Source organism: Massilia sp. IC2-477 (assembly GCF_020707265.1).
Taxonomy (GTDB): domain Bacteria; phylum Pseudomonadota; class Gammaproteobacteria; order Burkholderiales; family Burkholderiaceae_D; genus Telluria.
Map to the genome: position 1 here is coordinate 53910 of NZ_JAJFEQ010000012.1, position 91505 is coordinate 145414.

Genomic DNA, 91505 nt, shown 5'->3' on the forward strand with positions numbered 1-91505 from the left:
GAGCCTGGGCGGCTTCCTCAAGGCCTACCTGGCCGCGGGCGGGCGCCACTACCGCAAGACCAACTTCGCCAGGCCCGCCCCGGGAAGCGCCTATCACTACTCGAACATCGGCGCGGCGCTCGCGGCCTACCTGGTCGAAGTCAAAAGCGGCCAGAGCTTCGAGGCCTTCACCCGGCGCCACATCTTCGAGCCGCTGCAGATGCGTGCCACTTCCTGGCGCGCCGATTCCGCGCTGGCGAAGCGCCAGGCGCAGGTCTACAACCGCCGCCAGCAGGCCTATCCGCGCTATGCCTTGATCACCTACCCGGACGGCGGCCTGACCACCTCCGCAGCCGACCTGGCGCGCTTCCTGACGGCGATGGTGCAGGGTTACAAGGGGGGCGAGAACGTGCTGAGCAAGGCGGGCTTCACGCTGCTGTTCGATCCCCAGTTCGCGCCCGACGCCCTGCCCGAGGGCAGCCCGGCGGGTGAGCCGAACAGCGGCGTGTTCTGGCGCATCCGGCGCAACGGACAGGTCGGCCACACGGGGAGCGACCCCGGCGTCACCGCCTTCATGTTCATCGACCCGGCCAGCGGCACCGGGCGCATCCTGATGACCAATACGGAATTCAGCAGCGACGGCGAAGAGGATGATCCGAAGGTCGTCCAGCAGTTCAGGGACGTATGGAAGGAGCTGGCAGCAGTGCGCTAGCCTTGCCGGCGTAGGCACGCAGCGCGATCTGGAACCCTTCGATCATCTCGGCCGTCGTGGTATCCAGCGTATCGCTGCGCCGCCGCATGATCCAGGACTTCTTGTCGGCCGTACAGTGCAGCGTCGCGTCCGGCTCCTGGTAGTGGCAGATCAGCATCGGCCCCCTGTCCTGGCGATAGCCCGGATTGAAGGGAGCGATCGTCAAGGTCGCGCCTTCCAGCCGCGAGCGGAACGGCATGCCGAGCGTCGCGCGCGGCCCGGGCTTGCCCTTGTCCGGCCCCGACGTGATGGTGGCCGGCGCCGACGAACCGATGAGCAATCCGAAGCCGTCCTCCCGCAAGTAGAGCTCGGCCTGTTCGGTCGTTCCAGCAAACAGGGAATCGGCTGTGGCCCAGACCCCGCCCAGGTAGTGTGGAACGACACTGTCCGCCAGCGCCGGGGAGGCCCATGCCGCCACCATCGCCAGCAGCAGGGACTTCATCCCTGCGTCCAGTAATCGACGACCAGCGAGCGCTCCAGCGCGCCGCCCAGCGTGCCCACGAAGCGTTCGTGCGCCGGATGCACGAGATAGGCGTCGCGGTCGGCGTCGCTGCCGAAGGTGAGCGTGAAGCAGTGGGTGAAGCCGTTGTTCAGGCCTTCGGGGCTCACGTTAGTGCCCCATTCGTAGGCCTGGATGCCCGGGATCGCGGCGGGCAGCTTGGCGAAGTCCGAGACGACGGCATCGATCGCGTCCTGGCCGGCGTCGGCCTTGAACGCGAACAGCACGACATGGCGAAGGGATGGGTTGGCTGGCATAAGCTTCCTTGTTGTTGGGTGGTCTTACCTCGCTCCCTGGAGCGAAGGAACGTAATCGGGACTGTTCGAGATCGTATTGTGCCCCACACCCTCGATCACGTGCAGGCGCGCCACGCCTTTCGGAAAATGGGACAGCAGCGCCTTGGGACTGTGCGCGGGGATGATCTCGTCCTGTCCGGCGACCAGCAGCAGTGTCGGCGCGCTCACGCGCGGCGCGTACTGCATGGAGTCGTAGCGGTCGCGCAGCAGCCAGCGCACCGGAAAATACGGGAACTGCTGCTGCGCCAGGCCCGCGATGCTGTCGAATGGGGTGACCAGCACCAGGCGGCTGACGGGCCGCTGGCTGGCCAGCTGCACCGCCACGCCGGTGCCGAGGCTGCGGCCGATCACGGCTACGTCAGGGTGCTCGCGCGCCACGCGGTCGTACAGCGCCAGCGCATCAAGCACCAGCGCTTCCTCAGACGGTTTGCCGGTGCTGCCGGTGTAGCCGCGATAGTGCAGCAGGTAGATGGCGCGGTCGGGAAAGGCCTGCGCCAAGAGCGGCAGGCTGGCCGTCACGTCTTCCGCATTGCCGCCCAGGTAGACCAGGGCGCGCGGGCCCGCCAGCGGCCGCTCCGACACTTTCACGGTGGCGCCGGGCTGCTCGAGGACCCAGGTCTTCGGCGCCGGATAGGCGGCTGCCGCCGGCGGATAATAGATCAGCGAGCGCTGCAGGAGGAACAGCAACAGGCAGGCAGCGGCGTACGCGCCCATGGCCAGCACCAGGATGACGGCGAGCGTCCTTTGCATGCGTTCGCCGGCCCCGCGACTAGTTCAGCTTCGTCATCTGGAGCGTGAATTCCTGCTCCTTGCCGTCGGCCGTCCAGCGCTGGCGCGCTTCCAGGGTCGCATCGTCGACGCGGCGCCAGGTGAACTGGCTGGGCGCGTTCACGGGCTCGAAGGCGGCGCTGTCGCCGGCGATGCTGGATGCCTTCCAGGTGAAGTCTCCCCACTGCGAGATCACCTCGCCATCCTGCAGGCTGATGGTGGCGCCGTCCGTATGACCGGTAAAGGCGTTGTCGGGGAAGCGGTGCGACTGGAATACGGCAGGCTCCGGCCGTGTGTACTCTTCGAAGAATTCCTTGCCGTCTAGGGCGACGCCCTTCCAGCGGCCTTGCAGGAACTGCAGCTGCGCAAAATCATCCAGGCTGAACATACCGGTCTCCTTGGCTAGGTGCGGGGAAGGCCGATTCTACCCGCAGAATCGGGCGCGCCCCCGCCTGTTACGTGACAAATCCGGGACTGGTCACGCCTCGGCAGCTTCCTGCGCTTTGGCGGCCGCGGCCTTTACCCGCGCCTTGCCTGCGCGTGGCAGTGCAGGCCGGATCGCGGGCGGCTTCGGCGCCTGCAATGCCTGTGCCGGTGCGGCCGACTGCGCCAGCTGGAAGGTACCGACCAGCTGCGCCAGTGCGCCCGCCTGCTCGCGCATCGCCTCGGCAGCAGCAGCAGCCTGCTCGACCAGGGCCGCGTTCTGCTGCGTCACCTGGTCCATCTGCACGATCGCCCCGTTGACCTGCTCGATGCCTTCGCGCTGCTCGTCGCTGGCGGCGGCGATCTCGCCGATGATGTCGGACACCCGCTTCACGCTCGCCACCACTTCGCCCATGGTGCGGCCAGCCTGGTCCACCAGGCGCGATCCCGCCTCCACCCGCGACACCGAGTCGCCGATCAAGCCCTTGATCTCCCTGGCCGCCGCGGCCGAGCGCTGCGCCAGGTTGCGCACCTCACCCGCCACCACTGCAAAGCCGCGGCCCTGCTCGCCCGCGCGCGCTGCTTCCACCGCCGCATTCAGCGCCAGGATATTGGTCTGGAAGGCGATGCCGTCGATGACGGTGATGATGTCGGCGATCTTGCGCGATGCTTCGTTGATCGAGCCCATCGTGGTGACCACCTCGGCCACCACCTCGCCGCCGCGCGCCGCGGTGTCGGCAGCGCTGGCGGCCAGCTGGTTCGCCTGGCGCGCATTGTCGGCGTTCTGCTTGACGGTCGAGGTCAGCTCTTCCATCGAGGAGGCGGTTTCTTCCAGCGAGCTGGCCTGCTCTTCGGTGCGGCTCGACAGATCCTGATTGCCGGCCGAGATCTCGCGCGCAGCGGTCTCGATGGTCGCGGTTCCCGCGCGCACCTGCGACACGATCGTCACCAGCGAGGTGTTCATGTCCTTCAGCGCCGCCATCAGTTCGCCCGCCTCGTCCTTGGTGCGGACCTTGACCTCGGCGCTCAGGTCGCCTTCCGCCACCTGCCTGGCCAGCTTCACTGCGCGACGCAGCGGGATGCCGATGCTGCGGCCCAGCTGGTAAGCCATGAAGACCGCCAGGATGGCGGCGATCATTCCTCCGCCGACCAAGGTGCGGCGCATGGCCGAGCGGGCGCTGGCGATATTCTCTGCGCGCTGCGCCAGCAGGGCTTCCTCGTCGGCCCGCACCTGGGCCACCACGGCGCGCATGGCATCCATGCCGGCCTTGTCCTTGCCTTCCTGGACGCTTGCGACGACCGGCGCCAGGTCGCCGTCGACGGCGCTGCGGCGCAGCGCGATGACCGGATCGACGGCCTTTGCCAGCCAGTCGCGCTGGTGCTGCGCCAGCTGCTGCAGGCGGCCCTGCTGCGCGGCGTTATCAAGGGTGAGCGCGAGCGCCCGCTCGAGGTGCTTCTGGAATGCTTCCTTGCCCGCCGTGTAGGGCTGCAGCGAGGCGTCCTGCCCGGTCAGGGCAAAGCCGCGCTGGCCGGTTTCGATGTTCACCAGCGCCTCCATCGCGCCGTCGACCTCGCCCAGCACCTGGTAGCTGTGCACGTTGGCGTCATTGGCGGAATCGAGGGTGGAGACGTTGGCATAGGCGATGGCGGTGACGATGCCGGTGATGCCGATCAGGATGCCGTAGCCGAGATACAGGCGGGTCACGATCTTCAGGTCGGAGAGCTTCATGGTTTCAGACGGGTCTCGATATCGTTGTAGTGTTATGCCTGCGTGGCAGGCGACCGAATGATGAAACTGAAAGTAACGCCGGTCGATTATTACCGGGCTGGTGCTTAATGAAAAGCAAATTGTTGTGCCGATGAGAAGGGACACAACAGCTTATGCGAAGGGGATGGGCGAAAAAAAACGCGAACCCGAAGGTTCGCGTTTTGCGGTGGACAGTGCAGCTTATTTCTTGACCGCTGCCGATGCGATCTTCTTGGCGGCCGGCTTGCGCACCGCCGACTTGGCCGGCGCTTTCGCCGCAGCCTTGGCGGGAGCCTTGCGCGCTGCTTTCACCGGTGCTGCTGCGCCGTCGGCGCCATCCGCTGCGCCATCGCTGGCAGCCGCCTTGCCCTTCGCGCCCGGCTTGGCCTTGCGCTCCTCGAACTCGAAGCTGATCTTGCCATCCTTGCCGCGCACCAGGAAGGCCTTGAAGGCACGGCGGGTGCGCTGCGAGATGAAGCCCGGCAGCAGGTCGGTCTTGCCGTCGTTGAGCAGCTTGGCCATCTGTTCCGGCAGGATTTCCTGCTGCAGGATGATGCGGCCGCTGCGGAAGTCGCAGCCCTTCGGCTTGGCGACCGTCTTCTCGCACACATAGGCCAGGCCCATCTCGTAGACATTGCCGTTGCACTTCGGGCAGGGCCCGAGCGCGGTCTGGCCGGTGAAGTCGACGCCCTCGCCCTCTTCTCCGTCGTCCTGGTCCTGGCCGAAGTCGAATTCGAGCTTGAAGTTGTTGATGTCCTCGTCGCGCACGATGCGCAGGATCGCCGCGAACGGACGGCCCATCTTCGAGCGGAAGCCCTGCAGCGGACCAATGGTGCGGTTCTTCAGCAGTTCCTCGACCTCGGCGATCTCGAACTGGCGGCTGCCCGGCGTCTTCGACATCGAGAAGTCGCACTTGGTACAGGCAAAGCGGCGGTAGTTTTCCTTGACCACGCCGGCGCAGTTCGGGCACGGCGTCGAGAGGGTCGCGTACTCGCCCGGAATGGTCTCGTTGTCGTATTCCTTGGCGCGCTTGACGATAATCTGGGTCATCTGCGCGATCTCGCGCATGAACTCTTCGCGCGAGATTTTCCCTTTTTCCATCTGCGAGAGCTTAAACTCCCACTCGCCGGTCAGCTCGGGTGCGGTCAGTTCGTTCACGCCCAGGCCGCGCAGCAGCGTCATCAGCTGCGAGGCCTTGGCGGTCGGGATCAGCTCGCGCCCTTCGCGCAGCAGGTATTTCTCGGTCAGCAGGCCTTCGATGATGGCCGCGCGCGTGGCCGGCGTGCCCAGGCCCTTGCCAGCCATGGCGTCGCGCAGCTCGTCCGAGTCGACCAGCTTGCCCGCGCCTTCCATCGCCGACAGCAGCGTCGCTTCAGTGTAGCGTGCCGGCGGCTTGGTCACCAGGCCGTTGGGCGTGACCTTGTCCGCCAGGACCTTCTCGCCTTTTTGCACTGGCACCAGGTTGGCGCCGTCCTTGTCGTCCTGCGACTCCTTGCCGTAGATCTGCAGCCAGCCGGGGTTGGTCATCACCTTGCCCTCGGTCTTGAACTGGTGGCCCGACACTTCCGTGAAGCGGGTGGTGACCAGGAACTCGGCCGGCGGGAAGAACACGGCCAGGAAACGGCGCGTCACTAAGTCATAAAGCTTCTGTTCCGGCTCGCTCAAATTCTTGGGGATGACGCCGGTCGGGATGATCGCGAAGTGGTCCGAGATCTTGCTGTTGTCGAAGATGCGCTTGTTCGGCTTGACCCAGCCGTTCTTCAGCACCTGCTTCGAGAACTGCTGGTAGTTGTTGGTCTCGTTCAGCGACTCCATCGTGCCCTTGACGGTGGCGATGTAGTCTTCCGGCAGGTGGCGCGAATCGGTACGCGGATAGGTCAGCACCTTGTGCTTCTCGTACAGCGCCTGGGCCAGGCCCAGCGTGTTCTTGGCCGAGAAGCCGAAACGGCCGTTGGCCTCGCGCTGCAGGCTGGTCAGGTCGAACAGGGCCGGCGCCATCGAGGTGGTCGGCTTGGATTCTTCCGTGACCACGCCCTGCTTGCCGCGGCAGGCGGCGACGATCGAATCGGCGGCGGCGCGGCTCCACAGGCGCTCGGCGCGCTTTTCCGGATCGTTCTCGTCCTTCTTGAAGTTGGTGTCCAGCCAGCGGCCTTCGTAGACGCCGGCGGCGCACACGAACTCGGCGCGCACTTCCCAGTAGTCGCGCGGGACGAACTTCTTGATCTTCTCTTCACGCTCGACCACGATCGACAGGGTCGGGGTCTGCACGCGGCCCACGGTGGTGAGGTAGAAGCCGCCCTCTTTCGAGTTGAAGGCGGTCATGGCGCGGGTGCCGTTGATACCGATCAGCCAGTCCGCTTCCGAACGGCAGCGCGCGGCGTCGGCCAGCGGCAGCATCTCGTCGTCGCTGCGCAGGTGCTTGAAGCCGTCGCGGATCGCGGCCGGGGTCATGGACTGCAGCCACAGGCGCTTGACCGGCTGCTTGGCCTTGGCAGCCTGGGCGATCAGGCGGAAGATGAGTTCTCCTTCGCGTCCCGCGTCACATGCGTTGATCAGGGTGGTGACGTCCTTGCGCTTGATCAGCTTGTTCAGCACCTTGAGGCGCGACTCGGTCTTGGCGATCGGGTTCAGCGCGAAGTACGGCGGGATCACCGGCAGGTGGGTGAAGGTCCACTTGCCGCGCTTGACGTCGTACTCCTCGGGCACCGTGATCTCGAGCAGGTGGCCGACTGCGGACGACAGGATGTATTCGTCGGACTCGAAGTACTCATCGTGCTTGGTGAAGCCGCCCAGCGTCTTCGCGATGTCGTTCGCGACCGACGGCTTCTCGGCGATGATGAGGGATTTGGTCATAGTGATTCTCGGGTGCTCTATATATAAGTGGCTTTTGCCCGCGCATCATACATGCTCGCGGGCTCGACGGTCTTGAAAGCCGTAGTGTCTGAAGAGTAACAGTTTGGATTGAGCGGCCAATGATAAGCGCGATGACAGCCGCACTGCAAGTGTGCGTGTCAGGGCGATTGTTGCCATGATGCACTATTGGACACGCGCGCCGTGGGATTTCTGGCGCGTGCCGAGAACATAAACGCGGGACGACCCGGGCAGGTTCCCGGGCGCGGGATGCCAGCGGTTTCCCTGGTCAGCCTGGCGTCAGCAGGATGGCGGGAGGCGCCAGCCGGACGATATCCTGCTCGTTCCGGTTGTCGGTCACCACCAGCTGGAGCCGTTCGCCGCCGGGCGCCACGCGCACCAGCACATGCCCGTCATGGCTCAGCATGCGCCGGGTCAGGCGGCCGTTCGCCAGCAGGTTCTCGCGCATGACGGTCGTGGCGAGCACCTCGCGCGGTCCCGGATAGAGCCGCTCGCTGAACATGCGCTCCAACTGCAGCATGTCCGGATGGGCAATATGCCAGGATGGGATGACCCAGACGCGGGGCCGCAGGCTGCGCACGACGTCCCCGTTCAAGCCGTCGAACATGCCGTGGTGGTCGGCCGTCGCCACCGTTACGGGTCCAGCCGCCCGCGCCGCCGGACCGAGCACGTCCTGCCATGGCAAGACGCCATCGTTCGTATAGCTGGTCAGGTCCCCGGCCGTGAAATAGCTGAAGTTCCCGTAGCCGATCCGGATCGCGACCGAACACTGGTTTTCGCTGGGCCAGTCGGCGCGCGGCAGGGTGGCCAGGTCGGGAAAGAGCTTGCGGCTGCCCTCCCCTTCGCCAGTCCAGACTTCGCCATTCGCTGCCACGTTGCGCACCTCGAAGCGATGCGGAGACGGGCGGTGGCCACGCGCGGCGATCTGGGCTGCGCTGCCGACCCGGAAGCGCTCGACCGCCAGCCCGGCCTTGCGGCGCGCCCCGGCGAATGCCAGGTAGTTACGCCAGAACGGCGCATCGATCCGCTGGGGATACGCGTAGTCGGGATAGCCGCGGTCGATCAGGGTTCTCACCCTCAGCTGCTCGGCGACATCGGTCACGCCGCCGAGCCGGTACGCGCCGCCGGCCGCGATCGGCGACGATTCGTTCACGTCGCCGGTATGGTCCGGATGTAGGTGCGTCGCCAGCAGGTAGTCGAGTCCGTCCAGCCCGGCGCGTCGCAGGTGGCGCGCCGCGTAGCGGCCGATCCACTCGCCAGGACGGCGGCTGGCGTCCGGACGTGGCGCCACCGACACATCGAGCGCGTTCAGCGAGGCGCCGGCGTCGACCAGTAGGCTGGTCCCATCCGGCAGCATGACGAAGGTCGCGTTGCCTCGGCCGGTGGCAATGTGGTGGATGTCCAGCCATCCCGGCAGCCAGGGCGCGAGAGGCTCGCCCACGCGCTCGGACGATGCGGCGGCCGCTCGCACCGGGCGCGCCGCCGGCAGCGCCAGCAGGGCGGCCAGCAGCAGGCGGCGATGCTGGTCGAGTTGCGCCATCAGAAACGCCCCGTCAGGCTGAGGCCGAAGGTGCGCGGCTCGCCCGCATAGCGGGCGCGCACCACCTGGGTCGAGCGCGTCAGCAGGTAGGCGGTGTCGCCGGCATTCTTCACCCACGCCAGCAAGCGCCAGCTGCGGTCCAGGGACTCGATGCCGGCGGAGAGGTTGGCCAGGCCGTAGGAAGGCAGCTGGAGGTTCGGATCGTTGGCCGCGCCCGTGTTGTAGCTCTCCTTCCAGGCATGGCTGGCGGCGCCTACCAGATAGCCGAAGGACACCGGGTAGCTCAGGTTGGCGGCGACGCTGGCCTGGCGCCGAGGGGAATTCGACAGGCGGTTGCCGGTATTGTTGACGGTGCCGACGGCGAAACGGTCGTAGCGGCTGTCCAGGTAGGCCGCGCTGGCCGACAGGTCGAGCCAGCTGGCCGCCTTCCAGGCCAGTTCCATCTCGCTGCCGTTGACGCTGGCGCGGCCGGCATTCACGATCGTCAGGATACCGGTCAAGGTATTGTTGACCAGCTCCTGCTTGTCGCGGTATTTCATGCGGAACAGCGAGGCGTTCAGACGCACGCGGTTCTGCAGCCACTGCGACTTCAGCCCGAGCTCGAAGTTGTTGACGGTCTCCGGCGCGAATGCAGTACGGAAGGCAGCCGCGCTGGACGCGTCGGCGTTGTAGCCACCGCTGGTGAAGCCGCGGGTCGCGCTCAGGTAGCCCAGCAGGCCGGGACGCGGCGTCCAGCCGAGCACCATGCGCGGCGTGAATTCGCTCCATGCCTGCGACAGCCCCTGTACGCTGAACGATGCCGTCGGACGCAGCAGGTCGGTCCGCACCAGCGAGGCCTGCTTGCGATCGCGCGTATAGCGGGCGCCCAAGCTAAGGTCGAACTGCGGGCTCAGGTGCACGACGCCGTCGGCGAACACCGCGATGCTGCGGCTGTCGACCGCCTGTTCGGCCAGCGTCGCGCTGGCCAGTGCACCGGTGCGCGCCGCCAGGCCGCGCGTGCCCAGCTGGCGCTCCCCCTCTTCGTCCGAATAGTACAGGCCGGCCACGACATCGCCGCGCGCCCAGCGCGGGCTGGCGTAGCGCAGCTCCTGCGAGAAGGTGGCGATCTGGTCGGCGTCGCGGGTGACGCTCTGGCTGCCGCTGGCAAGGAAGGCGTAGTTCGCGCCAACGCCGGAGTAGTCTTCGCCCGACTGCGACTTGCGGTAGGCGGTGATCGAGGTGAGCTCGCCGGCGGGCAGGCGCCACACCAGCCGGGCCGATGCGCCCGAGATGATGCGTGCAAAGCGTTGCGTGACGCCGAGTTCGGACGTGCGCACGTCTCCATCGTCTCCCAGGGTATCGGACGACAGCGTGCGTCCGCCGTTGCGGTCGTCGCTATAGTCCGCGCTCACGGTGAGATCGACAGCAGGGACCAGGCGCACGAACGCCTGGGCGCGGAAGTTCTGGCTGTCGATGTCGTCCTGCTCCGCCCCGGTGAGGCGGTCGCGCCCGAGTCCGTCGCGCCGGCGGAGCGAGGTCGACAGCTTCAGGGCGGCCTGCTCGCCCAGCGGCAGATTGGCCAGGCCGCGCGCCTGGCGCTCGCCGCGGTTGCCCGCGATGAGTTCGGCCTCGGCGGCATACTGGCCAGGGTCCGGCTGGCGCGTGTTGATCACGATGGCGCCGCCCGTCACATTACGGCCGAACAGGGTTCCCTGCGGCCCTTTCAGGACCGCGATCGATTCCAGGTCGAACAGCTCGAAGCTGGCGGCGCTGTTACGGGGAATGAACACGTCGTCGACGAAGATCCCGACCGGCTTGTTGACGCCCACCTGGGAAAAGGTATTGCTGATGCCGCGAATGGCGATGGTCGGATTGGCCTGGCTGAAGGCCGAGACCAACAGCCCGGGAGTGAGCCGCGCCAGGTCCTGCAATCCCTGCACCCGATGCGCGTCGATCGACTTGGCCGACAGCGCGGTCATCGCGATCGGCACCGCCTGCGCCGACTGGCTGCGCTTCTGCGCGGTAACCGTGACCGTGTTCAGTTCACTGTCGGCCGTGGGGACCGGCGCGCCGTCCTGCGCTTCGCGAAAGACCAGGACCGCGCCGGCTCCATCCCGGCGCACCGCCAGCCCGGTTCCGGCGAGCAGCGTGTCGAGTGCGCGCTGTGCATCCATGGTCCCCTGCGCGCCGGCGCTGGTGCGCCCGCGCACGTCGTCGGCGCGGTACAGCAGCTGCACGCCGGTTTGCGTAGCGTACTGGTCGAGCGCGGTCTTCAGGTCGCCCGCGGGAATGTCCAGTGTCGCTGTCTGGGCGTGGAGGGTGCCGCAGAACAGCAGCAGGCACAAGGTGCCGCTCAGTCTTGGAATAGCCATTGTCATGTTCCTTGCATGGTAGAGGGATTTGCTGCTTCCTTCTTAGACGCGCGGGCCGCAAAAATCCGGTATGCGGCCGGAACATGTTCAGCGCGAGAGCACGATCTCGTCGCCGCGCCGTTGCGCCTTTAGCCCGAAGCCCTGTTCCAGCAGGCGCACGAAGCCGTCCACGTTGGACGGTGAGAAGCTGCCGCCGACTGCGATCTGCGCGGCCGCTCCGTTCACCACGATCCGCCTTTCGTTGTAGCGGTTGAATTCCGCGGCGGCGTCGGCGAGGCTGGTCTGGTCGAACACGATGCGGCCTTCGCGCCAAGCCATGCGTTTTTCCGTCGCGGCAGCGTCGTGGCGCGCACGCATGATGCGGCCGCCCTGCGCGACCGCTTCCTCGTTGCGCCCGAGTTCGACCGGCGCGCCGGATCCACTCACGCGGACGCGCCCCTGCTCCACCAGCACGCGCACCGCGCCGCCCTCGCGGCGCACGGTGAAGCGGGTCCCCAGCACGGTGACCCGGCTGGCGCCTGCTTCGATGACAAAGGGATGGGCGGGATCGTGCGCGATGTCGAAGTAGGCTTCACCGCCTTCCAGCCAGACGTGGCGCCCGTGCTCGCGGGATGCGCGCAGACGTGTGCCGGTGTTGAGCGTGATACGCGAACCATCTTCCAGCGCGACCATGCGGTTCTCGCCGATGCGGGTGGCGTAGCGCTCGACCTGGTTGCCGCCGAGCGGGGCCAGCCAGGCACCGAACGCCAGTGCGAGCAGCACGCCGGCTGCGATGCGCCATGGAGAGAAGCGCGCCAGTGCGGTGCGCGCAGCCGGCAGGCCAGCGTCCTGCTCGGTCAGGGCGTCCGCGGCGCTCCAGGCCGCGCCCAGGCGCAGCCAGGCGACGCGATGGCGCGTGTCGGCGTCCAGCCAGGCATCGCGCTGGCGTTCCAGCTCGCCGTTCCAGTCCGCCGCATCCTGGCGTGCCACCCAGGCGGCCGCCGTCTCTTCAATCGTCTCCGCGTTCTTGTTCTTGTCCATCATGTCTCATGTACCTCGTTTGCGCAGCTTGCGTTCCAGCCTGGCGATCCCGCTGCCCAGGCCGCGGGAAAACAATGCATCGGCGAGGCTGCGCATGCCCTTCGCGATCTGTTTTTCCACCGTGTCCTCGGCAATGCCCATCTCGGCCGCCACCTCGCGCTGCGACAATCCCTCGACCTTGCGCAACATGACGACTTCCCGGCAGCGCGGTGGCAGCGCATCCAGCGCTTCGACCAGCACGCCGAGCTCGCGCCTGCCGCTCACATGCCGCTCGGGCGTGAGTTCGTCGATGACCAGGTCGTCGATCTCGGCATACGCGTCGATCGATACCACCTGGCTTTTGCGCGCACGGTCGATCAGGAGATTGCGCGCTGTGGCCATCACGAAGGGGGCGGTCCGTTCCGGCAGGCCGCATCGCGCGGCGTCGTACACGCGCGCGTAGACCTCCTGCCGCAAGTCGGCCCATTCGCCGGCGTCGCGCCAATTATGTCTGAGGTAGCGCATCAGTGCAGGTTCGACGGCGAGCACCTCGCGGATGAACCAGTCGTCCAGGTCGTTGGGCATGTCTTGCAAGGGTAGACGAAGGTCGTATGAAATTCCGGTATCCGGAAAAATAAAAATGTGCGCGATCCTATCCTGGCACGGTCATGTGACGCGCCAATGAACGAAGCGGTAATGCGAAACCTGTGCGAAACCTGCCAGGCTGTCATCGTCCCGTCATCCGACGATGCCACCATCCCGGCATTTTCCAACGACCGGAGCTTGCATGTCCCGTTTCCTCCTCTCGTGTGCCAGCGCCGCCGCGCTGGCCCTGCTGTCCGGCTGCGGCAGCGACGATCCCTCCACCCCGGCCCAGACCACGCCCGTGGTCCAGCAGCCGGCGCCGCCGGCCGCCGAGCCGAACACCAGCGTGGCCTTCATGTCGGACGTCCACTTCCATAACGTGTACGGCGACTTCAAGAGCCCGCAGTTCGCCGGCATTCCGACCAAGGACGGCAAGAACGCCACCATCCGCACCATGTATGCGCAGCTGACCTCGACGCGCCTGTTCAACGAAAACTATTTTGCCTTCCGCGCCGCGCTGGACGACGCCCATGCCAAGGGCATCCGCCTGGTCGCCTTCCCGGGCGACTACTCGGACGACGCCCAGCCGATGAACATCGACGGCATCGCCGAAGTGCTGAAGGAATACCAGGCCAAGGGCATGCGCTTCTTCCTGGCGCCGGGCAACCACGATCCGAACGAGCCTTTCGATGACCTGGAAGCCGGCAAGAACGACTTCCTCACTAAGGAAGGCAAGGAGCAGAAGGTATATGCCACCTCGAACGCCGCCTGCCTGGCCAAGGACCCGAGCGTGGTCTGCACCGACCAGCTGATGGAACAGGGCTACGAAAAGCTGATGGCCAAGCTGGGCGACTTCGGCTTCAACCCGAACAAGGCCGACCTGCACTGGGAAACCCCATTCAGCAAGTACACCAACAACAAGTACAGCTATGACGAAGCGGTCGCGCAGTCGACCGTCGCCAAGCGCGAGTTCGAGATCTGCGCCGAAGGCTCGGGCGGCAGCTACAAGGCCGCGGGCGAAGCGAAGCTGGGCAAGGCTTACACCAAGTGCGCGACCATGATGGACGCCAGCTACCTGGTGGAACCGGTGAAAGGCCTGTGGCTGCTGGCGATCGATGCCAACGTGTTCGTGCCGAACGCGAAATTCGATCCCGCCAATCCGAAGAAATTCAGCGGCTACGATGGCGCCGGCAACGCCGGCTGGAACAAGGTACTGACCCACAAGATGCACCTGGTGGACTGGATCAAGTCGGTCAGCGCGCGTGCCAAGGCTGAGGGCAAGCAGCTGATGGCCTACTCGCACTATCCGACCATGGACTTCTACGCCAACCAGACGGAGGCGATGAAGGCGGCCTTCAAGCCGGGCGCCTTCCAGACCGCGCGCGTGCCGGACGCCGCCACCGCGGCCGGCGTCGCCGCCACCGGACTGCGCTGGCACGTGGGCGGCCACATGCACTTCAACGGCACCAACGATTACGCCGACGCCAACGGCAATTACCTGGTGAACGTGCAGTCGCCTTCGCTCGCGGTCTACGGCGCGGCCTACAAGATCATCAGCTACAAGGACCTCGACACCGTCGACGTCCAGACCGTGGCCCTGAATTCGGTGGCGCGCTTCAACGAACTGTTCCCCTACTACCAGGTCGAGAACGATTACCTGAAGGGCAGCACCCTGGCGGCCGACATCGCCAAGCGCTGGGACCGTTCGATCCTCGACACCCGCTCGTACGGCGACTACACGCGCCAGTACTTCGGCGAGCTGTCGCGCCTGCGCTTCATGGATGAATACTGGCCGTGCGAGATGAAGGAAGCGGCGATGGCCCTGAACGGCCGGCAGATGCTGATCCTGTCGCAGCTGCAGACCCGCGTCACGCTGGCCCAGCTGAAGGACAATCCGTCGGTGCTGCCGCTGACCGCCAGCTGCGCTGCGGCCGGCACGGCGTCAAGCATGCCGGTGGCCGCCGCCCAGCTCACCACCGACTGGGCCGAGGCGACTGCGCGCGCCGAGAAGCTCGCCAGCGCTGCAGGCTTGAGCCTGGATTCGTTCGCGAAGATCACGCCCTACGACTTCTACGGCGACTTCCACCGCACCGTGTACGCGGGCGAACTGGCGCTGCGCGACATGGGCCAGGAACGCGTCAGCCAGTACAAGGTCTTGATGGCGGCCTTCCCTGCCACGACCACGGCGCCCGTGAAAATCGGCGACAAGCCGTCCGACCAGAACCCGGTGCACCTCGCCTTCCAGCACCAGTTCAAGCAGGTGTTCGCGATCTTCAAGGGCCTCGGTTCGGCCAAGCCGAGCGACCGCTTCACCATCGACCTGAAAGGCAAGAAGATCAACAACGCCAATGGCGCGGGATTGAGCTTCAACTAAGGAAATGCAAACGGGGCCTTGCGGCCCCGTTGTGTTTTCGATGATCCATTCAGATCAGTGCAGCATGCGCGGTTCCTGCTCGTCGTCGTCGCCAAACAGGTCGTCGAACATGAGCGCGTCGGGCTCCTTACCCTGGCTCCACAGGACCATCAGCACGATGATCTTGAGCTTGCCCAGTGCGACCGGCGACTCGTCGCAGGCCAGTGCGCGTTCGATGACGATTTCGCGCTGCGTGGGACTGAGCACCTTGGCGCTTTCGAGAAACTGGATGAAGCCGATGGCTGCACTGCCCAGTTCGATGTATTCCTCGTCCACATAGTAGCGGATGCCGGTGCATGCATCGATTGCGTCGGAAACTGCCGCTTCGGTCAGCCCGGAGAGCCAGTCCAGCGCCTCGGAAATCTCGATGTCATCGAAACCGACGGCGGACAGCTTGCGTGCCAGGGCCGCCGGCTCGGGGCAGGCGTCAGGACGATAGTACGTCTCGTAGAGGTAGACCAGGATGTCGAACATAGTGACGCTACTGTAGCAGCTAAGTTCGCCGAGGCACAAGCCTGGCACGCACACCCACGTACCGTGCGGGCAAAACGTTGTATCACGGCCTTATCCGTTCATTCAGTTTTGTCGAGATTTAACAAAACGAAGGCCAAACATTTCACATAAATATCTCAAGAAGAATACTGTTTTTCGCATTCATCCCGCATAGAGCATGTGCGGAAACAAACATACTTGGAGGAATACGTTTTTTCTTCAGGTGGCGCGCACCAGGCGCTGGACCCGGCCATCCGGCAGGCGTTCGAGTTGTCCGGCAAGCTCGAGTGCAAGCAGCTCACCGGCCAGCCAGCCGGCATCCCGGCCCAGGCTGTCGAGCAGCGCATCCGGCTCCACCGGATCGTGCCCTAGCGCCGCCAGCAAGGCGGCATCGCCGGCGGCCGGGCAGGCCGCTACCTGCCGCGCCAGCGGCGACACCTGCATCGCGGCCAGCACTTCGTCCACCGTCTCGACCAGCTGCGCGCCTTCGCGTATCAACTGGTGGCAACCCTTGGCCAGCGCCGAGTGGATCGATCCTGGCAGGGCGAATACCTCGCGCCCTTGCTCGGCCGCCATCTGCGCCGTGATCAGCGAACCCGACTGCGCCGCCGCCTCGACCACCAGCACGCCGGCCGCCATGCCGCTGATGATGCGGTTGCGGCGCGGGAAGTTGTTGGCGACGGGCGGCGTACCGAGCGCGTATTCGCTGACGATGCAGCCCGCCTCCGCAATGCGATGCGCCAGCGCGCGGTTACGTGCCGGATAGACCCGGTCCGGGCCGGTGCCGATGACGGCGATGGTCGAACCTGACCCACGCAAGGCGCCTTCGTGGGCGGCGGTGTCGATGCCGAGCGCCATGCCCGATACCACGCACAGGCCAGCGCGCGACAGGGCTTCGGCAAAGTTTTCCGCATTCGCCCTGCCCTGCGTGCTGGCGTTGCGGCTGCCAACTACGGCAATCATGGGCGTATGCAAAAGTTCGCGCCGTCCATTTATATAGAGCAGCAGCGGCGGATCGGGAATGTGGAGCAAGTCGCCTGGATAGTCGGCGTCCTGCTGCGTGACGAGGTGATGATGCGGTTCGGACAGCCAGGCCAGCGTGAGCGCGATCCGGCGAGCAAGCTCCGGCGTGATGGGCGCGCATAGTGCGGCGGCCTGGGCGGCCGGCACCTGGGCTGCAAGGGCTGCATGGCCGGCACGGAAGATTGCCGAGGGCGAACCGAAGGCGGCCAGCAGCAGGTTGGCAGTCCGGCACCCCACCCCGTTCGTCCCATCCAGTCGGATCCAGTCGGCAATGGCGCGGGGGTCTGGCGGGGTGTGGGGGGCCGTGTCCTGCACGGTAGCGCTTACTCCGGTGAGCGGGCTACGTCGCCGACTTCCACCGGCGCCGTTACTTGCATGATCAGGCCATACGACACGTTCCTGAACACACGGAAAATGAACAGGCTGCCATATTGTTCGTCGGGCAGCTTGATCTGCGGTTTGCGGAAGCTGAACACGCCTTTGCTGGCGGGGTCCGCGACCGTCTTCCCGAGATGATAGAGCTGCAGCACGGAGCCGACATCGAGTCCGTCAACAGAACCCCGATTGACAGTCACGACCTGACTCTGGCCGGCATAGCTCACGCCCGCGTAGATCGACATCACGCGCGCATCGACAAGCTGCGCCGGCGCATGCGGCATGTAGTTGCGCACCGGGCTCGGGGGCATCGGGATCAGCAGGTCGCCGACGCCCATTTCCTGGCGCGTCTCGGTGACGCGGAAAGTATGTGCATCCACACCGGGCGCCGCGGCGCGGTCGAGCGTGACGCTGCCCAGGTAGGCGGCTTCATGCGCCATCACCTTGCCGGTCTGCGGGTCTTTCAGCGGGCCGGTGGGACGGAAGACCTGGAAGGTCTTGCCGGCGCCGATGTTGCCTTTCACATAGACCCGGTCGCCGGTGCCGAGGTAGACGCGGCCTTCCTGCGAGGCGACGATGCGCGGCGCGCCGGCCAGTTCGTTGGCCTCGACCACGAGCGGCTGGGTCAGGTAGGGTTCGATCATGCCGGCCGGGATCGACTGCACGGCATTGCGTTCCAGCGATTCGGTGCGCACCTGCGGCGACAGTTTCGTCAGCGGCGGCATGCCCGCGTCGTCGCCGCTGCCGGGACGGTTCAGGGACAGGCGGCCGCGTGCGCGGTCGAAATAAATGATCTGGCCGGGATAGATCCAGTGCGGGTTGCGAATCTCGTCGCGGTTCATGCCCCATACCTGGGGCCAGCACCAGGGGTTCTGCAGGAAGGTGCCGGAGATGTCCCACAGGGTATCGCCCTTGACCACGACGTGCTGGTCGGGCGCGTTCGGGCGGAATGCGCAGCGCTCGGCTGCCTGGACCGGGGCCGCCGCGGCACAGGCAAGCAGCGCCAGGGCAGCAGCGCGGGTCACGACTGTGCTAAAATTTTTCATTGAAACGTCCGTCATTGCGTCCGTGAATTTGCGGCTTTGACACCGGATGGCTGGCAGCGCGCACGCATCTTCCTGCGCTAGTGCTGGAAGAGACATGACGATGACCCCTCTCGATTGACAAAAGGTTGCCGTACTGAATCAAATTCTGCACACAAATCCCTGAACTAGCAAGACAAACCGCGTCCTGCAGGATAGGCGATGTGTTGCATTTTCCGTACGCGCGCATAAACCTTATTGAACTGATATTCCCTCTTATTTTTCCGACCATGGCCTTACTGAAGATCCTCCGCTACCCTGATCCACGCCTGCACAAGGTTGCCAAGCCGGTCACCGAATTCGGTACCGAACGCCTGCGCCAGCTGGTCAAGGACATGGCCGACACCATGTACGATGCACCCGGCGTCGGCCTGGCCGCCACCCAGGTGGACGTGCACGAACGTGTGATCGTCATCGACGTCAGCGAAACCACCGACCAGCTGATGGTCTTCATCAACCCGGAAATCACCTGGGCCAGCGAAGAAAAGCAGGTCTACGACGAAGGCTGCCTGTCGGTGCCCGGCATCTACGACGGCGTCGAGCGTCCGGCGCGCGTCAAGTGCAAGGCCCATGATGTCGACGGCAAGGAATTCGAAGTCGAAGCCGATGGCCTGCTGGCCGTGTGCATCCAGCACGAGATGGACCACCTGATGGGCAAGGTCTTCGTCGAGTACCTGTCGCCCCTGAAGCGCAACCGCATCAAGGCCAAGCTGCAGAAGGAAGAGCGTTCGCTGGAACGCGACGCCGCGCAACGCAGCGCGCGCCGCTGATGAAGCTCGTTTTTGCCGGCACCCCCGAGTTCGCCGCCGTTGCCCTGCGTGCCCTGCACGAGGCCGGCTTCGAGATTCCCCTGGTCCTGACCCAGCCCGACCGCCCGGCCGGGCGCGGCATGCAGTTGCAGGCATCCGCAGTGAAGCAGTACGCGCTGGCGCACGGCATGGAAGTCGCCCAGCCGCTGTCGCTGCGCATGGATGCCAAGGACCCGCAGCGCGCGCAGGAAGCACGCGACGCCCATGAACGCCTGCTGGGGCTCGATTACGATGTGATGGTGGTGGCAGCCTATGGCCTGATCCTGCCGCGCAGCACGCTCTACATCAAACCCTGCATCAACATCCACGGTTCGCTGCTGCCGCGCTGGCGCGGGGCGGCGCCGATCCACCGCGCGATCGAAGCCGGCGACGCGGAGACCGGCGTGACCATCATGGGCATGGAAGAAGGCCTCGACACCGGGCCGATGATGCTGATGGAGCGCGTGGCGATCGAGGACAGGGACACCACCGGCAGCCTGCACGACAAGCTGGCCCTGCTCGGTGGCCGCATGATCGTCGAGGCGCTGCGCAAGATCGCAGCGGGCGAATCGACCGCCGTGCCGCAGCCGGAAGAAGGCGTGACCTACGCCGCCAAGATCAGCAAGGAAGAGGCGAAGCTCGACTTCGCCCTGCCCGCCGAGCTGCTGTGGCGCCGGGTGCGCGCCTTCAATCCCTTCCCGGGCGCGCATGGCCTGGTGGATGGCGTGACCGTCAAGGTGTGGAATGCGGAACTGGCCTCAGGTTCGGGCACGCCGGGCCAGGTGCTGGGGGCGGATGCGCAAGGCATCGTGGTGGCCTGCGGCACGGGTGCGCTGCGCATGACCGAACTGCAAAAGCCAGGTGGCAAGCGCCTGCCGGCGCATGAGTTCCTCAAAAGCTTCCCGCTGGACGGGAAAGTCTTCTCGTAAAATAAAAATCGGGGCAATGCCCCGATCGATCACTTCTGCTGCGCTCCCGCAGCGCGTTGCGCATCCATGTATTCGCGCAGTACCTGGTTGATACGGGTCTGGTAGCCGGGACCTGCCGACTTGAACCATTCCAGCATGTCCACGTCCAGGCGAATCGTCACGATCTGCTTGACGCCATTGTTAGCTTGCTGCTTCACGGCAACTGCCGGCTCTTCAATGCGGTTCGCGGATTGATCCCAATCCGGCTCATATTCTTTGTTCATGCAATTATCCCGTTAAAAGCTTCGCCAACATTGTGGCGACGGGGTAATTGTCGTCCGTGTATGTAACGTAAAGATTGCGGATGTGTTGGGTTTTGTAACGTCATGTAACAGTCGGGCGCATCAATACATAAAGATACAAACACAAAACCGCGTTTTTGCCCCTCCCTGAGCAAGGCAGCGTCATGACGTATAATCGTAGACCGCCCAACAGTAACGGCCAGTAAAGCCGCGAGAAAGAGCTCACATGAACGCCCCACTCCGTACCATCTCCCCGATCGATTCCCAGCTGCGCGACATCCTCAAGCGCCGCATCATGATCCTGGATGGCGCGATGGGCACCATCATCCAGCAATACAAGCTCGACGAAGCCGCCTACCGCGGCGAGCGTTTCAAGGATTTCAGCGCGCCGGAAGGCGCCGGCGCGCGCGAGCTGTTCGTCAAGGGGAATAACGAGCTTCTCACGCTCACCCAGCCGCAGGTGATCCAGGAAATCCACGAGCGCTACCTCGCCGCCGGCGCCGACCTGATCGAAACGAATACCTTCGGTGCGACGGGCGTGGCGCAGGACGACTACCACATGGCGCATCTCGCCTACGAGATGAACGTGCAAGCCGCGAAGCTGGCGCGCGCCGCCTGCGCCAAGTACTCTACGCCGGACAAGCCGCGCTTCGTGGCCGGCGCGCTCGGCCCGACCCCGAAGACCGCCTCGATCTCGCCCGACGTGAACGACCCGGCCGCGCGCAACATCACCTTCGACCAGCTGGTCGAGAGCTACCACGAACAGGTAGCAGGCCTGGTCGACGGCGGCGCCGACCTGCTGCTGGTCGAAACCATCTTCGACACCCTCAACTGCAAGGCCGCGCTGTTCGCGATCGACCTCTACTTCGAAGAGCGCCCGGAACTGCCGCGCCTGCCGATCATGATCTCGGGCACCGTCACCGACGCCTCGGGCCGCATCCTGTCGGGCCAGACCGTCGCCGCCTTCTGGAACTCGGTACGTCACGCCAAGCCCATCACCATCGGCCTGAACTGCGCGCTCGGTGCTGCGCTGATGCGCCCGTATGCCGAAGAGCTCTCGCAGATCGCCGATACCTTCGTCTGCATCTACCCGAACGCCGGCCTGCCCAATCCGATGAGCGACACCGGCTTCGATGAACTGCCGGCCGATACCTCGGCCCTGCTGCGCGAATTCGCCGACGCCGGCTTCGTGAACATCGCCGGCGGCTGCTGCGGCACCACGCCCGAGCACATCGCCGCCATCGCGAAGATGCTGGAAGGCCGCCCGCCGCGGAGAATCCCCGAGGTCCCCGTCGCGATGCGCCTGTCGGGCCTGGAGCCCTTCACCATCGACGACAGCTCGCTGTTCGTCAACGTCGGCGAGCGCACCAACGTCACGGGCTCCAAGGCGTTCGCACGCATGATCCTGAACGAGCAGTTCGACGAGGCCTTGTCGGTCGCGCGCCAGCAGGTCGAGAACGGCGCCCAGGTCATCGACATCAACATGGACGAGGCGATGCTCGATTCGCAGGCGGCGATGACGCGCTTCCTGAACCTAATCGCGTCCGAGCCGGACATCTCGCGCGTGCCGATCATGATCGACTCCTCGAAGTGGAGCGTGATCGAGGCCGGCCTGAAGTGCGTGCAGGGCAAGGCCATCGTCAATTCGATCTCGATGAAAGAAGGTGAAGAAGAATTCATCCGCCAGGCCAAACTGTGCCGCCGCTACGGCGCCGCCGTGATCGTCATGGCCTTCGACGAACAGGGCCAGGCCGACACCTTCGCGCGCAAGACCGAGATCTGCGGCCGTGCCTACAAGGTGCTGACCGAGCAGGTCGGCTTCCCGCCGGAAGACATCATCTTCGACCCGAACATCTTCGCGATCGCCACCGGCATCGAAGAGCACAACAACTATGCAGTGGACTTCATCGAAGCCACTGCCTGGATCCGCAAGAACCTGCCGCACGCAAAGGTTTCGGGCGGCGTGTCGAACGTCTCGTTCAGCTTCCGCGGCAATGACCCGGCGCGCGAAGCCATCCACACCGTGTTCCTGTACCACGCCATCAAGGCCGGCCTGACCATGGGGATCGTCAACGCCGGCATGGTCGGCGTCTACGACGACCTCCCTGCGGAACTGCGCGAGCGCGTGGAAGACGTGGTGCTGAACCGCCGCGAGGACGCCACCGAGCGCATGATCGAATTCGCCGGCACCCTCAAGGCCGGTGGCGGCAAGCAGGAACAGAACCTCGCCTGGCGCGAAGCGCCGGTCGAGAAGCGCCTGGCGCACGCGCTGGTGCACGGCATCACGCAGTGGATCGTCGAAGACACCGAACAGATGCGCCAGCAGGTACTGGCTACCGGTGGGCGTCCGATCCACGTGATCGAAGGCCCGCTGATGGACGGCATGAACATCGTCGGCGACCTGTTCGGACAAGGCAAGATGTTCCTGCCGCAGGTGGTGAAATCGGCGCGCGTCATGAAGCAGGCCGTGGCCCACCTGGTGCCCTTCATCGAAGAAGAGAAGGCGGAAGAAGAACGCCGCACCGGCGTGGTCGCCAAGCCCAAGGGCAAGATGGTGATCGCGACCGTCAAGGGCGACGTGCACGACATCGGCAAGAACATCGTCTCGGTGGTCCTGCAATGTAATAACTTCGAGATCGTGAACATGGGCGTGATGGTCCCGTGCGCCGACATCCTGGCCAAGGCCAAGGAAGAAAACGCCGACATCGTGGGCCTGTCCGGCCTGATCACGCCTTCGCTGGAAGAGATGGCCCACGTGGCGCGCGAAATGCAGCGCGACCCTTACTTCCGCGAGAAGAAGATCCCGCTGCTGATCGGCGGCGCCACCACCAGCCGCGCCCACACGGCCGTCAAGATTGCGCCCCACTACGAAGGCCCGGTGGTCTACGTGCCGGACGCCTCGCGTTCGGTGTCGGTGGGCCAGTCGCTGCTGACCGAGGACAGCCGCGACGCCTACATCATCGAGCTGGCCCAGGACTACGAACGCATCCGCGTCCAGCACGCCAACAAGAAGGCGCTGCCGATCCTGAGTATCGAGCAGGCGCGCGCCAACAAGGCGAAACTGGCGTACGCCCCGGTCAAGCCGAAGTTCATCGGCCGCCGCGTGTTCAAGAACGTCGACCTGGGCGAGCTGGCGCGCTACATCGACTGGGGTCCCTTCTTCCAGACCTGGGACCTGGCCGGCCCCTACCCCGCCATCCTCACCGATGAGGTCGTGGGCGAAGCGGCCTCCAAGGTGTTCGAGGAAGCCCAGGCGATGCTCAAGAAGATCATCGAAGGCCGCTGGCTGACCGCCAACGGCGCCATCGCGCTGCTGCCGGCGAATGCGGTGAACGAGGACGACATCGAGATCTATACCGACGAATCGCGCAAGGAAGTCGCCTTCACCTGGTACGGCCTGCGCCAGCAGGGCGTCAAGCCGGTGGTGGACGGCGAGCAGCGTCCGAACCAGTGCCTGTCCGACTTCGTCGCGCCGAAAGACTCGGGCATTGCCGACTACATCGGCATGTTCGCGGTGACGGCGGGCCTCGGCATCGAGAAGCACGAGCAGCGCTTCGAAGCGGCGCACGACGACTACTCGTCGATCATGTTGAAGGCCCTGGCCGATCGCCTGGCCGAAGCCTTTGCCGAGTACCTGCACGAGCGTGTTCGTACCGACCTGTGGGGCTATGCAGGCACGGAGGACCTGTCGAATGAAGCGCTCATCAAAGAAGAATACAGCGGCATCCGTCCGGCGCCGGGCTACCCGGCCTGCCCCGAGCACACCGTGAAGGCCGAGCTGTTCCGTACCCTGCAGGCCGGGGAGATCGGCATGGAACTGACCGAGTCCTTCGCGATGTATCCGGGCGCGGCGGTGTCGGGCTTCTATTTTGCCCACCCGGACTCGAAGTACTTCGTGGTCGGCAAGATCGGCGAAGACCAGCTCGAGGACATGGCGCGCCGCCGCGGCATGGACAAGGCCGAACTCGAGCGCCACCTGGCGCCGAACCTCTCGTAATTCCTCCCCTGCCGGCGCGGTCTTTTCGACCGCGCCGGCCTCCCCCGTTCCTGCAAACTTCGTCCCCGCTGCACGGTCTAAGCCAGTGCAATGTCATCGTTATGGGAGGGAGACATCATGGCAATGCATTTGTCGTCCCGGCGCTGGCAGGACCAGCTCATGGTCGTGATCGGCGTCTGGCTGTTCATTTCGCCCTGGGCGCTCGGCTATCCGTCCGAATCGCCCCCGGCCGTCAACGCCTACGTTGCCGGCGTGCTGATCGCGCTGCTGGCGGCCTTCGACCTGGTCAAGACCCACGTCTGGGCCGTGCTGCTGAATATCATTGCGGGAGTGTGGGTGGCGGTCTCGCCCTGGCTGGTCGGCGTGGTGCGCGACCCGGCCATGACCTGGAGCCTGGTTATCGCGGGGATCGCCACGATCGTGCTGGCGGTGTGGGAGCTGCGCAGCGATCCGGAACTGCACCAGCAGTGGACGCGCTCTGGCGCCACGTGATGACGTGGCTTTTGTAGGGTGGGCGGCTTGTGCATTGGTCCACTGGACCAATGCACCCCACGCGGTCAACGTATAAACGAATTCAGATCGCGTAGCGGACGACCTTGTCGCTCCACTCGAAGGCGGAGACCTCGAGCTCGGCCAGGTCGTCCCCGTCGATCGACAATTCGTGCAGCGCCGGCAGCACCTCGTCCTGCGCATCGTCCATGCGCTCGATCGATTCGGCCAGGCGCAGCAGTTCGCCGAAGAAGCCGCGCCGTACCAGCAGCGCGTGGCGCACTTCGTCGATCACCGGGATCTGTTCGACGATGTCCTGCATCGGGATGCAGAACAGCGTGTCCATCAGGGACATCATGCCCACCGTGAAGGCGATGTCGGCCACGTTGCGCTGGCCCGGACGCAGGCGCTGCGCGAGCAGTTCCATCAGGCGCGCGCGGGTGGTGGCCAGCATCAGGAGCGGGCACAGGTTGTGGCCGCGCACGCCCGGCTCCGCGTACAGCAGGATCTGCAGCCAGCGCTGCAGCTGGCGGCGGCCCAGCAGCATCAGGGCCTGGCTGACCGACTCGATGCGCCGCCCTGCTCCCGCCGCCGGCGTGTTCACCAGGCGCAGCAGGTTCAGGCCGAGGCTGACGTCCTTCTTTACCGCGCGCTCGATCTCGGCATTGTCGGCATCCGAGGTTACCAGGTTCATCAGGTCCAGCACCGCCGCCTGTGAGGGCGACAGCTTGCGGCCGGCGATCACCGTCGGCTTGGCGAAATAATAGCCCTGGAAGTAATCGAAGCCGATGTCCAGGCAGGTGCGGTATTCGCTGTGGGTCTCGACCTTCTCGGCCACCAGGCGCTTGCCGGTGCCGCGCAGGCGCGGCGCCAGCGACAGCAGGGTCACCACCGGCAGCTCGCGCAGGTCCATCTTGACGTAGTCGATCACCGGCAGCAGCCTGGCCAGGCTGGCGCCATGGGCCGAGGCTTCGGCGGCGAAGCGGAAACCGTGCGTGGACAGCTCGGTCATGCGGCGGATGACGGCGTCGTTCGCTTCCACCGAGCGTACGATCTCGAGCACGGTGCGTTCGCGCGGGAGGAAGGCGAACATGTCGCTCATGAGGACGTCGGTATCGACGTTCAGGAAAGCGGTGGCGTCGCCGATCGCGCGCGGCAGGCCGAGCTGCGAAGCGTGGTGAATCACGCTGGCGCTGGCCGACAGGCCGGAGCTGATCTCCGCCGGGCCTTGGGCGCTGCCGCGGAACAGCAGCTCGTAGCCGAACAGCGCCTGGTTACGGTCGAGCACCGGCTGGCGCCCGAGGTAGAAATTGCGCAGCTTCAGGGGTTGGGAAGCCTGGTCAGGGCTGGCGGTATCGGTCATGTTGTGGGCTTGGTCGCGCGAACAGTCGTACTTTACCGTATCTGCTCAATTTGGTGGCATTCTGGCACTAATTAAAAACAGAAACATTAATTCCTTAGCATTACTGTGGCACGCCATCCACGAACAGCTTCAGTTCGCCGGGCGCGAAGTGGGTCCAGGTTTCGTTCTTGGTGAGCGGTTCGGTGACGATGACGGCGACCCGGTCGTTCGGCGTCGTCACCTGCGAGAAGTCGACCGACAGGTCTTCGTCCGACAGGTGCGCTTGCGCGAACGGGTGCTGGCGCACGATGTAGCACAGCTTGGTCGAGCAGTGGGTGAACAGCGCGGTGCCGTCCGACAGCATCATGTTGAAGGTGCCGTGCGCCGCCACCTGCGGCACCAGGCGTTCCAGCGCGGCGCGCAGCTCGGCGAGCGAAGGCGCGCTGCCTTCGGTCCCATCGCCGAATTCGTCGCGCAGGCTTTGCATCAGCCAGCAGAAGGCCAGCTCGCTGTCGGTGTTGCCGACCGGGCGGAACGGTCCGTGCAGCGTCGGCGCGAAGTCCTTCAGGTCGCCGTTGTGGGCGAACACCCAGTAGCGGCCCCACATCTCGCGCACGAAGGGATGGCAGTTCTCGAGCGCGACCTGTCCCTGCGTGGCCTTGCGGATATGGGCAATGACGTTGGTGGACTTGATCGGGTAGCGCTTGATCAGTTCCGCGATGGGAGAATCGATGGCGGCTTGGTGGTCGACGAAGTGGCGTACGCCCTTGCCTTCGAAGAAAGCGATGCCCCAGCCGTCATGGTGGGTATCGGTACGGCCGCCGCGGTGGGCAAAGCCGGTGAAGGAGAAGACGATGTCCGTGGGGACGTTGCAGTTCATTCCGAGGAGCTGGCACATGCGCGCAGCTTACCACGCCAGAGGTGCCGATGGCGGAGCCGCTACTCCTCGAAACGGTAACGGCGGCCTTCCTGATGATTAGTGCAGAACGACGGGCTGGCTCATCAGGGTATCGTAGGAACCCAGGAAGTCGTCGATTTCTTCCATGGTCGGCTCGCTCGCGATGAGGTTGTTCACATCGCGACGGAAAGACTGAGCCAGTTTGCCGCCGATGAACGCTTCGCGCCGGCCTGCTTTGTCGACGATCTCGTATCCGCCGAAGCGCAGGGCTTCGAGGTCGCGATCAACGCCAAATTCGACGACGCTGTACTGTTCGCTGTTATAGATCATGTTCATGATGACTCCTTCTCTCGATCAGATTCGTGTCAGTCAAACGCTTGGCGGCAGGCGCCTGGCTGATCACTTCGGTTAAGAGGTGGGGCTTGCTGGACCGATTTCAAGTACGCTCGAATGAGGCAAAGATGTCAGGCGCACACGGTCGGATTCAGGGCCAACAGCTGATCGTATGGCGCTTCTTGCAGCCACGATCGCAACTGATCAAGGTGTTCGCTGCTGGCCACACCGATGAACAAGCGTTCCGGGCCTTGGCGCAACAGACGATTTAATGTTACACGCAAAACCAGGTTGCCGGTGCAGCACACACACCCGGCTGCGAGTCGGACAAGTCTGACAGAAGAGTCTGTTGGGATAGATGAAGAACCCGAAGCCAGGCCTTCGAGGATCACCGCGTCGAAGCGGTTTGGCGCTGCTGGCTGCGCGGCGAGCAGCCCTGCGATGGCTGCCTCGCGCGCAGCCGGGGACGCGCCGGTGACCAGGGTGGTCGCGACGCGTCCGCGTAGTTCAGGCAATCAGACGCCTTTCTTGGCGAGCTTGCCCGGCTCGACGCCGAGCTGCTTGAGCTTGCGGTACAGGTGGGTGCGTTCGAGGCCGGTCTTTTCGGCGACGCGCGTCATGCTGCCGCCTTCGCGGCCCAGGTGGTGTTCGAAATACATGCGCTCGAAGGCATCGCGCGCCTCGCGCAGCGGCAGGTCAAAGGACAGCGTGTAGCCGGTGCCCTCGCCTTGCGAAATCGCATGCACCATGCGCGAGCCATTGCCCATTTGCTGGACCGGTGGCGCGTACATCGGAACGGCCGCGGCCTGCATGGATCCGGTCTCCGCCACCGGAACGCTCGCTGCGACCGGACGCGGCGGCGCCATCGGCGCACGCGCCACTTCCTGGGCCCGGGTCAGGCCCTGCTGCACGGCCTTGAGCAGCTTCTGCAGGGCGATCGGCTTCTCGAGGAAATTCAGGGCGCCGATGCGGGTCGCTTCGACGGCGGTATCGATCGTGGCATGCCCGGACATCATGATGACCGGCATGGTGAGCAGGCCGTCGCGCTGCCATTCCTTGAGCAGGGTGACGCCGTCGGTGTCCGGCATCCAGATATCGAGCAGCACCAGGTCGGGAGCGCCGGCGGCGCGCGCCTCGCGCGCCTGCTGCGCATTCTCCGCCAGGGTGATGGCATGGCCTTCGTCGCCCAGGATTTCCGAGAGTAACTCACGGATGCCCATTTCATCGTCAACTACGAGTATGTTCGCCATCTGTTTCGCCTTCCTGATCTCTTACCCGTCCAGTGCGCACCTGCTGCTTGCATTTACGCCAATGAGATTTTATAGGCCTATTATATTTCGGCCAAGTTCGCCTCGGGAGCTAACTTTAACAGCAAAATGAATACTGACGCGCCACATCCGTCCGCCCGGTTCCCGATGTCGATCCGCCCCCCGTGTTCGTCGATGATCTTCTTGACCATCGGCAGGCCCAGGCCGGTGCCGCGGGCCTTTGAAGTCACGTAGGGTTCGAAGGCGCGCGCCAGGATGCGCGGCGAGAAACCGGGGCCATTGTCGGTGATCGCGAGGCGCACCGCGGTGCCGGCGGCGCCGTCCGCGCCTTCGTAGTGGATCGCCTCGGTGGTGACGTCCACTCGCGGGCTCGGCGCCTGCGGGCCGCGGTCGGCCAGCGCATCCTGGGCATTCTGCACCAGGTTGTGGATCACCTGGCGCAGCTGGGTCGGGTCGCCCATCACTTTCGGCAGGTCGGGCGCCAGCACGGCGTGGATGACGTCCGAGGCGTCCCCGGTCAGGTACAGCTGCAGGATCTCGTCGATCAGGGCGTTCAAGTCGAGCGGCTCGAGCACCGCCGGCGGGGTGCGCGCGTAGTCGCGGAAGTCGTCCACCATGCGCTTCATGGCGTCGACCTGGTTGACGATGGTGCTGGTGCTTTTCTTCAGCAGCTCCGCTTCGTGGGGCGGCAGGCTGCCTTCCAGTTTCATCTGCAGGCGTTCGGCCGACAGCTGGATCGGGGTCAGCGGGTTCTTGATCTCGTGCGCCAGGCGGCGCGCCACCTCGCCCCAGGCCACCGAGCGCTGGGCCGAGATCACGTCCGAGATATCGTCGAACACCACGATGAAGCCGCTGCCGGTGCCGACCGGCAGGCGCGAGCCGCGCGCCAGCAGCGTGATGTCGTGGTCTTGCTCGTCGCCGCTGCCGCGGCGCGGGATCTCGATCTGCTGCTGCCAGTGGGCGCGCCGGCGCCGGTCGCCGCCGGCCGCGCTCTGGGCGCTCTGGGCCGAGATCGCGCGCGTCACGCAGTTGTAGAAGGTCTCCAGGCCGGGGATGCTGGCCAGCGGACCGGCCAGCGCACCCGGTTCGACCTGCAGGATGCGGTAGGCGGCATCGTTCGAGTTCACCACCCGGCCCTCGGCATCCAGCACCAGCACGCCGGCCGACATGTTGGCCAGCACCGACTCCAGGTGGGCCTTGGCGTTCTGCAGGGCCATGCGGTTACGCTCGACCGCACTCCTGGCCTCGAACAGCTGGCCGGTCATGGCGTTGAAGGAGCGCGTCAGGGTGCCCAGTTCGTCGTTGGTCTCGACCGTCGGGCGCGGCGACAGGTCGCCCTCGGCCACGGCCTGGGTACCCTCGGCCAGCACCAGCAGCGGCTGCGCCAGGTTACCGGCCATGAGGAAGGCGCTGCCGATCGCGCCGAAGATCGCCAGCAGCAGGGTCAGGGTCAGGGTCCCGCCGTACATCTTGCGCAGGCCGCGCCGGGCCTGGTCGCGCGCGCGGTATTCCTCGGAGGCGCTGCGCAGCACCACCGCATTGGACGCCAGGTTGACCGGTACCGCCTGCAGCAGCTGCAGGTAGCGTGCTTCCATGCCGGCAGCCTCGGGCACTGCCAACACCACGCGCAGGCGCAGTCCGGTCGCCGCGTCCAGCCCGTTCTGGGTTTCGTCCTCGCCGCTGACTTCGCGCTTGACCGTGCCTTCCGGGCGCGCATAGCCGCCTGGAAGCGCGGCCGATTTGAGCATGTTGGGGGTCGGGCGGTCCAGCTCGAGGTTGGCGTTGCGGTCCTGGGCGCTCGACGCCAGCACCGTGCCGTCGGCCGCAAGCAGCATGGCGCTTTGCAGGCCGCTGACGTCGTTGACAAGGCCGGTCAGGACGCCCTGTACCATCACCGCGTCCTGGCCGGCCAGGGTGGCGGCCGCGGTCTGGCCGGTGGCGCCCAGTTCGGCCACGGCCTCGTCGAGTGCGGCGCGGCCGAGGTTCAGGCCGGATTCGAGCGCGGCCTCGATCTTGACGTCGAACCAGCTGTCGATCGAGTGCGAGACGAACTGCACCGACACCATGAAGATCACCAGCCCCGGCAGGATGCCGATGCCGGCGAACAGCAGCACCAGCCTGGCCACCAGGCGCGAGCCGAACTTGCCTGCCTTGTAGCGTGAATACAGGCGCGCCAGCGCGACGATCACGAGGACCAGGAGCAGTACCGCCATGCCGGCGTTTACGCCCAGCAGCCAGGTGTAATAGCGGCCGAAGAAGCCCGAGTTCTCGGAGGCCGAGGCAAGCAGGAACAGCAGGATCGAGACGATGGCGCCGCCCACCACCAGGGCATAGCGCAAGGCCTGGTTGACCGATTTGCCGACCGATTTAGCGCGCATGCGCCTTACTCCGCACGGTAGGTGAAGGTCTTCCGGTTCGAGGCCAGGCGCCAGCTCGAGTCGTTGATGGCATTGACCTGCAGGGGCTTGGACAGGAAGTCGCGGTCCATGAACATGCGCAGCGAGACTTCATAGGTCTCGCCGCGCTTGAGCGCGTCCCTGGGTGCGATCAGCCAGCGCGCCGGGCGCCGGATCAGCGACAGGGCGTCGTCGAGGGTATTGAAGGGCTGGGGCACGCTGCCGCCGATGGCGACGATGTACTGGCGCGTGAGCACGTCGTAGGAGATGCCGATGGTGCGCTTGGACAGCACCGCCTTCTCGTCGCGCCACCACCAGCGTGGGCGCGTCATTTCGATCTCGGTGGTGAAGTGCAGCTTGACGCCGTTCTGCACCGCGTCCTGGAGCTCGTGGTTCAGGTCGAATGCAAAGGCGGTATTGAGGCGATAGCCCTCTTCGCTGGACTGGATTTCTGCTTTGGTGATGTCGATGACGTCGGCCGCCCGTGCCTGCGCGCACGCGAAGACCAGCAGCAGCTGGCAAGCGAGTATGCAGAAAAATCGTAACGTCACGGGTGAGCCGGAGCCTTATCTGTAGCCGAAGCCTTTTATTGTGTCGGGAAGACCATTACGCCGCTTTTTTCTGGAACAGGGCGTAAAACAAGCCGTCATGATCCTGCCCGGCACCGCTGGCTGGCAGCAGCTGGCCCGGCGCGTCGAGGCGGATGGCATCATGGCGCGCCGCGAAAGCGGCAGCCTGTGCCTCCGATTCCTGGGGCCAGAGCGAACATGTCACAAACAACAATTTACCATTGGGCAGCAACATCTGCCAAAGATTGTCGAGTATTTTGGTAGAAAGTGTTGCAAGTTGGAGCGTGTCCGACTTGCGGCGCAACCAGCGGATGTCCGGGTGGCGGCGCACGATGCCGGAGGCCGTGCACGGCACGTCGGCCAGGATGCGATCGAAGGGCCGGCCATCCCACCAGCCGGTCTCCTGGGCCTCGGCCGCGACCAGCTTCGCCTCCAGGCCGAGGCGGCCCAGGTTGTCGCCCACCCGCGCCAGGCGCTGGGGGTCGGCGTCCACCGAGGTCAGGTCGACGTCGGCCGTCTCGAGGATGTGGCCGCTCTTGCCGCCCGGCGCGGCGCAGGCGTCGAGCACGCGCATGCCGTCCGCCAGGTCGAGCAGCGGCGCCGCCAGCTGGGCGCCGGCGTCCTGCACCGAGACCACGCCCTCGTGGAAGCCCGGGATCTGGCTGACGTTGACGGCTTGGGCCAGGCGCACCGCGCCCGGGCCCACCTGTTCGGCCGCGAAGCCGGCCTCCTGCAGGGTCTTGAGGTAGGTTTCGACGTCCGTACGCCGGCGGTTCACGCGCAGGGTCAGCGGCGGATGCACGTTGCCGGCCGCGAGGATCGATTCCCACGCCTCCGGATAGGCGGCGCGGGTGCTGTCGATCCACCATTGTGGATAGTTCCAGCGCGCCAGCGGCTGCCGGACGGCCTCGGCCACCAGCGCTTCGCGCTCGCGCAGGAAGCGGCGCAGCACGGCATTGACCATGGCCTTGGCGTGGGCGAAATCGGGATGGCTGGCGGCCGCATTGACGGCCTGGTCGACCACGGTGAAGGCTTCGTACGGCGCAGCCGACCCCTCGGGCGGATCGAGCAGCGCCAGCGCCGCGCACAACAGGCCGCCCAGCATCGGCGGCTCCGGCGCCTTGCTCGTCATCAGGCCGAGCAGGGTCTCGCTGCGGCCCAGCTGGCGCATGCTGCGGTAGGCGATGTCCTGGATCGCGCCGCGCGCCTGGGGCGTGGCCTCGTAGGCGCTGAACACGGCGCTCAGGGCCTGCGGCAGCGCGCTGCCGGCGCGCACCCGCGCCACCGCATTGGCCGCGCCCAGCAGGCTCAGGGCCAGCGAGTCGGACTTCAGGTCGGGACGGTAGTCGCGCTGCGGCGCCACCTTCACTTCATGGCTCTGGCGCAGCGGCGCGTGCTCACGGCGCGGTGCAGCCGCGGCGCGCTCGGGCGAAGGACGGTAGACCGGCTTCTGGCTGCCAGCCTCGCTTGCACCCTGCCCCGGTTTGGCCGCCGGGCGCGCCGTCTTCTCCGCCGTCGTGCGGGCGGGCCTGGCTTTGGGTTTCAGGGTGAGCGTCGGGCGCTTGTCGGTCATGGCAGGGTCGATACGGTGAAAATGGCGCCCATTGTAACGGCTAAGGCTTTGGCGCCGCTTAAGCTTGCCGATGCGAAGAGTTTGCGCAGTGCGCCAAACCAGTATAATGGTTACTGATTGCCTGCCCGCAGGCCCTCCATTTTTTATCAGATCGACATCCCCATGCTCGCCCAACAAAAACAACAGATCGTTGCCCTGTTCCAGGCTGCCCTCGCGCCGATCGTCGCCGGCACCGACCTCGCCCCCACGCTTCAACAGCTGAACATTGTCCTGGAGCGCCCGCGCGACCCGAGCCACGGCGACATCGCCTGCAACATTGCGATGCAGCTGGCCAAGCCGCTCAAGACCAACCCGCGCGAACTGGCCACCCGCCTGGTCGCGGCCCTGCTGGCCGAACCCGGCGCTGCCGGCCTGGTCGAGTCGGCTGACGTGGCCGGCCCCGGCTTCATCAACCTGCGCGTGGCCGCAGGCGCCAAGCAGTCGGTCGTGCGCACCGTGCTCGAGCAGGGGTCGGCATTCGGCCGCGGCACTTCCGGCCAGGGCCACCACGCGATCATCGAATTCGTCTCGGCCAACCCGACCGGTCCGCTGCACGTCGGCCACGGCCGCCAGGCCGCACTGGGCGACGCGCTTTCGTCCCTGTTCGAAGCCCAGGGTCACGACGTCACCCGCGAGTTCTACTACAACGACGCGGGCGTGCAGATCGCCACCCTGGCGACCTCGGTGCAGGCGCGCGCACGCGGCTTCAAGCCGGGCGACGCCGAGTGGCCCGAGTCGGCCTACAACGGCGACTACATCGCCGAGATCGCCGCCGACTTCCTGGCCAGGAAGACCGTCTCCGCCAGCGACGGCCAGCCTGCCACCGGTTCGGGCATTGTGGAGGACATCGAATCAATCCGCCGCTTCGCCGTGACCTACCTGCGCAACGAGCAGGACCAGGACCTGCAGGCCTTCGGCGTCAAGTTCGACAACTACTACCTCGAGTCCTCGCTGTACGCGGACGGCAAGGTCGAGCAGGCCGTGCAGGCCCTGGTCGACGCCGGCGTCACCTACGAGCAGGAAGGCGCGCTGTGGCTCAAGACCACCGACTACGGCGACGACAAGGACCGCGTGATGCGCAAGTCCGACGGCGGCTACACGTATTTCGTGCCGGACGTCGCTTACCACATGCAGAAGTTCCGCCGCGGCTTCGACCAGGCCATCAACGTACAGGGCAGCGACCACCACGGCACCATCGCGCGCGTGCGCGCCGGCCTGCAGGCGGTGAACATCGGCATCCCGAAGGGCTATCCGGACTACGTGCTGCACAAGATGGTCACCGTCATGAAGAACGGCGAAGAGGTCAAGATCTCCAAGCGCGCCGGCTCCTACGTCACGGTGCGCGACCTGATCGAATGGTCGGGCAACGGCGACATCACGCGCGGCCGCGACGCGGTGCGTTTCTTCCTCATCTCGCGCAAGGCCGACACCGAATTCGTGTTCGACGTCGACGTCGCCCTCAAGACCTCGGACGAGAACCCGGTGTACTACGTGCAGTACGCCCATGCCCGCATCTGCTCGGCGCTCGCCAACTGGGGCGGCGACGAGGCGCAACTGGTCAAGGCCGACCTGTCGCTGCTGGTCGAGCCGCACGAAGCCGGCCTGCTGGCCAAGCTGTCCGCCTATCCGGAAATGCTGGAGCGCGCCAAGCTGGAACTGAGCCCGCACCATGTCGCCTTCTACCTGCGCGAGCTGGCCGGCGAACTGCACAGCTACTACTTCGCGCACAAGTGGCTGCTGGACGACAACGAGCCCCTGAAGCTGGCGCGCCTGGCCCTGGCCCTGGCCACTCGCCAGGTGCTGCGCAACGGCCTGGCCCTGATCGGCGTGTCCGCGCCGACCAAGATGGAACGCGCTCCCACGGAACCACAAGAGTAATCGCAACATGACCGCCATTCGTACTTTCTCCCCGCTGCGCCAGCGCGGCAGCACCCTGACCGGCATCATCATCGGCCTGATCATCGGCCTGGGAATCGCGGTGGCGGTCGCGCTCGTGATCACCAAGGGCCAGTCGCCCTTCACCGACCGCTCGACCAAGATGGGTCGCCCGGCCGACCTCGAGCCGAGCCAGGCGAACGATCCGAACAAGCCGCTGTACGGCAACCGCGACGCCGCGCGCGAAGCGAACCGCGAGATCGCGGAGCGCGCCACCAAGCCCGCACCTGCCCCCACCGCGGCAGCGCCGGCCGCCGAGGCCGATCCGCTGGGCCAGGCCATCGCCGGCATGCAGACCCCGCCGGCCGCCGCCCCCGCCACTCCTGCCGCCACCGCACCGGCCGCGGCGCCTGCGGCTGCTCCTGCAACCGCCGCGGCACCCGCTGGCAGCGACGGCTACATCTACTACCTGCAGGCCGGCGCCTTCCGCGAGATGTCCGACGCCGAGAACACCCGCGCCAAGCTGGCCCTGCTCGGCTTCGAAGCGGCAATCAGCGACCGCAGCACCGACAGCGGCGTGCTGCACCGCGTCCGCGTGGGCCCGTACAACGCACCGGAAGCCATGAACAAGGCGCGCGCCAAGCTGCTCGACAGCGGGATCGACGTCGCCATCGTCCGCAACCAGCGCTGATTCATTCCATCTCCCGAGGAACCGCATGAACCCGCTTCGCCGCCTGCTGCTTTCCGCCGTCCTGCTCGCCGCATCCAGCCTGGCCCTGGCTTCGCCCACCGCCCCGAAGGAAGGCGCCGAATACCAGGCCTTGCCGGAAGCCCAGCCGACCGACAGCGGCCGCAAGGTCGAAGTCATCGAGTTCTTCGCGTATTACTGCCCGCACTGCTACGCCTTCGAACCGCTGCTGGCCGACTGGGTAAAGAAACAGGGCGACAACATCGTGTTCCGCCGCGTGCACGTGCCGCGCGGGCAGCAGGTGGCGCCGCAGCAGCGCCTGTTCTTCACGCTCGAGTCGCTCGGCCTGCTCGATCAGTACCACGGCAAGGTCTTCAATGCGATGCACGTCGACCGCCTGCCGCTGGCGCTGGACGAGCAGGTGTTCGACTGGGCCAGCCGCGCCGGCATCGACCGCGCCCGCTTCATTGACACCTACCGCTCCTTCGGCGTGCAGGCCAAGGTGCGCCGCGCCCAGGCGATGATGGAAGCCTACCGCGTCACCCACTGGCCGATGATCGCGATCGACGGCCGCTTCCTGACCTCGCCCGGCATGGTGGACGAAGCGGGCACGCCCGGCCAGGCCGCGCTGCCCGGCACACTGCAGGTGATGGACCAGCTGGTGGCGCGCGCGAAAGCAGACAAGAAGTGAACTTGGGCCGCGCGGACCGGGTGTTCATCACCGGCGCCTCGAGCGGCATCGGCGCGGCGCTGGCGCGCGAATACGCGGCGCGCGGCGCTTCCCTCGGCCTGCTGGCGCGGCGCCGCCCCCTGCTCGAAGAACTGGCCGCCAGCCTCCCCCACCCCGAACGTCACCGCATCTATGCGGCCGACGTGACCGACAGCGAGGCAGTGGCAAATGCCGCGGCCGACTTCATCGCGGCAAACGGCGGCGCCGACATCGTCATCGCCTGCGCCGGCATCTCGCACGGCACGCTCACCGAGCGCGCCGCCGACCTGGCGGTCTTCGACGCAGTGTTTGCCACCAATGTCAACGCCACGGTCGCCACCTTCGCCCCGTTCGTCGCGGCCATGAAGCAGCAGCAGGGCCCGCGCCGCCTGGTCGGGATCGGCAGCGTGGCCGGGATTCGCGGCATGCGTGGCGCCGGCGCCTACTGCGCCTCGAAAGCCGCGGTGCACAGCTACTGCGAATCGCTGCGCCTGGAGCTGCGCGCATCCGGCATCAAGGTGGTGACCATCGCCCCCGGCTACATCGATACCCCCATGACCCGCAACAACCGGTTTCCCATGCCTTTCCTGATGCCTGCCGAGCGCTTCGCGGCGCGGGCGGTCGAGGTGATCGCGCGCGGCAGCAGCTATCGCGTGCTGCCCTGGCAGATGGGCGTCGTCGCCAGGCTGCTGCGCCTGCTGCCCAACGCCCTGTTCGACTTTGCATTCTCGCGTGCTCCTACCAAGCAAAGGATCGACCAACAGCGGGGGGAAGCATGAACGGCGAGCGCATCACCTCGCTGTCCCGTGCCGGCATCGCGGTCGAAGTCGTGCCGGAAACCGGCTCGACCAACGCCGACCTGCTGGCGCGCGCGCCACAGCTCACCGAACCGGTGCTGCTGGTCGCCGAGCACCAGAGCGCAGGCCGCGGCCGCGCCGGCCGCAGCTGGCTGTCGTCCAGTGAAAATTCGCTGACCTTCTCGCTGGCCTGGAAATTCGACGGTGGCCCCCAGATGCTGGCCGGGCTGCCGCTCGCGGTCGGCGTGGCGCTGGGCGATGCCCTCGGCACGCTCGGGGTGCAGGTGCAGCTGAAATGGCCGAACGACGTACTGAAGGACGGCGCCAAGCTGGCCGGGATCCTGATCGAGACCCAGGCCGCGCAGGGCGGCGGCACCTGGGCCGTGATCGGCATCGGCCTGAACCTGATCATGCCGGACGAGGTCGAAGCGCAGCTCGGCCGCAGCGCCGCCGGCGCGCCCTGGCTGGCGCGCATGGAGCGCGACGTGCTGGTGGCCGCCCTGCTCGACGCGCTGGCCGATGCGCTGCGCCTGTTCGCACGCCAGGGCTTTGGCGCCTTCAGCGCGCGCTGGAACCTGCGCCACGCCTGGCAGGGCCAGCCAGTCGTCATCCTCGACAACGGCCAGGTACTGCAGGAAGGCCTGGCCGCCGGCGTCGACGACAGCGGCCGCTTGCTGCTCGATACGGCGGAGGGCCGCAGCACGGTGCTGGCGGGCGATGTCTCGCTGCGGCTCAGTGAATGACAGAGGAGTAAGCATGCTGCTGTTGATCGACGCCGGCAATACCCGCATCAAATGGGCGCTGGCCGCTCCCGGCGCGGCGCTGGGCGCCTGGACCCTGGCGGACGCCGTCTCGCACGCCAGCCTGGATGGTGCGGCGACGGCCTGGCGCGCAGCCGGCGTGGCGCGCGCCATCGTCTCCAACGTGGCCGGCGCCGCCGTGCGCGAGCGCATCGCCGCGGCCCTGCCCGAGGGCGTCGCCCTTGAATGGTTCGCCTCCGGCGAGGAACGGGCCGGCCTGCGCAACGGCTACCGCAATCCGGCCCAGCTGGGCTGCGACCGCTTCGCCGCCGCCATCGGCGCGCGCGCCCTGGCGCCCGGCCAGGACCTGATCGTGGCCACCTGCGGCACCGCGACCACGGTCGATGCCGTCAGCGCCGACGGCCGCTTCATCGGCGGCATGATCCTGCCGGGCCTGGCCCTGATGGCAGGTTCGCTGGCGCGCAACACGGCCCAGCTGCCGCAGGTGACGCCCGGGGCCGCGCCGCCTCCTGTCTTCGGCGACAACACCGACGACGCGATCGTCTCCGGCGTGCTGTCGGCCCAGGCCGGCGCGATCGAGCGCGCCTGTGCGGCCCATGGCGCCACGGCCTGCATCCTCTCTGGCGGCGCTGCGCCCTACATCGCCCCGGTCCTCAAGTTCTCCTGCCGGCTGGTCGATAACATCGTGCTGGTCGGCCTGCACGCGGCGGCCGTCCAATGAACGGAGAACGCACTTGTTGAAGTTCGTATTCTGGGTACTCGTGGCGCTGAACGCCGCGCTGTTCGCCTATGCCCAGGGCTACCTCGGCAAGCCCGCGGGCGGCGAGCGCGAGCCGCAGCGCCTCAAGAGCCAGCTGGCCACCGAGCGCATGGTGATGCTCTCGCCAAGCGAGGCCCGCGCCGCCGCCGAAGCCATCCCGGCGCCGGCCGAGGCGCCCGTCACCGAACCGGCCCCGGCCCCGGTGGCTCCGCGGGTCGAGACCATCGCCTGCACCCAGGCTGGCGCCTTTGCCGCCGGCGACGCGCGCCGTTTCGAAACCCGCATCGCCCGCCTCGACCTGGGCGCGCGCGCCACCCGTACCAGCGTCCCCTTCCAGGAAGTCACCAGCCACCTGGTCTACCTGCCTCCGAACGGCGGCAAGGAAGGCGCCGACCGCCGCGTGGCCGAGCTGAAGGAAAAAGGCGTGCAGAATTTCTTCGTGATGCAGGGCGAGTCGCCGCTCAAGTGGGCGGTGTCGCTGGGCGTGTTCAAGACCGAAACGGCGGCGCAGACCCTGGCCGCGGCCCTGGGCAAGCAGGGCATCCGTGGCGTGCGTGTGCTGCCGCGCGGACCGCAGGGCACGCGCGCGGCCTGGCAGTTCCGCGACCTCACTGCCGGCGAACGCGCGCAGGTAGCCGGGATTGCCGACGACTTCGCCGGCGTCCAGCTGCGCCCCTGCGGCTAGTCATCATTTGTGCAACAAATTGGTTGCACAATCGCCGCAGCGCTCTATAATGCAACCATTACGTTGCACTTCATGGAGAGGCTATGGACCCGCTTGACCGTATCGAAAAGTCGATCGACCTGCGCGCGAACATCGAACGCGTGTGGCAGGCGATCACTGACCACAAGGAATTCAGCCAGTGGTTCGGGGTGGCGCTGGACCAGCCCTTCCAGCCCGGCCGCACCATCACCGGCTCGTTCAACATGACGTTTGACGAAGGCAAGATCATGGAGCGCCAGCGCGCGCTCGGCGTCGAGCCGTCCGGCATCCGCCCGATCCCGCCCAGCACCGTGTTCTGCACGGTCGAGCGCATGGAGGCGCCGCATGCCTTCAGCTTCCGCTGGATCCCCTACGGCATCGACGCCGAATGCGATCCGGCCACCGAGCCCACCACCCTGGTCGAATTCACGCTGGCCGCCACGGCTGGCGGCACCCGGCTGACGATCGTCGAGTCGGGCTTTGCGCGCGTGCCGGAACACCGCCGGCTGCGCGCCTTCCGCATGAACGAAGGCGGCTGGGCGGCGCAGGCGAACAACATCCAGCGCCATGTCGAACGATAGTCGCGGGGAACTGGCCCAGGTGTTCGCGGCGCTGGGCGACGGTGTGCGCCTCCAGTTGATCAGCCGACTGCTCGCTGCCGGGGCCCTGTCGGCCACGGCCCTGGCGGGCGGCGAAACGATCAGCCGCCAGGCCATCGTCAAACATCTGCAGGTGCTGGAGTCGGCGGGACTGGTGACGCACAGCCGCCAGGGGCGCGAAGTGCTGTACGCGCTCGATGCGCGCCGCCTGCAGGAGGCGCGCGCCTATCTCGACGCCGTATCAAGCCACTGGGATGCCTCCCTGGAGCGGCTGCGCAAGCTGGTCGATTCTTAAGGCAAAAGCCCCGCTCAGCGCTTGACGACGATCGGCTTCAGGCCGAACGCCGCCGGCACCGAGCGTGCCGCCGCGAGCGCATCGTCGCGGCTGTCGAAGGGGCCGGCGAACAGGCGGTTCACGGAACCGGCCTTGACCACTTCGAGCGTACCGAGTTCGACGCCGGCCTGGCTCAGGCGCTCGCTCATGGCTTCCGCGGTGCCGCTGCGGCTGTAGGCGCCCAGCTGCACATAGAAGCCGGTTTGGGCCTTCTGCACCGGCGCCACCGGTGCCAGCTGGGCCAGCGCCGCGCTGTCGGTGCGCACCCGGTCTTCCAGCATCAGGGCCGCGATTTCCGGCGGCGCCGACTGCGCTTCGGATACGAGCATGCGGCGCTCCGAGGGCATGTGGAGGGGATCGTTGGGGAACAGGCGCTCGATCTCGACCTGGTGGCTGCCCTTGCCCAGCAGGCCGAGCTTCAGCGCCGCCGTGTAGGAAACATCGACGATGCGGCTGGCGTGGAAAGGGCCGCGGTCGTTGATGCGCACCACCACCGACTTGCCGCTGTCGACGCTGGTGATGCGCGCATACGAGGGAATCGGCAGCGTCGGGTGGGCCGCCGTCATCTTGTACATGTCGTACAGCTCGCCCGACGAGGTCTTCTGGCCGTGGAACTTGACGCCATACCAGCTGGCCACGCCACGCTGGACGAAAGCGTTTTCGTGCAGGATCGGGGTATAGGACTGGCCGAACACGGAATACGGGCGGTTCGCCCATTTCGCGTAGGGCTCGGCCTTGACGACCGCGTCGGGCACGTCCATCAGGCCGGGCGGGATGTTGGCGCCGGGACCGTCGTCCTTGTAGTAGCCGCCGCGGCCGGAATTGGCGGGCGGCAGGTTTGGCGTGTCATGCTTGACCGTGGGATGCTTCCACGGCAGCGGGATCAGGCTTTTATGTTCGCCGGTCTCGGTGGTGCTGCAACCGGTGGCGAGGCTTGCCAACACAATGACCGCGGTGATGGTCGTAGCAAGTTGTCTTCTTGGAACGGCCATGCGCGGTCCTTGTTCTGTTACGTCTGCACTAGTTTACGATGTCTTTGAATACTCATCAATATACCAGCGCCGAGACCCAGCGTAATAAACGCAGTTCCGCCATAGCTCATGAAAGGTAAGGGAACTCCAACGACAGGCAGGATTCCGCTCACCATGCCCATGTTAACGAAAGCATAAGTGAAGAAAATCATCGTGATCGCACCGGCCAGCAGGCGGGTGAAGGTGTTCGGCGCATTGGCCGCAATCATGAGCCCGCGTGCAATCAGCATCAGGTAGACAAACAGCAGGAAGCAGTTGCCGATCAGCCCGAATTCTTCCGAATACACCGAGAACAGGAAGTCGGTGGTCTGCTCGGGCACGAATTCCAGGGCGCCCTGGGTGCCCTTGGCATAGCCCTTGCCCATCAGGCCGCCCGAGCCGATGGCGATCTCGGACTGGATGATGTGGAAGCCTTTGCCCAGCGGGTCGGTGGTCGGGTCGATCAGGGTCATGACCCGCTCGCGCTGGTAGTCGTGCATCATCGACCAGCCCACCGGCAGCGCGGCGGCACCGGCCACGCCCAGGCCTGCCAGCGCCTTCCACGGCAGGCCGGCCAGGAAGATCACGTAGAAGCCAGAGGCGCCCACCATCAGCGCGGTGCCGAGGTCGGGCTGCTTGGCGATCAGGGTGAAGGGCACGGCGAGCAGTATCCCGGCGACCAGGAAGTTTTTCCAGTTGGCGGCAGTGGCGCGCTGCTGGAAGTACCAGGCCAGCATCAGCGGTGTCGCGATCTTCAGGATCTCGGAAGGCTGGATGTCGACGCCCACGTACAGCCAGCGCCGCGCGCCCTTCTTGATGATGCCGAACAGGGCCACCGCGATCAGCAGCGTGACCCCGACCGTATAGATCGGCACGGCGAGGCGCATCAGGGTCTGGGGCGGCACGTTGGCGGCGATCCACATCACGCCGAAGGCCAGCAGGAAGTTGCGGATCTGGTGTTCCACGCGGTCCGGGTATTCCGCGCCGGCCGAGGTCATCGTGATAATACTGGTCATCATCAGGATGAACAGCACGATGCCGAGCGGCCAGTCGAAGACCGCGAAATACGGACGCAGGCGGCGCCGCAGCGAGCGGCGTTCTGGAATGTGCGCCATGGCTTATTCCTTTCGAGTGGCTTGGGGGCCGGCTGCCGCGGCGGCGGCATGGACGACCGGCGCGGCCGGCGCGGCAGGCGTCGTGGCCTTGGGCGCAGCCGGCGCGGGAGCAGCGCCTGGCGCAGCAGGATCCTTCGGCACCGGCGGTTTCGGACGCTTGCCCAGCAAGTAGTAGTCGAGCGCCTTGCGCGCGATCGGCGCCGCGAACGAGGCGCCGAAGCCGACGTTCTCGACGATCAGCGCCAGCGCGATCTTCGGGTTGTCTGCGGGCGCAAACGCTACGTACAGCGCGTTGTCGCGGTGGCGTTCGTCGATGGCGCTGGCGTTGTACTTCTGGCCCTTCAGGCCGATCACCTGCGCGGTGCCGGTCTTGCCTGCCGAGATGTAACCGGCATTGGCAAAGGCACGGTGGCCGGTGCCGTAGGACTCCTGGGTCACGCCCACCATGGTGTGCTTGATGAAATCGATGTTCTCCTGCTTGAGCGGGATGCGCCGGGTTTCCTTGGGCACGGTCAGCGAACGCTGTTTGGTGGCGCCGTCCTCGATGATCTTGACCAGGTGCGGCTTCATCACGACGCCGTTGTTGGCCAGGGTCGAGACCGCGTGCGCCAGCTGGATCATCGAGTAGGTGTTGAACCCCTGCCCGATCGAGATCGAGATGGTGTCGCCGCCCACCCACTTGCCCGCGCGCGGGTTCTTGCGGAAGCGGTTCGCCTTCCATTCCTTGGAGGGACGCACACCGGCCTTTTCATGCTCGAGGTCGATGCCGCTCAGTTCGCCGAAGCCGAACTGCTTCATGAAGTTCGAGATGTTATCGATGCCCATCTCGTTGCCGAGCTGGTAGTAATAGGTGTCGCAGGACTCCACCACCGACTTGTACATGTCGACGTAGCCGTGCCCGCCCGGCTTGTCGTCGTTGAAGCGGTGCCCGCCCAGCATGTAGAAGCCGGGGTCGCGGATGCCGTCCGACGGCTTGCGGAAGCCCATCTCGAGCGCGGCCAGGGCCATGAAGGGCTTGAAGGTCGAGCCCGGCGGGTAGCCGCCGGACAGCGGGCGGTTCATCAGCGGCCGGTCGAGCGAGGTGTTGAGCTCGTTCCAGTTCTGGCTGTCGATGCCGTCCACGAACAGGTTGGGGTCGTAGCCCGGGCGCGACACGTAGGCCAGCACGTCGCCGGTGCTTGGTTCGATCGCGACCAGCGCGCCGCGGTTCTCCCCAAAAGCTTCCTCGACCACCTTCTGCAGCTCGATGTCGATCGACAGGATCAGGTTGCTGCCCGGAGTCGGCGCGGTGCGCGACAGGGTGCGGATCGCGCGCCCGAAAGCGGTGCGCTCGACCTGCTCGTAGCCGGTGGTGCCGTGCAGGTAGCTCTCGTACTTCTTCTCCACGCCTTCCTTGCCGATATGCTCGGTGCCGTTGTAGTTGGCGTCCAGGCCGTCCTCTTCGAGCTGGGCGGCTTCCTTCTGGTTGATGCGGCCGATGTAGCCGATCACGTGCGATGCGGTCTCGCCCAGCGGGTACTGGCGGAACAGGCGCGCCTGCACGTCCACGCCCGGGAAGCGGAAACGCTGCGCGGTGAAGCGCGCCACTTCGTCGTCGGTCAGGCGGGTGCGCAGCGGCACGCTGGAGAAGGTGCGCGACTCTTCCATCAGGCGCTTGAAGCGGCGCCGGTCGCGCGGCTCGATGGTGACCAGCTTGGACAGCTCGTCGATCACCGATTCGAGGTTGGCCTGCAGCTTGGACGGCGTGATCTCGAGCGTATAGGCGGAGTAGTTGCGCGCCAGGACCACGCCGTTGCGGTCCACGATCAGGCCGCGGTTGGGCACGATCGGCACCAGCGCGATGCGGTTGTCCTCGGCCTGGAGCATGAATTTGTCGTGCTGCATCACCTGCAGCCAGACGAAGCGCGCCACCAGCAGGCCGAAGCAGATGAAGACGAGGGCCACCATGGCGGTCAGGCGCAGGCGGAACTGGTGGATCTCGCGGTCGTTGTCCTTGAACTCGGTCACGGCTTGCTTCTGGTCTCAGGTATCAGATCGGGCGGGTATGGTCGCGGTCGACGGCGCGGCGCTGCGGCGCCAGCAGCAGCCAGGTAATCAGCGGCCACAGCGCCACCGCCACCACGCTCTCGGCAAAGTGCAGCAGGCCCGGGAAGCGTCCCGATGCGGTGAAGTGCACGAAGGCCTGCACCGCCTGCGCCAGCAGCAGCAGCGGGAACACATGCATGGCCTGGGTCAGCATGCTGAACCACAGTACGCGGCGGTGGATCATGATGGCCAGGTAGGACAGCAGCGTATAGGCCAGCGCGTTCTCGCCCAGCAGGCTGGCGTCGTGCACGTCCATCAGGAGGCCCATGACGAAGGCGACGCCGATGCCGACCTTGCGCGGCTGGTGGATGCCCCAGAAGACCAGCACCAGCGCGACGAAGTCGGGCGCGCCGACCCAGCGTCCCAGCGGCAGCAGGTTGAGCATGAAGGCGCAGACCAGGCTGAAGGTGATGAACAGCGGGCTGACGGGCAGCAGGATGTAATGCGGGCGGTTACCGGGCATTGGTCAAGCCTCCCTGTTGGATGGCGACGGGCGTGGCTGCGGGTGCGGCGACGTTGTTCTGGACGTTTGGCGCGGCCGGGCGCTGCTGGACCGGGGCCGTTGCCGGCGCCGGGACCGTTGCCGGCGCGGCGGCCGGACGTGCGGGCTGCGTCGTCGCGGCCGGGGCCTGTGCGGCCCCCTGCGGCGCCTGCGCGGCGCCCTGGACAGGCACGCCGCCGACGCCGTTGGCCGGCGCCGCCGTCCCGCCCTGCACCGCCGGCTGGCCCTGCGGCGGCAGCGGCGCGGGCGCCAGCGGCAGCGGCGGCACCGGCGCCATGTCGGGCAGCTTGCGGCGCGCGGTCGTGGCCGGAGCCCGGGCTTCCAGTGCCGGCTTGGGCGGCAGGTTCGACTGCGACATGATGATCAGGAGCTGGCGGTTGCGGTCGATGCCGGCCAGCGGCTGACACACCACGCGCCCGAAGGCGCCGGCGGCGACGTTCTCGACCTGCACCACCTTGGCCACCGCCAGGCCGGCCGGATACATGCCGTCCAGGCCCGAGGTGACCAGCACGTCGCCGACCTGGATGTCGGCGTTGGCCACCACGAAGCGCAGGTCGAGCAGGCCGGAGTGGCCGCGTCCGTAGGCGATGCTGCGCAGGCCGCTGCGCAGCACCTGCACCGGAATCGCCTGGTCCTTGTCGGTGAGCAGCGTGACTTCGGAGGTGAACGGGAACACGCGCGTGACCTGGCCCACCACGCCGGCATGGTCGATCACCGGCAGGCCGAGCACCACGTCGTCGCGCGAGCCCTTGTCGACCACCACGCGGCGGGTCGAGGGGTCGCGTGCGTCGTACAGGATCTCGGCCATCTGGGCCTTGACCGGCAGGTGCTGGCGCGCTTCCATCAGGCGCCGCAGCTGCGCGTTCTCGGCCATCTGGAGCTGGGCCTGCTGCAGCAGGCGCGCCTGCGTCAGCTGCTGGGTCTTGAGATCGCGTACTTCCTTCTGCAGCGTGGATAGCGAGGAGAAGTAGCCGCCCATGTTGCCGAGCATCTCGCGCGGCATCAGGGCTGCCATCTGCAGCGGATACAGCACGGTGGCGGCCACCTGGCGCACCGCACCGAGGGTGTGGTAGCGGGCGTCGACGACCAGCAGCACCACCGAGATCAGCGCGAATACGATCGCCTTGACCCGTGCCGGGGCTCCCTGTTTGAAAAGCGGCGGAGGACTGTATTGCATGCCCTGTTGGCGTCCTGTCTAGTGGTGCGCGCTACGAATGTCAACGCGGGCAGATGCGCGCGGTTCGACCGCACGCCCTGCCCGCTGTCCCATCGGCCGCGCCGCGTGGAGTGTTGTTATTCGTAGGAGAAGATCGAGCCCAGCTTGTCCATGCGTTCGAGTGCCATGCCCGAACCGCGCACCACGCAGGTCAGCGGGTCTTCGGCCACCAGCACCGGCAGGCCGGTCTCTTCCATCAGCAGACGGTCGAGGTCGCGCAGCAGCGCGCCGCCGCCGGTCAGCATCATGCCCTTTTCGGCGATGTCGGCGCCCAGTTCCGGCGGGGCCTGCTCGAGGGCGTTCTTGACGGCCGAGACGATGTTGTTGAGCGGGTCGGTCAGGGCTTCCAGGATCTCGTTGCTCGAGATGGTGAACGAGCGCGGGATGCCTTCGGACAGGTTGCGGCCCTTGACTTCCATTTCCTTGACTTCCGAACCCGGGAAGGCCGAGCCGATGGCTTTCTTGATCGCTTCGGCGGTCTGTTCGCCGATCAGCATGCCGTAGTTGCGGCGGATGTAGTTGACGATGGCTTCGTCGAACTTGTCGCCGCCCACGCGCACCGAACCCTTGTAGACCATGCCGCCCAGCGAGATGATGCCCACTTCGGTGGTGCCGCCGCCGATGTCGACCACCATCGAGCCGGTGGCGTCCGAGACCGGCAGGCCGGCGCCGATCGCGGCGGCCATCGGTTCTTCGATCAGGTAGACCTGCGAGGCGCCGGCGCCGAGCGCCGATTCGCGGATCGCACGACGCTCGACCTGGGTCGAACCGCAGGGCACGCAGATGATGATGCGCGGCGACGGGCGGAAGAACTTGGAATCGTGGACCATGCGGATGAACTGCTTCAGCATCTGCTCGGTGACGGTGAAGTCGGCGATCACGCCGTCCTTCATCGGGCGGATCGCCTCTATGTTGCCCGGCACCTTGCCCAGCATCTGCTTGGCTTCCTTGCCGACGGCCTGGATCGTCTTCTTGCCGTTCGGGCCGCCCTCCTGGCGGATCGCGACGACCGACGGTTCGTCCAGCACGATGCCCAGGCCGCGCACGTAGATCAGGGTGTTGGCGGTACCGAGGTCGATCGCCAGGTCATTCGAGAAGTAGCTGCGTAAGAAACCAAACATGTGTGTCCTGATGGCGCATCCAGGGCGCGTGAAAAATTGATCGGGTTGTCCTCGCCGCGTATGCATGCTGCATCGCGGTCTTTCCTGCGGTGGGCGGTCATGCAGCCCTACAGCGCATTAGCCCGCCATTCTACCTTATAATTTGTCGATTAAATGCTGAAAACGGGCGGTTTTACCCCCCAATTCCGAGGTGAGATCGGCGGTGTTACCAAGGTTTTATCGACCATAGCGCGCCGTTGGCTGACCTCTTGCCAACTTTCATTATTAGCCCAACCACATTTTTGCACGCGGCCCGCGCCGCGCCCCTTGCCATGTCCCTGACACTTTCAGACGTAAAACGCATCGCCAACCTGGCCCAGCTCGAGATGGATGAGGCCCATGCCGAAACCGCACTGGCCGAGCTGAACGGTATTTTCGCCCTGGCCGAGCAGATGCAGGCGGTGGACACGACCGGTGTCGCGCCGCTGTCACAACCGCTGGCCGCGATCATGGCCCTGCCCCTGCGCCTGCGCGACGACGTGGTGACCGAAGAGAACCGCCGCGAGGACTACCAGGCGCCGGCCCCGAAGGCGCAGGACGGCCTGTACCTGGTCCCGAAAGTCATCGAGTAATCGCACCCGTCTTCCAGATTCAAGAACCGACACGCACATGCACAAGAAAACCATCAAAGAGCTGTCCGCGCTCCTGCAATCGAAGCAGGTCTCGAGCGTCGAACTGGCCACGCACTACCTCGACCGCATCGAAGCGAGCAGCCACAACGCCTTCCTGCACCTGGACCGGCAGCAGACGCTGGCGCAGGCAGCAAGCGCCGACGCCCGCATCGCCGCCGGCAATGCCGGCCCGCTGACCGGCGTGCCGATCGCGCACAAGGATATCTTCGTCACCCGTGGCTGGCGCACCACGGCCGGCTCGAAGATGCTGGCCAATTATGAAAGCCCGTTCGACGCCACCGTGGTCGATCGCTTCGGCAAGGCCGGCATGGTCACCCTCGGCAAGGTCAACCTCGACGAATTCGCGATGGGCTCGGCCAACGAGAACTCGGCCTTCGGTGCGGTGAAAAATCCCTGGGATCCGCTGGCGGTGCCGGGCGGTTCCTCGGGCGGCTCGGCCGCCGCGATCGCCGCGCGCCTGGCGCCGGCCGCCACCGCGACCGACACCGGCGGTTCGATCCGCCAGCCGGCCGCCTTCTGCGGCGTCACCGGCATCAAGCCGACCTACGGCCGCGTGTCGCGCTTCGGCATGATCGCCTTCGCCTCCTCGCTGGACCAGGGCGGCCCGATCGCCCAGACCGCCGAGGACTGCGCCCTGCTGCTCAACGAAATGGTCGGCTTCGACGAACGCGACTCGACCAGCCTGACCGTCGAACAGGGCAACGCGCCCGAAGACTTCACGCGCAACCTGAACCAGCCCCTGGCCGGCCTGCGCATCGGCGTGCCGAAGGAATACTTCGGCGAAGGCCTGGCGCAGGACGTGGAAGCGGCCGTGCGCGCCGCACTGGAGCAGTTCGTGAAGCTGGGCGCCACCCTGGTCGACATCTCGCTGCCGAAGACCGCGCTGTCGATCCCGACCTACTACATCATCGCCCCGGCGGAAGCCTCGTCCAACCTGTCGCGCTTCGACGGCGTGCGCTACGGCCACCGCGCCAGCGAGTACAAGGATCTGCAAGACATGTACCGCAAAACCCGCGCCGAAGGCTTCGGTCGCGAAGTCCAGCGCCGCATCATGGTCGGCACCTACGTGCTGTGCCACGGCTACTACGACGCCTACTACGTGCAGGCGCAGAAGATCCGCCGCCTGATCGCGGACGACTTCCAGGCCGCGTTTGCCGACAAGTGCGACGTGATCATGGGCCCGGTGGCCCCGACCGTGGCCTGGGACCTGGGCAGCAAGGCCAACGACCCGGTAGCGAACTACCTGGCCGACATCTTCACCCTGTCGACCAGCCTGGCGGGCCTGCCGGGCATGTCGATCCCGGTCGGTTTCGGCGCGGGCGAGAAGAACGGCAAGCGTCCGGTCGGGCTGCAAATCATCGGCAACTACTTCGCCGAAGCGAAGCTGCTGAACATCGCGCACCAGTACCAGCAGGTGACCGACTGGCACCAGCGAGCCCCGGAAGGCGTCTAATCCGTAGGGTGGGGTCTCCCGCCCACGCGTTCAACATACGCCAGCGCAGCCACAGAACAAAGAGAGAACAACTATGCAATGGGAAGTCGTCATCGGTCTTGAGAACCACGTGCAGCTCACGACCAACTCGAAAATCTTCAGCGGCAGCTCGATCCGCTTCGGCGCCGAGCCGAACACGCAAGCCAGCCCGGTCGACCTGGCGCTGCCGGGCGTGCTGCCTGTGCTGAACCGCGGCGCCGTCGAGCGCGCGATCCGCTTCGGCCTGGCCGTGGGCGCCAGGATCGCGCCGCAGTCGGTGTTCGCCCGCAAGAACTACTTCTACCCCGACCTGCCGAAGGGCTACCAGATCAGCCAGTTCGAAGACCCGGTGGTCCAGGGCGGCACCATCAGCTTCGCCTACGAGAAGGACGGCAAGCTGGAGACGAAAACCGTCAACCTGACCCGCGCCCACCTGGAAGAGGACGCCGGCAAATCGCTGCACGAAGACTATGCCGGCATGAGCGGCATCGACCTGAACCGCGCCGGCACGCCCCTGCTCGAGATCGTGTCCGAGCCGGAGATGCGCAGCGCGAACGAAGCGGTGGCCTATGCCAAGGCCCTGCACTCGCTGGTCGTGTGGCTGGGCGTCTGCGACGGCAACATGCAGGAAGGCAGCTTCCGCTGCGACGTCAACGTCTCGGTGCGTCCGATGGGTCAGAAGGAATTCGGCACCCGCTGCGAGATCAAGAACCTGAACTCCTTCCGCTTCATGGAAGAAGCGATCCACTACGAAGTGCGGCGCCAGATCGAGCTGATCGAAGACGGCGGCAAGGTGATCCAGGCGACCCGCCTGTGGGACCCGGACAAGAAGGAAACCCGCTCCATGCGCACCAAGGAAGACGCGCAGGACTACCGCTACTTCCCGGACCCGGACCTGCCTCCCCTCGTGATCGGCCAGGACTGGATCGAACGTGTGAAGGCGGACATGCCGGAACTGCCGGGCGCCCTGCGCGCACGCTTCACCGGCGACTACGGCCTGCCGGAATACGACAGCCTGGTGCTCACCTCGTCCAAGGCGATGGCGACCTACTATGAAGCCGTGGTGGCTGCGGCCGGCAAGGAAAACGCCAAGGCGGCGGCGAACTGGATGATGGGCGAAGTGTCCTCGACGCTGAACCGCGCCGACGTCGACATCGCCGACTCGCCCGTGAAAGCCGCGCAACTGGCCCTGCTGCTCAAGCGCATCGCCGACGGCACCATCAACAACAAGTCGGCCAAGGAAGTGTTCGCGGCAATGTGGGAAGCGAATTCCGACGACGCCAGCCTGGCCGACGCGATCATCGAGCAGAAGGACCTGAAGCAGACCTCCGACGTCGGTGCACTGGAAGCCATCGTGGACGAAGTCCTGGCCGCCAACGCCAAGTCGGTCGAGCAGTACCGCGCCGGCAAGGAAGCCGCGATCAATGCGCTGATCGGCCAGACCATGAAGGCCTCGAAAGGCAAGGCCAATCCGGCCCAGGTCACCGAGCTGCTGAAGAAGAAGCTGGCGGCCTGATGTCGACGCTGCAGGACGCATGAGAAGCCGGGGCTTGCCCCGGCTTTTTTTATGCCCGCCTCAGGTCGCGCTGGCGACCTGGTCCGCCTCCAGCAAGGCCAGCGCCTGCCGGCGCGCCGCCGCCCGCAGCGAGCGGCGCAGCACCGGGTCGTCGGTCGTGCGCGCCAGCACCATCCCGCCCACGCACAGGGACACGATGGCCTGGGCCCGCTGCTCGCCGTCGGGCCTGCCTGCCAGCGCGCTGGCGTAGACCGCGGTCAGGTTGCGGATCAGCTGGGTGTAGGCCTTCTGCGGCGACAGCCCGGCGCGCGCCACGTCGCCCGGCAGGGCGTACAGGGGGCAGTGGAAGTCGACGTTGTCGAACACCTTGTCGCTCAGGTAGACGTCGAGCAGCATGCGCGCCAGTTCGCCGGGCTCCGGCGTGGGATTGCTCTCGAGATCGGCGCGGAAGGGATTGCAGTTGGTGAAGCTCGCCACCGCGGCGGCGTACAGCTCGTCCTTGCTGCCGAAATGGTGATAGAAGCCGCCGCGGGTCAGGCCGGCCTCCAGCATGACGCGGTCGATCGACACCTGCTCGAAACCGTGCCGGTTGAACAGCCTGCGCGCGGCGCTGACGATGCGCTCGCGGGTCTGGGCCTTGTGCTCGCTACTATAGGGCATGTGGAACCTCCTCCGGCTCCCATTATGCGCCGATCGATATTATGTTCTTGAACATAATATGGTCCCGCGTATCGTGACTTCCACCGACACCACAAGGAGGAAACGAGATGATGACCCTGACCACTTTCCGCAGCGTGCCCCCGTTCGCGGCCGGCTACGTGCGCGACCTGCGCGTGCGCTGGGCGCTGGAGGAAGCGGGCCTGCCCTACACGTTGCGCCTGCTCGCGTTCGAGGAAGCGGCGACGCCCGCCTTCCGCAAGGAGCAGCCCTTCAGCCAGATCCCTGTGCTGCAGGACGACGGGCTGACCCTGTTCGAATCCGGCGCGATCCTGCTGCACCTGGGCGAGCGCTGCCCTGCCCTGTTGCCGGCGGATGCCGAGGCCCGCGCGCAGGTGACGGTATGGATGTTCGCCGCGCTCAATTCGGTGGAGCCCTATTTCGCCGAGCTGGTCAGCCTGGCCCTGTTCCATGCCGACGAAGCCTGGGCGGCAGCGGCGCGGCCCTCGGCGGAAGCGATGGCGCTCAAGCGCCTGCGCGACCTGGACGACTGGCTGGAAGGACGCGACTGGCTGGCCGGCGAATTCAGCGTTGCCGACATCCTCATGTGCACCGTGCTGCGCCTGCTGGACGGCATGGAGCTGGTCGAACGTTTCGACAGGCTGGCCGCCTACCGCGCCCGCTGCATGGCCCGCCCCGCCTTCGACGAGGCACTGGGCGACCAGCTGGCCCTGTACCGGCAGCTGCCCGCCGTCGCCTAGCGTTTGCTGCGCTCTTCCTTCGTCATGCAGACGTAGTCGGCCAGCGGCATCAGTTCGAACTGGCGGCGGTTTTCTTCGACGTCGCGCAGGATCTCGGCGCTGGCCAGGCCAAAGTGGCTGCCCTCCCAGTTGTCGCTGCCCTGGGTCCCGAAGCGCTGGGGCTTGCCGCCGGCGACCAGCAGGCGGTCGACGAAGCGCGCCATGTCGCTGCTCGAGAGCTCGCCGTCCACGCGGCGCTGGTCCAGCACCGGCACCAGCTGCTGCTGGAACTTCGGCGCGCGGTCGGCGTGCAGGGCCAGCAGCCAGGCGTCGCGCACGCCCTGCTCGCCTACCTGTGCGGCAGTCGGGAAGCCCTTGCTGCGCACCAGTTCGAACAGCCACTTGACGTTCTCTTCGTCGATGGCCGCGACCTCGCGCTTCGGGCCCCAATCCTTGCGGGCGGCTTTCGTCATCGCCAGGCGCGCGGCCTGGTCGCGGGCGGCGCGCGCGGCCAGCTCGGCGCGCAGTTGCGGGTCGGTGAAGCTGCGTGCGGCGTCGCGCTTCGCCAGCGCTTCGTCGGTGTCGTTCGGGTGCGCGGCGTACCAGGCGGCAGCGCCAGGGCAAGTCCTGGCGATGTCGCCGGCGGCCGATGCCGCGCCGGCGCAAGCCAGCGCCGCGCCCATCGCACACGCGAGGCGCTTCAGGTTCTGCACTGCCATGCTCACACTCCGTAGCGCGCGCGGTAGGCTGCGACGGCGTCCTTGTGCGCGCCCAGGTCGGCGCCCGCTTCGTTCGACAGGTAGGTGAACAGGTCGTCGAGGTTCGCGATCGAGATCACCGGGATGCCGAATTCCTGCGAGACCTGCTGCACCGCCGAATGCTCCGACAGCGCACCGTCCTTGCCCGAACGCTCCATGCGGTCGAGCGCGATCAGCACCGCGGCCGGCTCGGCGCCCGCGGCGCGGATCATGTCCACCGACTCGCGCACCGAGGTGCCGGCCGAGATCACGTCGTCGATGATCACGACCTTGCCCGCCAGCTTGGCGCCGACGATGGTGCCGCCTTCGCCGTGGTCCTTGGCTTCCTTGCGGTTGTAGGCGAAGGAGGTGTTGCGGCCCTTGGCGGCCAGCGCCACGGCGGTGCTCGATGCCAGCGTGATGCCCTTGTAGGCGGGTCCGAACAGCATGTCGAAGGCGACGCCGGAATCGAGTAGGGTCTGCGCGTAGAACTGCGCCAGCTGGCCCAGCGTGGCGCCGTCGTGGAACAGGCCCGCGTTGAAGAAGTACGGCGACTGGCGTCCCGCCTTGGTCGTGAATTGACCGAATTTCAGTACCTCGGCCTTGACCGAAAATGCAATAAACTCCTGGCGCAGATCGCTCACGCGCACCTCCCGAATATCAGAAAGTCCGTATTGTAACCGCCACTGTTTGCCCCGGCGAGCGCCGGCCGATCGTGCCAAGCGGCATCAAAACGCGCTACACTGTCGTCCTCCGCACCACCGCCATCCTTGATCAGACCCATGCCACGAATTATCTCCGCCAACCTGAACGGCATCCGCTCCGCCCACAAGAAAGGCTTCTTCAACTGGCTCGCCACCCAGTCTGCAGACTTCATCTGCGTGCAGGAACTGAAGGCCCAGGAAGCCGACATGACCGAGGAATTCCTCTCCCCGCACGGCTACCACGGCCACTTCCACTACGCGGAAAAGAAGGGCTACTCGGGCACCGGCGTCTACAGCCGCAGCGCGCCCGACAACAAGCGCATCGGCTTCGGCTGCCTTGAGTTCGACGCCGAGGGCCGCTACACCCGCTGCGACTTCGGCAACCTGACCGTGATCTCGGTCTACTGCCCGTCCGGCTCCTCTTCGCCCGAACGGCAACTGGCCAAGTTCCGCTTCATGGAGGTGTTCCTGCCGCACCTAGAGGAGCTGAAGGCGGAAGGCCGCGAAGTGGTGATTTGCGGCGACTGGAACATCGCGCACAAGGAGATCGACCTCAAGAACTGGAAGAGCAACCAGAAGAACTCGGGCTTCCTGCCGGAAGAACGCGCCTGGATGACGCGCATCTTCGACGAGATCGGCCTGGTGGACGTGCACCGCGCCGTGGCGCCCGACGCCGCCGACTACACCTGGTGGAGCAACCGCGGCCAGGCCTACGCGAAGAACGTGGGCTGGCGTATCGACTACCACGTGGCCACCCCGGGCATCGCAGCCTGCGCCAAGTCGGTCTCGATTTACAAGGACGAGCGCTTCAGCGACCATGCTCCGCTCATCATTGATTACCATCTCTAATAGTAAACCTGGTATTTATTAGGTTTACTTCTGAATCCCTTCCCCCACATCGGGGGGATTCGGCATCAGCTTGATGTAAAAAAGCACCACTTCGCCCTCTTTGGCGAAATGGCATTGCCTGTTTATTGATACTATCCGTCTGGTAACTTTCTCATTAGAATTTTCCGTTGACGGAATATCAATAAACGGCCGCCATGACCTCGACTACCCCTGCTTCGCCCGCCATCCCGACCATCACCGTCAGCAGCGCTGGCGCGGCGACCCACATCGACCTGAACTTCGCTGCCTTCGCTGCGACGATGGCCAAGGGCAGCGGTTCGATCTTCCTGACCGACGGCGCGGTGCAGACCGTGATCGACCGCGCCACCGGCCAGCCCAAGCTGCGCGTGGTCGGCGGCACCTTCAGCAAGGAAATCACGCTCGACAAGCTGAGCATCAGCGGCACCCACGTGAGCTTCGACGCCACCGGCCTGCCGCCGGGCGCGAAGCTGAACCTGTACATGGCCGCGGGCACCCTGGTTAGCGGCGGCAAGGCGGTGCCGGCCATTACGGTGCCCGAGAAACTCAGCTTCAACGTGCCGGGCACCGTACCACCGCCACCCGGCCTGAGTGCCACCATCACCGTCGAAGACCGCGTACTAAAGGCCGGCGCCGACATCAAGGTGACGGTCACCTTCTCGAAAGCCCTGGAGTCGCTCGACGAAGCGGCGATCAGCGCAGACCATGCCAGCATCAAGAACATCGGCCACAGCACCGATAACCGCACCTGGACCATTACCCTGAGCGCTGCCGACAGCATCGAATCGGCGACCAATGCGCTGCGCCTGGACATGAGCAAGGTGAGCAGCGCGGACGGCACGTCCGGCAGCGGCGTTCTCACTTCGGGGAACTACCTGGTCGACACCGTCGTAGACGCCTATCTGCTCGATATCGTGGAAGTCAATGACGGCGGTCCATCGAGCACGGACGGGATCACGAACATCAGTGGCGCCAGCGGCGACAATCCGCAGTTCGTCAAGGGCACGTTGCGAGGTGGCCTCGCGTCGGACGAATACATCGAGCTGGTCATCAATGATGTCACGGTGGACAAGTCCCGTATTCAGATAACGGCCGATGGAGACTATATCGAATGGTCATACAATCGTGGCGGCGACGCCGACCCGCCACTCGTGTTCGACCGTACCGAGAACGAGATCACTGCCCGGGTCGTCAAGCTGGACGGACACTACAGCACTGCGGTCGGCAAGACCATCATCCTCGATACGACGCAGCCGAAGGTCCTCACCTCGCCTCATGAATCCACCAACGTCCCCCTCGACGCGAACCTGGTCGTCACCTTCGACGAAGCCGTCTTCTGGCACCATGAAGAGAGCGATGCGGACATGCTTTACCTGTATGGCAGTGACGAATCCATTATCGAAATCTACCTGGATGAGACCAACTTCTCGGAAGGTGGAAAGAAACTGACCATCAGCGCCGCCGAGCACAACATGAAAGCGGGAATCGACTACTCGCTGGTGCTGCCCGAGAACCTGACGGATCTGGCCGGCAATCACGTCTTCGGCTACGAAATAGATTTCAGGACCGCAGAGGGCGGCAGCGAACCGGATACCACGGACCCGCACGCGACACGGGTCGTGGTGGAGGGTGACGGTTTCTACAAGGCCGGCGACGTCATCACCTTCCGCGTCCAGTTCGACGAGTACGTCAAGGTGATCACCGAAGCCATCCCTTCCATCACCCTCAGCAACAACAAGAAAGCATCCTACGCGGGCAACCTCGGTGACGAACTGGTCTTCAAGTACACCGTCGCTGCTGGCGACGACTCGTCCAGCCTCAAGATCAAGGACATCGCGGAACTGGGCGGCACGGTCGAAGATCTGGCCGGCAACGCGCTCGACCTGCTGGCCAGCGCTCACATTGTCCTCGGCGGCATCTACGACGACAGTGGATACGGCTACATGATTGACGTGAAGGTGGATACCATCGCTCCCACCGCGCCGGATGCTCCTGTGCTCGACGCGCTGGCCAGCGACTCCGGCGCCCTGGGCGACGGCATCACCGACGACAATACGCCAACCTTGAACGGCACAGCCGAAGCCAGTGCCGAGATCGCCATCTACAACGGGAGCACCCTGCTCGGGACGACCAAGGCCAATGCCGACGGCGTCTGGACCAAGACCCTCGGCACGCCGGTTGCACTGGCCGACGGCAGCTACACCATCACGGTGAAGCAAACCGACCGCGCCGGCAATACCAGCACCGCCTCGTCCCCGCTGACACTGGTCATCGACACCGCCACGCCGGCCGCCCTGACCACGGTGGTGCTGGCCACCGATACCGGGATTTCGTCCAGTGACGGCATCACGCGCGAAAACTACGCGGCACTACGCGGCAGCGGCGCCGAACCGGGCGCCAGCATCAAGATCATGCTGGGCGACGCGGTGGTGGGTATCGGCAGCAGCGACGCCAACGGCGATTGGATCGCGAATTTCGCTTCTCCCCTGAACGAAGGCGTGCACACCTACAAGGTACGCCAGATCGACGCCGCCGGCCACGCCAGCGCCGATTCGGCGCCGATCAGCTTCACGGTCGATCGCACCGGCCCGACCAGCGCGCCGCCGGCGCCGCAACTTGCGACCGCCAGCGATACCGGCGCATCGTCGACCGATGGACTCACCAGCGACAACACCCCGACATTCACGGGTACAGGCGCAATCATCAACAGCGAAATCGTGCTCTACGCGGATGAAGCAGAGATCGGGCGCACGGTCAGCGACGCTTCCGGCAACTGGAACATCACGGTCGGCGCCGCGAAGGCGCTGCATGACGGCACTCACAGCATCGCCGTCCAGCAGCTCGACGTCGCCGGCAACAAGAGCCCCTATTCGACGTCCGTCACGCTGCGCGTCGATACCGACGCCGACAAGCCGGACCGCCCGGAGCTGGCCGCATCCAGCGACACTGGCAGCTCGAGCAGCGACGGCATCACCTCCGACACCACGCCGACCTTCAAGGGCACCGGTGCGGAAAACGGCGCGACGGTGGTGCTGTATGCCGGGACCCGTGTGATCGGAAGCACCGTTGCCGACAGCGCGGGACACTGGGACCTGACGGTACTGGATGCCGACAAGTTCACCATCGACGGCAGCTACGCGATCACGGCCACGCAAACCGATAAGGCCGGCAACGTCAGCGAGGCCTCGAATCCGTTCACACTGGTCATCGACACGACCGGCCCGACCGTGTCTTCGTTTGTGAACAAGAGCTCGACCCGCGAAGCGCAACTTGGCTTCAGCGAACAGATCGTGTTCAAGCCGACCGGCATGTTCAAGCTGTTCCAGGCCGCGACCGAGTTCCTGACCTTCAGCGGCAGCAGTGGCAGCGGCAGCAACTGGTATGTGACCGACGGATCCGGCGGCCACGATTCGGTCCTGAACTTCAAGGTTTCGGTTTCCGGCCTGTACAACCTACAGATGAACAACGAGTCGATACAGGACCTGGCCGGCAACGTGGCGATCATCGGCTCCCCGCAATGGGTGGTCGACCTGCCCCCGCCGGCCTGATTATTCCCCGGGCCAGGCCAGCCGGAAGCCGCTCTCGAAACGGCGCGGCTGGCCGCTGAGCGGATCCTCGAAGCTGATCGCGCGCGCCAGCAGCTGCAGCGGCGCGCTGAAGTCGTCGCCCTTGCAGGGCAGCGCCACCGGGTAGAACGCATCGTTCAGGATCGGCGCCCCGAGGCTCGAGAGGTGCAGGCGCAGCTGGTGCTTGCGGCCCGTGTGCGGATGCAGCCGGTAATGGGCCACCTCGCCGCGCTGTTCGATCAGCTCGATCAGCGTTTCCGAATTCGGCTCGCCCGGCACCTCGGCGCTGACAAAGAACTGCTCCGCATCCTGCATGCGGCTGCGGTAGGTAAAGGGGAATTCCCGGTCCTCGAGCGGGCGCGCCAGCGCCTCGTACACCTTGGTCACCACCCGCTTCTGGAACATCGACTGGTAGGCCCCGCGCGAGTCCGGGTTGTGCGAAAAGATTACCACGCCCGCGGTCTCGCGGTCGAGCCGGTGGATCGGCACCAGGTGGGGCAAGTCGAAGCGTTTCTTCAGGCGCACCAGCAGGGTCTCGTGCAGGAAGCGTCCAGTCGGGATGGTCGGCAGGAAGTGCGGCTTATCGGCCACCAGCAGGTGCTCGTCCTGGAACAGCACCTGTTCCTGGAAAGGAATCGGCGTCTCGGCCTGCTCCAGCTCGCGGTAGTACCAGATGCGCATGCCCTGGCGCACCTGGCTGTCCGCGCCCAGGGGCATACCCTTGGCGTCGACGATCTCGCCACGCGCCAGGCGCCGCGCCCAGGCGGCTTCGGAGACATCCGGAAAGCGCTCCGCCAGGAAGCGCAGCATGCCGCCGGCCCGCGTTTCGGTCAGCCACAGGTAGCTGGGCGCGACGCCGTCGCGGGTCGGCAGCGGCACGTAGGCGTTGGCTTCGGCCTGGCGGCCCTTCCTGCTACTGCCCATCAACGCAGGGCGACATTGGTCCGGTAAGGCGGCAGGCTGGCCGCGGTGGTGCCCTTGGTACGCGCATACACCGGCAACAGCACGTTCATGTGCTGCTCCATGATGGCGATGCGGTTCTCGCCGCCCGGGTGGGTCGAGAGCAGCTCGATCGGCGCGCGTTTATCCAGGGCCGCCATCTTGCGCCACAAGGCGATGCCGGCGCGCGGGTCGTAGCCGGCGCGTGCGGCGATATCCAGGCCCACCAGGTCGGCCTCGCGCTCATCGTCGCGCGAGAATTTCAGGCCGGCGAACTGGGCGCCGTAGCTGGCGATAGTGCCGGTGATGCCGGGGTCGATGCCGAAGATGCCGGAGATCAGGGCGCCGCCGATGCGCGCACCCGCATTGGTCAGGCCCTGCTTGGCCATCTTCTCGCGGCTATGCTCGCGCAGCGCGTGGGCGATTTCGTGGCCCATCACGGCCGCTGCTTCATCGTCGGTCAGCTTCAGCGAAGTCAGGATGCCGGTAAAGAAGCCGATCCGGCCGCCCGGCATGCAGAAGGCATTGACATCCTTCGAATCGATCACATTGACCTGCCACTGCCACTGGCTGGCATCCTGGTTCCAGCGCGCGGTATGCGGAATGATGCGTTTGGCGATGGCGCGCAGGCGCTGGACTTCCGGGTGCGACGGCGGCAGCAGCACGCCCTTCTGTTGCGCCTGGCTCATCATCTGCGTATATTGCTGCGCTGCAGCCTGGTTGAGCTGTTCTGCCGGCACAAGCTTGCTCAGGCGCGACAGCGGCCTGACCGCGATGCCATCCTGGACTGTCGTGTTGCGGTCGTCGCGCGCGAAGGCGTCGCCCACGCCCACCGTGCCGACGACGGCGAACAGGGACAGGGAGGCCGCCAGATGCTTAAGTTTTGTCATTTTCATCACCCACGAAAAGTAGCTGGAGGAGGACACAATAGCGCGATCATCGCGGATGGCAGCCGCCTCGACAAGCCGCCACCGCACATAAGCGCTCAGGTCACGACGCCGGCTTTCTTGCGCAAACGAAACACCGCCAGGCTGCCCCGCAGGTTGGGCAGGAAGCGCACCGGCTTGCCCTCCGCCAGGGCCACGAATTCCAGCACTTCCAGGCCGCACTTCTCGGCCAGGTCCTTGAAGTCGTGGATGGTTGCGTAGCGCACGTTGGGCGTATCGAACCACTGGTAAGGCAGCGAGCGCGAGACCGGCATCCGGCCGCGGATCAGGGCCACGCGGTGCGGCCAGTAGGCGAAGTTCGGGAAGGACACGATGGCTTCCTGGCCGACGCGCACGATGTCGCGCAGGCGCGCCTCGACGTGCTGCATCATCTGCAGCGAGGACAGGCACAGCACCATGTCGAAGGCGTTGTCGCGGAACAGGTCCAGGCCCTGCTCCATGTCGTGCTGGATCACGCTGATGCCGCGCTGGGTGCTCTCCAGCACCTTGTCGTCGGCGATCTCGACGCCGTAGCCGGTGCAGCCCTTGCTCAGCTCAAGGTAGCGCAGCATGGCGCCGTCGCCGCAGCCGACGTCGAGCACGTGGGCGCGCTCGCGCACCCAGTCGGCGATGAAGGCCAGGTCGGGGCGCAGGGCGTTCAGTTCATTTTCGTGCATGCTCATGTTCATGCGGGCTCCCCTGCCAGCTCGCGGGCGATCCGATCGTAGTAGGCGCGCACCACCCCGAGATAGCGCGGGTCTTCCAGCAGGAAGGCGTCGTGGCCGTGCGGCGCGTCGATCTCGGCATAGGTCACCTTGCGCCGGTTCGACAGCAGGGCTTCGACGATCTCGCGGCTGCGCTCGGGCGAGAAGCGCCAGTCGGTGGTGAAGGACGCGATCAGGAACTGGGCCTGGGTGTTCTCCAGCGCCTTGGCCAGGTCGCCGCCATGCAGGCCGGCCGGGTCGAAGTAGTCGAGCGCCTTGGTGATCAGGAGGTAGGTATTGGCGTCGAAGTATTCCGAGAACTTGTCGCCCTGGTAGCGCAGGTAGGACTCGATCTCGAAGTCGACGCCGAAGTCGAAGGCGTAGTCGTTGGTCTCGGCCGCGTTGCGCAGGCGGCGGCCGAATTTTTCCGCCATGTCGTCGTTCGACAGGTAGGTGATGTGGCCGACCATGCGCGCCACCTTCAGGCCGTTCTTCGGCACCACGCCGTGTTCATAGAAATCGCCGCCGTGGTAGTCCGGGTCCGTGAGGATGGCCTGGCGCGCCACGTCGTTGAAGGCGATGTTCTGGGCCGACAGCTTGGGGGTGGAGGCGATCACGATGCAGTGGCGCAGGCGCTCGGGGAACATGATGCTCCACGACAGGGCCTGCATGCCGCCGAGCGATCCGCCCATGACGGCGGCGAAGCAGTCGATGCCGAGACGGTCGGCCAGCCTTGCCTGGGCCGTGACCCAGTCTTCCACCGTCAGGAGCGGGAAGGCCGCGCCATACGGCTTGCCGGTGGCCGGATTCGCGTGCATCGGCCCGGTCGAGCCGAAGCAGGAGCCGAGGTTGTTCACGCCGATCACGAAGAAGCGGTTGGTGTCGACCGGCTTGCCCGGGCCGACCATGTTGTCCCACCAGCCCTGGCTCTTGGGCTGGCCGGCATAGGTGCCGGCCACGTGGTGCGAGGCGTTCAGGGCGTGGCAGATCAGCACCGCGTTCGACTTGTCGGCGTTGAGGGTGCCATAGGTTTCATACATCAGCGTGTAGTCGCCGATGCTGGCGCCGCTTTGCAGGCGCAGCGGCTCGGCGAAGTGCATCGCCTGTGGTGTGACGTTTCCGATCGATCCCATGGAAGCTGTGGAGGTATTTCTTGTCAGAGGGTTTGCAGCTGTTCGACGGCGTTCGCGATCTCGTCCGGTTCGATCGAGCGCAGGATGCGGCGCGTACGCGTGGTGATTGCCGACAGGTCGCTGTTCAGGATTTCCTGTTTCACCGACAGCAGCTGGGCCGGATGCATCGAGAATTCGCGCAGGCCCATGCCGAGCAGCAGGCGGGTGAGCTTGGGATCGCCCGCCATCTCGCCGCACACGGCGACGTCCAGCCCGGCCTTCTGGCCGACCGCGATAGTCTGGGCGATCAGCATCAGGACCGCCGGGTGCAGCGGATTGTACAGGTGCGCCACTTCGTAGTCGACGCGGTCGATCGCCAGCAGGTACTGGATCAGGTCATTGGTGCCGATCGACAGGAACTGCATGCGCTTGACGAACATCGGCAGCGCCAGCGCGGCGGCGGGAATCTCGATCATGGCGCCGACTTCCACGCCCGGATCGTACTTGATGCCCTCGTCGCGCAGCTGCGCCTTGGCCTGCTCGATCATCGACAGGGTCTGGTCGATCTCGAAGGCGTGCGCCAGCATCGGGATCAGGATCCGCACCTTGCCGAAGGCGGAGGCGCGCAGGATCGCGCGCAGCTGGGTCAGGAACAGCTGGGGTTCGGCCAGGCAGTAGCGGATCGCGCGCAGGCCCAGGGCCGGATTCAGGGCCGTGTGCTCGGTCGGGTCGAGCGGCTTGTCGGCGCCCACGTCCAGGGTGCGGATGGTGACCGGGCGGCCCTTCATCGCTACCACCGCCTTGCGGTACTGCTCGAACTGCTCGTCCTCGCCCGGGATGCGCAGGGCCGCAGTGCCGATCCCGCCGCGGCCCATGAACAGGAATTCGGAACGGAACAGGCCGACGCCGGCGGCGCCGGCATCGAGCGCGGCCGGGCAGTCGTCCGGCAGTTCGATGTTGGCCAGCAGCGTGACCGCGGTGCCGTCCTTCGTCACCGCCGGGGTCTTCTTGAGCTTGAGCAGGCGCTTGCGCGCCTTGCCCAGCGCGGCCTGGCGCGCGCGGTACTGTTCCAGCACCAGCTGGCTCGGGTTGCAGATCACCACGCCGGCGTCGCCGTCGATGATCACCCAGTCGTCCTGCTCGACCAGGCGCGAGGCCTGGCTCATGCCGACCACCGCCGGGATGTCGAGCGAGCGCGCGACGATCGCGGTGTGCGAGTTCTGGCCGCCGACGTCGGTGACGAAGCCGACGAAGGAACGGGCGGCGCCGTCGCGGTCGCGGAAGGCCAGCATGTCGGCCGGCGAGATGTCGTGGGCCACCACGATCATCTGCGGCACGGCGCTGTCTTCGCCCACCAGCGGCGGCGGGATCTCGAGCGCGGTGCCCATCAGGACCTTCAGCACGCGCTCGGCCACCTGCTGGATGTCGTGCTTGCGCTCGCGCAGGTACTCGTCCTCGATCTCGTCGAACTGGGAAGACAGCTCGTCGATCTGGGTCACCAGGGCCCATTCGGCGTTGTAGTGGCGCGAGCGGATGATGTCGAGCGGCGCTTCCGAGATCATCGGGTCGGACAGGATCAGCGCATGCACGTCGATGAAGGCGCCCAGCTCGGTCGGGGCGTCCTTGGGCAGCTCGGTCCACAGGGCCTGCAGGCCGCGGTGCACCTCAAGGATGGCGTGCTGCAGGCGCTTGACCTCGGCCTCGACCTGCTCTTCCGGCACCAGGTAATGCTTGACGTCGAGCGCGGCCGGCGTGAGCAGGTGCGCGCGGCCGATCGAGATGCCGCGCGAAACCGGAATGCCGTGGAGCGTGAACGATGCCATCGAATGTCCCGTGGGGCGGGGCTGCGGCATTACTCGCCTTCGCCGAACTTGTCGTTGATCAGGCCCGTCAGGGCGGCGATGCACGCCTCTTCGTCCTCGCCATCCGCTTCGAGCAGCACTTTCGCGCCCTTGCCGGCGGCGAGCATCATGACGCCCATGATCGACTTGGCATTGATACGGCGTCCATTACGGGTGAGCCAGACGTCGCTCTTGAACTTGGCGGCCAGCTGGGTGAACTTGGCGGAGGCGCGGGCGTGCAGGCCCAGCTTGTTGATGATTTCGAGTTCCTGTTGAATCATGTTCTCTTTATATGCCCGTGGCCAGGTTTGTCGTTATAGGTTCGTTTAGCTCGATCCGACGCGGATTCGGTTATCGACCCGCACCGCGCCGTTCTGGGCGCCGGCCAGGGCCATCTCCACCACGACGTCGAGGGTGTCGCGGCGGTAGGTGATCGCACGCAGCAGCATCGGCAGGCTGATGCCGGCGATGACTTCCACGTGGCCGGCGTCGGCCAGCGAATTGCAGCAGTTGGACGGCGTCCCGCCCTTGATATCGGTGATGACCAGCACCCCGTCGCCCTCGTCCAGGCGCGCGATCGCCTCCTTGGCGAGGCAGTTCACCTCGCTCAGGTCCTGGTCGGCGGTCACGTCGATCGCCTCGAAACGCTCGGTGGGGCCACGGAATACGTGGGCCACCGCCGCGATGAATGCCTGGCCCAGCGGAGCGTGGGTCATCAGCAGGATGCCTACCATGTCAGTGCTTTTCAGTTGCTTTCAGTTCGACCGCGTCGATGAACATCGCGGCCACGTCGAATCCGGTCTGGTCGGTGATCTCCTGGAAGCAGGTCGGGCTGGTGACATTTACTTCGGTCAGGAAATCGCCGATCACATCCAATCCTACCAGCAACAGGCCACGGGCCGCCAGTTCCGGGCCGATGGCCTCGGCGATCTCGCGCTCGCGCGCCGTGATCGGCTGGGCCACGCCCAGGCCGCCGGCCGCCAGGTTGCCGCGCACTTCGTTCCCCTGCGGGATGCGCGCCAGCGTGAAAGGCACCGGCTTGCCGTCGATGACCAGCACGCGCTTGTCGCCCTGCTTGATCGCCGGGATGTACTTCTGGGCCATGATGGTGTGCCTGCCGTTGGCGGTAAGCGACTCGATCACGGAGCCCAGGTTCATGCCGTCGTCCTTGACGCGGAAGATGCCGGCGCCGCCCATGCCGTCCAGCGGCTTGAAGATCACGTCGCCGTGCTTCTCGTGGAAGGCGCGCAGGCGCGCCGCGCTTGAGGTGACCAGGGTCGGCGAGGTGTACTGGCTGAATTGGCCGATGGTCAGCTTCTCGTTGTGGTCGCGGATCGCGCCCGGGCGGTTGAACACGCGCGCGCCCTGGCGCTCGGCCAGTTCCAGCAGATAGGTGCCGTACACGTATTCCATGTCGAAGGGCGGGTCCTTGCGCTCGATGACGGCGTCGAAGAAGGACAGGCGCACGCTTTCCGGCCGGTCGGCGCGGTACCATGCATCGGTTTCGCCGGTCAGGTGGATGCGGGTGACGACGGCGCTCACCACGCCCTCTTCCAGCACCATGTCACGCTGCTCGAAGGCGTAGACGGCATGGCCGCGCTTCGCGGCTTCGCGCATCATCGCGAAAGTCGAATCCTTGTAAATCTTGAAGGTGGAGAGCGGGTCGGCGAGGAAAGCGATCTTCATGGGGGATCCATTGCGGGGAATGCCTTGATTTTAGCCGGAAACGCAAATGTTCGCGGACGGGCCCTGCTTTCGGCACCAGCGTGGTGCAAGACGCGAATTCCGGATTGCATTTGTGCATCCGCAGTCCGGGCGCATGAGCCGCGTCAAGGCTTGCGCTGGCCCGCCTGCCACCATGGCTCAATGGACGCGCACACAGACAAACAGGCGGAACAGGACCGTATCCGGGAGGTGTACCAGCGCTGGCACGGCGGGGCGGCCCTCGACCGCTACGCCTGGCACCGGCCGGAAATCCTGCAGCAGGTGGCGGCGCGTTCGCGTGCGTTCGCCGCCCTCCTCTCCGAAACCCTGGGCGGCGACCTGTCGGCGCTGAAGGTGCTCGACGTCGGCTGCGGCACCGGCGGCTTCCTGCGCCAGCTGATCGACTGGGGCGCCGATCCGGACCGCCTGACCGGCACCGAGCTGCAGCAGGACCGGCTCGACTACGCGCGCCATTACACCGCCGCTGAAGTCAGCTGGCGCCTCGGCACCCTCGACACGATGGGATTGCGCAACCAGGATCTGGTGAGCGCGCAGACGGTGTTTTCCTCGATCCTGGATGACGCGCTGCGGCGCGAGCTGGCCGCCCAGATGTGGCGCGCGCTGCGCCCGGGCGGCTGGGTACTGGTGTTCGATTTCCGCTACGACAACCCGCGCAACCGCAACGTGCGCAAGGTGACGCGCGCCGAGCTGGTGTCCTTGTGGCCGGGCGAACGCAGCCGCTACCGCACCCTGATGCTGGCGCCGCCCATCCATCGCCTGCTGGCACGGGCGCCCTGGATGGCCTCCGACCTGCTGGCGGCCATGGCGCCGCCGCTGCGCTCGCACTTCATGTACATGGTGCAAAAAGGGGTTTGACCAGCCCCTCAGCTTAATAGACTTCCGGGTTCGGATCGGTACGCTCGAGCTCCAGCGACGCGGCCAGCAGGCCCAGGCGCGCCACCACGCCGTACACGTAGAAGCGGTTCGGCGCCGCCGTGCCCGGCTTGGCCTTGAGGTCCGGCACCGCGTGCTGCTGGGCGAAGGCCAGCGGCACGTACTGCGAGCCCGGCGCGTTCAGGTTCTGGTCGATGCCGCGCTCGGCGTGCACGCGATAGAACCCACCCACCACGTAACGGTCAATCATGTAGACCACCGGCTCGGCCACCGCGTCGTTGATCGATTCGAAGGTCGGCACGCCTTCCTGCACGATCATGTCGGTGACGGCCACGCCATCCTTGATGACCGTCATCTTGTTGCGCTGGGCGCGGCTCAGGTCCTTCACCTCGCTGGCGTCCTTCACGGTCATGACGCCCATGCCATAGGTGCCGGCGTCCGGCTTGACGATCACGAAGGGCTTCTGCTCCTTCATGCCGTATTCCTTGTACTTCTTCTTGATCTTCGAGAGCAGCGCCGACACCGCATCGGCCAGCTGCTCGGTGCCCACGTCTTCCTGCAGGTCGATTTCGCCGACCTTGCTGTGCAGCGGGTTGACCAGCCAGGGATCGATCTCGATCAGCTTGCCGAACTTCTTGGCCACCTCATCGAAGGCCTTGAAGTGGTTGCTCTTGCGGCGCAGCGCCCAGCCGGCGTGCAGCGGCGGCAGCAGCGACTGCTCGTGGATGTTTTCCAGGATCGACGGGATGCCGGCCGAGAGATCGTTGTTGAGCAGGATGGTGCAGGGGTCGAAGTCGGCCAGGCCGACGCGGCGGCCGTTCGGCGAGCGCACCAGCGGCTCGACCACCAGCATGTTGCCATCAGGCAGCGCCAGCGGCGTCGGCTGGGTGACGTCGGGCGACAGCGAGCCCAGGCGCACGTGCAGGCCGGTCTGGCGGAAAATCTGCATCAGGCGCGCCACGTTCTGCAGGTACATCGGGTTGCGCGTGTGGACTTCCGGGATCATCAGGAGATTACGCGCGTCCGGGCAGTACTTGTCGATCGCGGCCATGGCGGCCTGCACCGCCAGCGGCAGCATCTCGGTGGACAGGTTGTTGAAGCCGCCCGGGAACAGGTTGGTATCCACCGGCGCCAGCTTGTAGCCGGCATTGCGCAGGTCGACCGAGCAGTAGAACGGCGGCGTATGCTCCTGCCACTCGAGGCGGAACCAGCGCTCGATGGCGGGCGTGGCTTCGAGAATCTTCTTCTCCAGGTCCAGGAGGGGACCGGTCAGGGCGGTGGCGAGGTGCGGAACCATGGTGTGACGTCCTAGTGATGGCTTATTCGAATTATATCGGTAGCCTCATATAGGGACGAATATGCTTATTTAAAGTCTGAATTGCCATAAACGCAAAAAGGCGCCCCGAGGGGCGCCTTTGCAGAAGCAGTGAGGCTCAGGCGTGGTAAGCCGATTCGCCGTGGCTGGTGATATCCAGGCCCTCGCGCTCCTGGTCCGCCGGCACGCGCAGGCCGACCACCACATCCACCAGCTTGAAGGCGACGAAGGCGACCACCGCCGACCACACGATGGTGATGCCGACCGCCTGGGCCTGCACCCAGACCTGGTTGGCGATCGAGTAGTCCGGCGAGCCCTTGTTGGCGATGTAGTCCCAGATGCCCTGCCCGCCCAGCTGCGGCGCGGCGAACACGCCGGTGAGCAGCGCGCCCAGGATGCCGCCCACGCCGTGCACGCCGAACACGTCGAGCGAGTCGTCGGCGCCCAGCAGGCGCTTCAGGCCGGTCACGCCCCACAGGCAGATGACGCCGGCCAGCAGGCCCATGACCAGGGCGCCCATCGGACCGACGAAGCCGCAGCCCGGGGTGATCGCCACCAGGCCCGACACCGCGCCCGAGACCGCGCCCAGCAGCGACGGCTTGCGCTTGAAGATCCACTCGCCGAACATCCACGACACGGCCGCCGCGGCGGTCGCCAGCAGGGTGTTGATGAAGGCCAGCGCCGCGATGTCGCCCGCTTCCAGCGCCGAACCGGCATTGAAGCCGAACCAGCCCACCCACAGCAGCGAGGCGCCGATCATGGTCATGGTGAGCGAGTGCGGGGCCATCGATTCGCGGCCCAGGCCGATGCGCTTGCCGATGACATAGGCGCCGACCAGGCCGGCCACTGCGGCGTTGATGTGCACCACGGTGCCGCCCGCGAAGTCGAGCGCGCCCTTCTGCCACAGGAAGCCGGCATTGCCGGTGACGGTGGCCAGGGTCGAGGCGTCGGTGATCGCATCCGGGCCGGCCCAGAACCAGACCATGTGGGCCACCGGCAGGTAGCCGAACGTGAACCACAGCACCATGAACAGCAGCACCGCCGCGAAGCGCACGCGCTCGGCAAAGGCGCCGACGATCAGGCCGCAGGTGATGGCGGCAAAGGTGCCCTGGAAGGCCACGAAGATGAACTCGGGGATCATGGTCTCCTTGCTGAAGGTGGCGGCCTGGCTGAACGTGCCGGCCGCGGCATCGTAGATGCCGTTCAGGAAGACGCGGTCGAAGCCGCCGATGAAGGCGTTACCCTGGGTGAAGGCCAGCGAGTAGCCGTACAGGCACCACAGGACGATGATCAGGGAAAAGACCATAAAGACCTGCATCAGCACCGACAGCATGTTCTTGGCGCGCACCAGGCCGCCGTAGAACAGGGCCAGGCCGGGGATCGACATCATGATGACCAGCAAGGTGGCGACGAACATCCAGGCGGTGTCGCCCTTGTTGATCGTGGGCGCGGCCAGGGCCGGCAGCGCCAGGCCGGCGGCCATTGCACCGGCGAGGAGTTTGGTGGTGAGTTTCATCGGGTTTCCCTTACAGTGCTTCGTTGCCGGTCTCGCCGGTACGGATACGGATGACCTGGTTGAGGTCGGCCACGAAAATCTTGCCGTCACCGATCTTGCCGGTGCGGGCGGCGCCCGAGATGGCGTCGATGACCTGGTCGACCACGGCGTCGTCGACGGCGGCCTCGATCTTGATCTTCGGCAGGAAATCGACCACGTATTCCGCGCCGCGGTACAGCTCGGTGTGGCCCTTCTGGCGACCGAAGCCCTTCACTTCGGTCACGGTCATGCCCTGGACATTGATCTCCGACAGCGCTTCACGCACTTCGTCCAGCTTGAAGGGTTTGATGATGGCGGTAATCATTTTCATGGTCTTGCCTCGTTTCAGAAAGTTTTGGACAGGGTCAGGATGGCGCCCGACTTGCCGAGGTTCTTGCCCTGCGGACTGAGGTAAGCGTCGGTATTGGCCTTGATCCAGGCCAGCGACAGGGTCGCCACGCCAAGGTCCTTGGTCACGCCGACCTTGTAGTCGGAATAGGAGTACTGGCTGTTGTGGGCGACCTTCTGGTGGCCGGCATGCAGGTTCAGGATGAAGCCGCTGCCGACATCGACGTCGGCGCCCACGTCGAGGTAGCCGCTGCCCTTGCTGTCGGCGGTGCCGAACAGGTTGGTGGTCGAGTGCGAGTACTTGACATAGGCCGGGCCAAAACCGAGCCGCGCATACAGTTCGAAGGTATTGGCACGCGGGTTCAGGCCATTGTCCGGATACCAGTAATACAGGCCGCCGACGTCATAGGTGACGGATTCGCCCAGGTTGCCGCGCTTGCCGCCGTAGATGTCCCATTCGATGTTGCCGTCGCCGCCGAGGTCCTTCGTCCATTTGATGGTGGACAGCCAGGTGCCCACGTACAGGCCGGTCGGGCCGTGCACGTAGTCGGCGCCGCCCTGCAGCGCCGGGTCAAACCGGGTTTGCGACAGGCCGCGGTAACGGTAGTCGCTGGTGATGGCGGCGTTGTAGCTGACTTGATGCTCAGGAGCAGCTTCCTGCGCAAATGCTGGCACGTTCGACAAAGCGAAGACGACCCAGATTGCTGCACTTGTGTTGCACTTCATGACATTCCCCTTATATTCAACAGTTGGCGCACGGCTGAACCGTGTCTTGGGCTGTTGCGGTTTACAATCCTGTTTGCTACACGCCTGACAACTCTTTAGCAGGATGCGTGCCAGCCTAAAAAGCGCGATCGGGGTGCTTGTTTTCTCAGCCATCTGCCCCATTTGTGATTCGAACAACCAGGAAAACCCGCGCGCCCTGCGTTTGCGACGGCGCCGCGCACCAAAGCGGATGGCAGCGCACCGTGGTGGTGCAGCGCTCCGACAGATAGGAAATGGACATGAACAACTTCTTCAACGACATCCAGGGCAAGATCAACCAGGCGCTGGAGAGCACCCCGGCCAAGGATATCGAGCGCAACGTCAAGGCCATGATGACCCAGGGCTTCTCGAAGCTCGACCTCGTCACCCGCGAAGAATTCGACATCCAGGCCCAGGTGCTGGCCAAGACCCGCGCCAAGCTCGAGGCGCTGGAACTGCGCGTGGTGGAACTGGAATCGCGCCTGGCGGCCCAGGGCACGTCCAGCCCATCCGCCGCATCCGGCCTGGCCGCCGCCAGCGCCGCGGCGGCGTCCAACGAGCCGCTTCCGGGCGCCACCGACCCGTCCGCGCCGCACGTCATCCTCGACAAGCCATGAACTTCAGGTGGCATTCATGCACATGAATGCACCCGATACGCCGCCCGGCGCCCTGGCGCCGCAGGAGGTCTCGCTCGACGTCCTGCGCGAGAAATATGCCAAGGGCGAAGAACGCAGCATCGGCGACGTCCGCCGGCGCGTGGCGCGCGCCCTCGCCGCGCTCGAACCCGAGGAGCGGCGCGCCGAACTGGAAGCACGCTTCCTGTGGGCCCAGGAACAGGGCTTCGTACCGGCCGGGCGCATCAATTCGGCCGCCGGCCTCGGCCTGCAGGCCACCCTCATCAACTGCTTCGTCCAGCCGGTCGGCGATTCCATCTCCGGCGCCGAGGACGGCCTGCCCGGTATCTATACGGCCCTGGCGGAGGCCGCCGAGACCATGCGCCGCGGCGGCGGCGTCGGCTACGACTTCAGCGCCATCCGCCCGATGGGCAGCAAGGTGCACGGCACCCGCTCGCGCGCCTCGGGCCCGGTCTCCTATATGGAAGTGTTCGACGCCTCCTGCCGCACGGTGGAATCGGCCGGCGCCCGGCGCGGCGCCCAGATGGGCGTGCTGCGCATCGACCACCCCGACATCGAGCGCTTCATCGCCGCCAAGGACGCGGGCGGGCTCACCAACTTCAACATCTCGGTCGGCGTGACCGACGACTTCATGCGCGCGGTCGAAGCGGACGCCATGTTCGAGCTGGTGCACCGCGCCGAACCGGGCGATGAAGAAACAGGCGCCCGGCTGCGCGAAGACGGCCGCTGGGTCTACCGCCAGGTCTCCGCGCGCGCACTGTGGGACAAGATCATCGCCTCGACCTACGACCATGCCGAGCCGGGCGTGTTGTTCGTGGACCGGATGAATGCCGAGAACAACCTGTGGTACGCGGAAGAGCTGCGCGCCACCAATCCCTGCGGCGAGCAGCCGCTGCCCGCCTACGGCTGCTGCGACCTGGGCTCGGTCAACCTGACCGCTTTCGTCAACGATCCTTTCGGCGCCAGTCCCTCCTTCGACTTCGAGCGCATGTGCGAAGTCGCCGCCGTCGGCGTGCGCATGCTCGACCTGGTGCTCGATGCCACCGAATGGCCGCTGCCGCAGCAGGCAGCCGAGTCGCAGGCCAAGCGCCGCATCGGCCTGGGCTTCCTGGGCCTGGGCAGCGCCCTCGTCATGCTGGGGCTGCGCTACGATTCGAACGAAGGCCGCGCCATGGCGGCGCGCATCGCCGAGACCCTGCGCGACGCGGCCTACGCCACCTCGGTCGAGCTGGCGCGCGAAAAGGGCGCGTTCCCGCTGTTCGATGCGGACCAGTACCTGCAGGGCCAGTTCGTGTCACGCCTGCCGGACTGGCTGCGCGACGCGATTCGCATGTACGGCATCCGCAATTCGCACCTGCTGTCGATCGCGCCCACCGGCACCATCTCGCTCGCCTTTGCCGACAATGCCTCGAACGGCATCGAACCGCCCTATTCCTGGACCTACCAGCGCAGGAAGCGCATGCCGGACGGCAGCTGGCGCAGCTACGAGGTCGAGGACCACGCCTGGCGCCTGTATCGCCAGATGGGCCACGACACGGACGCGCTGCCGCCTGCCTTTGTGACCGCCCTCGAGATGCGCGCCCTTGACCACTTGCGCATGGTGCAGGCGGTGCAGCCCTTCATCGACACCGCGATTTCGAAGACGGTCAACGTGCCCGCGGATTACCCCTTCGACGACTTCCGCGAGCTGTACGGCCAGGCCTGGCATGCGGGCCTGAAGGGCCTGGCGACCTATCGCCCGAACACGGTGCTGGGCAGCGTGCTGTCGACGGCGCCGCAAGGATCTCCCGCCGCCGTGCCTGACGACGACCCGCTGCGCAAGCGCTTCGAGCGCCGCCCGCTGGGCGAACTGGAATCGGTGACCTCGAAAATCGAATACTCGACCCAGGAAGGCCGCAAGACCGCCTACCTGACGGTGAGCTTCATCCGCGCCGACGGCGTCCATGAGGGGAAACCCGTGACGGTCGAGCGTCCCTTCGAGTTCTTCATGCCCTCGAACCAGCGCACCGATGGGCAGCAATGGATCACGGCCTCGATGCGCCTCTTGTCGATGGTGGCGCGCGCCGGCGGGCCGATCGCGCGGGCGCTGGCCGACATGCGCGACGTGGTCTGGGAAAAAGGTCCGGTACGCTGCGGCATGCTGACCCGCGAAGACGGCACCCAGGTACCGGTCTACCATGACTCGGAAGTGGCGGCGATCGCCTTCATGCTGCAGCGCGTGCTGATCCGGCGCGGCTTCCTCGACGCCTGGGGCAACCAGGTGCCGGTCCCCGAACTGGCGCGCAACTTCGCCGCGCGCGGCAAAGGCTTCGTGCCTGAAGCCGAGCCGCAGCCGCCGACCAGTTCCGGCGCCCTGCCCGTGGTGAGCGGCGCCAAGTGCCCGGAATGCGGCGCCCGTGCGCTGCGCAAGGTCGACGGTTGCACCCGCTGCTGCGAGTGCCACTACGTCGGCGAGTGCGGCTGACGGATCTCCCGAAAGTTTGCGCGAACATATTGCCGAGATAGTGTGATATCGTTGGCAGCCATTCAACAATGGTTGCGCAAACATGCTCACTTCCTTCCGCAAAATCAAAGGCCTGCGCTGGTGGATGATCGCGCTCGTGATGCTGGGGGCGGTCATCAACTACCTTACCCGCAGCACCCTGGCCGTGGCCGCGCCCACCCTGCTGAAGGAACTGGAGATCAGCACCGCCGAGTACTCCTACATCACGGCGGCCTTCCAGGGTGCGATCATGCTGCAGCCCTTGTGCGGCTACGTGCTGGACGTGCTCGGGCTGAAATTCGGCTTCGCAATGTTCGCGGCCGCATGGTCGGTAATCTGCATGCTGCATGGTTTTGCCACCAACTGGCAGACCCTGGCGGTGCTGCGCGGCCTGCTGGGCCTCGCGGAAGGCTCGGCCAATCCGGCCGGGATGAAGGCGGTGTCCGAATGGTTCCCCGCGAAAGAGCGCGGCATGGCGGGCGGCATCTACAACATCGGCGCCTCGTTCGGCTCGATGTTGGCCCCGCCCTTGGTGGTGTGGGCGATCCTGCACTACAACTGGCAGTCCGCCTTTGTGATCACCGGCGCGCTCGGCCTGGTGTGGGTGGCCATGTGGCTGCTGCTGTACGACGCGCCGGCGCGCCACCGGCGCTTGTCAAAAGCCGAGGCGGAACATATCGCAGCCGGCCAGGAGCGCCACCTCGAGGGCGACGGCAAGCGTCCCTCCGTGACCAGCATCCTCAGGCAGCGCAACTTCTGGGGCATCGCCCTGCCGCGCTTTCTCGCCGACCCGGCCTGGGGCACGCTGGCCTTCTGGGTGCCCCTCTACCTGACCACGGTGCGCGGCTTCGACCTGAAGCAGATCGCCATGTTCGCCTGGCTGCCCTTCCTCGCGGCCGACCTGGGCTGCCTGTTCGGTCCCGCCGTGGTGCTGTGGCTGCAAAAGCGCGGCGTGCGCCTGGTGAATGCCCGCCGCGGCGCCTTCACGCTGGGCGCCGTCATGATGATGGGCGTGGCTTTCGTCGGCTTCGTGGACAACGCCTATGCTGCGATCGCCCTGCTCAGCCTTGCCGGCTTCGCCCACCAGACCCTGTCGGTCACCGTGATCACCATGTCTTCCGACCTGTTCCGCCGCAGCGAAGTGGCGACCGTCGCCGGCATGTGCGGCACCCTCGGCAACCTGGGCCTGCTGCTGTTCTCGCTGCTGATCGGCGGCCTGATGAGCAGCGTGGGCTACACGCCCTTCTTCGTCAGCCTGGCCGTACTCGACCTGGTGGCCGCCGTGCTGCTGTGGTCCATCGTGCGCGAACCGCTGCGCACTCCCACTCCCGCTACCGAACCAGCATGATCCAGAACCCGATACTGCGCGGCTTCAACCCCGACCCGTCCATCGTCCGCGTCGGCGAAGACTATTACATCGCCACCTCCACCTTCGAGTGGTATCCCGGCGTGCAGATCCACCATTCGCGCGACCTGGTGCACTGGCGGCTGGTGTCGCGCCCCTTGAGCCGCGCGAGCCAGCTGAACATGCTGGGCGCCCCGGATTCCTGCGGCGTGTGGGCGCCCTGCCTGACCTGGGCCGACGGCTTGTTCTGGCTGATCTACACCGACGTCAAGCGCTATGGCCGCACCTCCAGCGGCGGCGCGGCGGGCAGCGCCTCGCTGCGCGACTTTCATAACTACCTTGTCACCAGCCCCACCATCGACGGGCCCTGGTCGGATCCGGTGTACCTGAACAGCAGCGGCTTCGACCCGTCGCTGTTCCACGACGAGGACGGGCGCAAGTACCTGCTCAACCAGCTGTGGGACCACCGGCCCGGCAGCACCCGCTTCGCCGGCATCGTGCTGCAAGAATATTCGGTCGAAGAGCGCAAGCTGGTCGGGCAGCGCGAGAACATCTTCCGCGGCACGCCGCACGGCCTCACCGAGGCGCCGCACCTGTACCGGCGCGACGGCTACTACTACCTGCTGACGGCGGAAGGCGGCACCGGCTGGAACCATGGCGTGACCATGGCGCGCTCGCGCGAACTGCGCGGTCCCTACGAGCTGCACCCGGACCAGACCATCCTCAGCGCGCGCAACCGGCCGGACGCCCAGCTGCAGCGCGCCGGCCACGCCGACCTGGTCGACACGCCAGAGGGCGAGACCTATATGGTCTACCTGTGCGGGCGCCCGCTGCGCAACCGCGGCGCCTGCACGCTGGGCCGCGAGACGGCGATCCAGCCGATGGTATGGGGCGAGGACGGCTGGCTGCGCACGCGTGACGGACGCGGAAGCCCGGAACTGCAGGCCGAGGCGCCGCAGCTGGAGGAGCACCCCTTCCCGCCAGAACCCGTGCGCGAAGACTTCGACGGTCCGCAGTTGCCGCTCGCCTTCCAGTGGTTGCGCACCCCGTGGCCGGAGGAGCTCTTCAGCCTGGCCGCACGTCCGGGCCATTTGCGCCTGTTCGGGCGCGAATCGATCGGCAGCCAGTTCCGCCAGGCCCTGGTCGCGCGCAGGCAGGACGGACATTGCTACAGCGCCGCCACGCGCGTCGAGTTCGAGCCGCAGCACTACCAGCAGCAGGCCGGCCTGGTGTGCTACTACGGCGCGGCCAAGTTCCATTACCTGTACCTGAGCCACGACGAGGACCTGGGCAAGCACCTGCGCGTAATGAGCAGCCTGCCGAACCACGTGCAGTCCGACGCCTTCACGCCGCCCATCCCCCTGCCCGCAGGTGTGCCGGTCGAGCTGCGGGTGGAAGTCGATGAAGAGCGGCTGCTGTTCGGCTACCGCCTCCCCGGGGGCGAATGGCAATGGCTGCCGCAGGGGTTCGACGCCAGCATCCTGTCGGACGAAGCCGTGGCGCCGGGACAGCCGAATTTCACCGGCGCCTTTGTCGGCATGGCCTGCCAGGACATGGCGGGAACAAGCCTGCATGCCGACTTCGATTATTTCGACTACCGAGAACGCGCCTTCCTTGCCGATCCCCGGGACGCCTGAATCCTAGTGTTCGTTGCCGGCATAGATCCACATCGGCTCGGTCTTGCCGGCCCGCTCGAAGCCCATCGCCTTGTAGAAGTCGATCGCGGCGCCGTCGGCAGTCAGCATCAGCTGGTGAAAGCCGGCATACCGGGTCAGCATGGACTGCATCATCAGGCGTCCGACGCCCTTGCCCTGGTGCGCCGGGTGCACCAGCATGTGCGGAAAGTAGACCACCAGGTGGCCGTCCGAAATGGCGTTACCGAGTCCGACGAGCTCGCCCTCGATACGCGCCGTCACCAGCGTGTGCGAGTTGCGCAGCGCTGCCATCAGTTGCACCGGCTTCTCGGCCGACGACCAGCCATTGGCGCGATATAGCCGGATCACCTCGTCTTCTTCGAGCCGGTCGGCCAGTAGCACCTCGATGTTCATGGGATCCTTGTTCGGGTTGCGAAATCATCAATAGTACGTGCCGCGGGAAGGGACACGCAAGCGAAACAGATTGCTTGCCGGTCCTGATGCGGCGCACGCACTTTTCCCAAACCGGGGATAATCTTCGCCTATCCCATTCGCTTCACCCACACGAGCACTCACATGAACGATTTCGACAGCGTCCCGCTGGAATTCTTCCAGGATTACCCGGAGCCGGGCGTCAACTTCATCGACGTCGGCTGCATCTTCGATAATCCGGAACATTGGCGCCTCGCCATCGACACCCTGCACGCGAAGACCGACGACCTGCATTTCGACTTCATCCTCGCCATGGACGCGCGCGGATTCATGATCGCTGGCGCGCTCGCTCTGGAGCACAAGGTCGGCTTTGCCATGGCGCGCAAGGCCGGTAAATTGCCGGGCCAGGCGATCAGCATCGATTACAAGCGCGAGTACGGCAGCGCCACCATCGAGATCCAGCCGGAACGCATCAAGGGCCAGCGCGTGCTGATCGTCGACGACGTGCTGGCCACCGGCGGCACCATCGAAGCGGCAGCCTCCCTGCTGCGCCAGCTCGGCAAGGAAGTGGTCGGCGCGGCGGCCCTGTTCGACATCGCCTTCTTCAAGGACAAGCGCGCCCTGACGATGCCCGTCGTGTGCCTGCGCGACGTCTAGACCCGCCATGCGCGCGCCTCGCGCCACATCAGCACCGCGATGACGAGCATGCCCAGCACCGAGGGCAGCAGCTGCGACCAGGGCTGCCCGGCCGTGAACAGGTTGCCGGCGGCCGACGACAGCATGCCGAACAGCGAGGCCGTCATCTTGTAGATGTGCTCATGGCGCCAGAGCCTGGCGTGCCAATGGCGCGGAAAGGCCCAGCGCGCGGCGTCGTAGCCGAGCAGCACGGCCAGCGTGGCGAGCGAAGCATAGACCACGCCCGGCGCCGCCCCAGCCATGCCTTCCGCCAGCATCGGCAGCAGGCCCAGCGCCCAGGCGACAGCGCTTACCGACAGCAGCGCGTCCATCCGGTTCGGCCCGGCGGTCCGGGTGTACAGCACGTGCCAGCCGCTCAGCAGCTGATACGTGACCAGGAGGGTCAGCACGGCGAATAACGGAATGAAGCGGAAGAACAGGTTGCCCACGACGGCGCTGGCACATACCAGCAGCGTGAGCAGGACGAACAGGCGTCCGCGCCTGCGGTGCGGGGCAGTGCCCTTGGCGGCGCCCAGCAGGACCAGGCCGACGCAGATCGCGGCGATACCGGCGCCGACGTGCACGGCGAGATTGAACAGGTGGGGAAGCGACATCGGCATGATCGGCCTCGAAGGAGAATGAGGCAAATGTACGGACAAACGGGAAGGCTGCCGTGGACGATGTCGCCGATTGCGGAAATTTGGGAACGAACTGCGGCTTGAGACCTGCCGCCGTCCGTTCCCACACCAGGCTTAGTCGACGCTGACTTCCTTGCGGTTGTCGCGCGAGACGCGGTCGATCATCTTGTTATACGGATCGACGCCGACCTCGAAGGGCTTCTCCTTGACGGTGACCGTCACGACCGGATTGTCGCCCGTTAGCGTCAGCTTCTTGAGCAGCAGGACGCGCTCGTCCTTCTCCTTGGCGCCGGGAGCGCGCGCGAAGACACCGATCTCCACCGGCTCGTCATAGGCGCGCGGCGTCTCCTTGCCGTGGCCGTCGGCCTCCATCTTCGCCAGGTGCAGCTTCATGGTCACGTCCCACTGTCCGTCGCTGCGCTTGACGGCTTTCGCCTCCGTCACACGGTTATCGTAGAAGACGATCTTCTCGAACAGGTCGGCGATCAGGGCGTGCTTGTCCTGCGGTGCCTCGGCGCGGATGTAGTCCAGCAGCTCGCTCGAGGTCGTGAACGGCGACTCCTGGTAGCCCTTGTCCTGCAGGAAGCGCTTGAGCGCACGGTTCAGGGCTTCTTCACCGATCTCGTCGCGCAGGCGGTAGAACACCAGGCTGCCCTTGCGGTAGTGGATATAGTCCTGGTTCTCCACGCGGTACAGCGGCAGTTCCTCGATCCGTTCGCCGCCGCGCGAACTCAGGTAACGGTCGAGCTCATAGCGCAGGAAGCGGCGCATCTGGTGGCGTCCGTACTCCTTCTCCATCACCATCAGCGCCGAGTACTGCGACAGCGACTCGATCAGCATGCTCGCGCCCTGCACGTCGGCGGCCGTCACCTGGTGGCCCCACCACTGGTGCGCCACTTCATGCGCCGTCACGTAGAACACGTAGTCGATGGAATCCTTGTCGCGCAGGTCGGCGATGAAGCCGATCGACTCCGAGAACGGGATGGTGTTCGCGAACGACTGGGCGAAACGCGCATAGTTCGGGAACTCCAGGATCCGCACCTGCTTGTGCTGGTAGGGCGTGAACTGGGTCGTGAAGTAGTCCAGCGCCTTCTGGGTGGCCGTCACCATCCGCTCCACGTTGTAGGTGTGCTTCGGATCGTGATAGACCTCGATCGGGATGCCCTTCCACTCGGCCTTCTTCACCTGCCAGTCGGCCGACAGGTAGGCGAAGAACGGCATCATCTTCTGGTCCATCTTGTACTGGTAGTAGTTGCGGCCATTGGCCTGCCACGACTTCTGCAGGTAGCCCGGCGCCAGCGCGGTCTGCTTGCCGCTGGTCGAGACCGTGGTCTCGAAGCTGATCCAGTCCGCGTCCGCCCCGAACAGCGAGTGGCGGCGCGCGGCCTGGTCTTCGAGCTTGGGCATGCGCTCCGGCTCGCCGAGGCCGCGCTTGCGGCGCTCGTTGCGGTCGCGCAGTTCCATGTCGCTCTGGTAGCCCAGCTGCGGGAAGAATTGGCGATTGTTGAAGAAGCTGCCGTTCAGGTTGATCGTGTCCGGGCTGCCGCCGTTGTTGAAGCCCGGACGGCGCACGTCGACCGTGAATGCGATCGGCATGCGCTCGCCCGGCTGCATCGGCTGCGCCAGCTTGAGGATGCTGAAGCCGGCCTCCTTGTCGCTCACCACCACCTGGTGCGGCGGCAATCTGGTCCAGGTGACGGTGGCGTCGGAATTGACCTGCAGCGGGAGGCTGTCGACCGGCTTGCCGGTGCGGTTCTCCAGCACGTAGCTGCCGCGGATCGCCAGTCGGCGCTCTTCCGGATAGATGTCCACGTCGGCACGCACGTCGATCACCTTCGCATGCGACAGGTCCTTGTACTTGCGGTAGTTCTTCTCGTACTGGGCTTGCTTGTCCATCGCGACGTCGCCGGCTTCGTACTGTGCCAGGGTGTTGGTGTTGTAGAAGATCCAGCCGCCGGTCGCGGCGAATGCAGCGACGGATACGGCCAGCGCCGCACCCGAAGCGCCTTTCAGGCGCTGCCCTGCTTCGCGCACGCGGATGCGCCAGGCGAAGGACAGGCCGCGCACCCAGAAGGCCTGGGCCACGATCAGCGCCGCTACCATGAACAGGCTCCAGTAGATGGCGAACCAGCTCCATCCCTTGAGGAAGTGGCCGAAGCCGTTCATGTCCGAGTACGGGGTGCCCGGCAGTCCAGCGATGTTGTACAGGTTGTGGTCCAGGTGCAGGATGCCGGCGGTGACCTGCCACACCATGAAGAGGATCATCAGGAGGTAGCCGATGAACTTGTTGTTGGTCACGACCTGCAGCACCAGGGCAAAGAGACCCATCAGGATGAAAGGCAGGCCTGCGATCAGGGTGCTCTTCAGGTAAACCATCGGCTCGATCGGTGCGCCGCCCTTGAACAGCTGGATCGCAATCGACGCCAGCACGCCGGTGAACAGGAAGGCCAGTACCACGCCGGTCAGCGCCAGGCTCTTGGCCACCAGCGGCGCCCAGTTCGGCATCGGCATGGCGTCGTTGACGTCCGCGATCCGCGCCTGGCGTTCCTTGAAGATCAGCTCACCCGCATAGAAGGTGACGATGATGAGCAGCATGAAGGTGAAGCTGCCGTTCATCAGCTCGACCATCAGATGGGTCATCGGATAGACGGTGGTGCCGAAGATTTCGCCCATCTGCGACGAGCTGCCCACCAGGTTGAGCACGCTGAACAGCAGCATGACGAGGAAGGGCACGCTCTTGAACACGGCCGCCGCGTCGAACTTGAAGATGTGCCAGCACTGGATCCAGCGCGTGGAAGCGCCGAAGCGCGGCTCGATGCGCGGCAGCTTGAGCTGTGCCGGTACCGGCGCGGCCTGGGCCTGCAGCTTGGCCTTGCCGAACAGGCGCTTGCCGGTGCCGGCGCGCTGCGGCTTGAACAGGGCCAGCGTCAGCCCGAACAGTACCAGCGCCACGGCACTCCACAGCGCGCGGTTGGCCAGTATGTAGCCGGCAATGTCGGGCAGGCCGGCATTCGACTCGGCGGTGGAGAAGTAGCGCGTGGAGCGCGAGAATGCACGCAGGCCGAACGGGTCGGACAGCACGGCGAGCCATTCGTTGTCGATGTTCACGGTGAAGGTACCGGCGACGATCCACAGCACGAAGAACGCGAGCACGCCGACGTACACGAGCATGATCGAGCGGGTGGTCGCGGCCAGCAGCATCAGGAGCGCGCCGATCAGCAGCAGGTTCGGTACCACGAGCACGCCGAGCGCCCACAGGAAGGCCGCTCCCGGGAACGGCCCGACGCGCTGCACGTCGACCCAGGGCATCAGCGGCCCGAGCATCATGCCGACCACGATGCCTGCAAAGATCACCAGGCAGGCCAGCAGGCCGGCGGCGAAGCGGCCGACCAGGTAGTCGCGCTTCTTCATGGGCGTGGCGAACAGCATGTCCGAGATCCCGACTTCGCTGTCGCGCAGGACGGTGCCGGCGATGAAGATGGTGACGACGAACATCGACATCAGGCTGAACACGCCGAGCATCTGGGCGACGACGACCGGCGCATTGCGGTTGACGTTGCCGATGCTGCCGCCGACCTGGATCGCGTCAGTGGTGCTGGCGCCGAAGGCGAGCGCGCCGAAGATCAGCGCGCAGACCCACAACAGCGGCTGGCGCAGCTGGGTGCTGAGCTCGAACTTGAAGAATTCCCTTAACATGGCCGCTCCTTACGCAGTCACCATCGCCGCCGACGGCGCGGTGGCGCCTGCCGTGGCCGATTGCGCCCGGCTGGCATTGCGGATCTGGAGGAAGTACACGTCTTCGAGGTCCGGCTCGACGCTCACGAAGCCCTCGTCCGGCTGGGACTCGGCGAACACATTGATCTGCGGCCGGCCCGCCACCAGGCGAGTCGACAGCACGTTGAAGCGCTCCTGGTATTCCGCCAGCGCGTCCTGGCTGACGGTGCGGCGCCAGACGCGGTTCTTGAGCGTATCGATCGCCGCCTGCGGTTCGCCCTGCAGCAGCACGGTGCCGCGCGCGATCATCGCCATGCGTGGGCACAGGTCGGTCACGTCCTCGACGATGTGGGTCGACAGGATCACGACCACCTGCTCGCCGATCTTGGCCAGCAGGTTCAGGAAGCGGTTGCGCTCGTCCGGATCGAGACCGGCGGTTGGTTCGTCGACGATCACCAGGCGCGGCGCGCCCAGCAGGGCCTGGGCGATGCCGAAACGCTGGCGCATGCCGCCCGAATAGGTGCCGAGGGCGCGCTTGCGCGCTTCCCACAGGTTGGTCTGCTGCAGCAGGGCCTCGACCGCTTCCTTGCGCTCGCCCTTGCCGGTCAGGCCCTTCAGGACCGCGAAATGGTTCAGCAGGCGCTCGGCGCTGACCTTCTGGTACACCCCGAAGTCCTGCGGCAGGTAGCCGAGCTGGCGGCGCAGCCCTTCCTTGTCCTTCAGGACGTCGAGACCGTTGAAATGGATGCTGCCGCTATCGGGATCCTGCAGCGTGGCGATAGTGCGCATCAGCGAGGATTTGCCGGCGCCGTTCGGCCCCAGCAGGCCGAACATCCCATTCGGAATCTCGAGGCTGACATCGTTGATGGCTTTGACGCCATTCGCATACGTCTTGTTGAGCTGCTTGATCGATAACATCTGTGTTCTCCAGGTCCCGTTGTTTATCAATGCAATCGCCCGCCACCGGCGGAACGAGGCAAGTGTTGCCAGAAGATAATGTACAGATAAGGAGTGCGAATGCCAGGTTTTTTGCGACCGGCTGCAGGATTCCGGGAATGAACGACGTGTTTTTGCCAGATGCATGCAGATGGCATACGCTTCTCATCCGAGTCGCATGGCGAAGAGAAACCGACAGACTTTCTTTTATCGAAAATTGTCAGTCAACTTCTTATGCCGGAGAGCGGCAAACCTGGTCTATTAATCGAATTTGCTGGTGTAGCCCAGCCGGCCAGTTGCCGGGTCGGGCTCGAGTTTGTAGATATCCCAGCCCTTGGCGGGCGTCGATCGCTCCAGCTTGTAAGCCAGAACAACCCGTTCGCCGTCGGTCCTCAGGTTGATTGCGCCGTAGACGGCAATGCTGCGATCGAGCTTGTCGACAAGTGCCTCGAACTTGATTTGTGCCCGGTCTCTTTTCTCATCCGTGTCCGCCTCGGAGATCTTCGCTGCCAGTTCTTTCAACTGCTCCCTGAGCACGGACGGGTGCTTGATCGACTCCTTGGTCGACCTCGCCAGTTCCGTGCTGAACACCAGCGGTCGGTCGCCTCGGCTGTTTTTCGCGATCGCTCCAAGGGCGTCTGGACGAGGGTGGCCGTAAGGCTCATCATCGCCGCTCGAGATGACCGTGGCGATGGGATTGATCGCCCTCACAAGCGACAGTAGCGTATCTGCGCTGCCGTGATGGCATGCCTTCGCGACATCGCTCTGAAAAATTGGTCGCGCCGCTTCCACGAGCAAAGCGATCTCCCCGGCATTTGACGGATCCGCCTTGATTCCTGTGTGCGCCTCGAGCAAAAGCTGACTCGATTCCATGTTGAGATCGCCCCCGAGGAAAACGCTGACATTGTTCAGCTTTAGCCGCAACACGACCGAATGCCCATTCTTGGTCCTGCCCGCGTCGCCCAACCAGCGCAGGCCCGGCTCCCCATCGACATCTTCTAGATAGGGCCCCAGCACCTCGATGACCAAGTCGCTTCCCTCGCCGTGCCCGGGCATGTAGTGGTCCGAATGGCTCAACATGAGGAAGTCGTCGAACTTTTCTGCGTCCAACGCATTCCGGAGCATCGTGGGATATCGTTTACCTGCCGAGGTAGCGGCGTCGGCGAGGAATTCATGCAATTCATCCTTGTTGCGGACGAGGCCAGTCACGTATTTGTGGTCGCCTGCTTCGTTCATTGCGCCCAATACTCCGGCTCGCCGGCCGGCTACGTTTTCCATCAAACCGTTGGTGTACACGGTGCGGAAGCGAATGTTGGGTGCTTTGAACAAATATTCGAAGCCGCCATAGTGATCGCTGTCCGAATGCGAAATCACTGCCGCATCCAGTACTGTCTCCTCCTTGAAGCCGAAGCGCCAGCGCAGGAAGCGGTACATGTTGTCGCCCTTCCCCGCGTCGACGACATAGCGCTCGCCCCCAGGTGTCACTACGAGCGCGCCATCGCCCTGCCCGATATCGACGAACACAATTTCCAGCAAGCGATGCGCTTGTGTGTCGATAGCGCGGATCCATCCTTCCACCTTTCGTACCTTTACCAAGTGGTACTTGCCATCCGCGCTGGTATCAAGGACAGTCAGTTCATCTCCCCACAATAAATGTTTTATTGGCGAGAGTGCTTCAGGGGGCTGCCCATCGAGGCTGTCGCCACGCTCGTACACAATTGCGGAGGGATATCCCGCGTACAGGTATTCGGCCATCTGTTGACTCCTTAGCGAAGACTTCAGTTTGTAGAACCGCTACACAGTTCAGAGGGCGAAGTTGAATACGCCACTGCAACGCATTGGACTTCCCGGATCAGCACAGTGACAACAGCATTTGATCGCATCACATCGGGATGGACTAATGGTTAATAGTAATTTTAACTATTTGTATTTGCAATAACTAATTTATGCAGAGGCAGACTGCGTGCTTCGAGCGCGCTGTCTGCACGGACAGCGCACGGCTGGAAGCGCTCAATAACGGACTTTCACTCGACGCACCATCTTATGGATCTGGTACAGGTCGGGAATCAGCACGCGTGGTGGGAAATCGCTATGCCAATCCCGGCAGTTCCCGCAGCCTGCACGAAGCTTGCCGGCAAATAGGAGGTTTGCGAAACGACGCCCTCAACAAGTGCGACCGCGAAATCAAGGCAAGCCTCTTGAACGCCGGCCAAGTCATCCAGCTCGGCTTCGCTGACGACAAAGCTGAACCGGGAATCGATGTGGCATCTGTTCTTCAAAATGCGTGGCTCACCTTTTTTCCACGTCCCGTCAACGCGAATGGGGTGAGAAGCAGCAAGGAATCGACATCCAAGGCCTCCCCCTGCGATGCGGAGAATGCAGCTCAACTGGCCCTCTTCTGACCAGAAATTGCGTTGTCGGGATTGTAGCCGTCGCCACCACGATGCGCACCTCTGCTCGCTCGCAAACGCAGCTCCTCAATACTTCTTAAGATGTGGCGACTCTGCCCCAGTCCCCTGAAGGAAACCGATGAGTCTAGCCGTGTTGAGAAGCCGGGCCCTGGCCGGCATGGAGGCGCCCGCCGTCAGCGTCGAGGTGCACCTGGCCAATGGATTACCGGCGCTGACCATCGTCGGCCTGCCTGACGCCGAGGTGCGCGAAGCCAAGGACCGGGTGCGCGCGGCGCTGCAGAACTCGGGCTTCACGATCCCGCCGCGCCGCATCACGGTCAACCTGGCGCCGGCCGACCTGCCGAAGGAGTCCGGCCGTTTCGACCTGCCGATCGCGCTCGGCATACTGGCCGCCTCGCAGCAGATCGCGGGCGAGGCCCTGGCGCGTTATGAATTCGCGGGCGAGCTGTCGCTGTCGGGCGAGTTGCGCCCGATCCGCGGCGCACTGGCGATGACCTTCGCGATGCACCGCCATGGCGATGGCGGGCGTGGCAGGGCGCGCGCCTTCATCCTGCCGCTGGCGAATGCCGACGAAGCGGCGCTGGTGAGCGACGCCGCCATCTACCCGGCGCGTACCCTGCTCGAGGTGTGCGCCCACTTCGCCCACGGCGCTGGCAATATGCGGCTGTCGCGCCACCAGGGACAGGCGCCGCAGACCCTGCCCGACTACCCCGATTTCGCCGAAGTGAAGGGCCAGCAGAGCGCCAAGCGCGCACTCGAAGTGGCCGCGGCGGGCCTGCACTCGGTGCTCATGATCGGACCGCCCGGCGCGGGAAAAAGCATGCTGGCCGCGCGCTTTCCCGGCCTGCTGCCGCCGATGTGCCAGGACGAAGCCCTGGAGTCGGCCGCGGTGCAGTCGATCGCCGGCAGCTTTTCGCCCGAGCGCTGGCGCCGGCGTCCGTTCCGCAGTCCGCACCACACGAGCTCCGGGGTGGCCCTGGTCGGCGGCGGCAACCTGCCGCGACCCGGCGAAGTCTCGCTGGCCCACCACGGCGTACTGTTCCTGGACGAGCTGCCCGAGTTCGACCGGCGCGTGCTCGAGGTATTGCGCGAGCCGCTCGAATCGGGCCGCATCACGATTTCGCGCGCGGCGCGCCAGGCCGACTTCCCGGCCCGCTTCCAGCTGGTGGCGGCAATGAATCCCTGTCCCTGCGGCTGGCTCGGTCACGCCTCCGGCAAATGCCGCTGCACGCCGGAAACCGCGCAACGCTACCAGGACCGCGTCTCCGGCCCCCTGCTCGACCGCATCGACATCCAGCTGACGCTGGCGGCCATGCCGGCCGAGAGCATCGCGGGCCAGGCCGATGGTGAAGCCAGTAGCGCGATCGCCGAACGGGTGGCGCGCGCCCATGCGCTGCAGCTGGCGCGCCAGGGCAAGCCGAACCAGCGCCTGGAGCCGCGCGACATCGACCGCTACTGCCGTCCCGATGCGGCCGGCGAGCGCCTGCTGCGCGCGGCCATGCAGCAGCTGCACTGGTCGGCGCGCGCCTACCACCGCGTGCTCAAGGTAGCGCGCACGGTGGCCGATCTGGCGGCCAGCGAGCATGTCGCGGCGGAGCACATCGCCCAGGCGATCCAGTACCGGCGCGCGCTGCGCGAGGGCTGAGCCATGCGTGACAGGTAGTGGTTGCGTTCGACGCGCCGCCTGCTACCATCGTGGCATGCACCTCAAACAACTCTCGTACGCAGCGCTTGCGGTCCTTACTCTGGCGAGCTGCTCGCCCACCTACAACTGGCGCGACTATACCAGCAGCGACGGCAGCTTCCGCGTCCTGTTCCCTGCCAAACCCTCGACCCACACGCGGCCCATCGACCTGGGCGGCATCAAGGTCGACATGACCATGACCGCCGCCGAAGTGGAAGGCACGACCTTCGCCGTCGGCACCGCCGTGGCGCCGGATGCGGCCCTGGCCCAGGCCACCCTGCCCGCGATGCGCCAGGCGCTGCTGCGCAATATCGGGGCCAGCGCGCCGGCTGGCGAGACGCTCGATGTCGATGCGGTCGGCAAGGGCAATGGCGGTCCGGTGCGCCTGGTCGGGCGCTTCGTCGCCAAGGGCGCGCGCATGTACCAGGTGATCGTGGTGGGCAAGCCGGGCGCGATGCCGCCCGAGCATACCGAACAGTTCCTCTCTTCCTTCGCGCCGCAATGATGAATGACCCTAGCCCGGCCCTGCGCACGGCAGGCCTCTCCAAATCCTTCGGCCGCCCGGCGGTCGATGGGCTCGAGCTGCAGGTGCGGCGCGGCGAGCTGTATGCGCTGCTCGGCCCCAACGGCGCCGGCAAGACCACGACCCTGCGCATGGTGACCGGCCTGCTGGCGCCGGACGCCGGCCGCATCGAGGTCTTCGGCATCGACCTGGAGGAGGCGCCGCTGGAGGCCAAGCGCCGCATGGCCTACCTGCCGGACGATCCGATGTTGTACGGGAAGCTCAAGCCCACCGAGTACCTCGAGTTCGTGGCGGGGCTATGGGGCGTCGATGCAGGGTCGGCCGAACCGCGCGCACGCGAACTGCTCGACTGGCTGGACCTGAGCCCGCACGCACACGAGCTGACGGAAGGCTTTTCGCGCGGGATGAAGCAGAAGCTGGCGCTGGCCGGCGCACTGATCCACGAGCCCGAACTGCTGATCCTCGACGAGCCGCTCACCGGCCTGGATGCGGCAGCGGCACGCCAGGTCAAGGACCTGCTGCTGTCGCACGTGGCCAAGGGCGGCACCGTGATTCTCACCACCCACATCCTGGAAGTAGCAGAGCGCTTGGCGCAGCGCATCGGCATCATCCAGCAGGGCCGCCTGATCGCGGAAGGTACGCTCGATGAGCTGCGCGCGCGCACCAGCGGCGCGAGCCTCGAGGACGTGTTCCTGCAGCTGACCGCGCAGCCATGATGAGCGTCCCGGGCAGCATTCCCTGGCTGTTCCGCCACGAGCTGCGGCTGCTGTGGTTCAACGCCGCGGCGTCCAGCAAGCCGGGCAAGGCGGCGCGCCGCCCTGGCACGGCCGGACTGGCAACCATCGCCGTGGTCTGGCTGGCGCTGCATGCGCTGGCCTGGTATGCGGTCAAGCTGATCGCCGGCATCGGCATGGCCGACCCGCGCATCATGGTGGGGGTGAGCGCCCTGCTGTTCGGCCTCATGACCTTCATGCTCTCCAGCGCGCTCAAGTCGAGCGTGATGGTGCTGTTCGAACGCGGCGACCTGGACCTGTTGCTGTCCTCGCCCCTGCCCTCGCGCAGCATCTTCACCGTGCGCCTCGCCACGGTGGCCGTGGGCACGGCGGCGCCCTACCTGTTCTTCCTGGGGCCGTTCGCGCACATGGGGGCCGTGCTCGGCCACCTGGGCTGGCTCGCGCTCTATCCGGTCCTGCTGGGTACTGCCACCATCATCGCCTGCGCCGCGATGCTGCTGACGCTCGGCCTGGTGCGCACGATCGGCGCGCGCCGCACGCGCGTCATCGCGCAGATCATCGGCGCCCTGGCCGGTGCGATGATCTTCATCCTGTCGCAGCTGTTCTCGCACTTCGCCTCGCGCATGGAAGCGCAGGCCATGGCGGCGTTTGCACGGGCCTTCGCCTCAGATGGACCGCTGTGTGTCGACAGCCCGCTGTGGCTGCCGGGCCGTGCGCTGCTGGGCGAGCCGCTCCCGGTGCTCGGGATCGCGGCGCTGGCGCTGGCCGCTTTTACGTTCACGGCAGGCCGTACGCACCGCTTCTTTGTGCACGGGTTGCAGCAGGCGGCATCCTCGTCGAGGACGGCGCGCAGGCCCGCGGGCGGGGTGCGCTATCGCTTCGGGCGCGGGCTGGTGGCGGCCGTGCTGTTCAAGGAGTGGCGGCTGATCCTGCGCGACCCGCACCTGATTTCGCAGGTGGCGCTGCAGCTGATCTACCTGCTGCCGCTGTTCTTCGTCATCTTCCAGCGCGGCGAGCTGCGCCTGACGGCGCTGGGGGCCGGGTTGACGCTGCTGTGCAGTTCGCTGACAGCCTCGCTGGCCTGGATCGTGGTGTCGGCCGAAGATGCGCCCGACCTGCTGCGCCTGTCGCCGTCGCCACAACGTACGATCCGCTTCGCCAAGCTGGGCGCGGCCGTCCTGCCACCGCTCGCGCTGGTGCTCATCCCCCTGGCCTGGCTGCTGGTGCGCGACCCGCTGGCCGGCCTGGTCACGGTCCTGTGCGTTACCGGTGCGGTCTGTACAGCGGCGCTGATCGTGCACTGGTGCGGGCGGCCGGGATCGCGCAGCGACTTCCAGACACGCGGCAAGAGCGACGTGCTGACCACGATCCTCGAGATGCTCAACAGCCTGGCCTGGGGCGGGCTGGCATGGGCGCTGTCGGCGCTGGTGGCGGACGCGTCCGACAAGCTGATCGTCGCGACCTGGATCGCGGCCGCGGCGGTGCTAGTGGTGCTCGCACTGTCCTGGTTCCTGCGGCGGCCGCAGCCCTAAGTGCGTGCGCGGGATGACCGGGTTTTCAAGACGTGTTATCGTTTAGTCACTAACAGATCAATGGGCATAGTTATGTTGATTACATTCAAGTGCAAATCCTATCCTGAGGTCCTGATGTACCAGGAACACGCCAAGCGCATCCTGGACCTGCTGCATAAGGATATCGAACGCGGCGTCATCACCGCGGAAGAGGCGCCACGCGCGGTGGCGCTGCTCGAGGGCGAAATCGAAGAAAGCCGCAAGCACCAGATCTCGGAGCAGGTCGAGCGCGACGTGCAGGCGCACCATGGTGAAACCGAAGACAACGAACACGAGCCGATCGAGGTGGTCACCTTCTCCACGCGGGCCTATCCCCTGCTCGAGATGCTGCGCTCGGCACGCGACCAGCATACGGATGTGCTCTGGGGGGTTTGAGGCTCTCTACGAATGGCTGAATGAGCGGGGCGCAAGCCCCGCTTTTTTTATCCGCTGGTGCAGCGCTGACCCAGCTCCATGGAACGCTTGACTCTGACACTGATGTCAGGCTTTACAGTCCTTTCACCAAACCAACGAAAGGACCTGACACATGACCTCCTGGAGAACTCTTTCTCTGCCCCTGATGGCCTTCGTGCCATTGGCCGCCTCCATCCACGCCGAAACACCGGACGTATCCAACAGGGGCAGCCTGGCCTGCCCCGCTGTCCAGGACGCAGCCGGACATGCAGAGCCGGGTGAAGTGGTGCGTGAGTTATACCGACTCGTCTCTGGGCCGCCGGGTAAAGGGAAGGACTGGGCACGTCTGCGCGACTTGCACGCTCTTGGAGCGATTATTACTGTTCCTCAACATGTCGGGGACAGGGTCGATGCGACGACTTACAATGTGGAAGGGTTCGCCGCGCTGAACGACAAGCTGTTTGGACAGCGCGGTTTTTATGAAGTCGAACTCCGGCAGGAAACGCAGAAATTCGGGCACGTGGCGCATGTGTGGAGTGCCTACGCCAGTAGCGAACACCCCGGCGGCCGTCCTTACGCCTACGGCATCAACAGCTTTCAGCTGCTAAATGATGGCAAGCGTTGGTGCGTGGTGTCCGCTACCTGGGATGGAGACGCGTCGCGCCATGTTGCGATACGTGACTGGGCACGCCTGCCTGCCGCACCAGTCCATTGATCCAGGAAACAGATGAAAGCAGACCACTACTCGATTGGAGAACTGTCACGCCTAACAGGCGTCAGCGTGCGCGCCTTGCGCCACTACGAGCAGATCGGTGTGCTTCCTGCCCAGCGCACGGCGTCCGGCTATCGCGTTTTCATGCCGGCAGCCGTGGAGCACGTCAAACGCATTCAGGTCCTGTTGAAGAACGGCTTCACGCTGGCGCAAATCCAGCCCGTGGTCTCGGTGTTTGGCCTGGAGCTCGAGACGCGCCGCAGTGTCTGCGGCGACGTGATCCGTCTGTACCACGCAAAGCTCGAGGAACTGGACGAACGCATCGCTTCGCTGGTTGCACTGCGCGAACAGGCGGCGGCGCGGCTTGCGTTCATCGAGCAGCAGCGTCGCGCTGGTGGACCCGCATAGTTCACTCGTTGAGCCAGGCCGGCATGGTTCACCTTGAAGGGAAAGCACAAAGCAAAAAAGCCCATCCAGATCACTGGATGGGCTTTTTCATATAACTAGCCTGACGATAACCTACTTTCACACTGGTTGCAGCACTATCATCGGCGCAAAGTCGTTTCACGGTCCTGTTCGGGATGGGAAGGGGTGGGACCGACTTGCTATGGTCATCAGGCTTTGA

At 65.7% G+C, this 91505-nt stretch carries 82 protein-coding genes, 1 rRNA gene and 1 pseudogene (1 of these 84 only partly in view); 35 read left to right on the forward strand and 49 right to left on the reverse strand.

All coding sequences use genetic code 11. The annotated features are described in order from the left end of the window. A protein-coding gene (locus LK542_RS21095) for a serine hydrolase (RefSeq protein WP_227813465.1) crosses the window boundary here: on the forward strand, positions 1 to 691 show its 3' portion. Its footprint begins 512 nt before the window's first position; the window shows 691 of its 1203 coding nt (coding positions 513-1203); its start codon lies off the left edge, out of view; the stop codon is at positions 689 to 691. Here LK542_RS21095 and LK542_RS21100 read toward each other — a convergent pair. The 10 genes from LK542_RS21100 to LK542_RS21145 all read right to left on the reverse strand — a co-directional run bounded on the left by LK542_RS21100 (position 654) and on the right by LK542_RS21145 (position 12809). Next, entirely contained in the window at positions 654 to 1172 is a 519-nt protein-coding gene (locus LK542_RS21100) for a hypothetical protein (protein ID WP_227813466.1), read from the reverse strand. The two genes, LK542_RS21095 and LK542_RS21100, sit on opposite strands and share 38 nt — an antisense overlap. Continuing rightward, positions 1169 to 1486 (reverse strand): Dabb family protein, encoded by a 318-nt coding sequence (locus LK542_RS21105; RefSeq protein WP_227813467.1) that lies wholly within the window; start codon positions 1484 to 1486, stop codon positions 1169 to 1171. The genes LK542_RS21100 and LK542_RS21105 overlap by 4 nt, the downstream gene beginning before the upstream one ends. Before the next feature lie 24 nt (positions 1487 to 1510). Further along, positions 1511 to 2275, reverse strand: coding sequence for an alpha/beta hydrolase (locus LK542_RS21110; RefSeq protein ID WP_227813468.1), 765 nt, complete (start codon positions 2273 to 2275; stop codon positions 1511 to 1513). A 19-nt stretch (positions 2276 to 2294) separates the two neighbouring features. Continuing rightward, the gene (locus tag LK542_RS21115) at positions 2295 to 2681 is read right to left on the reverse strand and encodes a hypothetical protein (protein ID WP_227813469.1); all 387 of its coding nucleotides are present in this window, start codon (positions 2679 to 2681) and stop codon (positions 2295 to 2297) included. 90 nt (positions 2682 to 2771) lie between these two features. Further along, a complete protein-coding gene (locus LK542_RS21120; protein ID WP_227813470.1) occupies positions 2772 to 4445 on the reverse strand; it encodes a methyl-accepting chemotaxis protein in 1674 nt (557 codons plus the stop codon). A 219-nt stretch (positions 4446 to 4664) separates the two neighbouring features. Beyond that, positions 4665 to 7316 (reverse strand): DNA topoisomerase III, encoded by a 2652-nt coding sequence (locus tag LK542_RS21125; protein ID WP_227813471.1) that lies wholly within the window; start codon positions 7314 to 7316, stop codon positions 4665 to 4667. Between the two features lie 286 nt (positions 7317 to 7602). Then, on the reverse strand, positions 7603 to 8874 hold the full coding sequence (locus tag LK542_RS21130) for a ComEC/Rec2 family competence protein (protein ID WP_227813472.1): 1272 nt from the start codon (positions 8872 to 8874) through the stop codon (positions 7603 to 7605). After that, a complete protein-coding gene (locus LK542_RS21135; RefSeq protein ID WP_227813473.1) occupies positions 8874 to 11225 on the reverse strand; it encodes a TonB-dependent receptor in 2352 nt (783 codons plus the stop codon). The genes LK542_RS21130 and LK542_RS21135 overlap by 1 nt, the downstream gene beginning before the upstream one ends. Before the next feature lie 87 nt (positions 11226 to 11312). After that, positions 11313 to 12248, reverse strand: a complete 936-nt coding sequence (locus LK542_RS21140) for a FecR domain-containing protein (RefSeq protein ID WP_227813474.1) — start codon at positions 12246 to 12248, stop codon at positions 11313 to 11315. A gap of 3 nt (positions 12249 to 12251) precedes the next feature. After that, complete coding sequence (locus tag LK542_RS21145; protein ID WP_227813475.1) at positions 12252 to 12809, reverse strand: RNA polymerase sigma factor; 558 nt, start codon at positions 12807 to 12809, stop codon at positions 12252 to 12254. A 202-nt stretch (positions 12810 to 13011) separates the two neighbouring features. Here LK542_RS21145 and LK542_RS21150 point away from each other — a divergent pair, with 202 nt between their 5' ends. Then, positions 13012 to 15183 carry a metallophosphoesterase gene (locus LK542_RS21150; protein WP_227813476.1) on the forward strand — a complete coding sequence of 724 codons (2172 nt, stop codon included), beginning with the start codon at positions 13012 to 13014 and terminating at the stop codon, positions 15181 to 15183. Between the two features lie 54 nt (positions 15184 to 15237). On the opposite strand, the gene LK542_RS21155 is transcribed toward LK542_RS21150, so the two are convergent. From LK542_RS21155 to LK542_RS21165, 3 genes are all read right to left on the reverse strand, one after another. Then, positions 15238 to 15696: a DUF494 family protein gene (locus LK542_RS21155; protein ID WP_227799847.1), complete on the reverse strand. Its 459-nt coding sequence runs from the start codon at positions 15694 to 15696 to the stop codon at positions 15238 to 15240. Between the two features lie 237 nt (positions 15697 to 15933). Continuing rightward, a complete protein-coding gene (dprA, locus tag LK542_RS21160; RefSeq protein ID WP_227813477.1) occupies positions 15934 to 17052 on the reverse strand; it encodes a DNA-processing protein DprA in 1119 nt (372 codons plus the stop codon). Between the two features lie 8 nt (positions 17053 to 17060). After that, on the reverse strand, positions 17061 to 18158 hold the full coding sequence (locus tag LK542_RS21165; RefSeq protein ID WP_227813479.1) for a LysM peptidoglycan-binding domain-containing protein: 1098 nt from the start codon (positions 18156 to 18158) through the stop codon (positions 17061 to 17063). A 266-nt stretch (positions 18159 to 18424) separates the two neighbouring features. Between LK542_RS21165 and def the strand changes: the two genes are divergently transcribed. Together def and fmt are read left to right on the forward strand one after the other, a co-directional pair. Continuing rightward, positions 18425 to 18964: a peptide deformylase gene (gene def, locus LK542_RS21170; RefSeq protein WP_227799844.1), complete on the forward strand. Its 540-nt coding sequence runs from the start codon at positions 18425 to 18427 to the stop codon at positions 18962 to 18964. Next, a complete protein-coding gene (fmt, locus tag LK542_RS21175) occupies positions 18964 to 19911 on the forward strand; it encodes a methionyl-tRNA formyltransferase (protein ID WP_227813480.1) in 948 nt (315 codons plus the stop codon). Before def ends, fmt begins: the two co-directional genes overlap by 1 nt. Before the next feature lie 29 nt (positions 19912 to 19940). Here fmt and LK542_RS21180 read toward each other — a convergent pair whose 3' ends face one another. Beyond that, positions 19941 to 20174: a BrnA antitoxin family protein gene (locus LK542_RS21180; RefSeq protein WP_227799842.1), complete on the reverse strand. Its 234-nt coding sequence runs from the start codon at positions 20172 to 20174 to the stop codon at positions 19941 to 19943. Positions 20175 to 20418: 244 nt separating this feature from the next. On the opposite strand from LK542_RS21180, the gene metH reads away from it, so the two are divergent. Both metH and LK542_RS21190 read left to right on the forward strand, forming a co-directional pair. Beyond that, on the forward strand, positions 20419 to 24189 hold the full coding sequence (gene metH, locus LK542_RS21185) for a methionine synthase (RefSeq protein ID WP_227813481.1): 3771 nt from the start codon (positions 20419 to 20421) through the stop codon (positions 24187 to 24189). Between the two features lie 117 nt (positions 24190 to 24306). Continuing rightward, entirely contained in the window at positions 24307 to 24681 is a 375-nt protein-coding gene (locus LK542_RS21190; RefSeq protein ID WP_227799840.1) for an SPW repeat protein, read from the forward strand. A gap of 82 nt (positions 24682 to 24763) precedes the next feature. On the opposite strand, the gene LK542_RS21195 is transcribed toward LK542_RS21190, so the two are convergent. From LK542_RS21195 to rsmB, 8 genes are all read right to left on the reverse strand, one after another. After that, positions 24764 to 26041 carry an EAL and HDOD domain-containing protein gene (locus tag LK542_RS21195; protein WP_227799839.1) on the reverse strand — a complete coding sequence of 426 codons (1278 nt, stop codon included), beginning with the start codon at positions 26039 to 26041 and terminating at the stop codon, positions 24764 to 24766. 100 nt (positions 26042 to 26141) lie between these two features. Then, entirely contained in the window at positions 26142 to 26918 is a 777-nt protein-coding gene (locus tag LK542_RS21200) for a class II glutamine amidotransferase (RefSeq protein WP_227813482.1), read from the reverse strand. A 78-nt stretch (positions 26919 to 26996) separates the two neighbouring features. Next, on the reverse strand, positions 26997 to 27254 hold the full coding sequence (locus LK542_RS21205; RefSeq protein ID WP_027865841.1) for a DUF3567 domain-containing protein: 258 nt from the start codon (positions 27252 to 27254) through the stop codon (positions 26997 to 26999). A gap of 128 nt (positions 27255 to 27382) precedes the next feature. Further along, positions 27383 to 27766, reverse strand: coding sequence for a GTP-binding protein (locus LK542_RS21210; RefSeq protein WP_227813483.1), 384 nt, complete (start codon positions 27764 to 27766; stop codon positions 27383 to 27385). Continuing rightward, complete coding sequence (locus tag LK542_RS21215) at positions 27767 to 28501, reverse strand: response regulator (RefSeq protein WP_227799836.1); 735 nt, start codon at positions 28499 to 28501, stop codon at positions 27767 to 27769. 80 nt (positions 28502 to 28581) lie between these two features. After that, positions 28582 to 30897 (reverse strand): ATP-binding protein, encoded by a 2316-nt coding sequence (locus tag LK542_RS21220; protein WP_227813484.1) that lies wholly within the window; start codon positions 30895 to 30897, stop codon positions 28582 to 28584. A 5-nt stretch (positions 30898 to 30902) separates the two neighbouring features. Further along, positions 30903 to 31466, reverse strand: coding sequence for a DUF4390 domain-containing protein (locus LK542_RS21225; RefSeq protein WP_227799834.1), 564 nt, complete (start codon positions 31464 to 31466; stop codon positions 30903 to 30905). A gap of 55 nt (positions 31467 to 31521) precedes the next feature. Beyond that, positions 31522 to 33057, reverse strand: coding sequence for a 16S rRNA (cytosine(967)-C(5))-methyltransferase RsmB (rsmB, locus tag LK542_RS21230; protein ID WP_227799833.1), 1536 nt, complete (start codon positions 33055 to 33057; stop codon positions 31522 to 31524). Positions 33058 to 33219: 162 nt separating this feature from the next. On the opposite strand from rsmB, the gene argS reads away from it, so the two are divergent. The 9 genes from argS to LK542_RS21275 all read left to right on the forward strand — a co-directional run bounded on the left by argS (position 33220) and on the right by LK542_RS21275 (position 40283). Beyond that, on the forward strand, positions 33220 to 34974 hold the full coding sequence (gene argS, locus LK542_RS21235) for an arginine--tRNA ligase (RefSeq protein ID WP_227813485.1): 1755 nt from the start codon (positions 33220 to 33222) through the stop codon (positions 34972 to 34974). Between the two features lie 7 nt (positions 34975 to 34981). After that, positions 34982 to 35662 (forward strand): SPOR domain-containing protein, encoded by a 681-nt coding sequence (locus LK542_RS21240; protein WP_227813486.1) that lies wholly within the window; start codon positions 34982 to 34984, stop codon positions 35660 to 35662. Positions 35663 to 35687: 25 nt separating this feature from the next. Continuing rightward, entirely contained in the window at positions 35688 to 36350 is a 663-nt protein-coding gene (locus LK542_RS21245) for a thiol:disulfide interchange protein DsbA/DsbL (RefSeq protein ID WP_227813487.1), read from the forward strand. After that, complete coding sequence (locus LK542_RS21250; RefSeq protein ID WP_227813488.1) at positions 36347 to 37147, forward strand: SDR family oxidoreductase; 801 nt, start codon at positions 36347 to 36349, stop codon at positions 37145 to 37147. Before LK542_RS21245 ends, LK542_RS21250 begins: the two co-directional genes overlap by 4 nt. Then, positions 37144 to 37908 carry a biotin--[acetyl-CoA-carboxylase] ligase gene (locus LK542_RS21255; RefSeq protein WP_227813489.1) on the forward strand — a complete coding sequence of 255 codons (765 nt, stop codon included), beginning with the start codon at positions 37144 to 37146 and terminating at the stop codon, positions 37906 to 37908. The genes LK542_RS21250 and LK542_RS21255 overlap by 4 nt, the downstream gene beginning before the upstream one ends. Before the next feature lie 13 nt (positions 37909 to 37921). Beyond that, entirely contained in the window at positions 37922 to 38647 is a 726-nt protein-coding gene (locus LK542_RS21260; protein ID WP_227813490.1) for a type III pantothenate kinase, read from the forward strand. A 13-nt stretch (positions 38648 to 38660) separates the two neighbouring features. Continuing rightward, a complete protein-coding gene (locus LK542_RS21265; protein ID WP_227813491.1) occupies positions 38661 to 39371 on the forward strand; it encodes an SPOR domain-containing protein in 711 nt (236 codons plus the stop codon). A gap of 83 nt (positions 39372 to 39454) precedes the next feature. Next, positions 39455 to 39970, forward strand: coding sequence for an SRPBCC family protein (locus tag LK542_RS21270; protein WP_227813492.1), 516 nt, complete (start codon positions 39455 to 39457; stop codon positions 39968 to 39970). Beyond that, a complete protein-coding gene (locus LK542_RS21275) occupies positions 39957 to 40283 on the forward strand; it encodes a helix-turn-helix transcriptional regulator (protein ID WP_227813493.1) in 327 nt (108 codons plus the stop codon). The genes LK542_RS21270 and LK542_RS21275 overlap by 14 nt, the downstream gene beginning before the upstream one ends. Before the next feature lie 14 nt (positions 40284 to 40297). Here LK542_RS21275 and LK542_RS21280 read toward each other — a convergent pair whose 3' ends face one another. The 6 genes from LK542_RS21280 to LK542_RS21305 form a co-directional block, all read right to left on the reverse strand. Next, entirely contained in the window at positions 40298 to 41314 is a 1017-nt protein-coding gene (locus LK542_RS21280) for a septal ring lytic transglycosylase RlpA family protein (RefSeq protein WP_227813494.1), read from the reverse strand. Positions 41315 to 41331: 17 nt separating this feature from the next. Further along, positions 41332 to 42447, reverse strand: coding sequence for a rod shape-determining protein RodA (gene rodA, locus LK542_RS21285; protein ID WP_227813495.1), 1116 nt, complete (start codon positions 42445 to 42447; stop codon positions 41332 to 41334). 3 nt (positions 42448 to 42450) lie between these two features. Further along, positions 42451 to 44454, reverse strand: coding sequence for a penicillin-binding protein 2 (gene mrdA / locus LK542_RS21290; protein ID WP_227799821.1), 2004 nt, complete (start codon positions 44452 to 44454; stop codon positions 42451 to 42453). Positions 44455 to 44476: 22 nt separating this feature from the next. After that, the gene (gene mreD / locus LK542_RS21295) at positions 44477 to 44995 is read right to left on the reverse strand and encodes a rod shape-determining protein MreD (protein ID WP_227799820.1); all 519 of its coding nucleotides are present in this window, start codon (positions 44993 to 44995) and stop codon (positions 44477 to 44479) included. Continuing rightward, positions 44985 to 46211 (reverse strand): rod shape-determining protein MreC, encoded by a 1227-nt coding sequence (gene mreC, locus LK542_RS21300; RefSeq protein WP_227813496.1) that lies wholly within the window; start codon positions 46209 to 46211, stop codon positions 44985 to 44987. Before mreC ends, mreD begins: the two co-directional genes overlap by 11 nt. Before the next feature lie 116 nt (positions 46212 to 46327). After that, entirely contained in the window at positions 46328 to 47371 is a 1044-nt protein-coding gene (locus LK542_RS21305) for a rod shape-determining protein (RefSeq protein ID WP_036247668.1), read from the reverse strand. A 311-nt stretch (positions 47372 to 47682) separates the two neighbouring features. On the opposite strand from LK542_RS21305, the gene gatC reads away from it, so the two are divergent. The 3 genes from gatC (at position 47683) to gatB (ending at position 51029) form a co-directional block, all read left to right on the forward strand. Continuing rightward, on the forward strand, positions 47683 to 47982 hold the full coding sequence (gene gatC / locus LK542_RS21310) for an Asp-tRNA(Asn)/Glu-tRNA(Gln) amidotransferase subunit GatC (protein ID WP_036247667.1): 300 nt from the start codon (positions 47683 to 47685) through the stop codon (positions 47980 to 47982). 37 nt (positions 47983 to 48019) lie between these two features. Further along, positions 48020 to 49495 (forward strand): Asp-tRNA(Asn)/Glu-tRNA(Gln) amidotransferase subunit GatA, encoded by a 1476-nt coding sequence (gatA, locus tag LK542_RS21315; RefSeq protein WP_227813497.1) that lies wholly within the window; start codon positions 48020 to 48022, stop codon positions 49493 to 49495. 73 nt (positions 49496 to 49568) lie between these two features. Then, positions 49569 to 51029: an Asp-tRNA(Asn)/Glu-tRNA(Gln) amidotransferase subunit GatB gene (gene gatB, locus LK542_RS21320; RefSeq protein ID WP_227813498.1), complete on the forward strand. Its 1461-nt coding sequence runs from the start codon at positions 49569 to 49571 to the stop codon at positions 51027 to 51029. A 60-nt stretch (positions 51030 to 51089) separates the two neighbouring features. On the opposite strand, the gene LK542_RS21325 is transcribed toward gatB, so the two are convergent. Beyond that, positions 51090 to 51689, reverse strand: coding sequence for a TetR/AcrR family transcriptional regulator (locus LK542_RS21325; RefSeq protein ID WP_227813499.1), 600 nt, complete (start codon positions 51687 to 51689; stop codon positions 51090 to 51092). A gap of 107 nt (positions 51690 to 51796) precedes the next feature. On the opposite strand from LK542_RS21325, the gene LK542_RS21330 reads away from it, so the two are divergent. After that, positions 51797 to 52447, forward strand: a complete 651-nt coding sequence (locus LK542_RS21330) for a glutathione S-transferase family protein (RefSeq protein ID WP_227813500.1) — start codon at positions 51797 to 51799, stop codon at positions 52445 to 52447. Here the strand turns inward: LK542_RS21330 and LK542_RS21335 are convergent. Together LK542_RS21335 and pyrE are read right to left on the reverse strand one after the other, a co-directional pair. Beyond that, positions 52444 to 53145: a DUF6624 domain-containing protein gene (locus tag LK542_RS21335; protein ID WP_227813501.1), complete on the reverse strand. Its 702-nt coding sequence runs from the start codon at positions 53143 to 53145 to the stop codon at positions 52444 to 52446. The genes LK542_RS21330 and LK542_RS21335 overlap by 4 nt on opposite strands. 2 nt (positions 53146 to 53147) lie before the next feature. Then, positions 53148 to 53807 (reverse strand): orotate phosphoribosyltransferase, encoded by a 660-nt coding sequence (gene pyrE / locus LK542_RS21340; RefSeq protein ID WP_227799810.1) that lies wholly within the window; start codon positions 53805 to 53807, stop codon positions 53148 to 53150. A 138-nt stretch (positions 53808 to 53945) separates the two neighbouring features. On the opposite strand from pyrE, the gene LK542_RS21345 reads away from it, so the two are divergent. Both LK542_RS21345 and LK542_RS21350 read left to right on the forward strand, forming a co-directional pair. After that, positions 53946 to 54716, forward strand: a complete 771-nt coding sequence (locus LK542_RS21345; protein WP_227799809.1) for an exodeoxyribonuclease III — start codon at positions 53946 to 53948, stop codon at positions 54714 to 54716. Between the two features lie 194 nt (positions 54717 to 54910). Beyond that, the gene (locus LK542_RS21350; protein WP_227813502.1) at positions 54911 to 58282 is read left to right on the forward strand and encodes an Ig-like domain-containing protein; all 3372 of its coding nucleotides are present in this window, start codon (positions 54911 to 54913) and stop codon (positions 58280 to 58282) included. Here LK542_RS21350 and LK542_RS21355 read toward each other — a convergent pair whose 3' ends face one another. The 8 genes from LK542_RS21355 to gshB form a co-directional block, all read right to left on the reverse strand. Further along, positions 58283 to 59224 carry a pseudouridine synthase gene (locus LK542_RS21355; RefSeq protein WP_227813503.1) on the reverse strand — a complete coding sequence of 314 codons (942 nt, stop codon included), beginning with the start codon at positions 59222 to 59224 and terminating at the stop codon, positions 58283 to 58285. Next, entirely contained in the window at positions 59224 to 60129 is a 906-nt protein-coding gene (locus tag LK542_RS21360) for a M48 family metallopeptidase (RefSeq protein ID WP_227813504.1), read from the reverse strand. The genes LK542_RS21355 and LK542_RS21360 overlap by 1 nt, the downstream gene beginning before the upstream one ends. Positions 60130 to 60224: 95 nt before the next feature. Next, a complete protein-coding gene (gene metW, locus LK542_RS21365) occupies positions 60225 to 60842 on the reverse strand; it encodes a methionine biosynthesis protein MetW (protein ID WP_227800553.1) in 618 nt (205 codons plus the stop codon). Positions 60843 to 60850: 8 nt separating this feature from the next. Next, the gene (locus LK542_RS21370; protein ID WP_227813505.1) at positions 60851 to 62002 is read right to left on the reverse strand and encodes a homoserine O-acetyltransferase; all 1152 of its coding nucleotides are present in this window, start codon (positions 62000 to 62002) and stop codon (positions 60851 to 60853) included. A gap of 23 nt (positions 62003 to 62025) precedes the next feature. Beyond that, positions 62026 to 63804: a phosphoenolpyruvate--protein phosphotransferase gene (gene ptsP, locus LK542_RS21375; protein WP_227813506.1), complete on the reverse strand. Its 1779-nt coding sequence runs from the start codon at positions 63802 to 63804 to the stop codon at positions 62026 to 62028. A gap of 29 nt (positions 63805 to 63833) precedes the next feature. Next, the gene (locus LK542_RS21380; RefSeq protein ID WP_159696553.1) at positions 63834 to 64103 is read right to left on the reverse strand and encodes an HPr family phosphocarrier protein; all 270 of its coding nucleotides are present in this window, start codon (positions 64101 to 64103) and stop codon (positions 63834 to 63836) included. 45 nt (positions 64104 to 64148) lie between these two features. Then, the gene (locus LK542_RS21385; RefSeq protein ID WP_227799804.1) at positions 64149 to 64556 is read right to left on the reverse strand and encodes a PTS sugar transporter subunit IIA; all 408 of its coding nucleotides are present in this window, start codon (positions 64554 to 64556) and stop codon (positions 64149 to 64151) included. A gap of 1 nt (position 64557) precedes the next feature. Next, positions 64558 to 65508, reverse strand: coding sequence for a glutathione synthase (gene gshB, locus LK542_RS21390; RefSeq protein ID WP_227813507.1), 951 nt, complete (start codon positions 65506 to 65508; stop codon positions 64558 to 64560). Between the two features lie 180 nt (positions 65509 to 65688). On the opposite strand from gshB, the gene LK542_RS21395 reads away from it, so the two are divergent. After that, entirely contained in the window at positions 65689 to 66402 is a 714-nt protein-coding gene (locus tag LK542_RS21395; protein ID WP_227813508.1) for a class I SAM-dependent methyltransferase, read from the forward strand. 13 nt (positions 66403 to 66415) lie between these two features. On the opposite strand, the gene gshA is transcribed toward LK542_RS21395, so the two are convergent. From gshA to LK542_RS21415, 4 genes are all read right to left on the reverse strand, one after another. After that, positions 66416 to 67717, reverse strand: coding sequence for a glutamate--cysteine ligase (gene gshA / locus LK542_RS21400; protein ID WP_227799801.1), 1302 nt, complete (start codon positions 67715 to 67717; stop codon positions 66416 to 66418). Between the two features lie 136 nt (positions 67718 to 67853). Next, complete coding sequence (amt, locus tag LK542_RS21405; protein WP_307728989.1) at positions 67854 to 69251, reverse strand: ammonium transporter; 1398 nt, start codon at positions 69249 to 69251, stop codon at positions 67854 to 67856. A gap of 10 nt (positions 69252 to 69261) precedes the next feature. Further along, the gene (gene glnK, locus LK542_RS21410; RefSeq protein WP_036247637.1) at positions 69262 to 69600 is read right to left on the reverse strand and encodes a P-II family nitrogen regulator; all 339 of its coding nucleotides are present in this window, start codon (positions 69598 to 69600) and stop codon (positions 69262 to 69264) included. 14 nt (positions 69601 to 69614) lie between these two features. Further along, positions 69615 to 70343, reverse strand: a complete 729-nt coding sequence (locus tag LK542_RS21415; RefSeq protein ID WP_227799800.1) for a TorF family putative porin — start codon at positions 70341 to 70343, stop codon at positions 69615 to 69617. 272 nt (positions 70344 to 70615) lie between these two features. Between LK542_RS21415 and LK542_RS21420 the strand changes: the two are divergent. From LK542_RS21420 to LK542_RS21435, 4 genes and pseudogenes are all read left to right on the forward strand, one after another. Continuing rightward, positions 70616 to 70846: pseudogene (locus LK542_RS21420) on the forward strand (accessory factor UbiK family protein); the annotation flags it as partial. Between the two features lie 154 nt (positions 70847 to 71000). Next, positions 71001 to 73460, forward strand: coding sequence for an adenosylcobalamin-dependent ribonucleoside-diphosphate reductase (locus LK542_RS21425; protein WP_227813523.1), 2460 nt, complete (start codon positions 71001 to 71003; stop codon positions 73458 to 73460). Between the two features lie 82 nt (positions 73461 to 73542). After that, positions 73543 to 74826: an MFS transporter gene (locus LK542_RS21430; protein WP_227813509.1), complete on the forward strand. Its 1284-nt coding sequence runs from the start codon at positions 73543 to 73545 to the stop codon at positions 74824 to 74826. Continuing rightward, entirely contained in the window at positions 74823 to 76460 is a 1638-nt protein-coding gene (locus tag LK542_RS21435) for a glycoside hydrolase family 43 protein (RefSeq protein WP_227813510.1), read from the forward strand. Before LK542_RS21430 ends, LK542_RS21435 begins: the two co-directional genes overlap by 4 nt. A gap of 3 nt (positions 76461 to 76463) precedes the next feature. Here the strand turns inward: LK542_RS21435 and LK542_RS21440 are convergent, their stop codons facing one another. Beyond that, a complete protein-coding gene (locus LK542_RS21440; protein ID WP_227813511.1) occupies positions 76464 to 76871 on the reverse strand; it encodes a GNAT family N-acetyltransferase in 408 nt (135 codons plus the stop codon). 162 nt (positions 76872 to 77033) lie between these two features. On the opposite strand from LK542_RS21440, the gene LK542_RS21445 reads away from it, so the two are divergent. Further along, entirely contained in the window at positions 77034 to 77546 is a 513-nt protein-coding gene (locus LK542_RS21445; protein ID WP_227813512.1) for an adenine phosphoribosyltransferase, read from the forward strand. Here the strand turns inward: LK542_RS21445 and LK542_RS21450 are convergent. From LK542_RS21450 to LK542_RS21465, 4 genes are all read right to left on the reverse strand, one after another. Continuing rightward, positions 77543 to 78184, reverse strand: a complete 642-nt coding sequence (locus LK542_RS21450) for a hypothetical protein (protein ID WP_227813513.1) — start codon at positions 78182 to 78184, stop codon at positions 77543 to 77545. The genes LK542_RS21445 and LK542_RS21450 overlap by 4 nt on opposite strands. Positions 78185 to 78316: 132 nt before the next feature. Further along, entirely contained in the window at positions 78317 to 81898 is a 3582-nt protein-coding gene (locus LK542_RS21455) for a M1 family aminopeptidase (RefSeq protein ID WP_227813514.1), read from the reverse strand. Positions 81899 to 81907: 9 nt separating this feature from the next. Beyond that, positions 81908 to 82834: an ABC transporter ATP-binding protein gene (locus LK542_RS21460; protein ID WP_227799791.1), complete on the reverse strand. Its 927-nt coding sequence runs from the start codon at positions 82832 to 82834 to the stop codon at positions 81908 to 81910. A gap of 279 nt (positions 82835 to 83113) precedes the next feature. Further along, positions 83114 to 84607 carry a ComEC/Rec2 family competence protein gene (locus LK542_RS21465; RefSeq protein WP_227813515.1) on the reverse strand — a complete coding sequence of 498 codons (1494 nt, stop codon included), beginning with the start codon at positions 84605 to 84607 and terminating at the stop codon, positions 83114 to 83116. Between the two features lie 191 nt (positions 84608 to 84798). On the opposite strand from LK542_RS21465, the gene LK542_RS21470 reads away from it, so the two are divergent. The 8 genes from LK542_RS21470 (at position 84799) to LK542_RS21505 (ending at position 91288) form a co-directional block, all read left to right on the forward strand. Next, on the forward strand, positions 84799 to 85254 hold the full coding sequence (locus LK542_RS21470; protein WP_227813516.1) for a hypothetical protein: 456 nt from the start codon (positions 84799 to 84801) through the stop codon (positions 85252 to 85254). 127 nt (positions 85255 to 85381) lie between these two features. Continuing rightward, positions 85382 to 86908 (forward strand): YifB family Mg chelatase-like AAA ATPase, encoded by a 1527-nt coding sequence (locus tag LK542_RS21475; RefSeq protein ID WP_227813517.1) that lies wholly within the window; start codon positions 85382 to 85384, stop codon positions 86906 to 86908. 55 nt (positions 86909 to 86963) lie between these two features. Beyond that, positions 86964 to 87452, forward strand: a complete 489-nt coding sequence (locus LK542_RS21480; RefSeq protein ID WP_227813518.1) for a hypothetical protein — start codon at positions 86964 to 86966, stop codon at positions 87450 to 87452. Continuing rightward, entirely contained in the window at positions 87449 to 88186 is a 738-nt protein-coding gene (locus LK542_RS21485) for an ABC transporter ATP-binding protein (RefSeq protein ID WP_227813519.1), read from the forward strand. The genes LK542_RS21480 and LK542_RS21485 overlap by 4 nt, the downstream gene beginning before the upstream one ends. Beyond that, a complete protein-coding gene (locus LK542_RS21490) occupies positions 88183 to 89736 on the forward strand; it encodes a hypothetical protein (protein ID WP_227813520.1) in 1554 nt (517 codons plus the stop codon). Before LK542_RS21485 ends, LK542_RS21490 begins: the two co-directional genes overlap by 4 nt. A gap of 72 nt (positions 89737 to 89808) precedes the next feature. Continuing rightward, entirely contained in the window at positions 89809 to 90150 is a 342-nt protein-coding gene (locus LK542_RS21495; protein WP_227799785.1) for a DUF1840 domain-containing protein, read from the forward strand. Positions 90151 to 90301: 151 nt separating this feature from the next. After that, entirely contained in the window at positions 90302 to 90883 is a 582-nt protein-coding gene (locus LK542_RS21500) for a hypothetical protein (protein ID WP_227813521.1), read from the forward strand. Between the two features lie 12 nt (positions 90884 to 90895). Further along, positions 90896 to 91288, forward strand: a complete 393-nt coding sequence (locus LK542_RS21505) for a MerR family transcriptional regulator (protein ID WP_227799783.1) — start codon at positions 90896 to 90898, stop codon at positions 91286 to 91288. Positions 91289 to 91386: 98 nt separating this feature from the next. On the opposite strand, the gene rrf is transcribed toward LK542_RS21505, so the two are convergent. Continuing rightward, a 5S ribosomal RNA gene (rrf, locus tag LK542_RS21510) occupies positions 91387 to 91499 on the reverse strand. Positions 91500 to 91505: the final 6 nt, after the last annotated feature.

Excerpts from the sequence above, each read along its gene's own strand:
- LK542_RS21165 (WP_227813479.1), bottom strand. The coding sequence starts at position 18,158 with ATGAAAAATTTTAGCACAGTCGTGACCCGCGCTGCTGCCCTGGCGCTG.
- amt (WP_307728989.1), bottom strand. The coding sequence starts at position 69,251 with ATGAAACTCACCACCAAACTCCTCGCCGGTGCAATGGCCGCCGGCCTG.
- LK542_RS21335 (WP_227813501.1), bottom strand. The coding sequence starts at position 53,145 with ATGGCAGTGCAGAACCTGAAGCGCCTCGCGTGTGCGATGGGCGCGGCG.
- LK542_RS21135 (WP_227813473.1), bottom strand. The coding sequence starts at position 11,225 with ATGGCTATTCCAAGACTGAGCGGCACCTTGTGCCTGCTGCTGTTCTGC.
- LK542_RS21125 (WP_227813471.1), bottom strand. The coding sequence starts at position 7,316 with ATGACCAAATCCCTCATCATCGCCGAGAAGCCGTCGGTCGCGAACGAC.
- LK542_RS21255 (WP_227813489.1), top strand. The coding sequence starts at position 37,144 with ATGAACGGCGAGCGCATCACCTCGCTGTCCCGTGCCGGCATCGCGGTC.
- LK542_RS21305 (WP_036247668.1), bottom strand. The coding sequence starts at position 47,371 with ATGTTTGGTTTCTTACGCAGCTACTTCTCGAATGACCTGGCGATCGAC.
- gshB (WP_227813507.1), bottom strand. The coding sequence starts at position 65,508 with ATGAAGATCGCTTTCCTCGCCGACCCGCTCTCCACCTTCAAGATTTAC.
- LK542_RS21380 (WP_159696553.1), bottom strand. The coding sequence starts at position 64,103 with ATGATTCAACAGGAACTCGAAATCATCAACAAGCTGGGCCTGCACGCC.
- LK542_RS21120 (WP_227813470.1), bottom strand. The coding sequence starts at position 4,445 with ATGAAGCTCTCCGACCTGAAGATCGTGACCCGCCTGTATCTCGGCTAC.
- LK542_RS21205 (WP_027865841.1), bottom strand. The coding sequence starts at position 27,254 with ATGAACATGATCTATAACAGCGAACAGTACAGCGTCGTCGAATTTGGC.
- fmt (WP_227813480.1), top strand. The coding sequence starts at position 18,964 with ATGAAGCTCGTTTTTGCCGGCACCCCCGAGTTCGCCGCCGTTGCCCTG.
- LK542_RS21500 (WP_227813521.1), top strand. The coding sequence starts at position 90,302 with ATGACCTCCTGGAGAACTCTTTCTCTGCCCCTGATGGCCTTCGTGCCA.
- LK542_RS21115 (WP_227813469.1), bottom strand. The coding sequence starts at position 2,681 with ATGTTCAGCCTGGATGATTTTGCGCAGCTGCAGTTCCTGCAAGGCCGC.
- gshA (WP_227799801.1), bottom strand. The coding sequence starts at position 67,717 with ATGGTTCCGCACCTCGCCACCGCCCTGACCGGTCCCCTCCTGGACCTG.
- metW (WP_227800553.1), bottom strand. The coding sequence starts at position 60,842 with ATGCACGAAAATGAACTGAACGCCCTGCGCCCCGACCTGGCCTTCATC.
- LK542_RS21140 (WP_227813474.1), bottom strand. The coding sequence starts at position 12,248 with ATGATGGACAAGAACAAGAACGCGGAGACGATTGAAGAGACGGCGGCC.
- LK542_RS21425 (WP_227813523.1), top strand. The coding sequence starts at position 71,001 with ATGAATGCACCCGATACGCCGCCCGGCGCCCTGGCGCCGCAGGAGGTC.
- ptsP (WP_227813506.1), bottom strand. The coding sequence starts at position 63,804 with ATGGCATCGTTCACGCTCCACGGCATTCCGGTTTCGCGCGGCATCTCG.
- mreC (WP_227813496.1), bottom strand. The coding sequence starts at position 46,211 with ATGCAATACAGTCCTCCGCCGCTTTTCAAACAGGGAGCCCCGGCACGG.
- LK542_RS21345 (WP_227799809.1), top strand. The coding sequence starts at position 53,946 with ATGCCACGAATTATCTCCGCCAACCTGAACGGCATCCGCTCCGCCCAC.
- LK542_RS21260 (WP_227813490.1), top strand. The coding sequence starts at position 37,922 with ATGCTGCTGTTGATCGACGCCGGCAATACCCGCATCAAATGGGCGCTG.
- LK542_RS21505 (WP_227799783.1), top strand. The coding sequence starts at position 90,896 with ATGAAAGCAGACCACTACTCGATTGGAGAACTGTCACGCCTAACAGGC.
- LK542_RS21155 (WP_227799847.1), bottom strand. The coding sequence starts at position 15,696 with ATGTTCGACATCCTGGTCTACCTCTACGAGACGTACTATCGTCCTGAC.
- LK542_RS21180 (WP_227799842.1), bottom strand. The coding sequence starts at position 20,174 with ATGAACAAAGAATATGAGCCGGATTGGGATCAATCCGCGAACCGCATT.
- LK542_RS21485 (WP_227813519.1), top strand. The coding sequence starts at position 87,449 with ATGATGAATGACCCTAGCCCGGCCCTGCGCACGGCAGGCCTCTCCAAA.
- LK542_RS21460 (WP_227799791.1), bottom strand. The coding sequence starts at position 82,834 with ATGTTATCGATCAAGCAGCTCAACAAGACGTATGCGAATGGCGTCAAA.
- LK542_RS21145 (WP_227813475.1), bottom strand. The coding sequence starts at position 12,809 with ATGCCCAACGACCTGGACGACTGGTTCATCCGCGAGGTGCTCGCCGTC.
- LK542_RS21220 (WP_227813484.1), bottom strand. The coding sequence starts at position 30,897 with ATGCGCGCTAAATCGGTCGGCAAATCGGTCAACCAGGCCTTGCGCTAT.
- metH (WP_227813481.1), top strand. The coding sequence starts at position 20,419 with ATGAACGCCCCACTCCGTACCATCTCCCCGATCGATTCCCAGCTGCGC.
- LK542_RS21190 (WP_227799840.1), top strand. The coding sequence starts at position 24,307 with ATGGCAATGCATTTGTCGTCCCGGCGCTGGCAGGACCAGCTCATGGTC.
- LK542_RS21440 (WP_227813511.1), bottom strand. The coding sequence starts at position 76,871 with ATGAACATCGAGGTGCTACTGGCCGACCGGCTCGAAGAAGACGAGGTG.
- LK542_RS21245 (WP_227813487.1), top strand. The coding sequence starts at position 35,688 with ATGAACCCGCTTCGCCGCCTGCTGCTTTCCGCCGTCCTGCTCGCCGCA.
- LK542_RS21455 (WP_227813514.1), bottom strand. The coding sequence starts at position 81,898 with ATGTTAAGGGAATTCTTCAAGTTCGAGCTCAGCACCCAGCTGCGCCAG.
- gatB (WP_227813498.1), top strand. The coding sequence starts at position 49,569 with ATGCAATGGGAAGTCGTCATCGGTCTTGAGAACCACGTGCAGCTCACG.
- LK542_RS21450 (WP_227813513.1), bottom strand. The coding sequence starts at position 78,184 with ATGCCGATGTCGCTTCCCCACCTGTTCAATCTCGCCGTGCACGTCGGC.
- LK542_RS21100 (WP_227813466.1), bottom strand. The coding sequence starts at position 1,172 with ATGAAGTCCCTGCTGCTGGCGATGGTGGCGGCATGGGCCTCCCCGGCG.
- LK542_RS21475 (WP_227813517.1), top strand. The coding sequence starts at position 85,382 with ATGAGTCTAGCCGTGTTGAGAAGCCGGGCCCTGGCCGGCATGGAGGCG.
- argS (WP_227813485.1), top strand. The coding sequence starts at position 33,220 with ATGCTCGCCCAACAAAAACAACAGATCGTTGCCCTGTTCCAGGCTGCC.
- mreD (WP_227799820.1), bottom strand. The coding sequence starts at position 44,995 with ATGCCCGGTAACCGCCCGCATTACATCCTGCTGCCCGTCAGCCCGCTG.
- LK542_RS21415 (WP_227799800.1), bottom strand. The coding sequence starts at position 70,343 with ATGAAGTGCAACACAAGTGCAGCAATCTGGGTCGTCTTCGCTTTGTCG.
- LK542_RS21130 (WP_227813472.1), bottom strand. The coding sequence starts at position 8,874 with ATGGCGCAACTCGACCAGCATCGCCGCCTGCTGCTGGCCGCCCTGCTG.
- rsmB (WP_227799833.1), bottom strand. The coding sequence starts at position 33,057 with ATGACCGACAAGCGCCCGACGCTCACCCTGAAACCCAAAGCCAGGCCC.
- LK542_RS21430 (WP_227813509.1), top strand. The coding sequence starts at position 73,543 with ATGCTCACTTCCTTCCGCAAAATCAAAGGCCTGCGCTGGTGGATGATC.
- LK542_RS21330 (WP_227813500.1), top strand. The coding sequence starts at position 51,797 with ATGATGACCCTGACCACTTTCCGCAGCGTGCCCCCGTTCGCGGCCGGC.
- LK542_RS21470 (WP_227813516.1), top strand. The coding sequence starts at position 84,799 with ATGCAGAGGCAGACTGCGTGCTTCGAGCGCGCTGTCTGCACGGACAGC.
- LK542_RS21395 (WP_227813508.1), top strand. The coding sequence starts at position 65,689 with ATGGACGCGCACACAGACAAACAGGCGGAACAGGACCGTATCCGGGAG.
- LK542_RS21350 (WP_227813502.1), top strand. The coding sequence starts at position 54,911 with ATGACCTCGACTACCCCTGCTTCGCCCGCCATCCCGACCATCACCGTC.
- LK542_RS21360 (WP_227813504.1), bottom strand. The coding sequence starts at position 60,129 with ATGACAAAACTTAAGCATCTGGCGGCCTCCCTGTCCCTGTTCGCCGTC.
- LK542_RS21435 (WP_227813510.1), top strand. The coding sequence starts at position 74,823 with ATGATCCAGAACCCGATACTGCGCGGCTTCAACCCCGACCCGTCCATC.
- LK542_RS21110 (WP_227813468.1), bottom strand. The coding sequence starts at position 2,275 with ATGCAAAGGACGCTCGCCGTCATCCTGGTGCTGGCCATGGGCGCGTAC.
- LK542_RS21270 (WP_227813492.1), top strand. The coding sequence starts at position 39,455 with ATGGACCCGCTTGACCGTATCGAAAAGTCGATCGACCTGCGCGCGAAC.
- LK542_RS21385 (WP_227799804.1), bottom strand. The coding sequence starts at position 64,556 with ATGGTAGGCATCCTGCTGATGACCCACGCTCCGCTGGGCCAGGCATTC.
- LK542_RS21370 (WP_227813505.1), bottom strand. The coding sequence starts at position 62,002 with ATGGGATCGATCGGAAACGTCACACCACAGGCGATGCACTTCGCCGAG.
- LK542_RS21490 (WP_227813520.1), top strand. The coding sequence starts at position 88,183 with ATGATGAGCGTCCCGGGCAGCATTCCCTGGCTGTTCCGCCACGAGCTG.
- glnK (WP_036247637.1), bottom strand. The coding sequence starts at position 69,600 with ATGAAAATGATTACCGCCATCATCAAACCCTTCAAGCTGGACGAAGTG.
- LK542_RS21325 (WP_227813499.1), bottom strand. The coding sequence starts at position 51,689 with ATGCCCTATAGTAGCGAGCACAAGGCCCAGACCCGCGAGCGCATCGTC.
- LK542_RS21240 (WP_227813486.1), top strand. The coding sequence starts at position 34,982 with ATGACCGCCATTCGTACTTTCTCCCCGCTGCGCCAGCGCGGCAGCACC.
- LK542_RS21355 (WP_227813503.1), bottom strand. The coding sequence starts at position 59,224 with ATGGGCAGTAGCAGGAAGGGCCGCCAGGCCGAAGCCAACGCCTACGTG.
- LK542_RS21215 (WP_227799836.1), bottom strand. The coding sequence starts at position 28,501 with ATGGCGAACATACTCGTAGTTGACGATGAAATGGGCATCCGTGAGTTA.
- rodA (WP_227813495.1), bottom strand. The coding sequence starts at position 42,447 with ATGGCGCACATTCCAGAACGCCGCTCGCTGCGGCGCCGCCTGCGTCCG.
- LK542_RS21195 (WP_227799839.1), bottom strand. The coding sequence starts at position 26,041 with ATGACCGATACCGCCAGCCCTGACCAGGCTTCCCAACCCCTGAAGCTG.
- gatA (WP_227813497.1), top strand. The coding sequence starts at position 48,020 with ATGCACAAGAAAACCATCAAAGAGCTGTCCGCGCTCCTGCAATCGAAG.
- gatC (WP_036247667.1), top strand. The coding sequence starts at position 47,683 with ATGTCCCTGACACTTTCAGACGTAAAACGCATCGCCAACCTGGCCCAG.
- LK542_RS21105 (WP_227813467.1), bottom strand. The coding sequence starts at position 1,486 with ATGCCAGCCAACCCATCCCTTCGCCATGTCGTGCTGTTCGCGTTCAAG.
- LK542_RS21495 (WP_227799785.1), top strand. The coding sequence starts at position 89,809 with ATGTTGATTACATTCAAGTGCAAATCCTATCCTGAGGTCCTGATGTAC.
- LK542_RS21480 (WP_227813518.1), top strand. The coding sequence starts at position 86,964 with ATGCACCTCAAACAACTCTCGTACGCAGCGCTTGCGGTCCTTACTCTG.
- LK542_RS21280 (WP_227813494.1), bottom strand. The coding sequence starts at position 41,314 with ATGGCCGTTCCAAGAAGACAACTTGCTACGACCATCACCGCGGTCATT.
- LK542_RS21445 (WP_227813512.1), top strand. The coding sequence starts at position 77,034 with ATGAACGATTTCGACAGCGTCCCGCTGGAATTCTTCCAGGATTACCCG.
- def (WP_227799844.1), top strand. The coding sequence starts at position 18,425 with ATGGCCTTACTGAAGATCCTCCGCTACCCTGATCCACGCCTGCACAAG.
- LK542_RS21465 (WP_227813515.1), bottom strand. The coding sequence starts at position 84,607 with ATGGCCGAATACCTGTACGCGGGATATCCCTCCGCAATTGTGTACGAG.
- LK542_RS21275 (WP_227813493.1), top strand. The coding sequence starts at position 39,957 with ATGTCGAACGATAGTCGCGGGGAACTGGCCCAGGTGTTCGCGGCGCTG.
- LK542_RS21150 (WP_227813476.1), top strand. The coding sequence starts at position 13,012 with ATGTCCCGTTTCCTCCTCTCGTGTGCCAGCGCCGCCGCGCTGGCCCTG.
- LK542_RS21200 (WP_227813482.1), bottom strand. The coding sequence starts at position 26,918 with ATGTGCCAGCTCCTCGGAATGAACTGCAACGTCCCCACGGACATCGTC.